At 65.4% G+C, this 112,584-nt stretch carries 109 protein-coding genes, 3 tRNA genes and 6 pseudogenes (2 of these 118 only partly in view); 55 read left to right on the forward strand and 63 right to left on the reverse strand.

Features of this window, described 5'->3' with window-relative positions:
• The 4 genes from ACQY4S_RS24610 to ACQY4S_RS24625 all read left to right on the forward strand — a co-directional run.
• Window positions 1–335, forward strand: partial view of an ABC transporter substrate-binding protein gene (locus ACQY4S_RS24610; protein ID WP_428487818.1) — the 3' portion only. 754 nt of this gene lie to the left of the window's left edge; the window shows 335 of its 1,089 coding nt (coding positions 755–1,089); its start codon lies off the left edge, out of view; the stop codon is at window positions 333–335.
• Entirely contained in the window at window positions 332–1,408 is a 1,077-nt protein-coding gene (locus ACQY4S_RS24615; RefSeq protein WP_428487819.1) for an ABC transporter ATP-binding protein, read from the forward strand. Before ACQY4S_RS24610 ends, ACQY4S_RS24615 begins: the two co-directional genes overlap by 4 nt.
• On the forward strand, window positions 1,401–2,285 hold the full coding sequence (locus tag ACQY4S_RS24620; protein ID WP_428487820.1) for an ABC transporter permease: 885 nt from the start codon (window positions 1,401–1,403) through the stop codon (window positions 2,283–2,285). The genes ACQY4S_RS24615 and ACQY4S_RS24620 overlap by 8 nt, the downstream gene beginning before the upstream one ends.
• Before the next feature lie 340 nt (window positions 2,286–2,625).
• Entirely contained in the window at window positions 2,626–3,417 is a 792-nt protein-coding gene (locus ACQY4S_RS24625) for an ABC transporter permease (protein WP_428487821.1), read from the forward strand.
• A 69-nt stretch (window positions 3,418–3,486) separates the two neighbouring features.
• Here ACQY4S_RS24625 and ACQY4S_RS24630 read toward each other — a convergent pair whose 3' ends face one another.
• The 5 genes from ACQY4S_RS24630 to ACQY4S_RS24650 form a co-directional block, all read right to left on the reverse strand.
• Entirely contained in the window at window positions 3,487–4,461 is a 975-nt protein-coding gene (locus ACQY4S_RS24630; RefSeq protein WP_428487823.1) for a hypothetical protein, read from the reverse strand.
• Between the two features lie 262 nt (window positions 4,462–4,723).
• Window positions 4,724–6,130 (reverse strand): mercuric reductase, encoded by a 1,407-nt coding sequence (locus tag ACQY4S_RS24635; protein ID WP_428487824.1) that lies wholly within the window; start codon window positions 6,128–6,130, stop codon window positions 4,724–4,726.
• Between the two features lie 429 nt (window positions 6,131–6,559).
• A complete protein-coding gene (gene der / locus ACQY4S_RS24640; protein ID WP_428487825.1) occupies window positions 6,560–7,897 on the reverse strand; it encodes a ribosome biogenesis GTPase Der in 1,338 nt (445 codons plus the stop codon).
• A 30-nt stretch (window positions 7,898–7,927) separates the two neighbouring features.
• Window positions 7,928–9,301, reverse strand: coding sequence for a PQQ-binding-like beta-propeller repeat protein (locus ACQY4S_RS24645; protein WP_428487826.1), 1,374 nt, complete (start codon window positions 9,299–9,301; stop codon window positions 7,928–7,930).
• Window positions 9,298–9,954 (reverse strand): tetratricopeptide repeat protein, encoded by a 657-nt coding sequence (locus ACQY4S_RS24650; RefSeq protein ID WP_428487827.1) that lies wholly within the window; start codon window positions 9,952–9,954, stop codon window positions 9,298–9,300. Before ACQY4S_RS24650 ends, ACQY4S_RS24645 begins: the two co-directional genes overlap by 4 nt.
• A gap of 126 nt (window positions 9,955–10,080) precedes the next feature.
• Between ACQY4S_RS24650 and ACQY4S_RS24655 the strand changes: the two genes are divergently transcribed.
• Window positions 10,081–10,464: a hypothetical protein gene (locus ACQY4S_RS24655; protein ID WP_428487828.1), complete on the forward strand. Its 384-nt coding sequence runs from the start codon at window positions 10,081–10,083 to the stop codon at window positions 10,462–10,464.
• Between the two features lie 68 nt (window positions 10,465–10,532).
• A tRNA-Arg gene (locus tag ACQY4S_RS24660) sits at window positions 10,533–10,609 on the forward strand.
• A gap of 348 nt (window positions 10,610–10,957) precedes the next feature.
• Here ACQY4S_RS24660 and ACQY4S_RS24665 read toward each other — a convergent pair.
• Window positions 10,958–11,980, reverse strand: a complete 1,023-nt coding sequence (locus ACQY4S_RS24665; protein WP_428487829.1) for a hypothetical protein — start codon at window positions 11,978–11,980, stop codon at window positions 10,958–10,960.
• Between the two features lie 288 nt (window positions 11,981–12,268).
• On the opposite strand from ACQY4S_RS24665, the gene ACQY4S_RS24670 reads away from it, so the two are divergent.
• Window positions 12,269–12,682: a lytic transglycosylase domain-containing protein gene (locus tag ACQY4S_RS24670; RefSeq protein WP_428487830.1), complete on the forward strand. Its 414-nt coding sequence runs from the start codon at window positions 12,269–12,271 to the stop codon at window positions 12,680–12,682.
• Between the two features lie 102 nt (window positions 12,683–12,784).
• Entirely contained in the window at window positions 12,785–13,201 is a 417-nt protein-coding gene (gene gspG / locus ACQY4S_RS24675) for a type II secretion system major pseudopilin GspG (protein WP_428487831.1), read from the forward strand.
• Window positions 13,202–13,334: 133 nt separating this feature from the next.
• Here gspG and gspD read toward each other — a convergent pair whose 3' ends face one another.
• The 6 genes from gspD to ACQY4S_RS24705 form a co-directional block, all read right to left on the reverse strand.
• Window positions 13,335–15,698 carry a type II secretion system secretin GspD gene (gene gspD, locus ACQY4S_RS24680; RefSeq protein ID WP_428487832.1) on the reverse strand — a complete coding sequence of 788 codons (2,364 nt, stop codon included), beginning with the start codon at window positions 15,696–15,698 and terminating at the stop codon, window positions 13,335–13,337.
• A 346-nt stretch (window positions 15,699–16,044) separates the two neighbouring features.
• The gene (locus tag ACQY4S_RS24685) at window positions 16,045–16,854 is read right to left on the reverse strand and encodes a general secretion pathway protein GspK (protein WP_428488491.1); all 810 of its coding nucleotides are present in this window, start codon (window positions 16,852–16,854) and stop codon (window positions 16,045–16,047) included.
• A gap of 92 nt (window positions 16,855–16,946) precedes the next feature.
• Window positions 16,947–17,531, reverse strand: coding sequence for a PulJ/GspJ family protein (locus ACQY4S_RS24690; protein ID WP_428487833.1), 585 nt, complete (start codon window positions 17,529–17,531; stop codon window positions 16,947–16,949).
• A complete protein-coding gene (locus tag ACQY4S_RS24695) occupies window positions 17,528–17,941 on the reverse strand; it encodes a type IV pilus modification PilV family protein (RefSeq protein ID WP_428487834.1) in 414 nt (137 codons plus the stop codon). Before ACQY4S_RS24695 ends, ACQY4S_RS24690 begins: the two co-directional genes overlap by 4 nt.
• 11 nt (window positions 17,942–17,952) lie before the next feature.
• A complete protein-coding gene (locus tag ACQY4S_RS24700) occupies window positions 17,953–19,191 on the reverse strand; it encodes a type II secretion system F family protein (protein WP_428487835.1) in 1,239 nt (412 codons plus the stop codon).
• Window positions 19,188–20,885, reverse strand: coding sequence for a GspE/PulE family protein (locus ACQY4S_RS24705; RefSeq protein WP_428487836.1), 1,698 nt, complete (start codon window positions 20,883–20,885; stop codon window positions 19,188–19,190). The genes ACQY4S_RS24700 and ACQY4S_RS24705 overlap by 4 nt, the downstream gene beginning before the upstream one ends.
• Before the next feature lie 99 nt (window positions 20,886–20,984).
• Here ACQY4S_RS24705 and ACQY4S_RS24710 point away from each other — a divergent pair, with 99 nt between their 5' ends.
• From ACQY4S_RS24710 to queE, 8 genes are all read left to right on the forward strand, one after another.
• The gene (locus tag ACQY4S_RS24710) at window positions 20,985–21,761 is read left to right on the forward strand and encodes a prepilin peptidase (RefSeq protein ID WP_428487837.1); all 777 of its coding nucleotides are present in this window, start codon (window positions 20,985–20,987) and stop codon (window positions 21,759–21,761) included.
• Entirely contained in the window at window positions 21,762–22,097 is a 336-nt protein-coding gene (locus ACQY4S_RS24715; RefSeq protein WP_428487838.1) for a hypothetical protein, read from the forward strand. It abuts the gene before it with no gap.
• A gap of 93 nt (window positions 22,098–22,190) precedes the next feature.
• Window positions 22,191–22,643, forward strand: coding sequence for a GspH/FimT family pseudopilin (locus ACQY4S_RS24720; protein ID WP_428487839.1), 453 nt, complete (start codon window positions 22,191–22,193; stop codon window positions 22,641–22,643).
• A gap of 194 nt (window positions 22,644–22,837) precedes the next feature.
• Window positions 22,838–23,725 (forward strand): ferritin-like domain-containing protein, encoded by an 888-nt coding sequence (locus ACQY4S_RS24725; protein WP_428487840.1) that lies wholly within the window; start codon window positions 22,838–22,840, stop codon window positions 23,723–23,725.
• Between the two features lie 351 nt (window positions 23,726–24,076).
• Window positions 24,077–25,069, forward strand: a complete 993-nt coding sequence (locus ACQY4S_RS24730; protein ID WP_428487841.1) for a PilN domain-containing protein — start codon at window positions 24,077–24,079, stop codon at window positions 25,067–25,069.
• Complete coding sequence (gspM, locus tag ACQY4S_RS24735) at window positions 25,066–25,659, forward strand: type II secretion system protein GspM (RefSeq protein WP_428487842.1); 594 nt, start codon at window positions 25,066–25,068, stop codon at window positions 25,657–25,659. The genes ACQY4S_RS24730 and gspM overlap by 4 nt, the downstream gene beginning before the upstream one ends.
• Window positions 25,656–26,177 carry a hypothetical protein gene (locus ACQY4S_RS24740; RefSeq protein WP_428487843.1) on the forward strand — a complete coding sequence of 174 codons (522 nt, stop codon included), beginning with the start codon at window positions 25,656–25,658 and terminating at the stop codon, window positions 26,175–26,177. Before gspM ends, ACQY4S_RS24740 begins: the two co-directional genes overlap by 4 nt.
• Window positions 26,178–26,527: 350 nt before the next feature.
• Window positions 26,528–27,142, forward strand: a complete 615-nt coding sequence (gene queE, locus ACQY4S_RS24745; protein ID WP_428487844.1) for a 7-carboxy-7-deazaguanine synthase — start codon at window positions 26,528–26,530, stop codon at window positions 27,140–27,142.
• Window positions 27,143–27,354: 212 nt separating this feature from the next.
• On the opposite strand, the gene ACQY4S_RS24750 is transcribed toward queE, so the two are convergent.
• From ACQY4S_RS24750 to ACQY4S_RS24780, 7 genes are all read right to left on the reverse strand, one after another.
• A tRNA-Lys gene (locus ACQY4S_RS24750) sits at window positions 27,355–27,430 on the reverse strand.
• A gap of 181 nt (window positions 27,431–27,611) precedes the next feature.
• The gene (locus ACQY4S_RS24755; RefSeq protein ID WP_428487845.1) at window positions 27,612–28,112 is read right to left on the reverse strand and encodes a peptidylprolyl isomerase; all 501 of its coding nucleotides are present in this window, start codon (window positions 28,110–28,112) and stop codon (window positions 27,612–27,614) included.
• A gap of 21 nt (window positions 28,113–28,133) precedes the next feature.
• Window positions 28,134–28,634 (reverse strand): peptidylprolyl isomerase, encoded by a 501-nt coding sequence (locus ACQY4S_RS24760; protein ID WP_428487846.1) that lies wholly within the window; start codon window positions 28,632–28,634, stop codon window positions 28,134–28,136.
• A 119-nt stretch (window positions 28,635–28,753) separates the two neighbouring features.
• A complete protein-coding gene (gene coaD / locus ACQY4S_RS24765) occupies window positions 28,754–29,287 on the reverse strand; it encodes a pantetheine-phosphate adenylyltransferase (RefSeq protein WP_428487847.1) in 534 nt (177 codons plus the stop codon).
• Window positions 29,280–32,054, reverse strand: coding sequence for a DNA gyrase subunit A (gyrA, locus tag ACQY4S_RS24770; RefSeq protein WP_428488492.1), 2,775 nt, complete (start codon window positions 32,052–32,054; stop codon window positions 29,280–29,282). Before gyrA ends, coaD begins: the two co-directional genes overlap by 8 nt.
• 220 nt (window positions 32,055–32,274) lie before the next feature.
• On the reverse strand, window positions 32,275–32,901 hold the full coding sequence (locus ACQY4S_RS24775) for an NADPH-dependent F420 reductase (protein ID WP_428487848.1): 627 nt from the start codon (window positions 32,899–32,901) through the stop codon (window positions 32,275–32,277).
• A gap of 24 nt (window positions 32,902–32,925) precedes the next feature.
• The gene (locus ACQY4S_RS24780) at window positions 32,926–33,531 is read right to left on the reverse strand and encodes an FMN-dependent NADH-azoreductase (protein WP_428487849.1); all 606 of its coding nucleotides are present in this window, start codon (window positions 33,529–33,531) and stop codon (window positions 32,926–32,928) included.
• Between the two features lie 149 nt (window positions 33,532–33,680).
• Here ACQY4S_RS24780 and ACQY4S_RS24785 point away from each other — a divergent pair, with 149 nt between their 5' ends.
• Window positions 33,681–34,577: a LysR family transcriptional regulator gene (locus ACQY4S_RS24785; RefSeq protein WP_428487850.1), complete on the forward strand. Its 897-nt coding sequence runs from the start codon at window positions 33,681–33,683 to the stop codon at window positions 34,575–34,577.
• Window positions 34,578–34,988: 411 nt separating this feature from the next.
• Here the strand turns inward: ACQY4S_RS24785 and hemE (ACQY4S_RS24790) are convergent, their stop codons facing one another.
• The 7 genes from hemE (ACQY4S_RS24790) to ACQY4S_RS24820 form a co-directional block, all read right to left on the reverse strand.
• Window positions 34,989–36,050, reverse strand: coding sequence for a uroporphyrinogen decarboxylase (gene hemE / locus ACQY4S_RS24790; RefSeq protein WP_428487851.1), 1,062 nt, complete (start codon window positions 36,048–36,050; stop codon window positions 34,989–34,991).
• Window positions 36,051–36,208: 158 nt separating this feature from the next.
• Window positions 36,209–37,042 (reverse strand): nucleoside phosphorylase, encoded by an 834-nt coding sequence (locus ACQY4S_RS24795; RefSeq protein WP_428487852.1) that lies wholly within the window; start codon window positions 37,040–37,042, stop codon window positions 36,209–36,211.
• A gap of 264 nt (window positions 37,043–37,306) precedes the next feature.
• Window positions 37,307–37,945, reverse strand: a complete 639-nt coding sequence (locus tag ACQY4S_RS24800; protein WP_428487853.1) for a PqiC family protein — start codon at window positions 37,943–37,945, stop codon at window positions 37,307–37,309.
• A 50-nt stretch (window positions 37,946–37,995) separates the two neighbouring features.
• Entirely contained in the window at window positions 37,996–38,964 is a 969-nt protein-coding gene (locus tag ACQY4S_RS24805; protein WP_428487854.1) for an MlaD family protein, read from the reverse strand.
• On the reverse strand, window positions 38,961–39,782 hold the full coding sequence (locus tag ACQY4S_RS24810; protein WP_428487855.1) for an ABC transporter ATP-binding protein: 822 nt from the start codon (window positions 39,780–39,782) through the stop codon (window positions 38,961–38,963). Before ACQY4S_RS24810 ends, ACQY4S_RS24805 begins: the two co-directional genes overlap by 4 nt.
• Complete coding sequence (locus ACQY4S_RS24815) at window positions 39,779–40,927, reverse strand: ABC transporter permease (protein ID WP_428488493.1); 1,149 nt, start codon at window positions 40,925–40,927, stop codon at window positions 39,779–39,781. The genes ACQY4S_RS24810 and ACQY4S_RS24815 overlap by 4 nt, the downstream gene beginning before the upstream one ends.
• Before the next feature lie 184 nt (window positions 40,928–41,111).
• Complete coding sequence (locus tag ACQY4S_RS24820; RefSeq protein ID WP_428487856.1) at window positions 41,112–41,918, reverse strand: transglutaminase domain-containing protein; 807 nt, start codon at window positions 41,916–41,918, stop codon at window positions 41,112–41,114.
• Between the two features lie 259 nt (window positions 41,919–42,177).
• Between ACQY4S_RS24820 and ACQY4S_RS24825 the strand changes: the two genes are divergently transcribed.
• From ACQY4S_RS24825 to ACQY4S_RS24835, 3 genes are all read left to right on the forward strand, one after another.
• A complete protein-coding gene (locus ACQY4S_RS24825; RefSeq protein ID WP_428487857.1) occupies window positions 42,178–43,020 on the forward strand; it encodes a transglutaminase-like domain-containing protein in 843 nt (280 codons plus the stop codon).
• Between the two features lie 9 nt (window positions 43,021–43,029).
• Window positions 43,030–43,563: a hypothetical protein gene (locus ACQY4S_RS24830; RefSeq protein WP_428487858.1), complete on the forward strand. Its 534-nt coding sequence runs from the start codon at window positions 43,030–43,032 to the stop codon at window positions 43,561–43,563.
• A 145-nt stretch (window positions 43,564–43,708) separates the two neighbouring features.
• Window positions 43,709–44,266 (forward strand): ferritin-like domain-containing protein, encoded by a 558-nt coding sequence (locus tag ACQY4S_RS24835; RefSeq protein WP_428488494.1) that lies wholly within the window; start codon window positions 43,709–43,711, stop codon window positions 44,264–44,266.
• 196 nt (window positions 44,267–44,462) lie between these two features.
• Here the strand turns inward: ACQY4S_RS24835 and ACQY4S_RS24840 are convergent, their stop codons facing one another.
• The 3 genes from ACQY4S_RS24840 to ACQY4S_RS24850 all read right to left on the reverse strand — a co-directional run bounded on the left by ACQY4S_RS24840 (window position 44,463) and on the right by ACQY4S_RS24850 (window position 47,445).
• Window positions 44,463–45,716, reverse strand: a complete 1,254-nt coding sequence (locus ACQY4S_RS24840; protein ID WP_428487859.1) for a two-component system sensor histidine kinase NtrB — start codon at window positions 45,714–45,716, stop codon at window positions 44,463–44,465.
• 212 nt (window positions 45,717–45,928) lie between these two features.
• A complete protein-coding gene (locus tag ACQY4S_RS24845) occupies window positions 45,929–46,096 on the reverse strand; it encodes a hypothetical protein (protein ID WP_428487860.1) in 168 nt (55 codons plus the stop codon).
• A gap of 149 nt (window positions 46,097–46,245) precedes the next feature.
• The gene (locus ACQY4S_RS24850) at window positions 46,246–47,445 is read right to left on the reverse strand and encodes an iron-containing alcohol dehydrogenase (protein ID WP_428487861.1); all 1,200 of its coding nucleotides are present in this window, start codon (window positions 47,443–47,445) and stop codon (window positions 46,246–46,248) included.
• A 682-nt stretch (window positions 47,446–48,127) separates the two neighbouring features.
• On the opposite strand from ACQY4S_RS24850, the gene ACQY4S_RS24855 reads away from it, so the two are divergent.
• The gene (locus ACQY4S_RS24855; RefSeq protein ID WP_428487862.1) at window positions 48,128–48,745 is read left to right on the forward strand and encodes a PEP-CTERM sorting domain-containing protein; all 618 of its coding nucleotides are present in this window, start codon (window positions 48,128–48,130) and stop codon (window positions 48,743–48,745) included.
• A 176-nt stretch (window positions 48,746–48,921) separates the two neighbouring features.
• Here ACQY4S_RS24855 and ACQY4S_RS24860 read toward each other — a convergent pair whose 3' ends face one another.
• The gene (locus ACQY4S_RS24860; RefSeq protein WP_428487863.1) at window positions 48,922–49,512 is read right to left on the reverse strand and encodes a TetR/AcrR family transcriptional regulator; all 591 of its coding nucleotides are present in this window, start codon (window positions 49,510–49,512) and stop codon (window positions 48,922–48,924) included.
• Window positions 49,513–49,656: 144 nt separating this feature from the next.
• A complete protein-coding gene (locus ACQY4S_RS24865) occupies window positions 49,657–49,926 on the reverse strand; it encodes an HU family DNA-binding protein (protein ID WP_428487864.1) in 270 nt (89 codons plus the stop codon).
• A gap of 387 nt (window positions 49,927–50,313) precedes the next feature.
• Here ACQY4S_RS24865 and ACQY4S_RS24870 point away from each other — a divergent pair, with 387 nt between their 5' ends.
• Window positions 50,314–50,442 carry a hypothetical protein gene (locus ACQY4S_RS24870; RefSeq protein WP_428487866.1) on the forward strand — a complete coding sequence of 43 codons (129 nt, stop codon included), beginning with the start codon at window positions 50,314–50,316 and terminating at the stop codon, window positions 50,440–50,442.
• Window positions 50,443–51,417: 975 nt separating this feature from the next.
• Here the strand turns inward: ACQY4S_RS24870 and ACQY4S_RS24875 are convergent.
• The 4 genes from ACQY4S_RS24875 to ACQY4S_RS24890 form a co-directional block, all read right to left on the reverse strand.
• Window positions 51,418–52,311, reverse strand: coding sequence for a hypothetical protein (locus ACQY4S_RS24875; RefSeq protein WP_428487867.1), 894 nt, complete (start codon window positions 52,309–52,311; stop codon window positions 51,418–51,420).
• Complete coding sequence (locus ACQY4S_RS24880; RefSeq protein ID WP_428487868.1) at window positions 52,235–52,852, reverse strand: serine/threonine-protein kinase; 618 nt, start codon at window positions 52,850–52,852, stop codon at window positions 52,235–52,237. The genes ACQY4S_RS24875 and ACQY4S_RS24880 overlap by 77 nt, the downstream gene beginning before the upstream one ends.
• 13 nt (window positions 52,853–52,865) lie before the next feature.
• Entirely contained in the window at window positions 52,866–53,009 is a 144-nt protein-coding gene (locus tag ACQY4S_RS24885) for a hypothetical protein (RefSeq protein ID WP_428487870.1), read from the reverse strand.
• Window positions 53,010–53,127: 118 nt separating this feature from the next.
• Window positions 53,128–53,427 (reverse strand): hypothetical protein, encoded by a 300-nt coding sequence (locus tag ACQY4S_RS24890; protein ID WP_428487871.1) that lies wholly within the window; start codon window positions 53,425–53,427, stop codon window positions 53,128–53,130.
• A 68-nt stretch (window positions 53,428–53,495) separates the two neighbouring features.
• Here ACQY4S_RS24890 and ACQY4S_RS24895 point away from each other — a divergent pair, with 68 nt between their 5' ends.
• From ACQY4S_RS24895 to ACQY4S_RS24920, 6 genes are all read left to right on the forward strand, one after another.
• On the forward strand, window positions 53,496–55,313 hold the full coding sequence (locus ACQY4S_RS24895) for an adenylate/guanylate cyclase domain-containing protein (protein ID WP_428487872.1): 1,818 nt from the start codon (window positions 53,496–53,498) through the stop codon (window positions 55,311–55,313).
• A gap of 140 nt (window positions 55,314–55,453) precedes the next feature.
• Entirely contained in the window at window positions 55,454–56,140 is a 687-nt protein-coding gene (locus ACQY4S_RS24900) for a Crp/Fnr family transcriptional regulator (RefSeq protein WP_428487873.1), read from the forward strand.
• 132 nt (window positions 56,141–56,272) lie between these two features.
• Window positions 56,273–57,262, forward strand: a complete 990-nt coding sequence (locus ACQY4S_RS24905) for an RluA family pseudouridine synthase (RefSeq protein WP_428487874.1) — start codon at window positions 56,273–56,275, stop codon at window positions 57,260–57,262.
• A complete protein-coding gene (locus tag ACQY4S_RS24910) occupies window positions 57,259–59,685 on the forward strand; it encodes an AsmA family protein (protein WP_428487875.1) in 2,427 nt (808 codons plus the stop codon). The genes ACQY4S_RS24905 and ACQY4S_RS24910 overlap by 4 nt, the downstream gene beginning before the upstream one ends.
• A complete protein-coding gene (locus ACQY4S_RS24915; protein ID WP_428487876.1) occupies window positions 59,682–60,398 on the forward strand; it encodes an ATP12 family protein in 717 nt (238 codons plus the stop codon). The genes ACQY4S_RS24910 and ACQY4S_RS24915 overlap by 4 nt, the downstream gene beginning before the upstream one ends.
• Window positions 60,395–60,670 carry an acylphosphatase gene (locus ACQY4S_RS24920; protein ID WP_428487877.1) on the forward strand — a complete coding sequence of 92 codons (276 nt, stop codon included), beginning with the start codon at window positions 60,395–60,397 and terminating at the stop codon, window positions 60,668–60,670. Before ACQY4S_RS24915 ends, ACQY4S_RS24920 begins: the two co-directional genes overlap by 4 nt.
• A gap of 176 nt (window positions 60,671–60,846) precedes the next feature.
• Here the strand turns inward: ACQY4S_RS24920 and ACQY4S_RS24925 are convergent, their stop codons facing one another.
• On the reverse strand, window positions 60,847–61,395 hold the full coding sequence (locus ACQY4S_RS24925) for a TetR/AcrR family transcriptional regulator (RefSeq protein WP_428487878.1): 549 nt from the start codon (window positions 61,393–61,395) through the stop codon (window positions 60,847–60,849).
• A 129-nt stretch (window positions 61,396–61,524) separates the two neighbouring features.
• On the opposite strand from ACQY4S_RS24925, the gene ACQY4S_RS24930 reads away from it, so the two are divergent.
• Complete coding sequence (locus tag ACQY4S_RS24930; protein WP_428487879.1) at window positions 61,525–62,316, forward strand: SDR family NAD(P)-dependent oxidoreductase; 792 nt, start codon at window positions 61,525–61,527, stop codon at window positions 62,314–62,316.
• A 206-nt stretch (window positions 62,317–62,522) separates the two neighbouring features.
• Complete coding sequence (locus tag ACQY4S_RS24935; RefSeq protein WP_428487880.1) at window positions 62,523–63,434, forward strand: SDR family NAD(P)-dependent oxidoreductase; 912 nt, start codon at window positions 62,523–62,525, stop codon at window positions 63,432–63,434.
• A 365-nt stretch (window positions 63,435–63,799) separates the two neighbouring features.
• Here the strand turns inward: ACQY4S_RS24935 and ACQY4S_RS24940 are convergent, their stop codons facing one another.
• Both ACQY4S_RS24940 and ACQY4S_RS24945 read right to left on the reverse strand, forming a co-directional pair.
• On the reverse strand, window positions 63,800–64,144 hold the full coding sequence (locus ACQY4S_RS24940; RefSeq protein ID WP_428487881.1) for a transposase: 345 nt from the start codon (window positions 64,142–64,144) through the stop codon (window positions 63,800–63,802).
• A gap of 262 nt (window positions 64,145–64,406) precedes the next feature.
• Entirely contained in the window at window positions 64,407–64,739 is a 333-nt protein-coding gene (locus tag ACQY4S_RS24945) for a tRNA-binding protein (protein ID WP_428487882.1), read from the reverse strand.
• A 74-nt stretch (window positions 64,740–64,813) separates the two neighbouring features.
• Between ACQY4S_RS24945 and ACQY4S_RS24950 the strand changes: the two genes are divergently transcribed.
• The 5 genes from ACQY4S_RS24950 (at window position 64,814) to ACQY4S_RS24970 (ending at window position 70,899) form a co-directional block, all read left to right on the forward strand.
• Window positions 64,814–66,412: a gamma-glutamyltransferase family protein gene (locus ACQY4S_RS24950; RefSeq protein WP_428487883.1), complete on the forward strand. Its 1,599-nt coding sequence runs from the start codon at window positions 64,814–64,816 to the stop codon at window positions 66,410–66,412.
• Window positions 66,413–66,414: 2 nt separating this feature from the next.
• A complete protein-coding gene (locus ACQY4S_RS24955) occupies window positions 66,415–67,902 on the forward strand; it encodes an amidase (RefSeq protein ID WP_428487884.1) in 1,488 nt (495 codons plus the stop codon).
• 344 nt (window positions 67,903–68,246) lie between these two features.
• The gene (locus tag ACQY4S_RS24960) at window positions 68,247–68,648 is read left to right on the forward strand and encodes a CopG family transcriptional regulator (protein WP_428487885.1); all 402 of its coding nucleotides are present in this window, start codon (window positions 68,247–68,249) and stop codon (window positions 68,646–68,648) included.
• Between the two features lie 43 nt (window positions 68,649–68,691).
• Complete coding sequence (locus ACQY4S_RS24965) at window positions 68,692–69,714, forward strand: extracellular catalytic domain type 1 short-chain-length polyhydroxyalkanoate depolymerase (RefSeq protein ID WP_428487886.1); 1,023 nt, start codon at window positions 68,692–68,694, stop codon at window positions 69,712–69,714.
• Between the two features lie 435 nt (window positions 69,715–70,149).
• Window positions 70,150–70,899 (forward strand): alpha/beta fold hydrolase, encoded by a 750-nt coding sequence (locus ACQY4S_RS24970; RefSeq protein WP_428487887.1) that lies wholly within the window; start codon window positions 70,150–70,152, stop codon window positions 70,897–70,899.
• Between the two features lie 224 nt (window positions 70,900–71,123).
• Here the strand turns inward: ACQY4S_RS24970 and ACQY4S_RS24975 are convergent, their stop codons facing one another.
• Entirely contained in the window at window positions 71,124–71,363 is a 240-nt protein-coding gene (locus ACQY4S_RS24975) for a type II toxin-antitoxin system Phd/YefM family antitoxin (protein WP_428487888.1), read from the reverse strand.
• A gap of 267 nt (window positions 71,364–71,630) precedes the next feature.
• Here ACQY4S_RS24975 and ACQY4S_RS24980 point away from each other — a divergent pair, with 267 nt between their 5' ends.
• The 4 genes and pseudogenes from ACQY4S_RS24980 to ACQY4S_RS24995 all read left to right on the forward strand — a co-directional run bounded on the left by ACQY4S_RS24980 (window position 71,631) and on the right by ACQY4S_RS24995 (window position 74,096).
• Window positions 71,631–72,734, forward strand: a complete 1,104-nt coding sequence (locus tag ACQY4S_RS24980; RefSeq protein WP_428487889.1) for an NAD(P)/FAD-dependent oxidoreductase — start codon at window positions 71,631–71,633, stop codon at window positions 72,732–72,734.
• Between the two features lie 129 nt (window positions 72,735–72,863).
• Window positions 72,864–73,634 (forward strand): IS701 family transposase, encoded by a 771-nt coding sequence (locus ACQY4S_RS24985; RefSeq protein WP_428487890.1) that lies wholly within the window; start codon window positions 72,864–72,866, stop codon window positions 73,632–73,634.
• Between the two features lies 1 nt (window position 73,635).
• Window positions 73,636–73,877, forward strand: a pseudogene (locus ACQY4S_RS24990) (transposase); the annotation flags it as partial.
• Window positions 73,878–73,970: 93 nt separating this feature from the next.
• Window positions 73,971–74,096 (forward strand): hypothetical protein, encoded by a 126-nt coding sequence (locus tag ACQY4S_RS24995; RefSeq protein WP_428488523.1) that lies wholly within the window; start codon window positions 73,971–73,973, stop codon window positions 74,094–74,096.
• 614 nt (window positions 74,097–74,710) lie between these two features.
• Here ACQY4S_RS24995 and ACQY4S_RS25000 read toward each other — a convergent pair.
• The 3 genes from ACQY4S_RS25000 to ACQY4S_RS25010 all read right to left on the reverse strand — a co-directional run bounded on the left by ACQY4S_RS25000 (window position 74,711) and on the right by ACQY4S_RS25010 (window position 77,471).
• A complete protein-coding gene (locus ACQY4S_RS25000; protein ID WP_428488495.1) occupies window positions 74,711–75,400 on the reverse strand; it encodes an N-acetyltransferase family protein in 690 nt (229 codons plus the stop codon).
• Window positions 75,331–76,605, reverse strand: coding sequence for a bifunctional phosphopantothenoylcysteine decarboxylase/phosphopantothenate synthase (locus ACQY4S_RS25005; RefSeq protein WP_428488496.1), 1,275 nt, complete (start codon window positions 76,603–76,605; stop codon window positions 75,331–75,333). Before ACQY4S_RS25005 ends, ACQY4S_RS25000 begins: the two co-directional genes overlap by 70 nt.
• Window positions 76,606–76,679: 74 nt before the next feature.
• On the reverse strand, window positions 76,680–77,471 hold the full coding sequence (locus ACQY4S_RS25010; protein WP_428487891.1) for a class I SAM-dependent methyltransferase: 792 nt from the start codon (window positions 77,469–77,471) through the stop codon (window positions 76,680–76,682).
• Window positions 77,472–77,500: 29 nt separating this feature from the next.
• On the opposite strand from ACQY4S_RS25010, the gene mutM reads away from it, so the two are divergent.
• From mutM to ACQY4S_RS25030, 4 genes are all read left to right on the forward strand, one after another.
• Entirely contained in the window at window positions 77,501–78,352 is an 852-nt protein-coding gene (gene mutM / locus ACQY4S_RS25015) for a bifunctional DNA-formamidopyrimidine glycosylase/DNA-(apurinic or apyrimidinic site) lyase (protein ID WP_428487892.1), read from the forward strand.
• Between the two features lie 132 nt (window positions 78,353–78,484).
• Window positions 78,485–79,264: an enoyl-CoA hydratase gene (locus tag ACQY4S_RS25020; RefSeq protein WP_428487893.1), complete on the forward strand. Its 780-nt coding sequence runs from the start codon at window positions 78,485–78,487 to the stop codon at window positions 79,262–79,264.
• 161 nt (window positions 79,265–79,425) lie between these two features.
• Window positions 79,426–80,628 carry an EAL domain-containing protein gene (locus ACQY4S_RS25025; RefSeq protein ID WP_428487894.1) on the forward strand — a complete coding sequence of 401 codons (1,203 nt, stop codon included), beginning with the start codon at window positions 79,426–79,428 and terminating at the stop codon, window positions 80,626–80,628.
• Between the two features lie 102 nt (window positions 80,629–80,730).
• Entirely contained in the window at window positions 80,731–81,684 is a 954-nt protein-coding gene (locus tag ACQY4S_RS25030) for an LLM class flavin-dependent oxidoreductase (protein WP_428487895.1), read from the forward strand.
• Between the two features lie 16 nt (window positions 81,685–81,700).
• Here the strand turns inward: ACQY4S_RS25030 and ACQY4S_RS25035 are convergent, their stop codons facing one another.
• Entirely contained in the window at window positions 81,701–82,669 is a 969-nt protein-coding gene (locus tag ACQY4S_RS25035; RefSeq protein ID WP_428487896.1) for a hypothetical protein, read from the reverse strand.
• An 853-nt stretch (window positions 82,670–83,522) separates the two neighbouring features.
• Here ACQY4S_RS25035 and pnp point away from each other — a divergent pair.
• Window positions 83,523–85,757, forward strand: coding sequence for a polyribonucleotide nucleotidyltransferase (pnp, locus tag ACQY4S_RS25040; RefSeq protein ID WP_428487897.1), 2,235 nt, complete (start codon window positions 83,523–83,525; stop codon window positions 85,755–85,757).
• A gap of 192 nt (window positions 85,758–85,949) precedes the next feature.
• The gene (locus ACQY4S_RS25045) at window positions 85,950–87,362 is read left to right on the forward strand and encodes an NAD(P)H-dependent flavin oxidoreductase (protein ID WP_428487898.1); all 1,413 of its coding nucleotides are present in this window, start codon (window positions 85,950–85,952) and stop codon (window positions 87,360–87,362) included.
• Here ACQY4S_RS25045 and hemH read toward each other — a convergent pair.
• From hemH to ACQY4S_RS25080, 7 genes are all read right to left on the reverse strand, one after another.
• Complete coding sequence (hemH, locus tag ACQY4S_RS25050) at window positions 87,313–88,458, reverse strand: ferrochelatase (RefSeq protein ID WP_428487899.1); 1,146 nt, start codon at window positions 88,456–88,458, stop codon at window positions 87,313–87,315. The two genes, ACQY4S_RS25045 and hemH, sit on opposite strands and share 50 nt — an antisense overlap.
• On the reverse strand, window positions 88,448–89,479 hold the full coding sequence (gene hemE / locus ACQY4S_RS25055) for a uroporphyrinogen decarboxylase (RefSeq protein ID WP_428487900.1): 1,032 nt from the start codon (window positions 89,477–89,479) through the stop codon (window positions 88,448–88,450). The genes hemH and hemE (ACQY4S_RS25055) overlap by 11 nt, the downstream gene beginning before the upstream one ends.
• Before the next feature lie 191 nt (window positions 89,480–89,670).
• Entirely contained in the window at window positions 89,671–91,278 is a 1,608-nt protein-coding gene (locus tag ACQY4S_RS25060; RefSeq protein ID WP_428487901.1) for a tetratricopeptide repeat protein, read from the reverse strand.
• A gap of 286 nt (window positions 91,279–91,564) precedes the next feature.
• The gene (locus ACQY4S_RS25065) at window positions 91,565–92,062 is read right to left on the reverse strand and encodes a DUF1178 family protein (RefSeq protein ID WP_428487902.1); all 498 of its coding nucleotides are present in this window, start codon (window positions 92,060–92,062) and stop codon (window positions 91,565–91,567) included.
• 91 nt (window positions 92,063–92,153) lie between these two features.
• Window positions 92,154–92,411 (reverse strand): glutaredoxin 3, encoded by a 258-nt coding sequence (gene grxC / locus ACQY4S_RS25070; RefSeq protein WP_428487903.1) that lies wholly within the window; start codon window positions 92,409–92,411, stop codon window positions 92,154–92,156.
• Between the two features lie 33 nt (window positions 92,412–92,444).
• A complete protein-coding gene (locus ACQY4S_RS25075; protein ID WP_428487904.1) occupies window positions 92,445–93,635 on the reverse strand; it encodes a CCA tRNA nucleotidyltransferase in 1,191 nt (396 codons plus the stop codon).
• A complete protein-coding gene (locus ACQY4S_RS25080) occupies window positions 93,632–93,877 on the reverse strand; it encodes a DUF6111 family protein (protein ID WP_428487905.1) in 246 nt (81 codons plus the stop codon). Before ACQY4S_RS25080 ends, ACQY4S_RS25075 begins: the two co-directional genes overlap by 4 nt.
• Before the next feature lie 609 nt (window positions 93,878–94,486).
• Here ACQY4S_RS25080 and ACQY4S_RS25085 point away from each other — a divergent pair.
• Window positions 94,487–95,260, forward strand: coding sequence for an aspartate/glutamate racemase family protein (locus ACQY4S_RS25085; protein ID WP_428487906.1), 774 nt, complete (start codon window positions 94,487–94,489; stop codon window positions 95,258–95,260).
• A 56-nt stretch (window positions 95,261–95,316) separates the two neighbouring features.
• Here the strand turns inward: ACQY4S_RS25085 and ACQY4S_RS25090 are convergent.
• Window positions 95,317–95,766, reverse strand: a pseudogene (locus ACQY4S_RS25090) (transposase); the annotation flags it as partial.
• A gap of 314 nt (window positions 95,767–96,080) precedes the next feature.
• On the opposite strand from ACQY4S_RS25090, the pseudogene ACQY4S_RS25095 reads away from it, so the two are divergent.
• Both ACQY4S_RS25095 and ACQY4S_RS25100 read left to right on the forward strand, forming a co-directional pair.
• A pseudogene (locus ACQY4S_RS25095) lies at window positions 96,081–96,470 on the forward strand (recombinase family protein); the annotation flags it as partial.
• 192 nt (window positions 96,471–96,662) lie between these two features.
• Entirely contained in the window at window positions 96,663–97,421 is a 759-nt protein-coding gene (locus ACQY4S_RS25100; RefSeq protein WP_428488497.1) for a recombinase family protein, read from the forward strand.
• Here ACQY4S_RS25100 and tnpC (ACQY4S_RS25105) read toward each other — a convergent pair.
• Entirely contained in the window at window positions 97,359–97,946 is a 588-nt protein-coding gene (tnpC, locus tag ACQY4S_RS25105; protein WP_428488498.1) for an IS66 family transposase, read from the reverse strand. The genes ACQY4S_RS25100 and tnpC (ACQY4S_RS25105) overlap by 63 nt on opposite strands.
• A 332-nt stretch (window positions 97,947–98,278) precedes the next feature.
• On the opposite strand from tnpC (ACQY4S_RS25105), the gene ACQY4S_RS25110 reads away from it, so the two are divergent.
• Window positions 98,279–99,940 (forward strand): recombinase family protein, encoded by a 1,662-nt coding sequence (locus ACQY4S_RS25110; protein ID WP_428484679.1) that lies wholly within the window; start codon window positions 98,279–98,281, stop codon window positions 99,938–99,940.
• Here ACQY4S_RS25110 and tnpC (ACQY4S_RS25115) read toward each other — a convergent pair.
• The 5 genes and pseudogenes from tnpC (ACQY4S_RS25115) to ACQY4S_RS25135 all read right to left on the reverse strand — a co-directional run.
• A pseudogene (tnpC, locus tag ACQY4S_RS25115) lies at window positions 99,932–100,897 on the reverse strand (IS66 family transposase); the annotation flags it as partial. The gene ACQY4S_RS25110 and the pseudogene tnpC (ACQY4S_RS25115) overlap by 9 nt on opposite strands.
• Window positions 100,898–100,958: 61 nt before the next feature.
• On the reverse strand, window positions 100,959–101,306 hold the full coding sequence (gene tnpB, locus ACQY4S_RS25120) for an IS66 family insertion sequence element accessory protein TnpB (protein WP_428483620.1): 348 nt from the start codon (window positions 101,304–101,306) through the stop codon (window positions 100,959–100,961).
• On the reverse strand, window positions 101,303–101,791 hold the full coding sequence (gene tnpA / locus ACQY4S_RS25125) for an IS66-like element accessory protein TnpA (protein WP_428483619.1): 489 nt from the start codon (window positions 101,789–101,791) through the stop codon (window positions 101,303–101,305). Before tnpA ends, tnpB begins: the two co-directional genes overlap by 4 nt.
• 393 nt (window positions 101,792–102,184) lie before the next feature.
• Window positions 102,185–103,051: pseudogene (locus ACQY4S_RS25130) on the reverse strand (IS256 family transposase); the annotation flags it as partial.
• 370 nt (window positions 103,052–103,421) lie between these two features.
• Window positions 103,422–104,308, reverse strand: a pseudogene (locus tag ACQY4S_RS25135) (IS982 family transposase).
• A 287-nt stretch (window positions 104,309–104,595) separates the two neighbouring features.
• On the opposite strand from ACQY4S_RS25135, the gene ACQY4S_RS25140 reads away from it, so the two are divergent.
• Window positions 104,596–105,006, forward strand: a complete 411-nt coding sequence (locus ACQY4S_RS25140) for a PadR family transcriptional regulator (RefSeq protein WP_428487907.1) — start codon at window positions 104,596–104,598, stop codon at window positions 105,004–105,006.
• A 34-nt stretch (window positions 105,007–105,040) separates the two neighbouring features.
• Here ACQY4S_RS25140 and ACQY4S_RS25145 read toward each other — a convergent pair whose 3' ends face one another.
• The 6 genes from ACQY4S_RS25145 to ACQY4S_RS25170 all read right to left on the reverse strand — a co-directional run bounded on the left by ACQY4S_RS25145 (window position 105,041) and on the right by ACQY4S_RS25170 (window position 108,280).
• Window positions 105,041–105,757 carry a haloacid dehalogenase type II gene (locus ACQY4S_RS25145; protein WP_428487908.1) on the reverse strand — a complete coding sequence of 239 codons (717 nt, stop codon included), beginning with the start codon at window positions 105,755–105,757 and terminating at the stop codon, window positions 105,041–105,043.
• The gene (gene otsB / locus ACQY4S_RS25150; protein WP_428487909.1) at window positions 105,754–106,491 is read right to left on the reverse strand and encodes a trehalose-phosphatase; all 738 of its coding nucleotides are present in this window, start codon (window positions 106,489–106,491) and stop codon (window positions 105,754–105,756) included. The genes ACQY4S_RS25145 and otsB overlap by 4 nt, the downstream gene beginning before the upstream one ends.
• A 5-nt stretch (window positions 106,492–106,496) precedes the next feature.
• Entirely contained in the window at window positions 106,497–107,078 is a 582-nt protein-coding gene (locus ACQY4S_RS25155; protein ID WP_428487910.1) for a DUF2155 domain-containing protein, read from the reverse strand.
• A 75-nt stretch (window positions 107,079–107,153) separates the two neighbouring features.
• Window positions 107,154–107,372: a hypothetical protein gene (locus ACQY4S_RS25160; protein WP_428487911.1), complete on the reverse strand. Its 219-nt coding sequence runs from the start codon at window positions 107,370–107,372 to the stop codon at window positions 107,154–107,156.
• Window positions 107,369–107,920 (reverse strand): outer membrane lipid asymmetry maintenance protein MlaD, encoded by a 552-nt coding sequence (mlaD, locus tag ACQY4S_RS25165; protein ID WP_428487912.1) that lies wholly within the window; start codon window positions 107,918–107,920, stop codon window positions 107,369–107,371. The genes ACQY4S_RS25160 and mlaD overlap by 4 nt, the downstream gene beginning before the upstream one ends.
• Before the next feature lie 6 nt (window positions 107,921–107,926).
• Window positions 107,927–108,280 (reverse strand): NADH:ubiquinone oxidoreductase subunit NDUFA12, encoded by a 354-nt coding sequence (locus ACQY4S_RS25170; protein ID WP_428487913.1) that lies wholly within the window; start codon window positions 108,278–108,280, stop codon window positions 107,927–107,929.
• 172 nt (window positions 108,281–108,452) lie between these two features.
• Here ACQY4S_RS25170 and ACQY4S_RS25175 point away from each other — a divergent pair, with 172 nt between their 5' ends.
• The 5 genes from ACQY4S_RS25175 to ACQY4S_RS25195 all read left to right on the forward strand — a co-directional run.
• Entirely contained in the window at window positions 108,453–110,000 is a 1,548-nt protein-coding gene (locus ACQY4S_RS25175) for a TSCPD domain-containing protein (protein ID WP_428487914.1), read from the forward strand.
• Window positions 110,001–110,043: 43 nt separating this feature from the next.
• Complete coding sequence (locus ACQY4S_RS25180) at window positions 110,044–110,511, forward strand: RidA family protein (RefSeq protein WP_428487915.1); 468 nt, start codon at window positions 110,044–110,046, stop codon at window positions 110,509–110,511.
• A gap of 10 nt (window positions 110,512–110,521) precedes the next feature.
• Window positions 110,522–111,679, forward strand: a complete 1,158-nt coding sequence (locus ACQY4S_RS25185) for a GNAT family N-acetyltransferase (protein ID WP_428487916.1) — start codon at window positions 110,522–110,524, stop codon at window positions 111,677–111,679.
• 293 nt (window positions 111,680–111,972) lie between these two features.
• Window positions 111,973–112,046, forward strand: a tRNA-Cys gene (locus tag ACQY4S_RS25190).
• Window positions 112,047–112,124: 78 nt separating this feature from the next.
• Window positions 112,125–112,584, forward strand: partial view of a hypothetical protein gene (locus ACQY4S_RS25195; RefSeq protein WP_428487917.1) — the 5' portion only. 5 nt of this gene lie beyond the right edge of the window; the window shows 460 of its 465 coding nt (coding positions 1–460); it begins with the start codon at window positions 112,125–112,127; the stop codon falls past the right edge of the window.

Below are 112,584 nucleotides of genomic sequence, written 5' to 3' on the forward strand. Positions count from 1 at the left end.
CGATCCAGAAGGCCGGCGTGCCGGCGGCGGTAAGCTGGCCGCAGGGGCTGATGAAGCGCGACTGCTGGGCGGTGCCGAAAGGTGCGAAGAATGCCAGCAACGCCATGAAGTTCATCGCCTTCTCCACCATGGCGATCCCGCAGGCCCGGCTGTCCTCGCTGATCCCGTATGGCTTCGTCAACGACAAGTCGCCTGAGTACATGACCGCCGAACAGATGGCGCAACTGCCCAGCGCGCCGGCGATCCGCTCGCAGTTGATCCCGTACGATTACCAGTGGTGGGTGGACAACCGGGACACCGTGATCAACCGCTTCAACAAGTGGTTGCTGGGATGAACGGCGCGGTCGTCACGCTGACCGGACTGCAAAAAGCCTATGGCGGTGTCGGCGCCGTGTGCGGCGTTTCCCTGGAAGTCGGCGCCGGTGAGTTCCTCACCCTGCTCGGCCCCAGCGGCTCCGGCAAGACCACCACGCTTATGATGATTGCCGGCTTCGAGACGCCGACCGAAGGCGATATCACCATTGATGGACGCTCGGTGGTCGGGGTCTCGCCGCACCGGCGGAACATCGGCATGGTGTTCCAGAACTACGCGCTGTTCCCGCACCTGACGGTGGCGGACAATATCGGCTTTCCGCTAAAACAACGTGGCATCGGCAAGACCGAGCGCGGGCGCATGGTGGGGCAGGCGCTGGAACTGGTGCACCTGCCGAGCTATGGCAGCCGGTATCCGCGGCAACTGTCCGGCGGCCAGCAGCAGCGGGTGGCGCTGGCCCGGGCCATCGTCTTCCAGCCGCGACTGCTGCTGATGGACGAACCGCTCGGTGCGCTGGACAAGCAACTGCGCGAAAGCATGCAGCTCGAGATGCGGCGGCTGCATGCCGAACTTGGCATCACCTTCGTCTACGTCACGCATGACCAGGAAGAAGCGCTGACGATGTCCGACCGCATCGCGGTGATGAACGAAGGCCGTATCGCGCAACTCGACCGGCCGGAGGCGCTGTATGACCGGCCGGCCAGCCGGTTCGTGGCATCGTTCCTGGGTGAGTCGAATTTTCTGCCCGGGATCGTGCACGGCTTTCAGGGGGAGGACATCGTCGTCGCCGCCTGCGGCGGAACCATGGTGCGCGCGGTGGCACCCGGCCGACCGGCGCAAGGAGACAAGGTGCTGCTGACGATGCGGCCGGAGCGGATGCGGTTCGCCGACAGCGCGCCGTGTCAGGGGCTGAACCGTCTGGCGGCGACCGTGACCGAGGCGGTGTTCGCCGGCGAACGATGCCGCTATCTGCTGCAAGCGCCGGATGGCACGCCGATGGTGCTGAAGGAACCGTCCGGCGCGGCCATCCGCCGCCGCATGGTGGGGGAAATGACGGACATCGCCTGGTCCGCCGCGGATACCGTCGTTGTCTGAGGCACTCGCCTTCCCAGCCCTGGCCCCGCTGTCGCGCATTCGGTTGCGCTGGCGGCTCACCGTCCCGGTGCTGATGGTCGCCCCACTGCTGGTCTTCATGCTGGTCTTCTACATCGAGCCGGTGCTGGCGATGCTGCTGCGCAGCGTGGCGGAACCGCACTGGACGCTGTCCAACTACACGCAACTGGCCGGCGACACGGTGTTCCTGCACGTCTTCTGGACCACCTTGCGCACCGCGCTGGCGGTCACCGCCGGCACGCTGCTGCTGGGCTACCCGGTGGCGCTCGCCCTGGTGCGACCGGGACGCGCGGCGACCGTCACGCTGGTCATCGTGCTGCTGCCGTTCTGGACCAGCATCCTGGTGCGCAGCTACGCCTGGATGGTGCTGCTGGGCCGGCACGGCCTGGTGAACGAGGCCCTTACGGCCGGCGGCCTCATCGACCACCCGCTGCGCATGCTGAACACCTCGATCGCGGTGCATATCGCGATGATCCACATCCTGCTGCCCTACATGATCCTGCCGATCGCCAACGCGCTGCGGCAGATCGATCCATCCCTGGCGAAGGCGGCGCTGGGCCTGGGCGCGTCGCCGTTCCGGACATTCCGCGATGTGATCCTGCCGCTGTCGATGCCGGGCGTGGCGGCGGGTGTGCTGCTGGTGTTCGTGCTGTCGCTGGGGTTCTACATCACGCCGGCCTTGGTCGGCGGGCCGCGCGACATGACGATCTCCATGCTGATCGCGCAGCAGGTGGATCAGTTGAACTGGCCCTATGCCGCGTGCCTTTCCGCGACGCTGCTGGCAACGACCCTGGCAATCATGGCGGTGTTCCAGCGGCTGTTCAGGGTGGGCAACGCGTTTCGGCTGACCGGGCGATGAGCGGGCTTCCCATATCGCCCGGGGCCCCGGTTCCACATCAGGGCATGGCCACCACCGCTCCGTGTCATGACGGCGTGGTCACCGCCTCACCGTACGGCGCGGCGGCCACTCTTCTTGGTAACGGCACGGCCACCGCGCCACGTCATGCCATGGCCACCGCTCCGTGTCATGACGGCACGGCCACCGCTCTACGTCACGGCGCGCCGGCCACCCCGCTACGTCATGGCGGGCGAGGCCCTCCCTCGCGCGCTCGGTCGCCCGCCATCCACGCCTTCGCCCAGCCAATCCCTGTAGGGCCTGGAAGCCGGTCCTCCCTCCGCCACAACGGGACCCAGACCGAATGACCGGCGGCCAGCGCCTGATGCGGGTGGTCGTCGCGCTGATTCTGCTGGTCATGATCGCGCCCATCGTCGTGGTGGTGCTGCTGTCGTTCTCCTCGGCCAGCTACCTGACCTTTCCGCCACCGGCGTTCGGCCTTCGTTGGTACCGGGAATATCTGGGCAGCCGCGACTGGCTGGACGCGACCTGGCTGAGTTTCGAGGTCGCCGGTGCCGTCGTCGTCCTGTCCACCATCCTGGGCACCCTCGCGACAATCGGCCTTACCCGGCTTCCGCCGCTGGCGCGCATGCTGGCGACCGGCGTGATCCTGTCGCCGCTGATCATGCCGGTGATCATCGTGGCGATCGGCGTCTACTACGCGTTCGCCAAATATGGGCTGGTCGGCACGCCGGCCGGGCTGGTGCTGGCGCATACCTGTCTGGCGGTGCCATTCGTGGTGACCAGCGTCGGCGCCAGCCTGGCGGGCTTTGACCGGCGGCTGGAACAGGCGGCACTTAGCCTGGGGGCGACGCCGTTCGGCACCTTCCGGCAGGTGACCTTGCCGCTGATCTTCCCCGGCGTGCTGGTCGGCGCGCTGTTCGCCTTCATCACGTCATTCGACGAACTGGTCGTGGCGCTGTTCCTGTCCGGCGCCAACGCGGTCACCTTGCCACGACGAATGTGGGAGGATCTTCGCTACGCGCTGGACCCGACCATCGCCGCCGTGTCGACCTTAACCATCGTGCTGACGGTGGCGCCGCTATTGTGGGCGCATCTGCTTCGGCGGCGAGCCGATCGGTTGCGTCTCGGCTGAACGCGGACAGCCGAGCTGTCCGCATGGCGGTGCGCCGGACGCCAGGCCCGCATGCGGCCGCAAGCAGGCTCATTCCAGCAAATCCCGGCAGTGAAGATCGTCAACAGCCAGCAGAATACGCTGGAGGTGGCTCCACCAGATCATTGGCGGGATATTGTTTGCCGCCTGCCACACCGGCGTAATCATCTGCCACAGCACGGACAGGCGGTAATCCTCGTCCAGGTCATGGCGATCGTAGCCGCTGACGCCGTGCGCCAGCAGCACCGCATGGTAATGATCCAGCAGCGTTCGTTCCAGCCGATGCCGCCGGTCAGGATACCAGTGAACCGCCATCATGTAGGCGAGGTCATTGGTCGGAACATTGACGCGCCAACCGTCCCAGTCAAGCAAGCGGACATCGTCGCCACCGTCGCGTGGCAGCAAGCAGTTCCAGACATGCGCATCGCCGTGACCGATCGTCATGTTCCTGTGGCTGTGATAGCGCCGGTGCAGCCGAGGCGCGGCGCGAAACAGCCGCTGGTACAGATCACGCCGCGCCGGTGGCAGGTCATCACCTAATCGATCAGCAAAGCGGGTGAATTGTTCAGCGGACCATTTCGTGCGTCGGTCCATCGCCGCGACATCAAACCAGCTTCCGACCGAGGTTCCCAATCGCGGGTCGTCCCACCATGTGGCATGAAACCGCGCCAGCGCCGTCAGGATGGCCTCGCACTGTGTCCGCGTCGGTGGCAGCGGCCACTGGGTCGGGAGGATGTGCGAGTCCGTAAGGTCTTCAAGCAGCAAGTGCCAGCCGTGCTTGGCTTCGTCATAGTGTGCCTCAAAACAACCTGGCACGAGGCGCGCCGGCAGAGACGGCGCAATGCGGGTGTAGAAGGCCACCTCCTGCCGGCCGCCCTGCCAGGCACCGTCGATCCGCGCGGGAACCGCGGTTTTCAGGATGACCGAGGCCGGAGCGACGGGTGCGATGCCGCTGTAGGTCAGGCGCAACCGGATGATCCTGGAGAGGATCAGATCCCGCTCGCTGGCGACAAGCACATCGCGCACGCACGTATCACCGAGCAGACCGCATCGTTGCAGAGCCGTGGTAAGGTGTTCAGCGCTGGCCGCGTACGGCAATGAGCCCATTGCTCACGATCCTGATCCGATACCTTCACCATAGGCCACGCGCGTTCAGCCCTACAGGGTTGTATCAGCCAGCCTCGCGCATCGAAGCCCGCGTTTCCGTGAACGGATGCTCCGTCCCGCGGAGCCGCCGCCTGATCTCTCCCAACAGATCAAATCCCTCTAGCGGACGACTATCATTCCATTATCTCGCGTTCCCAGGCCGAGGCGCCACGCTCGACAGCAGCGGGCCCAATCCCTCCGCCATGGTCGGATGCGCGATAATGGCGTCGCGCAAAGCGGTGAAAGGCAGCCCGGCCAGCATGGCGGTCTGCACCACGGCCATGACCTCGCCAGCCTCTGGACCCACCATGGCGAAACCAAGGATGCGATCGCTGTCAGCGGCGATCAGCATTTTCATGAAGCCCTTCGTCTCGTCCAATGTCCGGGTGCGCAGAACGAACGCCATCGGCAGCTTTGCAATGCGGAACGCGATGCCCTGGCGCTGCGCTTCCGCCTCGCTCAATCCCACCCGTCCGAGCGGCGGATCGGTGAACATGCAATAGGGCACCAGGCGGTCGCGCGTGGACCGGTTCATGCCGGCCAGATTGTCCCGGATGACCCGGAAATCATCGAAAGACACATGCGTGAACTGGGGGCTGCCGGCGCATTCGCCGATCGCCCAGACATCGGGCGCGCTCGTCTCCAACCGCTCGTTGACCTGGATAAAGCCATGGTCGTTCAACGCGACCCCAGCCACGTCTAATCCCGCGCCGGCGGTGTTGGGAATTCGCCCGGTGGCGACCAGGATGTGGCTGCCTTCAATGGTCCGCGTCCCTTGCGACGTCTCCACGACAACGCCGACAGCTTGCCCGGACCGCCCCTGCACGCGATGCACCGTCGCCGAAACAACGATGTCGACACCCTCGTCGCTCAGGACACGCCGCACCTCATCGGCGACATCCGGGTCCTCCCGCCCAGCAAGCCGCGGCCCATGCTCGATGATCGTGACCCGGCTGCCGAAGCGGCGATAGGCCTGCGCGAATTCCAGGCCAACATAGCCGCCGCCGAGCACAAGCAGGTGGTCGGGCAGTTCGTCAAGTTCCAGCGCCTCGATATTCGTGAGCGGCAGCGCGGCCTCCAGGCCGGGAATGCCCGGAATCGCCGGGTGGGTGCCGACATTGATGAACACCTGATCGCCTGCCATGACGCGGCTGCCGCCATCGTTCAAGCGCACCTCGAGCGTCTTTGGCGCGACGAAGCAGCCTTGTCCCATGACCAGTTCGGCGCCGCTTGCCTTGTAGAGCTGCAGATGCAGGTCGACGAGGCCCGCGACCATGTCGCGCTTGCGCTGCCGCACTTGCACCATGTCGACGGCGACCGGGCCTGTCGTCGTGCCGAATTGTCTCGCATGACGCGCCAGGTCAGCAACCTTGGCGCTCCAGATCTCGTTCTTGCTGGGCAGGCAATTGGTGTTGGGGCAGGCGCCGCCAACCAGTCGCCGTTCGATGACGGCGGTTCGCCGGCCGGATCGTGCGAGGTGCCAGGCCAGATATTTACCGCCTTCTCCGCTGCCAAGGATCAGGGCGTCGAACCGCTCGGGGTCAGCCATGGTGATCTCCTTTCAGGTTGCAGCCCTCGGCGCCTGCCAGGGCGGTTCCAATCAGGTGGCTCCACCTTAGACCATGATCGTTTAACGTTGCATCATTGCCGGTGTCGGATCATGGTCTAACTCATTGTTTGATCGCGTGATTCACGCCTTCTGACTGGGTCAGCCTCCGGCGATCACGCTATAATCCATCATGGTTCGGCTGGTCCGGGCGATCTTCTCACCAACGGCCAGGGGCGAGACAACCCTCCCTCGCATGCCTGGTCGCCGGCCATGACGAGTTGGCGCAACGTGATCGGAAATTGTTCTGGTCATAAAGCGCACCGTTCGCAGTGTCTAGATCGCCGGGGCCATGCTTCGCCCAATGCGAAGGGCCATATTTCATCCGGACCGCCGTGGCACGAAACGCCAGCCGCCTGAAGAACTCGTCCGCTACGCCTCCGCGAACGGATTCTTCGTTCCCCGGAACTGCAACCGGATCGGCGTTCCCGGCAGATCGAACTCCGCCCGTAGACTGTTCACCAGATAGCGCTGGTAGTCCTCCGGCGTCTGTTCGGCACGCGTGCCGAACGCCACGAAGGTCGGCGGTCGAGCCTTGGCCTGGGTGAGGTAGCGCAGCTTGAGGCGGCGGCCTTGCACCAGGGGCGGCTGGTGACGCGCCAGCGCGCCTTCGAACCAGCGGTTCAGTTCGCCGGTGGGCACGCGCTTGTTCCATACATCGCTTGCCTTGCGCACCGCCGGCAGCAGGCGGTCCACCCCGGCGCCGGTCAGCGCCGACAGGGTGACCACCGGGATGCCCTTCATCTGTGCCAGGCTGTCCTCCAGCCGTTCCGTGATCGCGCGGCGTGCGGCGTTGCGGTCGGGCACCGCGTCCCATTTGTTCAGCGCGACGACGCAGCCCCTGCCTTCGCGCTCGATCAGGCGGGCGATCTGCAGGTCCTGGTCGTGGATGCCCTCGACGGCATCCAGCGTCAGCACGACGATCTCGGCCATCTTGAGTGCCTCGATCGCGGAGCTGACCGACATTTTCTCCAATGGCGCCTCGATCCGCGCACGGCGGCGCAGGCCGGCGGTATCCACCAGTTCAATTGGGCGGCCGTCGGCGTCGGTCAGGATCACCGCGATCGCGTCGCGGGTCAGCCCGGGTTCGGGACCCGTGATCATCCGGTCCTCGCCCAGCAGCCGGTTCAGCAACGTGGATTTGCCGGCATTGGGGCGGCCGACGATCGCCAGCTTCAGCGGCCGGTCAGCGTCCGGGTCGGCGGCCGGCGGTTCAGCGGGAAGCCGGTCGGCGATCTCCGACATCAGGTCGGCGATACCCTCGCCATGCTCCGCCGACACGCCCACCGGATCGCCCAGTCCCAGCGCATAAGCCTCCAGAATGGCCGAGGTCGCCGCGCGACCTTCCGCCTTGTTCGCGACCAGCAGCACCGGCTTGCCCTGGCGGCGCAGCCACTGGGCGAAATGCCGGTCGGCCGGCGTGACGCCAGTGCGGGCATCCAGCACGAACAGCACCAGATCCGCCTGTTCCACCGCGCTGGCCGACCCGGCGCGCAGCCGGCCGGCCAGGGTCTCCGGCGCGGCTTCCTCCAGCCCGGCGGTGTCGATCAGCGTGACGTCGCGGCCGCGCAGCCGAGCCTCGGCCTGCTTGCGATCGCGGGTGACGCCGGGGGTGTCGGCGACCAGCGCGATCCGCCGGCCCGCGAGGCGGTTGAACAGCGTGGATTTTCCGACGTTCGGGCGTCCGGCGATCACGACGATGGGCGGCATGGGCGTCCTCCGACGTGGGGTTGCTTTATCTTATCGCAGCGCCAGCAACTGGCCGTTGTTGATGATGATCAGTACGGTGCCGTCGGCGATAACCGGAACCAGCGGCGCGGCGGCGGCGGACAGCTTCTGGTGGCCGAGGATTTCGCCGGTATAGGGGCTGACCGACAGCGAGTCGTCACTGGTGCCGGTCACGATCAGGCGGTCCTCGACCAGCAGCGGGCCGTACCAGGTCAGGGTGTTGCTTTTGTCCGGCGGGTTCTTCCAGCGCGGCAGGTCGGTGATCCAGGCGATCTTGCCGTCGGCCAGATGCACCGCGGCAAGCTCCTGCTGGACCGAGATCACGAACAGCCAGTCGCCGGCGACAAAGGGTGTTTCCTCCCCGGCCACCTGGCGTTCCCACAGCCGGCGGCCGGTGGGCACGTCGTTGGAAACCAGCAGGCCGCCCATGCTGATGGCGAAAACCTGGCCACTGTCGATCACCGGGGCGCCTCTGATCGACAGGAAGTCGGCCACGCTGCTGCGGCCGCGCTGCGCGCCCAGGCCATCGGTCCAGACCACGCTGCCGCTTTCCGCGCGCAGGGCGGCCAGTTCGCCCGATCCGAAGCCGGCGATGACCAGGCCTTGATAATAGGCGGGGGCAGGATGCCCCAGCAGGGCGGTCACCGGTTCGGCTGCCTGATAGGTCCAAAGCTGGCGGCCGTCCTCGGCGGCGAAGGCCAACAGATGGTCGTCGATGGTCGTAAGGAAAATGCGTCCGTCGGCGATGGTGGGCGCGGAGCGGGCTGGCACGCCGATGTCGCGCCGCCATCTCTGTTTCCCGTCCGTCATGTCCAGGGCGACCAGTTGCGACAATCCGTTGACAGCATACAAGATCGACTGATCCAGGCCCAGACCGCCGCCCACATTGGTGCTGTCCGTATGCTTGGGTTTGCTGTCAACCCGCCAGATCCGCGATCCGTCGGCCAGGCGGAAGGCGCGGACCACGGCGTCGGAGTCCATGGTGAACACCATGCCGCCGGAGACCACCGGCTGCGCCAGGATGACCTGCCGATAGCCGCCGCCTTCGCCGATTCTCGCCTTCCACACCTCCGCAAGGCGATCGTTGGCGGCGAGATGGCCCATCAGGTGCGCCGGGTTGCCGCCCGCCTGCGGCCACGCCGCGTTGCGCACCGCCGGCGGCAGGACGACCTTCGGGGCATCCTTGTCCACGCTCAGGCCGCGGCCAGGCGCCAGGACGGCTTCCCGCGTGCCCGGAATAGGCGGCTTCGTGTTGCTGAACAGGTCGCAGCCGGTCAACGCCAAGGGAAGCACAAGCGGGGCGAGAAGCGCTGCCCGCCGGGAAAGGGCGGTTGTGGAAGACGGTATCGCACAGACGCCAGGCGGTATCCTCCGTCGGTCGGTCATTCGTCGCCCATTCCCGTGAGCATCGCCGCCGCGCGCTGGCGCAGGCCGGTCGGCGCCGCGATATCGATCGACAGCGACTTGAAGGCGGCTTTCGCCTCGGCCTTCTTGCCCTGCCGCAGATCGAGCAGGGCGAGTTGCTCGCGCGCCAGGGCAAACCAGGGATTGTCGGACGTGGCGAGCGGCTTCAGGCGCGCTTCAAGCTCCGCCGGATCGCCATGATCGAGCTGGCGCTGCGCCACCATCAGGCTGGCGAGGTCGCGCAGCAGCCGATCGGCCGACGGATCGGCCGCCACCTGATTCCACAGCGCCACGGCGCCGGCCAGGTCGCCGCCATCGGCTTTCAGTTCGGCGGCGCGCAGGCGGCTGAGCGTGCGGTAGCCTTCCGGCGCGGTGGCGGCCTGCCGATCGAGCATGGCGATCGCAGCGGCCTTGCCCGACGCCGGCACGGATTCGGCGGCCGTCTGGGCGGCGATATAACGCTGCGCGGCGGCCATGTCCTGCCTGCTTTGCCACCGCTCCCAGAGCTGCCAGCCGACGGCGGCCCCGATAATCGCCAAAGCGACGGCGATGATGACCCAGGCGTACTTCTTGAGCAGCCTTGCAGCCCGTTCGGCGCGAAGGTCTTCCTCGACCTCGTCGAAAATATCAACCACGCGGTTCTCTCGTTTGTCGAATGCCGCCGGGTTCGCGGCGGCGGCGGACCATAGCGGCGGCGATGCGTGCCCGCAAACCGCCCGTATGGAAAGGGTTCATTTACCTTTCCGGGGTAGCATCGCCGGATGCGGATATTTCAGGCGGTATGGCTTGCGGGCGTTGTGGCTGGCGCGCTGACAGGCTGCGGCGTGTCGGACAATCTGGCGGCGACCGTGGGGGTGGTTGCCACCGTCGGCACCGTGCCGGTGATCGGGCGGAGTCCATTCGATGCGGTCTATTCGCTGGCGACCGGACGGGATTGCTCGGTCGTGCGGCTGGACCAGGGGAAAAGCTACTGCCGGCCGATCGACCCGCCGCCGGAAAGCCCGGCGTTCTGCACCCGTAGCCTGGGGACGGTTAACTGCTGGTCGGACCCGGCCACGCTGCCGGATCATCCGATGCCGGTGGCCGACGGACCCAGTTTTCTGACGCCGGAGCAGGAGGCTTACCGGCTGCGGCGCTGGCCGTGACAAGCGGTGATTGAGCTTTGCGCGGAATGCCGGTATAGAACGGCTATCGGGCTCGTCAGGGTCCGGATGGACCCGTAGCTCAGCTGGATAGAGCGTCGCCCTCCGAAGGCGAAGGTCGCACGTTCGAATCGTGTCGGGTCCGCCAAATCCTTCGATGGTTTAGCTGCCTTATAGCAACCACATGGCTACCAGGTGACGGGCCGTGTCGGGCAATGAGCGGACAGATCCCAATAGCGCTTAATTTGGCTGAGCGAAACGTTTGAAGCACACGAATGATGTGGCTAAAAAAGCGCTGGACGGCCTTCAGGCCATAATCAACTTGAAGGCCACCCAGGACGAAGTGCATCAGGCCGTTCTCCGGCATTCGCATCGGAATGAGGCGTGACCGGTTAGAAAATGCCTTGCATAGCTCGACAACCGGTTCAAAAAGGTTACGACTCGTTCCGTTTGCCGCCCAATCGAACCACACAAGCGGCAGTCTACGCCTCAGTGTCTATAGTGTTGCCAGGAAAGCGACAAGATCGGCCTTCTCCTGGTCCGTCAATCCAATCTGGAACCGATCGTCGTAGAACGCGACAACAGTCGCCAGATCGGGCGCCGAACCATTGTGGAAGTACGGTGGACGCGCGGCGAGGTTGCGCAGCAACGCCGTCTTTACCTTGCCAATGTCAGCACATTGTCCGGTGATCAGTGCTCGTCTCAGGTCGGTCACCTGCCGATCCGTTCCGGCGAACGGGCCTGATTCGCAATGGACGGTGAACACCGGCAGATCAGCGAGACTAAGGCTGGTTCCACCAGCCATGGCCGCGGGCGCTGTCGCGATCCCAAGATCGAGAAACTCGCTGCTGCTGTGATTGCCAACCTGCGGCGTATTGTGACAGGCCGAGCATGTGCCCGGTATGCTGGATTTTCCAGTGACGTCGTTCAGCCCGGCGACCCCGGTAATCGCGAACGACTTCTCGTTGAAGATGTTCTGGCCGCGCGCGATGGACGCCTTGTTTGCATCCGGACTATTGTTCCAGTTAAAGAACATGGTCATTGTGGATGGATTGAAGCTCGGGCCAGGCGGGTTGATGTTCGACACGAACGGAATGGCCGAGAGCGCCACCGACCCACCCTGCGCGCCGTCCGCGGTAAGGTCACCCGCGGCATTGTCGTAGGTCTGCGCGGCAAACAGCGCACTCTCGAACTGGATGATCTGATCAATCTGATCAGCGACGGGCGGTGCGGCGCTCTGGGCATGGATCAGCACGGCATCGCTGGCCTGGGATGCAAGACTTGGTTCACGTCCGTCCCACATGATGCTTGTAAGAAACGGCAAGTTCGCCAACGGTTGCGGGCGCCGATATTCCGAGACGATGCCCGTGGTTGGGCTGGTCAATCCGGTTGCTGGATTACTCGTGCAGTTATACGGATCGACCACGTCCGTGATTGAAAATTGCAGGCTGTCCATTGCGGGCATCGGGATGAACACCAGCGCCTGACCACACGGTCCAATTCGAACTTCGCTTGACAAGTTGCCCATCAAGCCCTGAAAGATCACACCGGCTGCGAACAAGCGTCCTGCCACGGCGTCTGGACCGCGCCGCTGCCTCGCTCAAGCACGCTGGCCACGATCTCGCCCGACGATCGGTTTTATTGGTAAACGCTAGAATTTCGCGATCAAACGAAGAGTTAGTCATGACCGGACGGGAAGACGTAACCTCAAACGATCATCGCTTCGTGCCTGTAGTCTCGATGCAGCAATCAACGCGTTCGGCCACAGGGCAATGATGATCCGTCGCGGCAGATCCCAAGCCGGCGCATGAGCATTCCATTCCTCGCCTGCATGGCCGCCGCCGCCGCGTTCTACCACTTGCCACCGCGCGTTCTGCCATCGATCCAGATCGTGGAAGGCGGCAAGCCTGGTCTGGCACGGATCAATGCGAATGGTTCGGCGGACCTGGGCCTGATGCAAATCAACACCCTCTGGATACAACCACTCGCCAGCTTTACACACCTGAACCCGGGCATCGTGGTAGACCGCCTGTTGCGCGATCCCTGCTTTAACATCGCCGCATCGGCGGCGATCATGCGGCTCTATCTGATCGAGGCCAATGGCAACCTGATGGCGGCGATCGGTTACTACCATTCCCACACGCCAGGTCTGAGCGCCGTCTACCAGGACAAGGTCCTTGCCGCCGCGACCGCCTTGTTCGCCCGTCAAGGCACACAATAATGACGGTTACAAGAAAGCCACGTCCTCTCATCCGACCGTGACTTTCCCCATCGGCGTCGGCTGCTATGCCTGAACACCACAAAACGACTAGAAAGCCAACGCATGAGCACCCGCCCCCGCCGTGACGAAACTGGGTTCACCCTGCTTGAGCTGCTCGTCGTCATCGCCATCCTCGGCCTGCTGATCGGCCTCGTCGCCCCAGCCGTCCTGCGTCAGCTCGGCAATGCGCGCGTCTCCGTCGCCAAGCAGTCGATCGAACGCATCGATTCGATCCTCGACATGTACAAGCTGGACGTCGGCAGCTATCCGACAACCGATCAGGGGCTACGCGCGCTGGTGGAGCAGCCCACCGGCGTGACGACCTGGAACGGGCCGTATGTGAAAGGTGCCGTGCCGGTCGATCCATGGAATCATCAATATGCCTACCGGGATCCTTCAAACCGCCCCGGACACGATTTCGATCTATGTTCGGAAGGCCCCTCCGGGACCGGTGGCAATGAAGAGATTTGCAATCAGTAAACACCGGGGCGCCATGTATATTGATCGGTCGGCGCGACGCCCTCAGCCGTCATGGCAGGCCGACCCTCCGGCGGCATGACGGACACGCACCGCTTTCGCGTCGAAACCTTCACCGCGTGGTATCAATCCAGGATCACGGCTGCAGCCGCAATTGCTGCCGAAGCCGGGAACTCGGGTCCGATTGCCCAGACGGCCGCAGGTTATTCAGCAGGTTCGGCACCGCCGCCGCATTGATCAGTTGATCGCGCAAGTCGTCCGTCAACGCCCGCGCATCGCGTTGATCATGGATGACATGCGGCGTGATCAGGATCAGCAGTTCCGTCCGCTGCCGCGTGTTGTTCTGGTTGCCCGCCAGCAGACCCAGGATGGGAACGTCCTTCAGCCAGGGAATGCCCTGGTTGCCGATGGACGCGCGGTCGGTGATCAAGCCAGCCAGCCCGATCGTCTGCCCGTCCTGCACGACGACCCGAGATGTCACGTTGCGGTCATCGAACGTTGGCGAGTTGATGCCGGGCGTCGTGATAATTGTCGAAACATCGCTGACGTCCTGCATGACATCCATGGTGACCAATCCGCCGCTGTTGACGCGCGGCGTGACCGTCAGGATCACGCCGGTCTGCTGGTAGTTGATCGAACTGACAACCGGCGCGTTGGATGAGATAGTGCTCTGCGACGTCTGGCTGAGGAAGGGAACCACGCTGCCCACCTGCAGCCGAGCCGGCTGATTGTCCAGCACCAGAAGCTCTGGCGAGGACAGCACATGCACCGTCGTCACCTGCTGCAAGGCCTGGATGGCGAATGGTATGCCGCCGGCGCCGCTGCCGCCGAGGAAGAATCCGGGAAAGCTGAGGTTGAGGCTGGCCGCCGCGGGTGTGGCCGGTGCCGTCGTGGCCGTGCCGGTATTCAGAATGCCGTTGATGCCGCCGGATTTGAAGAAAAACTGCGTGCCATATTGTAGATTATCGTTCAGCGTCACTTCGGCGATCACCGCATCGATCCTGACCTGCAGCGGCAGGATGTCGATCTTGCGCAGCATCGCCTCGATCGTGCCAAGCTCGCGGTCCGTGCCATAGGCCAGGATGGAGTTGTTCTGGTCGTCCGGGATGATTCTCAACATGTCGGTTTCAGTCTCGCTGCCGCCTGATCCGCCGAGACCTCCGAGCAACGGATTCGCGCCGCCGGCCGCCGGCTGCGCTGCCCGCGGCGCGGCGCCCCCGGTCGACGGTGCCGCATTGGACTGACCTGTCAGCGACCCGCCGCCCAGCGAGCCGCCGCCGCCACCTGACAGACCGGACTGCCCAAGGCCGCCGCCGCCGCCGCCGGTCAAGCCCCCGCCACCACCCGCGCCCGTCAGCCCCCCGCCACCGCTTGCCCCGAACACACTGCCGCCCTGACCGCCGCTCTGCGGCCCCGCCTGCGCCTGGCTTTTGGCCGTCGGCTGGGCCGTGACATTGTTCGGCGTGAATGCCTGCTGCAGGACGTAGGCGACATCCTCGGAGTGGCTGTTCTGCAGGTAGTAGACATGCCAGCTCCGCAGGCTCTGCCGCCGGGCACGATCGATTAGCGCGTAGACCCGCCGCGCCTCGTCGACATAATGCTGCTGGGGTGAGACAATCAGGACGGCGTCAATGCGTGACAGCGGAATGACCCGCACCAGTCCGGACAGGGCACCGCCATTCTGGCTTCTGAACGCATCCTGCAAGGCCGAGGCGAAATCCTTGACGTCGCCGTTGGTGACCGGCAGCACGGCATAGGACTGCCTGGCGAGGATGTCGACGTCGAACGCCTTGATCAGCCCGATCAGGCCTTCACGCGCCGCCGGCTCGCCGGCAACCAGCAAGGCGTTCCGGCCTGGATCGGCGGCGATCTTGCCGCCGTCCCCCACATAGGGCTGCAACACCTTAACGAGTTCCTCGGCCGACGCATATTGCAGCGGAACCACGACCGCGCCCGCCGCCCCGCCGCTGGTCGCCGCTGTCGAGATCGCCTGCGCGATCGGTTCGATGCGATATAACGCGCCATTGGTCACCAGCGCCGCACCATTCTGCGCCAGCAACGACTCCAGCGTCGGCACAAGTTCGGAGCGGTTGAGCGGCCGAACCGTGTGCAACGTCGCGGTGCCATGGACGGCGGGATCGATGGTATAGTTCACCTTCAGGATCGTTCCCAGAATTTGAGCAACGACCGCCCTGATATCGGTATCCGCGAAATCAAGGCTGATGTCGCCGGGGCCTTGCCCTGACGGCAGCGGCTGGGCCGACGCTCCCGTACCCGTGCCGCCACCGGCGCCATAGGAGGTCTGGGCCGGCGGCACGGCCTCCGGCGAGCCAATTGCGCCGTTGACGCGCGGTGGTGCCGCGGCACCACCCTGCGGCAGTGCGGACAACGCCGGGATGGCGGGCGGCGACGGATGGCTGCAGCCCGCGATCTGGGCAAGGCCAAGGAGCAACGTCAGCGACCGGCTTGATCGCTTCTTGCGAACGATGTCTGCCCGCATTTCGTCATTATACTCCGCGCCGTCCGTATTCAGTCTCACCGATGGACCGAAGCGACGGCCGGCAGCGACGCATTCCCTTGTGACCAAGGGGCGCGTTCATACGATAAAGGTTGACCATCGGTAAGAAGTGACCTGCGTTCATCGGTTGGAAATTATTGACCTTGTGAGCAAATCACCCATGACTTTTCGGTGTCCGCCCCCCGCTGAGGTCTATAGCCCGGCATGATGGGATAGGTCATCATTTTCGATGTCGGTACTCCATGACGAAGACCCACAGCGTCGTGCTCTCGAAATTCCAAACGCTCATGATCCGACGCTGGAATCCTTGATCTTGCCGCGGCAGGCTTCAGAATCCGGCCGCGACGACAGCCTCGCCGGCAGCTCGATTGACACGTTCATGCAACAAGATGTTTATGCGCGGCGTCGCGTTTTGAAAGTCCGCCGACGCCACGGCTAGCAGCACGTAGCGCGCGTTGCCGGTTCCCACCGCCGTCGCGATGATCCGCAGGACCGCGTCACCATTGATCCGTTGCGATCCTTCGGTGACGTCGGCCACGCCGGCACTGTCGGTCAGCGCGCGGGCGACGACCGGATCATGCGTCGTCATGTCGGGATCGTCATCGGTCAGCACCGTCAGATGCGGGGCCAGCCGCTCGAACAACGCGGGCGTCATGCCCAGCACATCCGCCAGTTCGCCGACGCTTTCGAACGGCGTCCCCGGCGGCCCATAGGAACGGCCGGCCGCCCGGTACTGCGGTGCCTGGGCTGCATTCTGCCGGGTGTCGTTGGTCTGGTTGTGCCAGTCGACGATGGCGATGGCGAGCCGGTCGGCCACCGCCGGCGCACTTCCCACGTCGATGATCAGGGCTCGCAGCAACGCCGTCGACGCCGTGTTCAGGTTGATCCGGTCAGCCTCGTTCTCGACCCGCACCAGGACCGGCGTCGGGCCAACCCGGATCTCCCGGACAACGCCATCAAGCTGAAACTGCGGATCCCGCGCCGCCAGCATCGAGAACATCACATGCGCGACCGCGCCATCAGCCGCCGCCTGCAGCACGGCTTCCTGCTTCAGGTTATCCGCCAACTGCGTATCCGACCGCCCCGCGGCGACGATCTGGGTTCCCAGCAGCGCGAGAAACCCGACCGTCCACAGCACGATCAGCAAGGCGAATCCCCCCTGGCGGCCGCTGCTTTGGCCGCCCACACTTTGGCCACCCCGCGTTCGGCCACCGCGCGTTCGATCCCTGATCATGGCCGCGACAAAAGCGGCGCCGCGACGATATCCGGCCAGCGCGGTGCGTTCTTTCCGGCCAGCGTCACACGCAGCCGGATCAGCAGCGGAAGATCCGGTTCGTGCCAGCTCGATGTCCAGGTTCCCGAGGTTTGCCAGTATTCGATCCCGATGCGTCCGACTCCGCTCATCAGATCGGTTTCCCGCACTGGCGGCGAAACCCCGAACCGGTCCCAGTGGTGATACGGGCGCCAGCGCAGCACGAGCCGTCTGCCGGACACCGCCAGCGCCGCCTCGATCCGCACCGGCATCGGCCCCGCATCCGGCACGCGCAACTGCGTCAGCCCGGTCAGCGTGTTCGCTGTCCCCGTGATGGACGGCCGCGCCTCATCCTCACTCGGCGCGAAATTCTCGATGATCGAGCGAAGACTGCGGTCGACCGCCTCCAGGTCGGTCTTGCCGTCGGACAATTTGGCATCCTGCCGCCAGGCCGTCAGCCCAAAGCGTACGGTCTGGCTCAGGCCGACCAGCAGAAGGCCGAAGACCGCCAAGGCCACGATGATCTCCAGCAAGGTAAAGCCGGCGGACCGCCGCGCCCTCATCCGCCGACCTGCTCGGTTTCAAGCCGCACCTGCCGCTCCGTCCCGCCATCCTTCCAGCCGATCCAGACGGTCACCCCGTACAGCACCACCCGCAAGGACGTGTTTGCGCGCGGCCCGATCAGACCCACCGGACGGAGTGCCGCGCTGGCTTCCGGCGCCACCCGCAGGCGCCACTGGAAGCCGCCGCCGTCATCGCCGCGCTGGTCGACCGCAGCAAGCCTGGTGCCATGCGTCGCGGCGGCGAGGCGCGATCTCGCTCGCACAATGGCCTGATCATACAGGCTGGCCGTCTGTGTCGCGTGCAGACCGGTTCCCACTGCCTCGAACAGCGCCACCGCCGCCATGCCGGCGATGATCAGCGCGACCATCACCTCCAGCAGGGTAAAACCCCGCATGTGGACGCGCCTCATGCGGATGCGCCTCATCCGGACGCGAGATTGTTCAGGCTGAGCATGGCATTCATCAGCGACGCGACGATCCCGCCGACCGCGACACCCATCAGGATCGTCATCGCCGGCACCAGCAGGGAGGTCAGCCGCTGCGTCGCCAGCCTTGTCTTCTCCTCGTGGATGTCCGCGGCACGCAGCGCGGTGGCGGCAAGCTGCGCGGTTTCCTCACCCAGGCGCAGCAGATGCACCGTCCGGGCCGGGAAGACCCTGGCGGCTTCCAGTTCCGGTGTCAGCGATCCGCCGCCGCGCGCGGTCAGGGTCGCTCGCTCCACCGCCGCCCGCGCCGCCCGGTTGCCCATCGCATCGCGCACGATCCCCAGCGCCGGGATTAATGAAACGCCGTTCAGCAGCAGCGTGCCCAGCACGCGGGTGAACCGCGCCGCCAGCATCTCCTTGGTCAGTCCGCCGATCACCGGCAGGCGCAGCAGAATGCGATCCACCACCAGTCCGACGGCGTTCTGCCGCAGCGCCGCGCGGCTGAACATAACCGCCGCGATGATCGCCAGCAGCATCAGCAGGCCATTCGCCTGAACGAAGGCCCCCGCCGCGATCAGGAACTCGGTGGAGGCCGGCAGCGCCGCGCCGCTCTGCTCGAACATCGGCACGAACTGCGGCAGCACCTCGGTCAGCAGCAAGGTCACCGCGCCGATCATCGCGACCAGCAGGACGGCGGGATAGATCATCGCCGAGGTCACCGTGGACGCCAGCGCGCGCTGCCGGTCCAGCAGGTCGGCGATCCGCGTCAAGGTCGGCCCCAGGTTGCCGCCGGCTTCCCCGGCGCGGACCAGTCCCACGTGCATCGCCGGAAAACTGCCGGGATACCGCGCCATCGCCGTGGACAGCGGGCTGCCATCGCGCACCGCGTCGCGCAGCCCGTTGACCGTCGGTCGAACCCGTGTGGGCGCGGTTTCCTGCATGTAGCGCAACGCGCGGTCGAGGTCCTGGCCGGCGGACAGCATCGTCGCCAGCTCCCGGATCAGGTCGGCGACATCCTGCTTGCGCAGATTTCGCCGGCCACCCAGGTCGATGTGCAGCAGCCCGGTCCGGCGCGCGGCCCCAAGGAAACCAGCGCTGTCGGCCGGTTCGGCGCGCAACGGCATGGTGCCCTGACGCTGCAGCCGGGTGATCACCTCGCCCTCGGTCGCGGCGTCCATCACGCCGGCAAGCCGTTCGCCGTTGGCGCCGATGGCGGTATAGCGGAACGTCGTCATGCGTCCGCCCGCAGGCTGCGGGTCAGCTCCTCGATCGTCGTCTCACCCGCCAGCGCGGCAAACAGGCCGGCGTCGAACATCACCTCCATCCCGCTGGCGACGGCCGCCCGCTCGATGCTGGCGTGGTCGGCGCGGGCGAACACCAGCCGCTCGATCTCCGGTGCCATCTCCAGAAACTCCGCGATCGCCGCTCGGCCGCGATAGCCGGTCTGCCGGCAGGCCGGGCAGCCGACGGCGTGATACAAGATGATGGGCCTGGCCGTGGTGCGGCGATCCAGCTTGAACCGCTCGACCAGTTCGGGCGCCGCCGGCTCGGGCTGCCGGCAGTCCGGGCACAGCCGGCGGATCAGCCGCTGCGCCATGATGCCGCGCAGCACGGCGGTCAGCAGGTAGTCCTCCACCCCCATGTCGCGCAACCGGGTCACCGCCGCGGCGGCCGAGTTGGTATGCAGCGTGGACAGCACCAGATGCCCGGTCAGCGCCGCCTGCACGGCGATCTGCGCGGTCTCGCCATCGCGGATCTCGCCGACCATGATCACGTCCGGATCCTGCCGCAGGATGGAGCGCAGCAGGTTGGCGAAGTTCAGCCCGATCTGCGAGCGCACCTGGATCTGGTTGATGCCCTGAAGCTGGTACTCGATCGGGTCCTCGACCGTGACGATCTTGCGGGTGACCGCGTTCAGCGCCAGCAGCCCGGTGTACAGCGTGGTGGTCTTGCCGCTGCCGGTCGGTCCGGTGACCAGCACGATGCCGTTCGGCAGCTCCAGCGACGCCCCCAGCTTGCGGATGACCGGCGGCGACAGCCCCAGGCGCGCGTAGTCGAACACCACCGCCGTCCGATCCAGGATGCGCAGCACCACCGTCTCGCCATGCAGCGACGGGATCGTGGAGACGCGGAAATCCACGTCCTGGCCGCGCACCGCCATCTTGATGCGGCCGTCCTGCGGCATGCGGCGTTCCGCGATGTCCAACCGCGCCATGATCTTGATGCGGGAGGTGATCGCCGGGGCCAGGTTGCGCGCCGGCGATTCCGCCTCGTGCAGCACGCCATCATAGCGATACCGCACCCGCAGCCGGTCCTCGAACGGCTCGATATGGATGTCGGAGGCCTGCGTTTCCACCGCCCGTGTGATCAGCAGGTTGACCAGCCGGATCACCGGCGCCTCGCTGGCGAGGTCCTTCAGCCGTTCCGCATCGTCCTCCAGCGGCGCGTCGCCATCGGCGCCCTGGGTCGCCTGATCGGCTTCCGGATACAGCCGGTTGAGCGCGGTTTCCAGTTCGATCGGCACCGCCACCTCCAGCCGCACGCGGCGTCCGGTGGCGGCCGCGACGGCGGCCTGGGTAAACCGGTCCAGCGGGTCGGCCGCGGCCAGGGTCAATGTATGCTCATCCGCCGCGAGCGGCACCGCGCGGGCATGGCGCAGGAAGGCCGCGCCTAGCCGGTCGGGCAGCACCGGTTCGGCCGAAGGATAGCGGTCGCTGGCGGTGATCGGCACCGACAGCAGGCTGGCATAGGCGTCCGCCAGGCCGCGTTCCGACACCAGGCCAAGCTGGATCAGGACCGCGTCCAGCCGCTGATCGGAGTCCGCGGCAACCCGCCGGGCGCGATCGAGTGTCCTATGGTCACAATTGCCCTGCCGCACTAAGATGTCGCCCAATGCGTCAAGCTGCTGATCGGTGACGGTGGTCCCCATTCAAGTCGCCTTCCTGTCCCCGCGACTTCGAATAGGCCGTCGGCCGGGCCGCGGGCAAGTGACACGTCAGCGATCCACCAACTCGGCGAAGGCTGTCAAGTGATCGGCATCGAGGCGCCCGCCTGGCTCTGGCCGCTCCTGGCGGCCCCGTTTGTCGGCAGCTTCATGGGGGTGCTGATCATCCGCCTGCCCGCCGGCGCGCCAGTCGTCTTCAGCCGCTCGGCTTGCCCCCACTGCGGCACCCGCCTGAATGGGTGGGAGCTGGTTCCGCTGGCCAGCTTCGTGACGCTGCGCGGCCGCTGCCGCCACTGCCGGCAGCCAATCGGGCGGTTTCATCCAGCGGTGGAACTCGCCGCGGTCGTGGTCGCGGCCTGGGCGGCTCTGGCCGATCCTGATCCGCTCCGGCTATGGGCGGATTGCGGCCTTGGGTGGAGCTTGCTGACCCTGGCCTGGATCGACTGCACCAGCTTCCTGCTGCCGGATGTGCTGACCTTGCCGCTGCTGCTGGCGGGACTGGCGCTGACGCTCGACATGCAGCCGGAGGCACTGACCGACCGCTGCCTCGCCGCCATGTTCGGCTACCTGTCGTTCCAGGGACTGGCGTTCGCCTACCGTCGGCTGCGCGGCCGGCACGGCCTGGGCGGCGGCGACGCTAAGCTGCTCGCCGCCGCGGGCGCCTGGTGTGGGCTGGCGCTGCTGCCATTCGTGATCCTGGGCAGCGCGGTCGCCGGCTTGCTCGCGGCTTTGGGACTGGCGCTGACCGGCCGGCCGGTGACATCCAGGACACGTATCCCTTTCGGCCCATGCATCGCGGTGGCCTTCTGGCTCGCGTGGCTGCATGGCGGCCTGCTGGACCAGTTACTCGGGAGGCCATAGATGAAACGATGGTTGGCGCCGGTTGCCGTGCTGGTCGCATTCGGTGCGGCGGGACCCGCCTCCGCCGGAGAGGGCGGCTCGGTTTGCCGGCAAGGGTCGGTCGTTGATGAGATGAATCGCGAGATTCGCGATGGCAACTATTACGACAGGATCGATCCCAAGCTCGTCACCGAGACACCCACAGCCGATCCGAATGTCGTGCGATGCCAGGTTTGTGTCCAGTCGGCGCCCTACAACACGACGCGCTTCGGCGATCAGCCGATCCGACAATGCGTGCCGCATGGGTTCGATATTCAAATTCTGCCGAGCGGGTTTGTCGTCCACAACCTGAAGTGAGGCCTGGAGCGTGATCGCCTGAGGCTGATCAGTCAGAAGGCGTGAATCAAGCGATCAAATAAGTTACTAGACCATGATCGGACACTGACGATAATGCAACAAGACGATCATGGTCTAGTGGTGCGGGTGCGCGGCGGCCGGACAAGCCAGACGGGCTTTACCTTGCTCGAGATGATCGTGGTCATCATCATCTTGGGTCTGGTCGCGGGCCTGGTGCTTGTCCGCCAACCCTGGCACAGCGCCGGCCTGAATGCCGACGCCACGGTCCGGGCGCTGACCTCGGCGCTGCGGCTGGCGAGATCCCGCGCGATTGCTCAGGATCGCGATGTCTCGGTTGCAACAAATAGCCAGTTCTTTACCCTCGATAGCGGGCCGCCTTGGGTACTACCGTCCGGTGAGGCGCTCAGCGCGTCGCAGGTGATCTTCATGCCGGACGGCGGGTCCTCCGGCACGACGATCGTGCTCGCCGCCGGACCGCGGCGGATCGCCATCGCCGTGAACTGGTTGAACGGACGCGTGCTCACCCGGGAACTGGACATTAAGTAAAATAGTTTCGAATTCTGTTTTTCTCTGTGCGATGGCCAGGCTTTACTGTACGTTTTCGTGACTATTTTCCTCCGGTGGCCGATAATCCAATGGCCGCTTACCCCCGTATCGCTGTCGTGGCTGATCGGCTGAGTAACCTTACAACCGGGCAGCAACAAAAGCTTCATAAAGCCAAGTGCGGGAACAACAAAGCAATGCAAGACCATGATGAGGCGGCCACACGCTCGCTCGTGTCCGATCGCCGCAAGCTTCTTCGTAATGCCGGCCTGGGGACAGCCTTCGCCGCGGCCTCGGGACTAGGCCTGTTCAGTTCAACGGGTGCTAAGGCCGCCACGGCGCCGACGGATGCCGATATCCTTAACTTCGCGTTGAACCTGGAGTATCTGGAAGCGGAATACTACCTGTTCTCGTCGTTTGGCGTTGGCCTGTCCGCCGCCGACATCAATGGCGTGGGCGCCACCGGCAACGTCCTCGGCGGCAGCGCCGTGCCGTTCAAGACCCCGGCGCTGCAGCAGATCGCCGAGAAGATCGCCAATGACGAACAGGCACACGTCCGGTTTTTGCGTGCCGCCCTGGGCCCCGCGGCTGTCGCCCGCCCGACCATCGACCTGGTCAACAGCTTCAACACGCTTTGGCAGGCGGCGGGCCTGATTGGTCCCGGCCAGACGTTCGACCCGTTCGCGAATGAACTGAACTGGCTGCTGGGCGCCTACGTCTTCGAGGATGTCGGCGTGACCGCATACAACGGCGCGGCACCGTTGATCACGTCCAAGACCTACCTCGGCGCCGCGGCCAGCATTCTGGCCGTCGAAGCCTATCACGCCGGCAGCATCCGCACGCTGCTGTTCGAGGCGCAGCAGGGTCCCGCCACAAACGCGATTTCCAAGGTACGCGCCACGGCATCCGGTGTGGCGGACGACCAGGGCGTGGTGTGGAGTGGTGTCGCCAACATCACCCCGACCGACGTCAACGCGCTGGCCTTCAGCCGGACCACGACGCAGGTGTTGAACATCGTCTATCTCGGTGGCGCCAGCGGCGGTTATGGGTTCTTCCCGCAGGGCTTGAACGGGGCGATCGCCTAAGCGCTGCCGTCGCTTCGACCGCACCCGGCCGGCACGCCGCCGGCCGGGCGAGGTTAGCCTCTCGCATTCGCGACTGGTGTTTCCTGATCGCTCCGGCGATGCTGTCGCGCGACGACGGGCGCGTGATCGCCTGAGGCTGTCCAGTCAGAAGGCGTGATCACGCAATCGAACAAAAAGCGTGATGGCCCGAGGCTGCTCAGTCAGAGGGCGTGAATCACGCGATCAAGCAAGGAGCGTGATCACCTACAGGCTGCTCAGTCAGCAGGCGTTAATCGAGCGTTCAAACAAAAAGCTAGACCATGAGCGGACATCGGCGATAATGCGACCTCAAACGGTCATGGTCTGGAGCCAATGCTGGCCAGCTTCTTCTCCTGGTGGCTCGCTCGTATCACTGAGTTGCTGCCAGGTTCCTGGACCAACGCCGCCGCTGGTGCATCGGACGGCATTGTTGTTGCCATGCAACCGAACCATGACCTTGTGGCAACCATGCGCCGCAAGGGACGGCACGATGCGCTGACGCTGGGCATCGCGGCTCGGCTCGCGAGCCGCAGGCCGGTGTTGCTGCGCCCTCCGCCGGAAGCCGTGCTCGAGAAGCAGCACGTCGTGCCGACCGCCCCACGGCGGGAGCTGACGCAATTGCTCCGGCACGAACTTGAGCGCGTCACGCCGTTCACCGCGGACGCCGTGTTCTGGAACTGGGATGGCCGTCCCAAGGCCGGCGACAGAAGCCGCACCGTCGTCACCCTGACGATGGTTCCGAAAGCCGCCATGGTGCCGGCCCTGGAAGCGCTCGCGAACCTTGGCATCCAGCCGCGTTTCATCGAGGTCGGTCCGCTGGAACGACCCCGCCTGCTGGCCATCAAGGATGGCGTCGAACGCTCCGCCAGCTATCTGCTCATACGCGGCCTGGCCTGGAGCTGCGTGGGCCTCGCGGTCGTCGCCCTGTTCCTGCCGGTCCTGCTGCAGGAACTGGCCCTGCATTCGACCGAAAGCGCCATCGATAACCTCCAGCCCACGATCACGCAGGTCGAGACACTGCGCCGCAACATCAACGCCGGGGGCGCCGGGCGCGAGGTGCTGGCGCGGGAGATGCAACGCACCGGCGACGTGCTCCAGGTGCTCGCCACGGTCACCCGCATTCTTCCGGACGACACCTACCTGACCGAGTTTTCCTTGCGTGACCGGCAGATGGTGCTCAGCGGACGATCGGCGGCGGCGGCCCGGTTGATCACCGGCCTGTCAGCGGATCCGACGATCCGCGACGCCGCTTTCTCGGCGCCGGTTACCCGTATCGAGGGCGCCACCTCCGATGTGTTCTCGATCCAGGCGGGCATCGCGCCATGATCCCGAATGCCTGGCTGAGCGGTCGGCGTGGACAGGCACTCGCGGTTGGCATCGGCCTCGTCGCCCTGACGGTGGTCTGGTTCGGCATCATCGATCCCGCGCTGTCGTGGTTCAGCGGCCGCCAGGCGCTGCTGCAGCAACGCCAGGAACTGCTGCTGCATATGCGCGATCTCGCCGCGACCCTGCCGTCGCTGCGGACGGCGGCGGCGGCCGACAGGCACGATGGCAGCGGCATGGCGGCGACCACCATGCTGCCGGGCGACTCGGACGCCGTCGCGGCGGCGGACCTGCAAGAGCGCGTGCAGAAAATGGCGGCGGACGCCGGTGCCAGCCTGACGGCGGTGGAAACGCTGCCGCCAGCCCCGGCCGCGACAAGCTGGCACAAGGTCACCCTGCGCATCAGCCTCAGCGCATCCTGGCCGGTGTTGATGACGCTGCTCCGCGCGATCGAGCAATCCCCCACGCGCATCCTGATCGACGACGTCCGCTTCCGCAGCCCGACCATCGTGGCCCATCCCCTGGTGTTGCCGATCCAGGCCTCCATGGTGCTGTATGGGTTCCGGCCCGCGACTCCCGGTGCCGGTACATGATCGGGGGTGCGACAGCGGGATTGAGCCTGCTCGCCCTGGCACTGAGCGGCACCATCGCATTCGAACTCGCGCACCGCGACACCAGGCCGGTGGATGCGCCCGCGGCACCCACGCATGCGCCGAATGCCGCGACGCGAACCCAGGTGACGCCGTCGCGCACGGAGATTGATCGTCGGCTCAGCGAGATCCTGGCACGCCCGGTCTTCAGCCCTGATCGCAGGCCGGTCGACTCCGGCACACACAGCGTCGCCGGCCTGTCCCGGCTGACCGGGATTGTCGTGACGGGATCGCGCAAGATCGCCATCTTCGCCGCACCCTCGGGCGAACAACCGATCGTCGTGGAAGAAGGTTCGCACATCAACGCTTTCGAGGTGACCTCCATCACCAGCGCCGGCGTGACCGTGGTGGGTCCGGGTGGTTCGGCGGTGATGACGCCGGTCTTCGATCCCGCGCCACCCAACGCTCCAAGACTCCAGGTCCCCTTGCGGCAGGAACTGCCCAGGGCACTGAAAAAATAGCGCCAGCGCCCTTGCCACGGCGAAATCTGATCTCGAACGACACGGGCTTCTCGCGCGCAGGCAGGGCGCGTCATAGCGGGCCTCGGTCCGCCTTGATCGGCTTGTGCAGCGTGACACCGCAAGCCGTGGATAGCATCCTGCGTCCGCCACCGCTGATATGATACCAAGCGCCATACAGGTTGACCAATCGGCGAGACGGCCGCAACCGTCATGCCGGGCGCAGGCCCCATACCGGTTCGGATAGCGCTCTGAAGGCGGCATTTTCGCCCTGCGTCATGGTGGGCCAGGATGCCAGGCAAGGTTCCGCCGAAATGGCTGGTCCATAACGCCCTAGCAATGGAGTTCATCACTTGACCTATACTGTGAAGGAAATCTTCCATACCCTTCAGGGCGAGGGCGGAAACATCGGATCGCCTGCCGTGTTCATCCGCTTTGCCGGGTGCAATCTCTGGTCGGGCCGGGAGCATGACAGGGCGACGGCCACGTGCCAGTTCTGTGACACCGACTTTATTGGCGGCAAGCGATATGCCGCTGAGGAACTGGCGGATGCCGCGGCGGCGCTATGGCCTGGCGACAAGAACCGGCTTGTCGTGCTGACCGGCGGGGAGCCCGCGCTTCAGGTCGACAGGCCGCTGGTGCATGAACTGAAGCGCCGCGGCTTCCGGGTGGCGATCGAGACCAACGGCTCAATCGATCTGCCTCCAATGGGAATAGACTGGACCTGCGTCAGCCCCAAGGCCGGCGCGCCGCTTCGGGTCACCGTGGCGGAAGAGGTCAAGCTGGTATTCCCCCAGGCCGGCCTGATGCCGGATGCTCTCCCGGCGATGCGGTCGCTCCATCGCTGGCTGTCTCCGATGGATGGCCCGGCGATCGAGGACAACATCCGCAAGGCGGCGGCCTACTGCCTGGCGCATACGGAATGGCGGCTGACCATCCAGGCACACAAGGTGTGGGGTATCCGATGACCGCTAGAGCAATATCAGCCTGACTGGAATAGCGAAGCGATCTCAGGCTGATGAAATTGCTCGTGAAATACAGCTAGAGCGGTTCCACGCTTGGTGGAACCGCTCTAGATAGGACATCCGGTCACCGTCCGATACGACACGATGAACCACACGGCTTCAGCCAAGCAACGCCCTTGATCCGGTAAGGCCGCTTCCGCAATGGCATGCAAGCTTGGTGAGCCCGGTGGGATTCGAACCCACGACCCCAAGATTAAAAGTCTCGTGCTCTACCAACTGAGCTACAGGCTCTGCCCGAAAGCAGAAGTGACGCGCGCTTTGAACGCCAAGCGGGTCCGCGGGTCAAGCATCACGCGCGGGTCCTTTAGAGCGTGATCGCCTGAGGCTGACCCAGTCAGAAGGCGTGAATCACGCGATCAAACAATGAGTTAAAGCGCGATTCGTGGGTCAACCTAAACCAATCGCGCTTTAATCACGCCGCGTCGGCGGCGATTGACATCTTCTCGATCCGGTCCGGGTCAGCCACCGTCCCACCGCCGCCGCTGCCGCGCTTGATCTGATCGACCAGATCCATCCCCTCCTCCACCTGGCCCCAGATCGTGTACTGGCCGTTCAGGTGCGACGCCGGCTCGAACATGATGAAGAACTGGCTGTTGGCGCTGTGCGGGCTTTGCGAGCGCGCCATGCCGCAGGTGCCGCGCACGAACTTCGCCTTGTCGCTGAACTCGGCGCGGATGTTGTCCATCTCGCTGCCGCCGGTGCCGGTGCCGGTCGGATCGCCGCCCTGCGCCATGAAACCCTCGATCACGCGGTGGAACGGCGTGCCGTCATAAAAGCCCTTCCGCACCAGCGTCTTGATCTGCGCCACGTGCATTGGCGCGATGTCCGGCCGAAGCTGGATCACCACCCGGCCCTGCTTCAGGTCCAGGTAAAGCGTGTTCTCCGGGTCAGGTGTCGACTTCGACTCGCTCATGCTGATCTCTCCTTGCAACAATTATTTGACGTCCGCCGCGACGCGCATATGGATGATGCGATCCGGCTCGCCCACCACCTGTCCGTTCGGACCGGTGCCGCGCTTGATTTCATCCACGTAATCCATCCCGCGCACCACTTGGCCCCAGATCGTGTACTTTCCATCCAGCGATGGCGCCGGCGCGAACATGATGAAGAACTGGCTGTTGCCGCTGTCCGGCGAAGCGGCCCGCGCCATGCCGCAGACGCCGCGCACGAAGTGCCGCTGGCTGGCCTCCAGCGGCAGGTCCGGCAGCTTGCTGCCGCCGGTGCCGGTGCCGGTCGGATCGCCGCCCTGTGCCATGAAGCCTTCAATGACCCGATGGAACGGCGTGCCGTCGTAGAAACCCTGGCGGCACAGCGTCTTGATCCGCTCGACGGTCTTCGGCGCGACATCCGGCAGAAGCTGGATCACCACCCGGCCCTGCTTCAGGTCCATGTAAATGGTATTGTCCGGGTCGCTGGTCTGCGCCCAGGCAGACATCCCACCTGGCACGCGAGCCAGGCCAGAGCCCGCAACGGCAACTGCGGCGCAAGAAACAATCAGGCTGCGGCGTTGCATACGCCCTCCTTCAGGTGGACACGGAAAATTAGTTGGCCGGTTCAGCCCTTGATGCGCTGGATGACCCGCCGGTGGGTCAGCGGCGGCACGAAGGACGAGATGTCGCCGCCCAGCCTGGCCACCTCCTTGACCAGGCGCGACGCGATGAACTGGTGCGTCTCGCTCGCCATCAGGAACACCGTCTCGACATCCGGCGCCATGCGATAGTTCATGCCGGCCATCTGAATTTCGTAATCGAAGTCCGACACCGCGCGCAGCCCGCGCACGATCATTGATGCGCCGACCTTGCGGGCGAAGTCGACCAGCAAGGTGTCGAACGGGATCACCTCGATGACCATGCCGTTGCGGCTGGCGATCGCCGCGATCTCCGCGGTCACCAGCTCGACCCGCTCGTCCAGCGTGAACAGCGGATCCTTGCCGGTACTGATCGCCACCCCGACCACCAGCTTGTCCAGCAGACGCGCCGCTCGGCCGATCACATCGAGATGACCGTTGGTGACAGGATCAAAGGTGCCTGGATACAGCCCGATGCGCGTGGAGCGTTGGGCCGGGTGCTGGGACGCCTGTTCAGCCATGATGTTCGTCCTCGGGCGGGGGCGGCGCTTCAGCGTCATCCGGCAGGCCTGCATCAGGCACGCCACCAGGGGAGTCGGCCGGGGGATCAGCTTCCTCGACCTCGTCCTCCAGCACCGGAAACACGCTGGTGACGTGCTCGCCCGCGTCGACTCGGAACAGCGTGACGCCCATCGCCTGCCGGCCGGTAATGCGGACCTGGTCGGCCGGCACCCGGATCAGCCGCCCGATGTCGGTGACCATCATCACATCGTCGCCCTGCCGCACCGGGAACGTCGCCGCCACCGCCTTTCCGTTCCGCGGCGCCAGCGTGATGTTGCCGATGCCTTGCCCGCCGCGTCCGGTCACCCGGTATTCATACGCGGACGAGCGCTTGCCAAACCCCATGTCGGTCACCGCCAGCAGCATCTCCTCCGCCGCTTCCAGTTCGGCGAAGCGGTCGGCCGACAGCGTGACCTCGGCGATCGGTTCGTCCGATTCCAGCGCCGGCGCGGCCTCCGCCTCGTCCTCGCCGTTACCGCGGCGCCTGGCGTTCGCCGCCCGGATATACGCCGCCCGCTCCGCCATCGTCGCTTCCACATGGCGCAGCACCGACAGGTTGATCACCTCGTCGCCGTTCAGCAGCTTGATGCCGCGCACGCCGGAGCTGTCACGGCCGGCGAACACCCGCACCGTGTCGTCGGACAACTGGAAGCGGATGCAGCGGCCCTTGCGGGTCGCCAGCAGCACGTCGTCACCCTCCCGGCAGGTGGCGACGCCGATCAGGTGGTCGCCCTCGTCCAGCTTCATCGCGATCAGGCCGGAGGCCCGCACATTGCGGAAGTCCGACAGCCGGTTACGGCGCACGTTGCCGGACGCCGTGGCGAACACCAGGTGCAGGCTCTCCCATAACGTCTCGTCCTGCGGCAGCGGCAGCACCGTGGTGATGGTATCCGCGCCCAGCTCCGGCAGCAGGTTGACCAGCGCCCGGCCCTTCGCCGTCGGCGCGGCCTCCGGCAGCTTCCAGACCTTCTCCCGAAATGCCTTGCCGCCCGATGAGAAGAACAGCACCCATTGATGGGTATGCCCGTTGAAGCTGCGCGTCACGATGTCGTCGCCCCGCGTGGAGGCGCCCGACCGCCCGCGTCCGCCCCGGTTCTGCGCCCGGTAGGTTTCCAGTGATGTGCGCTTGATGAAGCCGTCGCGGGTGATGGTCACCACCATCTGGCCCGGCTCGATCAGGCTTTCGTCGGCCTGGTCGGCCAGCGCATCGGCGATGTCGGTCATCCGCGGCGTGGCGATCTGCTGGCGTGCCTCGGTCAGTTCCTCGGTCATCACCTCCATGCGGCGGATGCGCGAGCCAAGGATGTCCAGCAATTCGCGGATCTTGCCGGCGACCTCGGTCATCTCCGCCTGGATCTTCTCGCGTTCCAGCCCGGTCAGGCGTTGCAGCCGCAGGTCCAGGATGCCGCGCGCCTGCTCCTCGGTCAGCCGCACCGTGCCGTCAGGCGCGATGACGTTGCCGGGTTCGTCGATCAGCGCCAGCAGCGCGCCGATGTCCTCGGCCGGCCAATCGCGATCCATCAGCGCCACCCGCGCCGAAGCGGCATCGGGACTGGCACGGATCAGCCGGATCACCTCGTCGATGTTGGCCACCGCGATCGCCAGGCCAACCAGGTTGTGCGCCCGGTCGCGCGCCTTGTTCAGGTCGAACCGCGAGCGCCGGAGGATGACCTCCTCGCGAAACCGGATGAACGCCAGCAGCGCCTCGCGCAGCCCCATCTGCCTGGGCTGGCCGTCGTCCAGCGCCAGCACATTGATGCCGAAGCTGGTCTGCAACTGGGTGAAGCGGAACAACTGGTTCAGCACCACTTCCGGCGTCGCGTCGCGCTTCAGCTCCATGACGATGCGCATGCCGGAGCGATCGCTCTCGTCGCGCATCTCGCCGATGCCCTCGATCACCTTGCCGCGCACCAGTTCGGCGATCTTCTCGATCAGCGTCTTCTTGTTCACCTGATAGGGGATTTCGGTGACGATGATCGCGATGCGGTCGCGGCGGATCTCCTCGAATTCGGTGCGCGCGCGGATGGTGATGCTGTCCCGTCCGGTCTCGAACGCCTGGCGGATGCCGGAGCGGCCGATGATGATGCCGCCGGTCGGAAAATCCGGTCCTGGGACGATCTTCATCAGCTCGTCCAGGGACGTATCGGGATCGGCGATCAGCGCCAGCGTAGCGTCGACGATCTCCGTCGGATTGTGCGGCGGGATGTTGGTCGCCATGCCCACCGCGATGCCGTTCGCCCCGTTGATCAGCAGGTTGGGGAACTTCGCCGGCAGAACCAGCGGCTCACGCTCCGACTCGTCGTAGTTTGGCTGGAAGTTGACGGTGTCCTTGTCGATGTCCTCCAGCAGCAGTGCCGCCGACTTGGCCAGCCGCACCTCGGTGTAGCGCATCGCCGCCGGGTTGTCGCCGTCGACCGAGCCGAAATTGCCCTGCCCGTCGATCAGCGGCAGCCGCATGGAGAAGCTTTGCGCCATCCGCACCATGGCGTCATAGATCGAGGCGTCGCCGTGCGGGTGGTACTTGCCCATCACGTCGCCGACCACGCGGGCCGACTTGCGGTAAGGCTTGTCCGGCGTGTAGCCGGCTTCATGCATGCCATACAGGATGCGCCGATGCACCGGCTTCAGCCCGTCACGAGCGTCCGGCAGCGCGCGCGACACGATCACGCTCATGGCGTAATCGAGGTACGAGCGGCGCATTTCCTCTTCCAGGGTGACCGGCTGCATGTCGCCGTGCGGACCGGTCGGGTCCAGAGGCAGGTCTGGTATGTCGCTCAAGATTCGCTCTGTTCGTTGGTCGCAGCCGCTCAGCCAACGGCTGGCTCGGACACGATCTGGTCGGCGCTAGATAGGCCGATTCAGGCCCTGTGGCGAGGGGGGAAGTTGACCAAGCTGTTGTTTGAGTTTCTGCCACGCCCGCTGTCGATCCATGTTAGAAAGACGCGGCTCAACGGAGTCGCTGAACGAGGTTTAGATCGAGGCCGGACAATGGCGCGCCGACCTGATGGAACGCCCCGCCCTTGGCAAGCGTCCCGAGGTCGATTGCTGCGAAACTAGCGCTGTCGATCAGATCGACCACGATCTTCTTAGCCTCACCATCATCTCCTGACGTAAAAACGACGGTTCTTGGCTTGTTTGGTGAAAAGTCTTGTATCCATGCCATGGGAATGTTGCTGATCGACTTCACCAGACGGGCGCCGGGCGCCATTTCGGCAACCATCTCGCTGGAAGTTCGCCGCTTCAAGGCGGCGGCCGATTTCGCCACGCCTTCAAGGCTGATATCGGGTTTGTCGTCCATGTGAGCGTTGGTCCCGTCCACAAGTATCCGCCCACGCCAATCGACGCCCTTCAGAGCTTCGGGCACGCTTGTCCAATTGGTCGCGAGGATCACGACATCGCATTCCACCGCCTGCTGCTTAGTGCCCGCACTGGCGCCGGGGCCGAGATCGGCCACGAGTCCGGCCAGCGTCTCCGGCCCCCTCGAATTGGAGATGACGATCCTATGGCCCGCATTGATCAAATGACGGCCAAACGTCGCCGCCACCTTACCAGCGCCGATGAATCCGATCTTCATGCAAACTTCTCTGGACATAGCTAATCAAGCCGCTGCGGCTAAGCTGACCACTTCACCAAACGACTCGACTGCCGTCTCTCCCGTCATTCCGGCACGCGCGCGGTCGGCGAGGATGATTTCGACGTCCGTGATCCCGATCCATGCCAACACCTGGCGAAGATAGTCGCTGGCCCGATTGAAGCGTTCGACCGGCGAGCCCGGACTGAAGTTGCCGCCGCTGGCCAGGATGATGGTGGCTTTCTTGCCCGTGAGCAGTCCGACGTTGTCGGAGGACACGGTGACGCCGACCCGGACGATATGGTCGATATAGGCCTTCAGCACAGCCGGAAGCGAGAAGTTGTACATCGGCGTGCCAATGACGATGTGATCGGCGGATTTCAACTCGGCGACGAAATCATCGGAGACCTTGATCGCGGCGGCGCTTTCCGGCGAATGCTGTTCGGGCGGCGTGAAGGCGCCACCGATCCAGTGAGCGTCCACGAACGGCAGGTGAGTTTTAATCAGGTCCCGATCACTGATCTGACCGTCGGGATGCCCCGATCGCCATTTCTCGACGAACAATTCCGTGAGTTTGCGGGACGTCGAATGTTCGTAGCGGGGACTTACGGTGATGGCGAGAAGCGTTGGCACTTTGGTTCTCCTTTGATGATGAAACAGGGATCTCACGGCGGCGACACGCGATTTGGTCAGACGGCAAATAGCGGCCCGGCACAGAATGGAGCTGCCGCCTCGGCAAAAAAACTGGTGAAAGTTGGTCAATGTCCATCTAGAAAGTAGATATGGATGGCTTTACGCTCGACCAAATTCGAATCTTCCTAGCTGTCGTCGACGAAGGCAGCTTCTCCAAGGCGGCGAAAAAACTGAACCGCGCGCAGTCGGCGGTGACCTATGGGGTCCAGAAACTCGAAGCGCAGACCGACACGCCGCTGTTCGACCGTACCGCCTATCGGCCGACCTTGACGGAGGCTGGGCGCACGCTCCTGATCCGGGCGCGGCGTGTTGCCGAAGAGACCAGCGCCTTTCGCAACGTCGCGCGGAGTTTGGCAAGCGGCCTCGAGGCCGCGCTGGCCATCGTGCTGGACCCGATGTTTCCAATGCCGCCGGTCGTCGACGCGTTGAGAGCCTTCTCCGAAAGGTTTCTAACCGTCCCTCCGCGCATCTACGTTCAGCCTCTCGGCGCGGCTGCGGAACTGCTGCTTGACGGAACCGGCGTGATCGGCTTGCTCCCCCTCATCTTCAGCGATATCGCGGCTTTCAGGAGCTTCCCTTTACTGACCATCAACCTGATCCCGGTTGTGGCGCCGGGCCATCCGCTCGGGACGATTGAAGGGCCGATCGAAACCCACGTTCTGCAACAGCACGTCCAACTCGTGTTGACCGATCGCTCGGCTCTAACCGTTGGGCGCGACCATGGCGTGCTATCTCGACGAACCTGGCGCTTGGCGGACCTCGGCGCCAAACAGTCGATGCTCCTGGCCGGGCTTGGGTGGGGCAATATGCCCGCGCACCTTGTCGACGATGACATCGCGCGCGGGCGACTGAAGGTGATTCGGCCAACAGAGTTCGACGCCCAGGCCGCCCAGATCGTGATGGGCGGCGCTTACCTCGCCGACCGCCCGCTAGGCCCGGCGGGGCGATGGATGGTCGAGCATCTTTCGGCTGCTGGCAGAAACTAGAACGGAACGGATGGCCACGTGTTCACAGTTTCTCATGGCCGCGAGGCGGGCATCAGTGATAGACTGACGTAGCATTCACTGGACGGCGCGGCATGATCTGTCGCCTTCCGACGGCTTGTTACAGTCAGCGGACACCCGGCGAATGTCCGCAATTAGCCGGTCGGGAGCTGTCCTTCTGCCTGGCTTTGCAAGCAACGGTCGCCAGCTTGACTGTCCACAAAACGCATCGGTTGTAGGGTGACCTCCTCGGCATGCTCTGGCGAGTTGCACAGGCCGGGCGACAGCCTGTCATCCGCTACGTCCGTCACACGATGGAACAAACTTCGGGGACAGGATAATAGCTTCTTACTTGATCACATGATTTACACCTTTGCGAACAGCGCGTCCCACGGTTCGCAGTGCGACCATACTCTACGAACGCCACGCCCGCACCTGCCTCACCAGCGCGTCCACGTGCTCCGGCGGGGTCGTTTTCAGGATGCCGTGCCCAAGATTGAAGACGAACGGACCGTGGCACGCTGCCTGAAGAATGCGTTCAACCTCGGCTGTCATCGGCTCGCCACCAGCCACCAGCATCTGAGGATCGAGGTTGCCCTGGATGCAGCGTCCCAGGTCACGCTGAATCTTCTCCGCCGCCCAGCCCAACGGCACGGTGCTGTCCAGGCCGAGGCAGTCGGCCTGCGTCGCCTGCAGGTAGCCGTCATAGAGCAGCCCCGCCGCCCTGGGGAAGGCAATGACCGGGATCGTGGGATGCTTCACCCGAAGTGCCTGGATGATGCTGGCGACCGGCTGGATGCACCATCGCCGGAACAACGGCTCCGGCAGGATTCCCGCCCAGCTCTCGAAAAGCTGCACGGCTTCGGCGCCCGCCGCGATCTGCCGCTCCAGGAACTCGATCGCGGCTGTCGTCAGCAGGTCGATAAGCGGTTGGAACCCGTCCGGGTCGCTCAGCGCCCATTGCTTGATAACGGCATGTTCGGACGCGCCGCCGCCACGGCCCTCGACCATGTAGGTCGCAACCGTCCAGGGCGCGCCCGCATAACCAATGAGCGTGACGTCCGACGGCAGGGCAGCCGAGAGACGCCGGACGGTCTCGTAGATCGGCGCCAGTTCGTCGTGCAGACGGGACAGGCTGAGGTGTTGCCGGATGTCCTGCAATGACCGGATCGGCGGGCTGAGCACCGGTCCGTCACCTTCCCGGTACGCAAGCGCCTGCCCCAATGCGGCGGCCAGTTGGGGAAGGTCGGCAAACAGGATCGCGGCGTCGAGCCGGAAGCGACGGATCGGTTGAAGGGTGACCTCGGCGGCATGCTCTGGTGAGTTGCACAGCCCGAGCATCCCGCCAGCGGCTTCCCGCGTGACGTGGTATTCCGGCAGGTATCGTCCAGCCTGCCGCATCAGCCAGATCGGCGGACGTTCCGTCCGTTCGCCGGCGAGCGCGCGCAGCAGCAATTTTTTCGGGAAAGCGTTCACGCGGTTGCCTGTCTTTCCGGGTTCCACCGTTGGATATCCCACTCCGGGCCGGTCACCAAGTTTCAGGCGCCTTGTCCGGTGCGCCAGCGGGAGGCAGGCCTGACGAAATGAAACACCTCAGGTCCGCCGGTCGAGATGGCCGCCGAACGATCAGCGCCTCAGGAGCCCGCCACCGCCGGCCGGTCTCGCCACGACCGCAGGACGATTGCCAACGCGTCCAGGGCGGCCGTGCTGCCGTCGGCCTCGCCCTTCTCGAAATCGCCCTCGAACTGCGCCATCCGGTTGGTGACATGGGCAAGGCAGAGCACCGCGACATCCCGCGCCTGCGCGAACGCATACAGCGCCGCGGCCTCCATTTCCACCGCCAGCACACCTTGCCGGGCCGCCGAAGCGATGGCTTCGGCGGTTTCGCGATAGGGCGCATCCGTTGTCCACACCGCGCCGCGCAGGATCGGCACACCGGCGGCGACAAGGCTCCGTGCGGCCTGTTCGGCAAGCTCCGGACGGACATGCGCGAACGGGTCCGCGGCCGGCAGATAGTGGTAGCTGGTGCCTTCATCCCGCAGCGCCCGGTCGATCAGCACGAAAAACGCGGCCTCCGGCAGGTCCGCGCCAATACGACCGGCCGAGGTAACACTCAGCAGCAGCCGGCAGCCGGACGCGAACATCTGTTCGGCCGCCAGCACCGCGAACGCCCCGCCGACCGCGCATCCGACTATTCCCACCCGCTCACCCGCCAGATCGAAGGTCAGCATGTCGGTATGGTAGCAGGCCCAGCCCGGAAATGCCTGGCCGCGTCCGTCGGCCCGCAGCGCCCGGACGATGTCGCCGTCCGGATCAAGAATGCAGACCTCGGGCACCGGCTGGTCGGGCAGCCGACGCTGCCGCCGAACCTCCCGCATCAGGTTCTCCGGCCGGAACACCGCCGGTGCGGCGTGGTGCTTGTTGCCGAGAATGGGCGGCAGACCCGCCGCGGGCGCATTGTCGTTCATACCCGCCGTCAGCTCGTTATCCCGCGGACGCGATAGGGGCCGCCTGGCACGACGTCACGTCCGGACCTGCCCGGCACCAGGGCAAATGCCCAGGCCGGCCGATCCGGCACGCAATCCGCCCCGAGTAGTCGGTGCGATCGCGACCCGCCGAGGAGCGGCCCGTTCATGCCGGCTTTGTCATGAAGATCCCGGGCCGCCGCCTCCCCAGTCGTCCATGCCCTGCTTGTGGGGCCTGTCCATTGCGCGGACTGGTCTGGGCGCGGTTCACGTCCCTTGACCCGGCCGGCTCAGGTCGATCGCATCGGCTAGCCGGTCCACCAGCATCCCCTCCAGCGTCACGACATCCTGGTCGGCCGCCACCGGCCCGGTGACGCTGAACAAGCCGCGGTCCCGTCGCGTGGGCCGCGCGGGGTCGCGTGGCACGATCAGCCAGTTCGCCGCCAGCGTCGCGACGCCCTTGGGGGTCACGTCCAGGCGGCTGATGCTGACCAGCACCCGGTCGGTCGGCGCTTCGGTCTGCGGCCGGTCGGTGACCAAGGCATCCGGCCGGCGTGCGGCCAGCCGGCTCGTCAGGCGGTCGGTGATGCCGACCGAAAGCCGGCTCGCCCAGCGCCCGGTCTGGCTTCGGCGCAGGATGCTGCCGTCGCGGACGTTGATGTCCTCGGTATCGAGTTCATCCGGAACGGCCACCCGTGCGACCTCGATCACCACCGGCCTGGCGCCGAGTGGAGACGCGTCTGCAGCCTGCGCCGGGGCGCCCAGCGTATAAAGCGTGAGCGGCGGCGCGGCGCACCCGGCGGGCAGCAGCGCGGCGCAGCCGAGCATCACGAGGCCGGCAACGGCGGCGTATGATCGGCCTGAGGCGCGCGGTGTGACGCGGCTGCCATTAAAAGCGCGAGGCACCGCCGCGGACGACGCATCTGTCGATCGAGAGTGATCCGGCCGCAATACCCTCACGGCCGGCGGCCGGTCAACAGAAGCTGCGGATTATGCTCGATGTCGTTGGCGAAGCCGCGCAACGAGGCCGTGGCGGCCGCCAGATCAGTCAGCGTCGACTCGATGTTGGTGCGCGCCGTCCCGCGGCTGGCGGCCAGGCCCTTCAGCTCACCCAGCAGATCGCGCACCTGCCGCATCGACTGGTTGGACGACGCCAGCAGCGTGTGCAATTCCGCGCCGCGCTGGGTCAGTTGCCGGTCGCTGGTCATCGCCACCCGGTTGATCGCGCCGAGGGTGACGTCCAGCCGCGACTGCAACGCGCCGACCGCCTGGCTCGCCGCCGCCACCGCCTGCGCCGACCGGTCCGCGGTGGTCCGCAGGCTCTCGACCAGCGGCGGCAGGTCCTGGTCCAGCTTCTCCGTCAGGCCGCGCAGGCTCTGCAAGGTCGCGTCGGTGTTGTCCGCCAGTTCGCGCAACGGCAGTTGGCTGAGTTGTTCCCTGGCTCTCTGCAGCGTGGACTGACGGGTCGGAATTTCCGGCAGGCTGGTGATGTTCGCGTGCAGCACCGGCGCCGACTCCGGATCGAAGTCCAGGTCGATCTCCGCCTGACCGGTGACGAAGCTCTGGGTGTTCAGTTGCGCCCGCAACCCCAGCGTGATCAGTTGCGACAGGTCGATCGGCGCTGCATTGCTATGCCGCTCGACCACCGCCCGCCCCGGCTCGATCCGCACCGTGACCGGGATATACGCGATGTGGGACTCCGGATCGAACTGGATGGCGATGCGCTCCACCGCGCCGACCGGAACGCCGCGAAACGTTACCGGCGAGCCCACCGACAAGCCGTTGATCGAATCCTGGAATACCACCGCCGCCCGGATGCTCGGCTTGAACAGGTTGAAATTGCCGAACAGCACGATCGCCGCCAGCACCAGCACGGTTCCGCCCAGCACGAAGGCCCCGACCGCGGTGTTGCGCTCGACGGTCATGCCAGCAGGTCCCGTCCGGCCGCCGAACCGACAGCCGAAACCTCGCGCCGCTCGCGCCGCATGAACGCCGCCACCTGCGGATCGCGGCAGCGATCGCGCAACGCCGACGGCGATCCATGCGCAATCACCGTCTTCGTCCCCGCATCCAGAAACACCCCATCATCCGCGATGGCGAACAGGCTTGGCAGCTCGTGGCTGACAATGACGATCGTCGCACCCAGACCATCGCGCAGATTGAGGATCAGGTCATCCAGCCGGCTGGAGGTGATCGGGTCCAGCCCGGCCGACGGCTCGTCAAAAAACAGCACATCCGGGTCGAGCGCCAGTGCCCGCGCCAGCCCGGCGCGTTTGCGCATGCCGCCGCTCAGTTCGGACGGAAGCTGGTCGATCGCCGCCTCCATGCCGACCAGGCCAAGCTTGAGCCGCACCATCCGGCGGATGGTGGCCGGGTCCAGGCGGGTGAACATCTGCATCGGCAGCGCCACGTTCTCCCCAACCGTCAGCGCGCTCCAGAGGGCCGCGCTTTGAAACAGCACGCCGAAACGGCGGCCGATCGCGGTGCGGCGGGCCTCGGTGCCCCCCCAGTAGTCCTCGTTCTGCACCAGGATGCCGCCGACGCGCGGGCGCAGCAGACCGATCATGCACTTCAGCACCGTGCTCTTGCCGCAGCCGCTGCCGCCCATCACCGCGAAGATGCTGCCGCGCCGCACATCGAAGGACAGGTCGTGCTGGATCACCTTCGGGCCGAACGCCAAGGTCACGCCGCGCACCGACAACAGCGCATTATCGCCAGCGGTGGCCAGCCGAGGATTGGTCATAGCCCCACCACGTCCGCCAGAACCGCGAACACCGCGTCCAGCGCGATGACGCCGACGATGCCCATGACGACCGCCCGCGTCGCCGCCACGCCGACATCGGCGGCACTGCGGCCGGCCTTCAGGCCAATGCGGCAGCTCGTCACGCCGATCAGGATGGCAAAGGCAATGCTCTTGACGAAGCCGAAGGCGAACTGGTCCAGCGGCACCGAGCCAAGCGTCTGGTTCAGGTAGCCGGCACCGGTGATGTTCAGCATGCCCAGGGCCACCACGAAGCCGCCCACCATGCCGACCAGGCAGCCATACAGGTACAGGAACGGCATGGTGAAGACCAGCGCCAGGATCGACGGCAACAGGATGTAGTCGGCGACCGGGATGCCGATCACCGTCAGCGCATCGATCTCCTCGTTGCCCTGCATGGTGGCGATGCGCGCGGCATAGGCGCCGCCGGTGCGTCCGGCCATGATGATCGCGGTCATCACCGCGGCCATCTCGCGCACCACGGCCAGGCCGACCAGGTTGGCGACGTATATGTCGGCGGCGAACTTGCGAAGCTGCACGGCGCCGACAAACGCGAGGATGGCGCCGATCAGGAAATTGACCACGCTGACGATGATCAGCGCGGACGGTCCCGCGTCGCGGACATTGCCAAGCAGATCGACCCGCCGCATGCGCGCCCGGCCGGCCAGCGCCAGCACGCCGCCTTTCGCGGTGGTGGCCAGCAAAGTCGTCTGGACGCCAAGTTCGCTCAGCAGTCCAAGCGTCCCGCCGCCGATCCGGGCCAGTGGCCGAAAACCCCGCCGAACGTCGGGCCGAACCGGTGGAAGCGTGTCCGGCAGCAGCTCCAGCAGCGTCCGGGCAGACGCCGGCAGCGTGCTGCCGTCGACCGCCACGCCCGCCGTCATGGCCGAACGCTTGGCGTCCCACAGGAACGCGATCAGCCCGGAGTCCCAACGGCCGATCCCGGTGATGTCGAACGTCAGCGTCCGGCTGGCCGCCACCTCCGCCAGGGGCTTCGTGGGAAACACCGGAATGCGGCCGGACTGCGCGATCCAGTCGCCGGACAGGGCAAGGACACTGCTGCCGCTGGCGTGAAGGAGCTGCCATGCCGGCGGCAGATCGGACTGGGGCGGCGGCCTGTGGGGCAGCGGGCTGCGGGGCGATCGTGTCAGGTGGATGTCTTCAATCCGCGTCGTTCGGCATTCTTCGTGTCATGGCCGCCGGAACCTGTCCACCTGGATTTGCGAACGAGGAACTAGCGCGAGTTAGCCACCATCATCCAATCCCATCATGGCGGGAGCAGCCCGCTACCGGGGCGCAGGCAACCCAAACCTATCTAACCTCCTCCGTCACGACATCAAATCCCGCCAGGATGCTCGGCCCGAAGATCGTCGACAGCGCCACGTCGGTGGCGTCACGCCCGCGGGCCATCAGGATGCGGCCGATGCGCGGAAAATTATGCCGAGCATCGAAGGTGTACCAGCGGCCGCCGAGGTAGGCCTCGAACCACGCGCTGAAGTCCATCGGCGCATCCGCCGGCGGCACGCCGATGTCGCCGAGGTAGCCGGTGCAGTAGCGGGCCGGAATATTCATGCAGCGGCACAGCGTCACCGCCAGATGGGCGAAATCGCGGCACACCCCCCGCTGCTCGATGTTGCCGGACGCGGCACCGCGCGTGGCATCTGCGTGATGGTAGCCGAACTCGATCCGGTTGTGCACATAGTCGCAGATCGCCTGCACCCGCCCCCATCCCGTCGGGCCATTGCCGAACAGCGACCACGCGAGATCGCTCAGACGATCCGTCTCGCAATACCGGCTGCCCAGCAGAAACACCAGCACGTCGTCCGGCAATTCCTCCACCGGATGCTGTACGGCGTCCGGAACAAACGCATCCGGCGCGCCGGAATCGCGCACCGTGAACGCCGCGGAGATGCGCAGCCGACCAGCCGGTGCGACAATGCGATGGCAGATGTTGTCGAACCCGTCGCGATACTCGCTGGCACCGATCGGCGGGTCGAAGACGATCCGGTGCGGGCCGGCCACATCATCCATGCGCGACGGATGGACGCTGAGCGAAAGCAGCATCGGCGTGGGCTGCGCGCATTCATAGGTGATGTCATAGCCGGCACGGATCTGCACGGATTGGGTTCCTTCAAAGACACTCAAGGCTGGCGCGAACGCCAGGGCGGGACAAGGGCTCTGGCGGGACAAGGGCTCTTGTCACGCATGCGTGACTCCACACACGTTGCATCGTATGTCCGCACACGTGTCATACAGTAAACCCGTGTGCTCACACGATGGCGCGAGGTCCGGCGAAAGGCCATGATTCTCGTCGGACCCTCAAGTTCGGCGTACCAGTTAGCGCCGCGACATGACCGTTCGCCGAGGTAGCGCGATAATGCAATTTTCAGTGTCCAGCAAGCTGGGGTATCGCGTGCAAGCCCCCACACCCTTCGTCTTCAACGTGCAGGCGACGCGATTCCGCGGGCAGACCGTCAGCACCGAGAGCCTGTCCATTCAGCCCGAGATACCTATCGAAAGCTGGACCATGCCGGAAAGCGGCAACCGCTATTTTCGCCTGATCGCGCCGCCTGGCGGCTTCACGATCTCCTACCAGGCCACCGTGCGGATCGCCCACCCGCTCGAGAACCCCGCGCTGGTGCGCGAAGTGCCGCCAGGCGAGTTGCCGTTGAACGTGCTGACCTACCTGTATCCCAGCCGATACTGCCAGTCGGACCGCCTGGAGCGGTTCGCGCGCCGCGGCTTTGGCGCGCTGCCGCCCGGCTATCAGCGGGTGGCGGCGGTTTGCAACTGGATCCACGACAACGTGGACTATGAAAGCGGCGCCTCGGACGCGCTGACCTCGGCCTTCGACACTGTCAGCCAGCGCGCCGGCGTCTGCCGCGACTTCGCCCATCTGGGCATCGCGCTGACCCGTGCGCTGGGCGTTCCGGCACGCTATGTCAGCGCCTACGCTTGGCGGTTGCAGCCGGCGGATTTCCACGCCGTGTTCGAGGCCTTCCTGACCGGCCCCGCCGGCCCCGGCTGGTACCTGTTCGACCCCACCCGGATGGCCGCGCCCGAGGGGGTGGTGCGCATCGGCATTGGCCGCGACGCCGCCGAAGTGGCATTCTGCACCCAGTTCGGGGTCATGGCCTTCGATAAGCCGGAGGTCAGCATCAACGGCCCCACGGACGCACCGCCGGCGACGACGCAGGCGGTCCGCACCCAGGACGCGTAAGGAGCTTACATGGCAGACAGCATCGACGACATCGGCCGCCGGCACGGCTTAAGCGACGAAGCGACGCGCGTGGCGGCGGAGGCAATCCGTCACGGCGGCGGACGCATGGCGCAGTTCAGCCACCCTGAACTCGGCGGCATGGGCCAGTGGTCGGCGGGCGGCATGATCATGATCGGCGACATGTTCAACCATTCGCTGAAAGGCCGCGTCCAGGCCTTGTGCAACGACCTGTCAGGCATCGTCGGTTCGCAGCCGCCAGCAGTGGCTCACGCGGCACCCTACGGGGCATCCGTAAGGAAACCATCCGATTGGTGGCCGTCGGATCTTGGGCATCCTTCGGCCACCGGCGCGCAGAACGAGATGCGCTACGCCTGCTTCCCGGATCGGCGGCGGCTGGCGGTAATGCGGGACGGCGATACCAAGGTCTACGACACCGGCGATCAGCGGATCAGCGGCTTTTCCCAGCAGCAGAGCGGCGGCCAGACGCTGGTGTTCACTAGCCAGAACGGCACCGTCCGGCTGGACGCGCTGAAGCTGGCCTGAGGAAACGATGCTTCAGGCGCGAGGCATTGTCAGGACACCGGCGGCTGCCGCATACACAGGATCGCGTTCACGGTGCGTCGTGTCTGGCCAAGGCCGAATCGGCGCACCACTTCGTATCGAGTCCAGTAATGAAAAAGGTATCGCAATGAAAACCCCGAGCGAAAGCAGCCAGCCGTTTCTCACCGACGTTCAGACATTGCGCGACCGTGCCAGGCAGAACATGTCCGACGGCGCGGTCACCAAGAGCTACGGCGGGGACGTGAACCGCGCCATCGAGATTCTTCAGACCGTTCTGGCAACCGAAATTGTCTGCGTGCTGCGCTACACGATGCATGCCATCACCGCGACCGGGATCTCCAGCGAGGCGGTCAAGGCCGAATTCGCCGAACATGCCAAGGAAGAGCAGGAACATATGACGGCGGTGGCCGAACGGATCGATCAGCTTGGCGGCACGCCGAACTTCAATCCGGAAGGACTGGCGACCCGCTCGGCCTCCCAATACGCCGAGGGCGGGAATCTCGTTGGCATGATCAAGGAAAACCTGATCGCCGAGCAGATCGCGGTGGATCATTACCGGGAGCTGATCCGGTACTTCGGCGACAAGGATCCGTCGACGCGGGTGATGCTGGAGGGGATTCTGTCGGTCGAGGAGGAACATGCGACGGACATGCAGGATCTGTTGGACTCGCATCAGGGAACATAGCGCGTCGCTTTCACCCTGATAAAAGCGGCCCGCGCCAGCCCGCGACGCGACAGGCCCTGGTGCCCGCCGGTCGTCGTTATGGCCGTGCCGCCTTGGCGGCATGCCGATCATGCGCGCCGGCATCGTCGTCCGCTAATCGAACCTTCGCACGCCATGTCCCCGCCGTCTTGGCCATCCCCGTCATTGGCGGCATCACCTATGCAATCTTCGCCGCAGCGTCCGCGCGTGGCAGAAAAATCGAGATGCAGGTTCCCTGATCGAGGACCGAACGCACCGTCAAGCCCCCGTGCAGTTGCTTCACGACACCCAGGACCTGCGACAGACCGAGGCCGGCTCCCATGCCGACCGCCTTGGTCGTGAAGAACGGCTCGAACATCCGGTCCCGCACGGCCTCCGCCATGCCGGAGCCGGTATCGGACACCGACAGCGAGACATAGTGGCCGGCGGCTGGCTCCTCCGGCCACGCCGGTTCGCCGCGTGCGACATGCGCCGTCGCAATCGTGATCGTGCCGCCGCATGGCATGGCATCCCGCGCGTTGATGGCAAGGTTGAGCACCGCCAGCTCCATCTGCGTCCGATCGGCCAACGCGGCCCACAGGTCGGGTGCTGGCGCAAGCTTGATCCCGACCGCGCCGCCGAGCTTGCGTCGCAGCAGCGGCAGCATGCCCCGGATCACCTGATTGAGATCGACCGGTCCGGCGGTGATGCGTTGCTGACGGGAAAACGCCAGAAGCTGCGCCGTCAGCTTCGCGCCTCGCTCCGCGGCTGCCCGCGCGCCCGCGACCAAACGAGCCGTGCGGAGCCGATCGGTTGCTGGACGTTTCATCAGCAGCTCAAGGTTGCCAAGGATCGCGGTCAGCAAATTGTTGAAGTCATGCGCGACGCCGGCGGTAAGCTGGCCGACCGCTTCCAGGCGGTGCGCCCGCCGCAAGTCCCGTTCGGCGCGTTTTTCGGCGGTGATGTCGGCGATGGCGGCCGAACTGCGATTGAAGCGGCCCGCCGCGTCGAAGTCGCCGCGTGCGGCGAGGCGGCCATCGAATACCTGGCCGTCGCGGGTCACGAACTGATAGTCCATCACGCACACCTGGCCGCGGCTGGCCAGCATCTCCGGCCAGGCCCGCCCCTGGTATCGTTCAGCCGATTCCGCCGTCATGAAATCCGCCGGTGATCGGCCGATCACGGCCTCCCGCGGGTAGCCGAACATCGCAACCCAGGTGTCGTTCACCTCAAGCAGCAGGGCATCCGCGTTGACCGAGTGCAGGGCGATCGGTGCATGATTATAGAGCATGCGGTAGTGCGTTTCGCGCGCTCGCAACGCGTCCTCGGTCCGTCGGCGCTGCGCGATCTCGGCGGTCAGCCGCCGGTTGGCGGCCTCCAGTTCCGCTGTCCGCGCCTGCACCCGCTGCTCCGGCATTTCGTTGGTATGTCGCACATTGTGCATATCGACCATCGAACCGTTCCACCTAACCACGTTTGCGTCAGGCAGCAACGGCTTGGTGTGGCTTCGGTTTGGAAGCGGCCTTGCCCCCACGTCATGCCCGGCGGAGGCCGGCCGCAGCTCTGAAGTTGACGGTAATTTCAACGAACGGCAAAAGCCGCCCCCCGAACAGCAAAAAGGCCGGGAACGAACCCGGCCTCGATGCGGTCGATCAACGCTGCTGATTAGCCGCCGCCACCTTCAAGCCAGTTCCCGCTCGGCGCGCTGCCGGTGTTGTCATAGGGACCCTGATGGGTCGTTTGCGAGCCACCGAAGCTGGCGGCGTTGGCCACGGGAACAATCGCGGCAGTCAGACTAAGAGCTGCCAAGGCCGCAAGAAACAAGTTCTTCATCGGAATTCTCCACTTCAGTCGGGCGGAATGTCCGGCTTGATGGATCACCAGGTGGGCTTATGCCTCGTCCACAATAATACAGCATTTTCGCAATAGTTTTATGCGTCTTCCGATGAGGCGAAACGGCGGCGTGTCCGGCGCGCGGCGCGCTACCCATTCCCCATCGCCCCAATCCAGACCTCTCGGTACAACCCGACGATCTCCGCCGCCGTCGGCACAAGTGGATTGTTCCCCGGACTGCCTGAGGCCAGCGCTTGCTCCGCCATCAGCGCCAGCTTCGCGGTCCACGCCGCCTCATCGATCCCATAGGCCGCCGGCGTCGGCACCGCCAGGTCGCGGTTCAGCGCCTCCAGCCCCGTTACCAGCTTCGCCGCCGCCGCCGCATTCTGATCCGCCGGCAAGGCGAAGCCGATCCGCCGCGCCGCCTCGGCATACCGCGCCTCCGCCCCAGCCACCGAGAACCGCGTGATCGCCGGCAGCAGCATGGCGTTCGACAGTCCGTGCGGCACGTGGAAATGCGCCCCGATCGGCCGCGACATGCCGTGCACCAATGCCACCGAGCTGTTGGAGAACGCCAGGCCGGCCTCGCTGGCCCCTAGCATCATCGCCTCCCGCGCCGCGGCATTCCTGGGCTCCGCGAAGGCCGCCCGGATGTTCGCGCCGATCAGCGCCATCGCCGATAGCGCCAGCGCGTCGGATAGCGGGTTGGCGCGTTTGGACACATAGGCCTCCAGCGCGTGCGTCAGGCTGTCCACGCCGGTATCGGCGGTGGTGCGCGGCGGCACCGAGTAGGTCAGCTCGTAATCCACCAGCGCCGCCAGCGGCAGGGCGCCCAGGCCGGCGATCAGCATCTTCTCGTCGCGCTCGGTGTCGGTGATGACGGTGAAGCGGGTGCATTCGCTGCCGGTGCCGGCGGTGGTCGGAATGGCGATCACCGGCAGTTTCCCCTGGTCGGCCGCGAACGGCGCCTTGTAGTCGCGCATCTTTCCGCCAGGGCCGTTGCCGGCCGCCGCCAGGATCGCCATCGCCTTGGCGGTATCGATCGGCGAGCCGCCGCCGAATCCGATCAGGCAGTCGTAGTCGCCCTGGAGCAACAACGCGACACCGGCCTCGACCACCGTATCGGTCGGGTCGGGCACGGTATCGCTGAACACCGAGACAACCAGGCCGGCGGCCGCCAGCGGATCCAGGCAATGCCGCACGTGGCCCGAGCTGACCATGAACGGATCCGTCACCACCAGCGGCCGGGACAACCCGAACTTGCCCAGCACCTCGGCGATCCGCCGCACCGCGCCGGCTTCGATCAGCAACAGGCGCGGCGAGGCGAAGTTCATCGTGATGGCGCTCATGGATTAGTCCTCCGATCTTGTTCCGGGTCGCGGCAAGACAAGCCAGGCGAGGACTCCGTCCCTCGACCCCGCCAAGGGCTGACGCCCTTGGAACCCATTTAAGGGTTTGCGGGAGAGCGGGCTACTCCGGACGGCAAGTGCCTCGGTCGCTCCCTGCCCCGCAATCCCCTCAAGAGCGGGATCAAAGGGGGCTAGCCCCCTTTGCGGGTCCAGGGCAGAGCCCTGGCCTAACAGTTTCGAATCCGAACGTGCGGTCCGTGCCGCCGGGGTGCCTGCAGGGCGATTGGTCGCTGGCGACAGTGCTCAACGCGGCCAACATGTAAAGTCCTTCGACACGACCACTTTGGGTCAAGGATCAGTATTATGTCTGGCAAGCATACCATAGCATAGCAGAGTCATACGACTGCATATATTCAACCAAGAAATGCACACCTACGCATACACTCACCGTGTCTCAGTATCGCCAAGCATCACTATTCAAATGAAGTCACATGTAAAATGTTGATGCACGACGCAGGCGTGAACAACGAGTACAAATGTCTGTTGGTATATGCCAGGAACGCGAACAGCAGCACATCATATAGTATATTATCCGAAAACCGCATATAATTGTATGCGTTATACTATTGGCACGCTGATTGCACTTGGTTGTTGGCACTTAACGCCTCAGGAGCCAACCAAAATGTCTCGCAACTTTAAATCCTTTCTTCTTGCCTCCGCCGCGCTGACCATGGTGACGACGGCCGCTCTGGCTGATCCGATCACCTATGCCGGAACATTCACCATCATTGACACGACCAACTCCGGCGCCTTGACGGTCACCTCGAACACGGCTGATTTCTCCGTCCCCCTGACCCTCGGCCAAGAAGTAGAAAACATCACGTTGGCAACGTTTCACACCACCGACAACACTCGGTCCTTTGCCAGCTACGCCTCCGATTCCATCGAAGGCATCTTTAACTTTACGGCGCCAGTGAACGAGTCCAACACTGTCAAGGGCACCGTGACGGAAATCACGGCGAACTTGTTCGGCCACTTCTCATCGTCCGGCTCCCTGGTATGGACGTCCGACGCCCTCTACGTTCCCTTCTCGGACGGCTCCGTGCTGGATATCGGCCTCGGCTCCTCACTTTTTGCCAACCTTAACGGAACCAGCGACGCGCAGGTTGTTTCCGCCAACTATACGTTGACAAAAGAGCCCATTCCGGAGCCGGCCACGGTGGCGCTGCTGGGCGGTGGCCTGCTCGGCCTGAGCATGATCCGCCGGCGTCGTCGTAGCGAGAGCAGCACCGCTGCCTGACCTGCTCGACAGCTTCGGCAAGTGCCCCAAAACGGGGTACTTTTCGCCGGTCCGAACAGAATGCTAACCTGTGTCTGGCAAAACAACCGCGGTTCCCACGCGACGAACAATCCGATGTCAGCTACCTCGAGATGTTGCCGGCAGCCGGAGTGAAACAGCGTGAGGACATGATCCTGTCATGCCACGCCCGCACCAACCATCTGCAAAGCCAAGGCAGCCATTTTCGCGCCCATTTCGTCCACAGTCAGGCGCCCGTCGTCCCGGTGCCACGTATACGCCCAGCTTACCATGCCGCCGATCGCCAAGGCGGCAACGTTGACGTCTGGAATGTTGAATTCCCCTGATGCAGCGCCTTCCTGCAGCAACTGGCTTAATACCTTGTCGAAGCGCCTGCGAAGCCCATTGATTTCGTCAAGGCCAGCTTTGGAGAAATTCTTCTCCTCCCGAAAATAAACCGCGATGTTGCCTTGTCGCTGCAACACCACCTTGGTGAAGGCGACCACGCCGGCCCGCAGTCGGCACGTGGCGCTGCCACCACCACTCGCCGCCTCTGCGATGGCTTCCAGCGACATTTCGATCGTCGGGCGGCAAATCGACTCCAGCAATTCCACTTTACTACGGAAATGAGTATAGATGAACGGCTTGGTGACGCCCAGTTCAGTCGCGACATCATCCAGGGTCGTGCCGCTAAACCCTCGCTCATAGAAGAGCTTCACGGCCTCTTCCAGAATCCGTTCGCGCTTGTAAGCCAGTATCTCGTTCCGCATTGCCGCTACCAGAAACCTGCGACCTGATGGTTTAGTGCCTGATGCCGCTCTTGCAAAGCTCCCCGCAAACGAGGCGCCGTCGGCTAGCCAGGCCAGTCGCGTGTTTCAGTCTTCACCGCGGGCAATACAATGCGACAGTGACCTCTAAACCGACTTCTTCAGCACTGGAGATGCCTTGAACCGAACGGTCTTGCCGGCCTTCACCTTGATCGAAGCGCCGGTCCGCGGGTTCAAGCCCTTCCGCGCCTTCGTCTTGCGAACGGTGAATGTCCCAAATCCGGGAAGTGTGAACTTGCCAGCCTTCTTGAGCTCCTTGACGATTGCTTCCATCAATTCCCCCGTGGCGCGGTTGGCTGCCGCGCCAGTCAACTCAGCGGATTGCTGGATGACCTTGGAGATAAACGCTTTGGACATTCAGGCTCCTCACTCTCACTTTGGTGTTTGATCGATACAGCAGGCCGAGAATCCAAGTCTTGTGCTATGCCCTGAGCCGGTTCGTCAATCAAATTGCAGCTTCACCGCAACGATTTGACCGATGTGCCTCATTATTGTGTCGTTCACAAGGCATAATTGAAGCGAGGGCGCATTTGCAGGCCCTGTCCGGGAAAAATCGAACTGCTCGGATTGAGCTGGCAGGTTCGAGGACCCGTCTAAGACCGGGCGCGCGAAGAACGGTCTGATGTCGCTACGCTAAGTAGTCCGCGCTATTTGAAATTCCCGTGCGGGAGCCAACACTGTAAAATGCCACCCCATGATCGCACCGGATTTGTCAACGCGTCAGCCTGGCGGTCATGCCGGCGGATGGCGGCATTCCAATATGCCAGACGGCAGCAGGATGACATCAGCTACTTCATTCATATCGCCCGCGCCGCCGAACGTGAACTATTCGACATAATGTTCCTCGCCCACGACGGCGCCCCGGCGGCGTGACGAATCGCGTGGCTGTGTCCATCACCGGCAACGAGCCGTGGCACATCGCCCCCAAGTGTGCCGCCCCCAGGTGCGCCGCCCCCAGGTGTGCCGCATTGCACCGTGGCAGCCGCGGCCGATGGAACGTGGTGCCGTCGTGGCCGAAGGCGCAGGCAGGGAACTTCAACCCAGAGCCTCCTCGGAACGACGACGCGCCACGGCCATGCGGCTGAATTCAGGCGGTGGTGGAGGCTCGCGGAATGCCTGGTATGACAGACCTTCTTCCACGACAAGTCGTTTGGACTGTTCTACTAGACAGACAAGATAAACGAGCTGAACCGAAAGCGCCGGCACTTCACCCGCTAATCAAACGAACGCATGTCTACGGGCCGCTCGGCGATGTCGCCTTCCATCCGATCAATCGCCCGGTGCCCAGGCCGGCCGATCCGGAACTGCTCAGCAAAACGCAAATCCCCTTCTCGAAACCCAGCGGCGTGAGGACATGACCAAACGTCAGCTTGATTTCACTCTTTCGTTTGGGCAAAACATTGATCAGTCATCAGCAACGCGGCACAGATCGCGATGCGATGGATGCGCACCCAGCGGATGGCGTTAACGTCATTCTATCCATCTTCGTGGTGGCATCAGGAAAGTTGTAGAACCGCTCGTGCCAGTGCTGCAGCGGCGCCACCGGTTGCGCACTCAATACAAAACACTAACAATAAGGGAAACCCCGGAAATCCCACAACCACAGGAGTTGACGCTGGTCTCTGAAGTCAGAGCAGTGGGAATCTTTCTCCGCTTTGCCTCAATGATCTTCCCAGCAGCATCCACAGTGTGGGGAAAACCACCTTGTACGTGGCGGCGTCGGGCGACCTGGTAACGCTCGATCCGCCCGGGGGCCGCATCAACCAACATCTACGCCCACGACTTTCCGGTCTACGGCGCCGTCCGCCGTGATCTCCATTCTACTGCTCCTGGACCAGACGTCCTGTATCAAACCAGCTTGGACTCGACCTCGGCGCGCAGGCGACGGCGCAGGGCGGCCAGTTCATCCGGCGTTGTCACATGCGTGCAGAGCAGATCAATAAAGTCCCGGCCGGAGGTCGCCTTCGCCGCCGCGTCACGCACCAGCACGCAGGCGATCGGGCGGATAGACCGAACCAGCGCGGCCTGCGCGGCTGCCGCCGCTTCCGCTGATATCTTGACCGCGCCGCCAAGCGTCATGGCGGCAGGCGACACTGTCTGCGGTGCCATGCTCCCCGGCTCCTTCGGTGCCATGGTAGCCGTTCCCATCGTCCGCGACACATCCCGGCCGCCCAGCGTCGGCTCGACCCGGCCGCCGCCGATGGCTCGCAGGAACAGGCTGCGGTCCGCCGCGTTTGGCAGGCTGCGCGCCAGTCTGGCGTAAAGCGCCTCCGGGCTGGTGGTCTCCTGCGCGGTTCGCATCACCATCAGCCGGCCCATCGGGCCAACGAACTTCACCAGGTGCTGCTCCACCCGCTGCAGCAGAGCCTGATCCCAGGCCGGTGCCGGCAACGCCGGTGCCAACACGTGCGACGGCATGACGATCGTTGCCTGAGCATCCACTGCCGCATGACGGGACGACACGGCTTGCACCGCGGCGGCGAATTCGTCGGCTGACTGGAAGCGATGCATCCGATCCTTGGCAAGGGCCCGCCGCAGGACTCCGAGATAAGCCTGACCCCCGGCTGCCATGACCGGTCCGAGATCGGCGGCATCCGGCGCAGACACGCGCATCAGCGTTTCGGCGACGGTGCGGCCTGCGAATGGCGGCCGCCCGGACAGCATTTCATGCAGAATGGCGCCAACCGCGAACAGATCGGTCCGACGATCGACCGTATCGCCTGCCAGTTGCTCGGGCGCCATGTAGCTGGGGGTGCCCACCACGGCGCCGGACAGCGTGGTGGAACTGCCGGCGACACTCGCAATGCCGAAATCCAGCGATCTTCACCTGTCCGGACGAGGTCAGCAGAATATTCGCCGGCTTGATGTTGCAGTGGATGATGCCCTGGCCATGCGCATAGCCCAGGGCGTCCAGGACCCGCAGGATGATACGCGAGATCATCAGCGCCGCACGCCGCTCCGGCGCGCGCAGATGGAACAGCAGGCTACTGCCCTCCACCAGTTCCATGACGATCGCGGGGTCGCCGCCCTGGTCGAGAAAATCGAAGACGCCGACGATCGAGGCATGGCTGCACCGCCCGGCCGCCTGCACGTCCTGACGGAAGCGATTGACCGCCGCGGCGCGGGCCTCGGCGCCGTCCGCCTCGATCCGCACCACCTTGATCGCCACGTCGCGGCCGATTGCCGGGTCGTGTGCCTTGTAGACGATGCCCATCGCGCCGCTGCCAACGACATCCACAATCTGCTCGCGTCCGATTTCAGTCGGCCGGCCCGGTTCCGTCATTCCCACCGTCGGTTCATGGTTCCAGCATCCTCATGGCAATATCAAGACTGCGCCGCATCCGGTTGAAGGCGTTCGACAGCACGGCGATCTCGTCGTGGCCCTTCCGCTCATAATCCTCCACGCCCATGTCGCCGAGGCTGACGGCATTGGGCGACACGCGACAACGCTAGTATCTGATCGCAGAGAAGCGTGAGACGCGTAGCGGCCACGTTTCGGCGCGTGAATCAGATATTTCAGGCCAATAGCGACGTATCGCGCTTCTCTGATGCGCGATACTAGGTGAAACCAGGAAAATGCGCCTGGACGTCCTTGAACGTGGTTTGCGCCGCGAAGGACGGAACCGAGGCAGCCACGAACTTCGCGCCGCTGTTGTTCTGCGGTTCCGCGAGCGGTTCGACGAAGGTATCGGTGAAATGCCGGATCGCATCAGCCGAACTCATCATGATGCGTGCATTTTGCAGCACCTGTTCCCGTGCAGTGCCGATGAACAGGCGCTGCCGGAAGAAGCCGGCGCCGGCGAACCCGATCAGGAACGCGGCCAGCACCGCCAGATTGAATTTCGTTCTCAGTCCCATGGCTATACCTGCGCCTTCCTGACGATCATAATGCGAACACTGGCTGCATCGATACGAGGTTCTACGAGATGTACAGGCCGGTACCCGGCACGGCGACAGCGGCCTCGGTGGCGCTCGTTCGCGCGCCGCGGCATCGCGAAGTCACACGGCATCGCTGGTTCTCGATCCGCGGCTTGCGGCTGGCGACCGGCTTGACCCTTTTCACCTATGTCGGCAGCCATTTGCTGAACCATTCGTTGGGCAACATGTCCGTTCCGATGATGGAAGCCGGCCTGCTGGTGCAGAAATGGATCTGGCAGGGCATGATCGGCACGGCGGCGCTGTATCTGGCGTTGCTGACACATTTTTCCCTTGGTCTCTGGGCGTTCTACGAGCGGCGGCACTTTGGCTGGATCCGCGCCGAGATCGCCCAGGTCGGCCTGGGGCTGTGCATCCCGTTCCTGCTGATGAACCATCTGTTCGTCACGCGGATCGCCCTGACGCAGTTCGGCATGCAGAAGGGCTATGCGCAGGAGCTTTATTCCTTCTGGGTCGCCGCGCCCAGGTTGGGCGTCCTGCAGGTCTCGGTCCTGGTCGTCGCCTGGATCCATGGTTGCATCGGGGTTTATCTGTGGCTGCGGCTGAAACCGGCTTTCGAACGGGCAAAGCCGATCCTGCTGTGCGGTGCGGTCGTTCTGCCGATGCTCGCGTTGCTGGGCTTTTACCAGGGCGGCCGAACCGTGCTGGCACTGGCGCACGATCCGGCCTGGCGAGCGGCGAACCTGGCGTCCTGGCAGGTGGGCCGGCCGGCCGAAAACGGCCGGCTCCTGCGGCAGCGTGATATCAGCCTGCTGGTGGCGCTGGGCCTGGTCGGGCTGGTGCTGCTGGCCCGCTTCCTCCGGGCATGGCGTGAACGACTTGGGGGGATCGTTCAGGTCCGCTATCCGGACGGCCGCGTCGCGCGAATTCCCCGCGGCTTCAGCGTGTTGGACGCCAGCCGATCGGCACGCATCCCACACGCCAGTGTATGCGGCGGCCGTGCGCGCTGCTCGACCTGCCGGATACGCGTCATTGCCGGCGGTGAGTGCGTGTCGGCGCCCTCGGAGCTGGAACAGGCGGTGCTTGATCGTGTCGGCGCCGAACCGCTGGTGCGCCTGGCATGCCAGTTGCGGCCCGCGCGCGACATCGCCGTGGTGCCATTGCTGCCGCCATATTGGAACGCGGCGGCGCTGCGCACGAGGACATTTCCGCAGCCGGGCGAGGAACGCTTCATCGTCGTGCTGGTGGCCGACATGCGGGAGTCCAGCCGACTGGCGGAATTTCGGCTGCCGTTCGACGCCGTGTTCATCATCGGCCGCTTTGTCAACGCCATCGGCACCGCGGTGACCGAGGCCGGCGGTCTGCCCAACCACTTTACCGGCGATGGCCTGATGGCAACGTTTGGGTTGGCTTGCGCGCCCAGCCAGGCATGCCGTCAGGCCATCGATGCCGTCGGTCTGATCGGCCGTAACATCGCAGCCCTGAACAAGCTGCTGCTGCCCGACCTGACCGAGCCGATCCGTTTCGGCATCGGCGTACACGGAGGCCCTGCCGTGGTCGGTGAGATCGACTTCGCGGAAAAGCGTCTCTTTACCACGCTGGGCGATGCCGTGAACGTCGCGACCCGTCTGGAAGCAATGTGCAAGGACTTCAGTTGCGAAGCGGTCATAGCGCAGCCGGTCGTGGCGCTCAGCGGGAGGCGCCTCGCGGCGGATATCGAGCGCGAAGTGACCCTGCGAGGCCGTGAGGCCGCCCTGGTCGTGCATACCGTCGATCGTGCCGTACACCTGCATTGTCTTCCCGTCGCTCGATCAGAACCGTCGCGCCCGCCGCCCCTTGAGGAGAAGCCGACGGGCGGTTGGGCGTGACTATTGGTCGCTGTCGTCCTGGCGACGGTGTCGCAGGTCACATTTGTGATGATTTTGCGACGCCTGGCCCAGGCGAACACGGCTGTTGCGGCGACACCGTGTCAATTCCAGCGCATCGGACCCCCCAAAGGATACCAACGATGGATGCCGCCGCTCGACGCCAGGCGCTGACCCGAACGCAGATCTTCAGGTCCTTGGATCCGGCCTTGATCGACGCCGTGCTGGCCCGCGCCAGCGTGCGACGGATCGCACGCAATGATGTCATCCGCCGCCGGGGGGATGCCGGCACCGGCATGGTCATCATCGTCAGCGGCCGGGTGCGCATCGGTCTGATCTCGGCGGACGGACGGGAAGTCACGCTGACGATGCTGGGACCGGGTGAAGCGTTGGGCGAAATGACCCTGCTGGATGGCGGCGAATGCAGCGCCGACGCGACCGCACAGGAAGATTGCGTCCTGCTGATAATCGAGCGGACGCAGTTCCTGCGGCTTCTGCGATCCAATAACGATCTGTGCCTGCATCTGCTGTCGGTGCTGTTCGAACGTCTGCGGCATACCAATGCGGCGCTGGAGGATATGGCGCTGCTGGACCTGCCGACACGTCTCGGCCGGCTGCTGCTGCGTCTCTCCGGCAATTACGGCGTCGCTGGATCGCGGGGCAGCCGGATCGAGGTCAAGCTGTCGCAGAAAGACCTCAGCAACCTGGCTGGCGCGTCGCGGGAGAAAGTCAATCGGCAATTGCGGCAGTGGGAGGCGGACGGGGTCATAGGCAAGGAGAACGGGCGGCTACTGATCATGCGTCCCGAGGCGCTCGCACCGCTGGATTGATCGTGGCTTATCGAAACCCCTGAACGGGGATCAAAGGGGCATCCGCCCCTTTGCCGGTCCAGGGCAGCGCCCTGGCCTTCCTAGCTCACGCGCACGCTTGACCCGCCCGCGGCCCGGCGCCACACCGCGCGGATGACCACTCAAGCGCAAGTTGTGACCGAGGATGAGGCGGACATCCGTCTGGACCGATGGGTGCGCCGGCATTTTCCCGGCGTGCCGCAAAGCGCCATTCAGAAGCTGTGTCGCACCGGCAAGATCAAGGTGGACGGCAGCCGTGCGGCGACGGCGACGCGGCTGCTGGCGGGGCAGTCCATCCAGGTCCCTCCGCTGACCGAGCCGGCCGAACCGAAACCGCTCAGCCGGATTGATCCGCATGATGCGAAGGATCTTCAGGATGCGATCATCTATCTGGATGATCACATCCTGGTGCTGAACAAGCCCTACGGCCTGCCGGTTCAGGGCGGTCCCGGCATCGCCCGCCATCTTGATGGCATGTTGGACGTTCTCCGCCTTGGCTCCGAACATCGCCCCCGCCTGGTGCATCGGCTGGACCGCGACACCACGGGCGTGCTGCTGCTGGCGCGCACGCCGGGCACCGCCGGCAAGCTCGCCGCCGCCTTCCGCGGCCGGGACATGGAGAAAACCTATTGGGCGGTCGTTGCCGGCCGCCCCGTTCCGGTCGAGGGCCGCATCGACATGCCGCTGAAGCGCGTCGGCGGCGCCCGCGGGGAACGCACCGCCCCAACCGACCGCGACGATCCGGACGGCGCGCGTGCCGTCACCGACTACCGCACCCTGGATCATGCCGCCCGCAAGCTGGCCTGGCTGGAACTGAAGCCGCTGACCGGCCGCACGCATCAGCTTCGGGTGCACTGCGTCGCCATCCGCGCCCCGATCCTGGGCGACGAGAAATACGAGGAGCCCGACCAGAACAACGCCTTCGCCGCCCTGGTGCAGGGCCTGTCCAGCGATCTTCATTTGCACGCCAGGCGGCTGGAACTGCCGCATCCCGCCGGCGGCACGCTGCTGGTCGAGGCCGAGCTGCCCTCCCACATGAGAGCAACGTTCCAGACGCTGGGTTTCCATGCACCCCCGGCCCAACCACCCGCGAGACGCCGATGAGATCGCCTGTCCGCATCGCCTTGATCGCTGTTGCGTCTGTCATTGCCCTGGTGGTCATCGCGGCTGGCATCTTTCTCGCCAGTTTCGATCCCAACAGCCTGAAGCCGCGCATCATCGACGCCGTGAAGCGCGCGACCGGCCGCGATCTGGCGCTGAACGGTCAAATCGGCCTCAAGGCTTCCTTGTGGCCAACCATCGAGGTGCGGGACGTCAGCTTCGCCAACCCGCCGGGCTTCTCCCGCCCGCAGATGGCCACGCTCCAGTCCCTTGAGCTTCAGCTCGGACTGCTGCCGCTGCTGTCCAGCAAGGTCGAGATCGACCGTCTGGTACTGATCCACCCCGACATCCTGTTGGAAACCAACCCGGTGGGGAAGCATAACTGGGAGATCAAACCAGAGGTTTCACCGTCCGCCCCCGCCGCCGCGCAACCGTCCGCCGCCGCCAAGCATGGCGCCGCCGTCAGCGTGCGGTCGATCCAGATCCAGGACGGCACGCTGGCCTACCGCGATGACCGTACCGGCACGGCTCGCAGCCTTGGTTCGCTGGGGCTTGATGCCAAGGCCGCCTCGCCCGACTCGTCGATGCGTATCCACATGAGTGCGACCTATAACGGTGCCGCTTTCACCCTCGCCGGCGATACTGGCAGCCTGACCAGGCTGCAGGACAGCGAGGCGACGACGCCGTGGCCGGTCAATCTGGCACTCACTGTCGCCGGGGCAAAGCTGGCGGCGGACGGAACGCTGACCCACCCGCTGCAAGGCAAGGGCTATGACCTTTCGGTGAATGGCAGCGTTCCCGACCTGTCCGCCCTGGCTCCGCTGCTGCCGCCGCCGGCACCGCCGCCGCTGCATGACGTGACGTTCGCCGCCAAGGTCGCCGACCGGGGCAGTGACTGGCCGGCGGTCTCGGCCCTGACGCTGCACGTCGGCGCCACTGATCTTGGCGCCCAGATGCACGGCCTGAGCCTGGCCAGGCTGGACCTGTCGACCGCGTCCCTGGCTCAAGGGGTCAAGGCCGACGCCGCCGGCAACCTCGGCAACACGCCCTTCACCCTGTCCGCCATGCTCGGCCCTACCCCTGGCTTGAGCCTCGGCGCCGCCTCGCAACCCATCCCGTTGACGATGACACTCCAGGCGGCCGGCACCTCGACCACCGCGAAAGCCACGCTGATCGCCGCGGCCGGAGGCTTCGGCGATGGCGCCGCCCTGCGCGGCCTTAACCTAAGCAGTCCGGACGGCGACCTGTCGGGCGACGCCACGCTGGGTTTGCGGCCAAGACCGTCGCTGACCGCGACGCTGTCATCGAACCGCATCGACCTCGATGCCCTGCAAGCGGCTATGGATCACGCTGAAGGCCAACCGGCGCCCCAGGCAACGCCGCAACCGGCGGGTCAGCCAGCCGCTGGACCACCGCCCAGGCAGCACGGCGGCCGCCTGTTTTCTGATCAGCCGATCCCGTTCGGCCGGCTCCGCGCCGCCGATGCCGACCTGAAGCTGACGATCGGCACGCTGCGCAGCGGCGAAGCCGACTACAAGGCGATCCACGCCCGCGCCGTTCTGAACAACGGCAAGCTCGCGATCGATCCGTTCACCGCGGACCTGCCGCAGGGTCATATGGATGCGAAGCTGTCGGCGGACGCTGATCAAGCCGCTCCGCCGGTGCATGTGTCCGTCCGTGCCCCCGGCCTGGCGCTGAAGTCGATACTGACCGCCGTGCATCAGCCATCCTTCGCCAACGGCAAGCTGGAGGTCCAGGCCGATCTGAGTGGTGCCGGCGCCACACCGCATGCCCTTGCCGCCTCGCTGGACGGCAGTCTCGGGCTCGCCATGGCTGACGGCATGATCGACAACCGCTTGTTGGGAAGTATCTTTGGCCAGGTCATGAACGAGTTGAATGCACTCAATCTGGTCGGGCGCGGCGGCGCCAGTGACCTCCGCTGTTTCGGCGCCCGGTTGGACGCACATCATGGCATTGCAACCATTCGTGCCCTGGCGCTGAGTTCCTCGCTGCTGACCATGACCGGCAGCGGGACCATCAATCTGGGGGATGAGACGCTGGCCGTGACGCTGCGGCCCGAGGTGCGGATCGCCGGCACCAGCGTCGTGGTGCCGATCCAGTTGGCCGGCCCGATCCAGAAGCCCGCTACGTCGGTCAACAAGATCAATGCCGCCGAATCGAATGTCGGCTCGGTCGCCGGCGCGGTGGTCGGGGACGCCACGCCGCTGGGTATCGTTGGCGGCCTGCTGGGCGCCAACAAGCTGCTGGGGGGCGGCGACATCTGCACGCCCGCAATGGCGGCGGCGCGCGGGCAGGCGGTGCCGGCTCAGGCCCCGCCGAAGCCGGCGCCACCCCAGTCCAACCCCGCCCAGTCCAACCCCACCCTGTCCAACCCCGCTGCCGAATTGCGAAAGCTGTTCAAGTGAAGCGCTTCTGGGACACCGCGACGGTCAAGCACATGGCCGACGGCCACGCCATCCTGCTGGATGGAAGCCTCATGCGGTTGCCGGGCAGCGCCGCCCTGGTTGTCGGCCCCCCCAGGCTGGCAATGGCGATCGCCGAGGAATGGCAGCTTGCCGGCGGCGGCAAGGGCAGCGAGATGAGCTTTTCGGACACCCCGCTGACGCGCCTCGCCGGCACCGCCCAGGCGCGCATCGCCCCTGATCCCGCACCGACCATCGACGCCATCGCCCGCTACGGCGAGTCCGATCTGCTGTGCTATCGGGCCGCGACGCCTCGCGCGCTGGTCGAGCGCCAGACCAGGCTGTGGCAGCCCTGGCTGGACTGGGCGGCGCTGACGCACGATGCGCCGCTGCGGGTCACTACTGGCGTCGGCTATATCAGGCAGCACCACGACAGCATCGCCGCGCTGAAACGGGCGGTGGCGCGAATGGATGTCCACGCTCTCGCCGCTCTTGGCATCGCTGTCCCGGCGCTGGGCAGTCTTGTGCTGGGTCTTGCGCTGGCCGCGGGCGAACTGGACGCCGCAACCGCCGCGGCCCTGGGCGCACTGGACGAGGTGTTCCAGGCGGAGCAATGGGGCGAGGATAACGAGGCGATGGTTCGGCGGGCAGCGATCGCGGCGGAGGTTGCCCTGGCCGCCCGATACATTGCCCTGACGCGGGAGGATACGGCGTGAATGCGAAGCGACTGGTCATCGCGGGAAAGGTCCAGGGCCTTGGCTACCGCGATTGGATGGTGGTGAAGGCGCGCGAACTGGGCGTCTCCGGCTGGGTTCGCAACCGGGCGGACGGCACGGTGGAGGCTTTGATCGCCGGCGATATAGCGGCCATGGAGGAACTGTCGCGCATGTGCCGGCGCGGACCCAGGATGGCCGAGGTCAGCAGCATCAATGAGGAAATAGCCGATCCGCCGACCGAACCCGGCTTTCATCGTGTGGCGTCGGTCTGATACCAGCGACCCGAAGATACCGTGTTAAAAGGGCAAGCGGGAAGGAAACCTATACGTGCTCCCGACCCTGTTCAGACCGTCGCCGCCTTGGTTACGGCGCTTCTGGCTTTCCCGAAAACGATGGTGTTTGGGAATGCCGCGTGTTGCTTCGAGAAAGCAGCTTCGAGGACGTCGCCTTAGCGAGCATCGCTACAGCGAAGGCCATCCGCCAACAACGCCACCATTCGCTGCGCCTGCGCGGGCTCGTCAACCTCCGACATGGACAAGCGGGCGATCGCGCCGAGCAATTCACCTGCAGCAATGTCCGACCGGATGCGCCCGGCGGTGATCGCTGAAGCAAGAAGCCTCTCAAGCGCAGGGCGAAGGTGTGCGTCGAAGTGCTCCGGCAAGGCCGCATAGGCGGGCTCGCCCGAGTGGAGCGCGCCGGCGAGCCCGCGCTTGGTCGCGAAGAAGGCGGAGAAGCGCTGCATCCACCGCCTGAGCGCTTCGAACGGTTCATGCTCGGCCGCCAACTCGACGGCGGCCTCTGCACAGTCATCAATTTCGCGACGAAAGACGGCGGCGATCAAATCTGATCGCTGCGGGAAATGCCGGTACACGGTGCCCACGCCTAGGCCCGCCTTGCCGGCTATGTCGCGGATGGGAGCATCCACCCCGGTGACGGCGAAAATCTCCTTCGCCGCCTGAAGCAGCGCATCCAGACTGCGCTGCGCATCCGCCCGCATAGGCTTGGACGCGCCCCCCTCCGCCTCACTGTTCAACCCTGATTGCACGCTGGCCTCTTTACAGACGGAACGTAGTTCCGTATAGATAGTGAACGTCGTTCCGCTTCTCTGTAACGGCTCGAACGGCTTTTGACCACCGCGAATAGCGACCCTGGAGATCGGCCCATGAACACTGACGTTTTCAATCTCGCCAGCAAGACCGCCCTCGTCACGGGGGGCAGTCGCGGCATCGGCGCGGCCTGCGCCAAGCTGCTGGCCGAGCGCGGCGCCTCGGTTGCGATCACTTATTCGCGCAGCGCGGAGCGGGCCGAAGCCCTCGTGAGTGAAATCACAGCCGCAGGCGGATTGGCGTTCGCGATCGCGGCCGACGCGGGCGAAGTGGACGCCGCCAAGGCAGGCGTGGCTCAGGCCATCGATCGGCTTGGCGGACACCTCGACATCCTGGTCAACAACGCTGGGATCGCCGAGCATGGTCCGATCGGACTGCTGAGCGACGACACGTTCGAGCGGCAGATGGACATCAATGTGCGCGGCGTCTGGTACACGACATCGGCCGCCGTAGCGGCGATGCGCGATGGTGGACGCGTCATCAACATCGGCAGCTTCCTGGGCGAGCGCGTGTCGGCGCCCGGCACGAGCGCCTATGGCATGACCAAGCACGCCGTGGCGGGGTTGACCAAGGGATGGGCGCGCGATCTTGCGGCCCGGCAAATTACGGTCAACACGGTCGAGCCCGGATCGATCGAGACCGAGGCCAATCCCAACGAGGGTGAGCGGGCAGCGATGATCAAGATGATGGTCCCGCTTGGTCGCTACGGACAGCCCCGCGAGGTTGCCGAGCTTGTGGCCTTCCTGGCCTTGCCGGCGGCGAGCTACATCACGGGCGCGCAAATCCTCGTTGATGGGGGCATGTTGGCCTAACGACAGCATGCTCCTCGCGCCAGCGCTGAGGGTCACGCGCTGACCGTATTGGCCAGCCTGGTCGTGCCGATGCGCGTCCGGGCGGCAGGGCACACCGCCTTGCGCCCTGCTCAGTCTTCAACATACCAATCGAAAGTCGCAGCGCGATGACGCATGGACAGCACCCCATCGGCACCGGGTTCACCGCCGCTTCGACCGCGGACGATGTGCTTGCCGGCCTCAACTTATCCGGCCGGAACGCCATCATTACCGGAGGCCACGCCGGCATCGGCTTGGAGGTCACGCGCGCGCTCGCGAAAGCAGGAGCGTATGTGGTCGTGGGCGCCCGCGACCCGGAGTGTGCCGCCCGAGCGTTAGCGGGGATCGATCCGGTCGAGGTTGATCGTCTCGATCTGCTCGATTCGGCGTCGATCGACGGCTTCGCAAAGCGTCGGCTCCGAAGCGAACGTCCGCTACATGTGCTCGTGAACTGCGCCGTGGCGTCCGGCGGCCCGGAGCGCGACCCTCGCGGGTACGAGACACAGTTCGCGACCAATCACCTGGGGCACTTCCAGCTTACGCTGGCGCTGCTGCCCGCGCTGCGGGCCGCTTCGGGTGCAAGGGTCGTCAACGTTTCGTCCGGTGCCCAGCGGTTCGGTTCGATGCGTTGGGACGACCTCCAGTTCACGCAGGAGTATAACTCCCTTGCCGCCTACGCTCAGTCCAAGGTCGCCAACGTCCTGTTCGCGGTCGAACTGGACCGGCGCTGGGCGGCGGACAGCGTTCGCGGCTATGCGGTTCATCCCGGTGTCGTTGCGGGCACCAAGCTGACCAGCGCGGCCGGTGACGCCGCGTTGAAGCGAATGGGGCTGATCGATGAGGCCGGCGAGCCGATCATCGACCCTGCCGCGGGGAAGAAGACGCCGGCCCAGGCGGCCAGTACAATCGTGTTTGCCGCGACCAGTCCGCTGCTGAACGGCAAGGGCGGCGTGTACCTCAAGGACAACGACATCGCCCCTCTGGTCGATGAACAACCTTCCCTCACCAACAATGCCATCCCGGCCGACGCCGCATCGCACTCCATCAATCCGGAAGCGGCGCGCAGATTATGGACGGTGAGCGAGGCCCTTCTTGTTTAGGAACTTGGGGCAACCTGATCCGCCGGTTTCCGAGACTCCGATGCAGATTGCCCATCAGGGCAGGGCACCGTCTTCTCGACAAGGAACGTCCGGCGGGCAGGGCAGGGCTTTTTCCTTGCAGGGAGGTCCTGGCGGAGATCCCGAAACCGAACGTTCAACGGGAAGACGGTTCCGCAGCGTGGTGAAGCGGCGTTGTTGGATGCCGCCTTCCTAAAACCTGTTCCCGGATCGCCTTTCCCGAAACTGCTCGATCCACATGGCGGAAAGGGATTCGCTTAGGTGCTGGAACGGTCCCCCGGGCCGCATCAGGACTACACCTGCTCACCACCCTACCCGGCACTTGGAAGCGGATGGCTTTTGTGATTCTAGACTCTTAAAGTGAAAGGCTTCTGTGTTCGAACGATCGCATGCGCGAAGACCAGGATCTTCCGAGCGATGGCCAGCAGAATGACCTTCGGCGGCTTATCCGCCGCCCTCGTACGTTGCACGAAGCCGGCCAAGGCAGGATTACGGCGCCTGCTACTGAGCGCGCACATGTACAGCGCATGGCGCCGGCGCTCTGATCCCATCCTACTGATACGGCCGGGGCGGCGTACCGTGCTACCAGAGCTACACGTCTGGGGGAACAAACCGGCAAAGGCGGCAAGCCCCTTCGGGGTGAAACCATCGATGTTCGGCACTTCGGCCAGCAGTATGGGGGCGGTGACCATTCACACGGTCCGAGGGCCAAGGGAGAACACCGCCGCGACTGGTGACGATGGCCACTGGCACCAGCAACGGCAACTTACAAGGGCCGACTGGTCCGCGCGCTTGCTCGCTCGCCCGGGCATGACGGATTCAAAGCGGAGCCACCTGATCGGAAACTGCTCTAAAGCGCGATTGGTTTAGGTTGACCCACGCATCGCGCTTTGACTGGTTGTTCGATCGCGTGATTCACGCCTTCTGACTGGGTCGGCCTCAGGCGATCACGCTTTAGAACAGTCTGCCGCCGTTCGGAACGATGAAGTCGGGCCTGACCAGAACCACCGCGCCGTCCGTATCAGGCATGCCGAGAGTAAGAACCTCGCTGATGAACGGGCCGATCTGGCGCGGCGGAAAGTTCACCACGGCGCAGACCTGACGGCCGATAAGCTGGTCGCACCGGTAATGCGTGGTGATCTGCGCGCTGGAGTTCTTCACCCCGACCTCCGGGCCGAAATCGATCGTCAGCTTGACCGCGGGCTTGCGCGCCTCGGGGAACGGCCGAGCGTCGATGACGGTGCCGACCCGGATGTCCACGGCGTCGAAGTCTTCAAGGCGGATCATGCGTTCCCCTCCGGTACGTTGCCACCACGGCGGCCTGGGATAATGTGACGGTTCAGTTGATGTCGAGGTAGTCCATGCGCGATTTCCAGTTCACCGGCCGCAGTCCGGTTTATGCCACTCATGGGATGGCGGCAACGTCGATGCCGGCGGCCACCCTGACGGCGCTGGACGTGCTGCGCGCCGGCGGCAACGCATTGGATGCCGCGGTCGCCGCGGTGGCGGTGCAGTGCGTGATCGAGCCGCAGTCCACCGGCATCGGCGGCGACTGCTTCTGCCTCTACGCACCGGCCGGGACCGGCAAGGTCTATGCGCTGAACGGGTCCGGCTGCGCCCCCGCGGCGGCCTCCATCGACTGGTTCGAGAGCCATCAGATCCGCGCCATCGAGAACACCTCGCCGCACGCCGTCACCATACCGGGCGCGGTGAACGCCTGGGAAACCCTGCTGAAGGCGCATGGCCGCAAGGGACTGGACGAACTGCTGCAACCGGCGATCCGCTATGCCGAGGAGGGCTGGCCGGTGCATCCCAAGGTGTCCTGGGACTGGAAGCGCAACGAGGACAAGCTGCGCAAGGGCGGTTCGACACCATTCCTGCCCGGCGGCAAGGCACCCGCGGTCGGCGACCTGTTCGCCCAGCCGGCGCTCGCGGAGACACTGCGCCTGATCGCCAGGCATGGCGCCAAGACCTTCTATGAGGGTCCGGTCGCCGCCGACATGGTCGCCACCTTGCGCGCCCGCGGCGGCCTGCACACGCAGGAGGATTTCGCCGCCGGCCTGCACAATGCCGAGTTCGTCGAGCCGATCACGCTGAACTGGAAGGGCTACGACATCTATCAGTGTCCGCCGAACGGCTCCGGCATGATCATGCTGATGATCATGGGCATGCTGGGCGGGCTGCCGTCGGCACCGGATGGGCCGACCGGCCTGATCCGCGCGCAGCGCCATATCGAAGCGGCTCGGCTGGCCTACCGCGACCGGGATGCCTTCCTGGCCGATCCGGGCATGGCGGACGTTCCCGTCAAGAAACTTCTCAGCGCCGAATATCTGGCGTCGCAGCGGGCGTTGATCCGCGATGACACCGCAATGCGCGACCTGCCGGCGGCCGGCGAGGCGCTGCTGCCGCCGCACAAGGACACGGTTTATCTGTGCGTCGTCGACAAGGACGGCAATGCGTGCAGTTTCATCAACTCGCTGTTCCAGGCGTTCGGCACCGGCATCCTGTCGCACCAGTCCGGCGTGATGCTGCAGAACCGCGGCTTCGGCTTCCGGGTGGAACGTGGCCATCCCAACTGCATCGCGCCCGGCAAGCGCCCGATGCACACGATCATTCCGGGCATGCTGATGCGGGATGGCCGGGCGGTGATGCCGTTCGGCGTGATGGGCGGCCACTTCCAGCCGATGGGGCAGTCCTGGTTCCTGACCAATTTCCTCGAGTACGGATTGGACATCCAGCAGGCAATCGATCTGCCCCGGCTGTTCCCGTATGAAGGCAAGCTGCAGGTCGAACGCGGCATCTCCACCGATCTGGTGCGCCGGCTGGCGGCGATGGGGCACCAACCGGAGGAAGCCGAACGGCCGCATGGCGGCGGCCAGGCGATCTGGATCGACCACACGCGCGGCTGCCTCGTGGCCGGATCGGAACCGCGCAAGGACGGCCTGGCACTGGGGTATTGAGCATGACGGAGGCATGTGATCTGACGGCTGTCGAAGCCCGTCGGCTGATCGGCGTCCGCGGGCTTTCCGCGGCCGAACTCCTGCAAAGCTGCATCGCCCGGATCGAGGCGGTCGATCCCGCCGTGAACGCGATGGTCACGCGGGATTTCGAGCGGGCGCGCGCGGCGGCGAAGGCGGCGGATGCGGCGGTGGCACGCGGCGACGCCTTGCCGGCGCTGCACGGCTTGCCGATCGGCATCAAGGACCTGCAACCCACCGAGGGCCTGCGCACCACCTTCGGCAGTCCGTTGTTCGCGGATCACATTCCGGTGGCGGATGACCGTATCGTCGCGTCCCTGCGGCGCGCGGGCGCGATCGTCATCGGCAAGACCAACACGCCCGAATTCGGCGCCGGCGCGAACACCCGCAATGCCGTCCATGGCGCGACCGGAAATCCGTTCGATCCTGCAAAATCCTGTGCCGGGTCTTCCGGCGGTTCGGCGGTGGCTTTGGCGACCGGCATGGCGCCGATATGCTCCGGTTCCGACACCGGCGGATCGCTGCGCAACCCGGCGGCATTCTGCGGCATCGTCGGATTCCGGCCAACACCGGGGTTGGTGCCGAATGATAGACGCCTGCATGGGTGGAGCGGGCTGCCGGTGGTCGGGCCGATGGCGCGCACCGTCGCCGATACCGCTCTGCTGCTGGCCGCGATGGCGTCCGATGATGCCTCCGATCCATTGGCGACAACCGTCCATGGCATGACGGTGCGGCGGGCGGCTGGCTTCTACCCGCCGGCGCGCATCGACCTGTCCGGGCTGCGCGTCGCCGTAACGCCGGATTTCGGCTTTGCACCGACCGAACGTCTGGTGCGGGCCACATTTGCCGAGAAGCTTGGCCTGTTCCGGCATGTGTTCGCGCGGGCCGAAACGGCATCGCCGGATTGCGCCGGCACCGACGGGGTGTTCGAGATCCTGCGCTCACTGGGATTCCTGGCGGCGCATTTGGAAAAGGTGCGCCAGACGCCCGAACTGGTAGGGCCCAACGTGCGGGCAAATGTCGAGGAAGGGCTGCGCTATTCGGCGGCGGATGTGGCACGGGCGATGACGGCGCAGACCGCGATCTATCGGCGCTGGCAATCGTTCTTCCAGAGCCATGACATCATCCTGACCCCGGCGATCACGGTCAGCCCCCGGTCGTGGCGGGAGCTGTATCCGGCCGACATCGACGGCGTGCCGACGCGGACGTATTTCCACTGGCTGGCGATGGCCTACGCGGTGACGGTGGTGGGACATCCCGCGGTCTCGCTGCCGGTTGGGCTGGACCGCAACGGCATGCCGTTCGGCTTGCAGATCGTCGGACCGCGTGGCGGGGATGCGCTGGTCCTGCGGGTCGCCGCGGAACTGGAGGCGCTGCTGGCCGGCGACATCCGTACGGCAAGGCCCGTGCCGGATATGAAGGTTGCGGACCGCCGCGCCGATCAGCGGGATGCAAGGCTTTCTGGGCTTTGATTAGCGCGGGTTCCGATCAGGTCGCTCCATTTCGAATCCGTCATGGCCGGGCAACCTGATCAGCAACCGCGCCAGACGCATTTCCGATCCGGTCGCTGCGTTTTGAACCCGCCATGGCCGGGCGAGCTGATCGGAAATTGCGCCAGACGCATTTTTCATCAGGTCGCTGCGTTTTGAATCCGTCATGGCCGGCCTTGTGCCGGCCATCTGCGCACCGCCGGCTGGGGGCGGACGGCCGGGACGAGCTCGGGCATGACGAACTGGTGCAACCTGATCAGAAACCGCGCTAACCCTTGAAAGCTCGGTCTGCCTCCCCATCTACCATCCATGTGGATGGTATGAAGATGGTCGAAAGCAGAATTTCCGAAAGCGAGAAGATCACGATCAACCTGGGTTTCGTCGACCTCGGCCACATCGACCTACTGGTACGGGACGGTTTCTATTCCAACCGCACCGATCTGATCCGTACCGCCATCCGCAACCAGATCGACCGCCATGCCGAGGTGGTGCGTCAGTCCGTGGTTCGGCAGACGCTGGATCTAGGGTTGCGGCACTACAGCCGGGAAGCTCTGCAGGCGTTCCGCGATCGCGGCGAGATGGTTCGCATCAACGTGCTGGGTCTGGCCAGCATCGCCCAGGATGTGACGCCGGATCTGGCGCGGGCGGTGATCGCGTCGGTCACCGTTCTGGGTGCTCTGCATGCCAGTTCGGCGGTGCGGGCGGCGCTGGCGGATCGCACCAACTGAACATCACGACCCTAGCCCGTTCTCCGTCCTGAAAGACATGATCATGAAGATTTCGCTGTCCGACGCAATGAACGCGGCAACGCGCCTAAGCCAGTCGCGGCTGATCCAGCCGAACCGATTGACCGAGGCGTCCGCGTCGCTGCAACGCCTCCTCGATGGCGTGCGACTGCGGGCCAGCGAGACGGTGCGTGCCCCTGGGACGGCATCGTCCACTGGCCGGGATGCCGGGCAATTCCTGTCGAGGACATTCGGCAACCAGGCGGGCAGCCGGCCCTACAAGCTTTACATCCCAAGTGGTTATCACGGACAGCCGGTTCTATTGATCGTCATGCTGCATGGCTGCACCCAGTCCCCCGACGATTTCGCCGCCGGAACCCGCATGAACCTGGCAGCCGAGGCGCAAACCTGCCTGGTGGCTTATCCAGGGCAAACCAGCGCCGCCAACGCGCAAAAGTGCTGGAACTGGTTCAACGCCGGCGATCAGCGGCGTGACGGCGGGGAGCCATCGCTGATCGCCGGCATCACCCGACAGATCATGCGGGATTATGCCGTCGATCCAGCCAGGGTCTATGTCGCCGGATTATCGGCCGGGGGTGCGGCGGCGGCGATCATGGGACATGCCTATCCCGAGCTGTATGCCGCCGTCGGCGTGCACTCCGGGCTGGCATGCGGCGCGGCGCGAGACATGCAGTCGGCGCTCGCCGTGATGCGGACGGGTGGCGGCGGACCCGCGCGGCTCGCCGAACAGCGGGTGGTGCCGGCGATCGTGTTCCATGGACAGCGGGATACCACGGTCAATCCGCGAAACGGTGACGCGGTCGTCGCCCAGGTGGTTGATAGCACCGTATATACAAAGCGGCAGGAGGATGGGCAGGTTCCGCACGGTCATGGCTACAGCCGGATACTGTATTTCAATGCGGCCGGAGCGGTCGTGGTGGAGAAATGGATGGTCCAAGGCGCCGGCCACGCCTGGTTCGGCGGCAGCCCGGCTGGGTCTTACACTGATCCCAAAGGTCCCGATGCGACGCAGGAGATAATGCGGTTTTTCCTGGCGCATCCCCGGTAATTATCACGGACTTTAGCCGAGCACGACAACCGGCCGAGGGCCATGCGCCCGAAAGCCGCTAGCCACCGATACCGACGCGCCCTGTTGTCAGTGTCGAAGAAGGCCGCCGGTGACATCTCGATCAACCCGACATTCATCGCCGCCGCGGCGCGATGCAACATCCTGTCGCGTGTCGCCAATGCGATGCCACGGCCCGATCCGGCAAGCTGCGATGCAGCGTTCGGCTCGCGTCCGTGGCTTCATCATGAAAACACCAGGCGGCTGTGACGAAGGCATCAATGACAACCGGGTCTAGTATCTCGGCACAGTGATTTTGACCGGCTGGAGCAAGCGGGACCGAAGGGTCCGGCGACCCACTTTACGCAGCAGCCAGCCTTCACAAAACCGGGCAGACTGGGCAGACTGGTCTGCCAACGTGTTGCCGGAGGGAGTGCGATGCCGTTTTACGAGAAAGGTGATGTCCTGATCCGTTACGAGGAAGCTGGGAACGGTTTTCCGCTGCTCCTCGTCCCCGGCGGCGGCCTGAACTCGCGCGTGAGCAACTGGCCCAATGCGGTTTTTAACTCGATGGAGATATTCAAGGACGAGTTTCGTTGCATTACGATGGATCAGCGCAATGCGAACGGCGGCGAGTCCAGCGGCCCAATCCCCGCCGCTGACCCGTGGGACGCCTTCGCCGATGACCAGCTCGGGCTGATGGACCATCTCGGGATCAAGCGATTCCTTTTCATGGGCTACTGTATTGGCGGCTGCTTCGCGCTCAAGCTGATGCAGCGGGCGCCAGAACGCGTGATGGCCGGCGTGCTGGTCCAGACGGTCGGGCATCACCCTGAGCACCCGGATTACATGTTCAATGCAGGACGGGACGTCTGGGCGCCGGAGTTGCTACCCCGGCGGCCCGATCTCGACATGGCGCAGGTCGAGCGTTATCTGCATGACCTTTACCGCGTACGGCCCGAGTTCGTTTACAGCGTGTCGCCGGACTTCGCGCGTTCCTGCCAAACACCCATTCTGGTCCTGCCGGACGAAACGCCTGCCCATCCGCTTGTGTCCTCCATCGATGTCGCCTCGCTCTGTCCGAACGCCGAGATAACGGTGTTTCCTTGGCGTGAGCCGCCGGAGCTGAAGGCCAGGACGATCAACCGGGTTCGAAGCTTTCTTCGGGCGCATCGGCCCGCCGGCTGACAGCCTCGCCCACTGACATCGATCGTTACGCAGAATCGACCCGAGCCGTCGGAATCGGAGGCACGGACATCTGCTCCTTCGGCCGCGCTTGATCCAACCGGTCAAAATCACTGTGCGGAGGCACTAGAGCAATATCAGCCTGACTGGAATAGCGAAGCGATCTCAGGCTGATGAAATTGCTCGTGAAATACAGCTAGAGCGGTTCCACGCTTGGTGGAACCGCTCTAGCATTTACCGTCGGCGTCTCGGAACATTCTCCAGTCGCCATGGAGCGTCTGACCTGCTGCCAGTTCTTCCATGCGCTTCAATGTTGCCTTGATCAGCGCCATGTTCCGCCGGACGACGGATACAAGTTGGGCCACCAGTGTTCCGCGCCGGGTGATGGTGAAGCTCTCGCCCTTTGCCACGCGCTCCAGCAAGGCGGACAGTTGGGTCTTCGTCTCAAAGGCGCCAATGCTATCCACCTCAACCCGTCTCCAACCAGATTGCGACAGGGCGAAGGTTAACATCGTCCAGGGCAAATCGGGTCCATTCGACTCGCTGACGCTGCCACGCAAGCAATAGGACAAGATTGCAGCCCCGGCAGACGTCGTCGACCCGAAACATCACCCACCTGCTCCTTGTCCGGCAGCACGGCCTCAAGGACCTGCCAGCTTGCAAACGCCGCATGTTCATCCCGATCGGAATCCACGTTAAGGTTCCTTCGCCCGACTGCGCATAAAGGTTCACCCATGTCCCACATCCACGACCTCATCGTCATCGGCGGCGGCCTGGTCGGCGGTGCCATCGCCTGGGGTGCGCAGGCCAAGGGCGCGTCCGTTGTCCTGCTCGATGAAGGCGACATCGCCTTTCGCGCCGCCCGCGGCAATTTCGGCCTGGTCTGGGTGCAGAGCAAAGGCGCCGGCATGCCGCCCTATGCGCACTGGACCCGCCAGTCGGCGGCGCTGTGGCCCGATCTCGCCGCCAGCCTGCGGGCCACCACCGGCGTGGACACCGCGCTGCACCAGCCCGGCGGCCTGGCCTTCTGCCTGTCGGATGACGAATACGAACAGCGCGAAAACATGCTCCGCCGCATGCATAACGAAAGCGGCGACATCGGCACCCGCATGCTCAGCCGCCAGGACGTCCGCGCCATGGTGCCCGGCTTGGGGGACAAGGTCACCGGCGCCAGCTTCTGTCCGATCGACGGCCACGCCAGCCCGCTGCATCTGCTGCGCGCGCTGCATCAGGCGCTCGGCCCGGCCTATCGCCCGCACCAGCGAACCGACCGCATCGACGCCACCCCAGACAGCTTCACCGTACACTGCGGCACAACCAGATACATCGCTCCAAGGATCGTCATCGCCGCCGGCCTCGGCAGCCGCGACCTTGCTCCGCTGGTCGGACTGCACATGCCGGTGGCCCCGTTGCAGGGCCAGATCATCGTGACCGAGCGGATACGCAAACTGCTCGACTATCCCACCCACCTGCTGCGCCAGACGGACGAAGGCACCGTCATGCTCGGCGACAGCCAGGAGGACGTGGGCTTCGACCTCAGCACCCGCGTGGCGGTGCTGCAAAAGATCGCCGACCGCAACACCCAGATTTTCCCGGCACTGAAACAGGCATCGGTCATCCGCATGTGGGCGGCCTTGCGGGTGATGTCACCGGACGGCTTCCCGGTCTACCAGCAGTCCGTCCGCTATCCCGGCGCGTTCGCCGCCACCTGCCACAGCGGCGTGACCTTGGCGGGCGCGCATGCATTGGCGCTGGCGCCGGCGATCCTGGCCGGAACCTTGCCGGATATCTTGTCCGCGTTCGCCAGCACCCGCTTCGGCGAAAGCATCGCTGCATAGAGCGTGATCGCCTGAGGCTGATCCAGTTAGAAGGCGTGAATCACGCGATCAAACAATGCCTTAGCACTACTCTGCCACCTTTGGCGGCATCCGGCATTATTGAGGCGTTCATCAGCCTGGAGCGGCAGCATGGCGGCGAACGCCCATGCTCACTGGACCGAGGCGCTTGAGGCATGGCTGGCACCCTTCCTGGCGCGCTTGAAGCCTGCGGCCCGGCAACATTCGGCGGTGGTGTATCTGCAAGGGCTGACCCTGCCGGGTGAGCGCAATAGCATCGAGCCGCTGGCGCAGCGGGTGGCGCCAGGGGCGGTGCAGCAGTTGCACCATGTCATTTCCACCTCTCGTTGGCCCACCGTGCCGGTGGAAGCCGAACTGGCCAAGGCCGCCGATCGGCTGGTGGGCGGCACGGATGCGGTGCTGGCGGTGGATGATACCGCGCTGGTCAAGAAGGGACGCCACTCGGTTGGGGTGGCGCACCCGTATTGCGGGCAGTTGGGCAAGCAGGCGAACTGCCAAAGCCTGGTCTCGCTCATTCTGGCGCGCGCCGAGGTGCCGGTGGGTATGGGGTTGCGGCTGTTGTTGCCAAAAGACTGGGCCTGTGATGCCGAACGCCGCCGGGCGGGCGTGCCGGAGGCGGTGGTATTGCAGCCGAAATGGCACATCGCATTGGACGAGATCCAGCGCGTGATCGGCCAGGGCGTGCGGTTTGGCGGCATCGTGGCGGATGCCGAGTATGGCAAGGTGGCGGCGTTCCGTCTGGCTTCGAGAGCCGGTCCACACTCTGGTGGCCGATCATCCGACGCTGCTGCTGATGGCCGAGGCGCTGCTGCGGGCGCGTGCGGTGGTGCTGGAACAGTTCCTCAAGCTGGACAAGAAGGTCCACGGCGCGGCGTGCGCTGACATGCGGGCGCGGCTGTTGACGACGATCCCAGGCGTGGGATCATCAATCATCGCGCTGAGCTATGTCGCGGCGATCGACGATTCCGGACGGTTCAAGTCCTCCAGGACAGTCGGCGCGCTGTTTGGCCTGACACCGAAGCGCCAGCAGTCCGGCGAGACGGATGTGACCGGGCGGATCTCGAAGATCGGTGACGCCGGCGTACGCACGGCGCTCCATGCGGTCGCCAATGTCATCCTGGAACATCCGGTGAAGGGGTCTGCGCTGAAGCGGCGGGCGAAGCTGACCCAAGGTTCCGTCGGCGCAAGCCGAGGGAATGGCCAGATGAGGGGATGAGCGTGGCCAAGCGGACGGGGATGCGCAAGGCCAAGGTGGCGCTGGCGCGCAAGCTGGCGGTGGTGATGCATCGGATGCTGGTGGATGGCGCCGCGTTCGTGGCGGAAAAGGCTGCAGCGGCGGCATAACAAAAGGAGAGAACACGGGTTCGGGGGGCGGGACAACCAGCCTTCCGGAGCAAGGTCGCGTCGCCGGGACGAGGGATCAGGTCAGACCGCATCACGCCGAGCGGCGCCGCAAGGCTCACCGCGCATCTGTTGGATTGGCCGGCCGCTCCTCATCAGACGCCATCAGGCGGCGGCCAGGCGCCGACCCCGGACAGAAGCGCGACACCGGCGAGGGGATAAGGCTCCAAGCGCGAAGACGCAGGGCCGGCCGACGTCGCCCGGCTGACCCGAGGCTGGCGTCGTGTGGCGCCGCCCTTAAGGACGCGGCGCGCCGGCTGCGCCGGTGGCTTGCGGCCATCCTTAACCGCGGCGCCACACGACGCCGAGGGACGCTGTAGGCCGGGACGGGAAAACGGCGCATCAGCCGAACCAGAAAACTGGCAAAAAGGCAGAGAACTTGAGGAAACCACACTTGAAAGGGATTGACACACGAAGGCCCGTTACAGAAGCGTGATCGCCTGAGGCTGACCCAGTCAGAAGGCGTCAATCACGCGACCTGACAAGGCGTTAACCATGATCGGACACCGGCGCTGATGCAATCGCAATCGATCATGGTCTAATCCTGGGTCACTTCATCAATAAGGATGATCGCGGGGGGCATCCGCATCAGCCGCTGGGTTGGACAGCGTCAGCACCATCAGTTCCTCATCAAACAGGTCCGCGCCGATCCGCAGGCTTGCCGGCTCCACGCCACAGGATCGAAAACCGGCACGCAGGTAAAGCTGGCGGGCCGACTCGTTGCCGACCGTCACGGACAAGGTCAGGCTCAGCAGGCCGATGCACCGGGCGTGCCTGATCAGTGCCTCCATCAGCGCCCGTGCAAGGCCGGTCCGGCGGCTATCGGAGGCGACATAGACGCTGACCACATGCCCCTTGTGGCGCTGCTTGATCCGGCTGGGGACCAGCACGGCGGCGCAACCGACAAGCCGGCCCGCCACGAAGCCGCCAAGCATCATCCCGGGCGGTTCGGCGATCAGGCGTCCGGTATCTTCCGCTTGCTCTTCCTCGAACGAAATACCGAACGCTTCAGGATGCGCCCGCAACGCCTGCAGCCGCAGCGGCCGGAGGTCCGCCAAGTCGCTGCGTACCAGGCGGCGGATCAGCCAGGATGGCCGACCGACAGCGGCCTGACCGCAGGCGGACCGGCCGGCAGGCGGGCGGCTGGAAACGGGCTGGCCGGAAGGGGACGTATCCGTCAGCGCAGCGCCTCCGCGATGCGGGCGGCCAGCCGGCGGGCGACATCGTGCTTGGCCAGACGCGGCCAGTCCTCGATCCCGCCGGCGGCGACGATGTGAACGCGGTTTTCCTCGCCGCCCATGATGCCGGTGGCGGGTGAGACGTCGTTGGCGACAATCCAGTCGGCGTTCTTGCGTCCCAGCTTGGCCTGAGCATTACGCATCACGTCGTCGGTCTCGGCCGCGAAGCCGATCACCAGTCGGGGGCGACGTGGGCCCGGGGCGGCGATGGTAGCCAGGATGTCCGGATTGGGCACCAGGGTCAGCGCCGGCGCGGCGGCGCCGGGCTGCTTCTTGATCTTGCCGGAAGCGGCCTGCTCGACGCGCCAGTCGGCGACGGCGGCGGCGAACAAGGCGATATCGGCTGGCAGGGCGGACTGGCAGGCGTCCAGCATCTCCCGCGCGGTCTCCACCCGGCGGACCGTAACACCCGGCGGGTCGGGCACGCTGACCGGGCCGCTGACCAGCGTCACCCGCGCGCCCAGCTCCGCCAGGGCGGCGGCGATCGCATGGCCCTGCCGGCCGGAGGAGCGGTTGGCGATGTAGCGCACCGGATCAATCGGCTCGTGCGTCGGGCCGCTGGTGACCAGGGCGTGCCGCCCAGCCAAGGGGCGGGCCACAGAATGGGGGCGAGCCACGGAATGGGGGCGAGCCACGGAATGCGCCGCCGGACGCGGCTCGGGGGCCAGCAGCGCCTCGATCGCCTGCAGAATGACCGGCGGTTCGGCGAGGCGTCCGGGGCCGAATTCATTGCAGGCCATCGCCCCTTCGTCCGGCCCGACGACGTGGACGCCGCGGCCGGTCAGGGTCGCCATGTTGGCCAGGCTCGCCGGATGCAGCCACATCCGCACGTTCATCGCCGGCGCCACCAGCACCGGCTTGTCGGTCGCCAGCAGGACGGTGGAGGCCAGGTCGTCGCACAGGCCGGCCGCCATCTTCGCCAGGATGTTGGCGCTGGCCGGCGCCACCACCAGCAGGTCGGCGGCGCGGGAAAGCTGGATGTGCCCCATCTCCGACTCGTCGGTCAGCGAGAACAGGTCGGCATAGACCTTCGACTCGCTCAGCGCCTGCAGCGACAGCGGGGTGACGAAGCGGCCGCCGTTGTCAGTCAGCACGCAGGTGACCCCGCAGCCCTGGCGCCGCAGCAGCCGGATCAGTTCCAGCGCCTTGAAGGCCGCGATCCCGCCGGCGATGATCAGCAGGACGCGCTTGCCGTGCAGTGCGGCGCCCCTCAGGGAGGCGACGTCCAGGGAGGCGACGTCCAGGGGAGCAGCGTCCGAAGCGGGGCTGTCCGGGGAGGTGGCGATGCTCACAGCCGCCAGCCGCCGTGGATCGCGGCGATGCCGCCCGAAAGGTTGCGGACGGCGACACGCGCCAAGCCAGCCTGCCGCAACATCGCCGCCAGTGTTTCCTGGTTGGGAAAGGTCCGGATGCTTTCGGCCAGATAGCGGTAGCTGTCCGCGTCCTTGGCGACGATGCGGCCGATCCGGGGCAGCACCTTGAAGGACCAGGCGTCATACAGCGGTCCCAGCGCGACGACGGTGACCTGGGAGAACTCCAGGCACAGGAACCGGCCGCCAGGTTTCAGCACCCGGCGCGCCTCGCGCAGCACGGCGGGCTTGTCGGTGCAGTTGCGCAGGCCGAAGGCGATGGAGACGCGGTCGACGCAGCGGTCCGGCAGCGGCAGCTTCTCGGCGTCCGCCACGACCAGGCTGACCTGATCGGCGAAGCCGCGTTGCAGCGCGCGGTCCCGCCCCACCGACAGCATGGCGTTGTTGATGTCGGTCAGCAGCACCGGACCGCCGCCGCGTTTCAGCCAGCCAAAGCTGATGTCGCCGGTGCCGCCGGCAAGGTCCAGCAGCGTGTCGCGCGGCCTGGGCCGCAGGTCGTTGACGAGGATCCGTTTCCAGACGCGGTGGATGCCCAGCGACATCAGGTCGTTCATGCGATCGTAATTCGGTGCCACGCTGTCGAACACGGCGTGCACCAGACCGGCTTTCTCTGCCCGGTCGACCGACCGGAAGCCGAAGTCGACGGTGCCACTGGGGGTTGTGCCACTGGGGGCTGTGCCGCTGGGGGCTGTCGCGGGATTGTCGCTCATGCACCGAATCTATAGCCTGAATACGATATATGCCGGAACTCCCCGAAGTCGAGACCGTGATGCGCGGCCTGCAGGTGCGGCTGGAAGGTCGCGTGCTGCGGCGCGCGGTGGCGCGCCGGCCCGACCTGCGCTGGCCGCTGCCGGCGGGTTTGGCAGAGCGTCTGGTCGGCGCGCGGGTGGCGGGGTTCCGGCGGCGCGGCAAGTATATCCTGATGCGGCTGGACAGCGGCTGGTCGGTGCTGCTGCACCTGGGCATGTCCGGGCGGATGGTGCTGACGCCTGTCACCGCGGCCGGCGGCGTCAACAGCGTCACGCTGCACGAGCACCTAGAACTGGAAACCGACGACGGCTGGCGGGTCGGCTTTGTCGATCCACGCCGGTTCGGCTCGGTCGACCTGGTGGAGACGACGCGGGAGGACGCGCACCGGCTGCTGGCCGGACTTGGCCCCGAACCGCTTGACGAGGCGTTTTCCATCGCGGTGCTGACGGCGGCGTTGGCGGGCAAGCACGCGCCGATCAAGGCGGCGCTGCTGGACCAGAAAGTGGTGGCGGGCCTGGGCAACATCTATGTGTCCGAGGCGCTGTTCCGCGCCGGCATCTCGCCGCAGCGGCTGGCCCGCAGCGTGCCCGGCGCGCGGGCGAAGCGGCTGGTGCCGGCGATCAAGCAGACGCTGCAAGATGCGATCGCCGCCGGTGGGTCGTCCTTGCGGGATTACGTCCAGCCGGATGGGGCACTGGGATATTTCCAGCACGCCTGGAAAGTCTATGGCCGCGAGGGCGAACCATGCCCCGGCTGTCCCGGCGCGCCCGCCTGCGACGGCGTCCGGCGTATCGTGCAGTCCGGCCGCAGCACATTCTATTGTCCCCGCACGCAGCGGTAGAGCCCAGCGATGGGTCGCAGTGAAGGATTGCGGCGAACGGTGGTCCGGCGGGCGGCACCCTTCCGTGCCGGGACGCGTCTGGTATGGTCGCGCCACAGGCGGCGAAACCGCCGCCGCCAGAAGGACCGCAGCATGGCCACGTATGAAAACATTATTGTCGAAACCCAGGGCCGGGTCGGCCTGATCCGGCTGAACCGCCCCGCCGCGCTGAACGCGCTGTGCGACGCGCTGGTGCGCGAAATCGGCCAGCAGTTGCAGGAATTCGACGCCGACCGCGCGATCGGCGCCATCGTCCTCACCGGCAGCGACCGCGCCTTCGCCGCCGGCGCCGACATCAAGGAGATGCGCGAGCGCAGCAATCCCGCCGCCATGGTGGAGGATTTCATCGGCGCCGGCTGGGAGTCGGTGCTGCGCGTCAAGAAGCCGGTGATCGCCGCGGTGGCCGGCTTCGCGCTGGGCGGCGGCTGCGAGCTGGCGATGATGTGCGACATGATCTTCGCCGCCGATACCGCCAAATTTGGCCAGCCGGAGATCAACCTGGGCGTCATTCCCGGCGCCGGCGGCACCCAGCGGCTGACCCGCGCGGTCGGCAAGTCCAAGGCGATGGACATGGTGCTGACCGCCCGCATGATGGACGCGGCGGAAGCCGAGCGGGCCAACCTGGTCTCCCGCGTGTTTCCGGCGGACCAGTTGTTGCCGGAGGTGATGAAGATCGCGGAGCGCATCGCCAATCTGTCGCCGGTCGCGGTGCAGTTCGCCAAGCAGGCGGTCAACCGGGCCTTCGAGACCACCTTGGCGGAAGGCGTGCGGCACGAGCGAGCCCTGTTCCTGTCGCTGTTCGGCACGCCGGACCAGAAGGAAGGCATGGCCGCGTTCGTGGAAAAGCGCAAGGCGACGTTCCAGTTCGGCTGAACGCCAGCCGTCTTCCCGCTGACCTGCTGCGTGGAGGCGGCCTGCAATGGTATGGTTCCCTTGGAAATCTGCAACATGGGGTTGCAGTCTTCATCCAATTCCCGGGATTCCTCTCGCACAGTTTTATCGGACGGACGCGCCTTCCTGGTATGGAAGAGGTCATGACCGGAGAAGCTTGCAGAGGTGTGGTGCCGCAGGGCGGCGGGTTGGCGGGATCGGACCGGTTCTCCCCGCCGGACCTGAACTTGTTGCTGGTCAGCCGAAGTGCCAGTTGGGACCATGCCGTGCGCTCCGCGACGCGGGAGATTGGTGGCGGCAACGTCGCCACCTGCGGCGCGCGGGATGCCCTGGCTCGCCTGGCTCGCCAATCGCCGCATTACTCGCATGTTCTGGTGGACGGCGATGCCGCGGATGGCCTGCTGAAGGCGCTGGCCGACCTGGCGAGCGAAATCGCCGGCCCCGAGACGGACATGCTGATGCTTGGCACCATGATGAACGAGCAACCGCATGTCCGGGTGATCCCGGCGGCGGAGACACGGGCGGTGCGGGAAGCCTTGATGACCACGCCGCCGAGGATCCGATCCGACCTCGGCCTGTCGGAACTGCGGGCCGCACTTGACGGCACGATGATCGAGCCCCGCTATCAACCCATCATCCGCATGTCCGATCGCCACCCGATCGGCCTGGAAGCGCTGGTTCGGCTCAGTCACCCGGTGGCGGGCGTGCTGCTGCCGAGCCAGTTCGTGCCGCAGATCGAGGATGCCGGGCTCGCTGGCCAGTTGACCGAGCTGGTCTCGGGCCGCGTGCTCGCCGACCTGCTCGGTCCTGACTTGGCCGGCAGCGGGCTGCGCATCTCGGTGAACTTTCCGCTGGATGTGCTGCTGCGGCCGGCCGCGCTGGACCGGCTGGAAGCACAGCGGGTCGCTGCCGGCATCCCGGCCAGCCGGATCATCGTCGAGCTGACCGAGAGCAAGCCGGTCGCGAATGTCGTGACCTTGCGGCGTTCGCTGGAGCATCTGCGCGGCCTGGGCTACGGCATCGCAATCGATGACGTCGGACCAGCGGTGCCGCGGCTGGCGCCACTGCTGGAACTGCCGTTCACCAGCCTGAAGCTGGACAAGGACCTGGTGATGCGGGCGATCGTCTCGCCCGAGACCGAGCGGTTCGTGGCGACGACGATCGCGCAGGCGAAGCAGCACGGGCTAACAGTGGTCGCCGAGGGTGTGGAAACCGAGGAGACCTGGGCACGGATGCTCGCCCTGGGCGCGGATGAGGCGCAGGGTTTCCTGGCGGCGCGCCCGCTGCCGCTGGCGGCCGTGCCGATCTGGCTGGAGGCGTGGAACGCCGGGTCTCGGGCAGCCTGAGCCAACCGCCCAGCCTGAGCGAACGGCCCAGCCTTAGCGAACCGCATTGCCTGCGGTCGTGATTCGATAGACCATCCGCCTGAACAGCCGGAGGCGACGGAGATGGCGCGCAACATCGCGGTCGGGGTCGGGATCATGGAATACCCGTTCGACAGCGTGGACGGGTTCTGGCGCTGGGTCGACCTGTGCGAGCAGGGCGGCATCGACTCGATCTGGCAGACCGACCGGCTGGTCAGTCGCACGCCGTTCCTGGAAAGCATGACGATGCTGGCCGCCGTGGCGGGACGGACAAGGCGGGTCAAGTTCGGGGTCAACGTCGTTTCCGTCGCGATGCGCGAGCCGGTGCTGCTGGCCAAGCAGTGCGCCACCATCGATGTGCTGTCGGGCGGGCGGCTGCTGCCCGGCTTCGGCATCGGCAGCCCGCGCGGCGCGGAGTGGACGGCGATGCACCTGGACAGCACTACCCGCGGACGCAAGACCGACGAGGCGCTGGAGATCATCAGCCGGCTGTGGGCCGGCGAGGCGCTGGATTACGCGGGCAGGCATTTCCGGCTGACCGGCGCGTCGATCGCACCGCTGCCGGTGCAGCCGGATCTGCCGATGTGGATCGGCGGAGCGTCCGAGGCCGCGATCCGGCGGACCGCCAGGCTGGGCAGCGGCTGGCAGGCCGGGGCGGAGACGCCGGAGGCGGTGGGCGCGGTGATCACCGGGATCAAGGCGGCGCTGACAGAAACCGGACGGAGCATCGACGAGGACCATTACGGCGCGGCCTTCGCCTTCCGCTTCGGCGGACCGGACGATCCGGGCGTGGAGAAGGTGATGGAGCGCTACCGGGCGCGCACCGGGCGCGACGCCGGCGACCTGTTCGCGATGGGCGACGCCGAGGTGATCGCGCGACGGCTGAGCGCCTATGTCGACGCCGGCGCGTCCAAGTTCATCCTGCGGCCGGTGGCGCAGGGGGACGCGGACATGCTGACGCAGACCAGGCGGCTGGTCGAGGAGGTGCTGCCGCTGGTGGCGGCGCGATGGCCGAAACCGCGAAAGGCGGCGGCTTGAGGGTCTGTCCGATGGACTACTCCACCGGGTTCGACGGTGGTGTGGCGCAAGGCGGCCACGGCATGGATGGCCCTGACAGCAGTTCATTGGCGCTGCTGCTGAGCGCCGCGGCCTGCACCATGGCCTCCTTGCGCTGGTGCGGCGACAGATCATCGAGTTCGGCGGTGAATTCCGCCGCCACCTCCGCCATCGCCGTAGCGAAGACGGCGCGGTAGCGTTCCTCGGCGGTCATGGCGGGGGCGGTCATGGCGGGGGCGGTCATGGCGGGGGCGGTCATGGCGGGCGCCGGCGCCGGGGTTGGCAGGGGCAGCGTGGCAGCAACCGGCGCGGCGGCCGGTAGCGAGGACGGCGTTGCCTGATCCGGCGCTGCCACTAGGGCCGGCGCCGCCACTGGGACCGGCGGCGCGGCGGCGACGGCTTGCGCGGCCTGGTCTGAAGCCGCCTGCCGGGCCTTGGCTTCGGCGACGCGCTGCTGGGTCTGTGCCAGATCGGCCAGCACCTGCGCCTCATAGCGCGCCTGATCGGCGTCCGGCGCAACTTCGGCCCAAGTCGCGCCTGGGTGTGCCGCATTGCCTCCGGCCGTATGGGCATATTCCGTGCCAGCACATTCCGTGGCGGCCAAGCGGCTGGCTTGCAGGGCGCGGCGGCTCTGTTCGGCGGAGCGGTTCAGCGCGTTGGCGTTGCAGCGCCAGCGCAGCATCATCAGCGGCGGCGTGTCATCGGCCATGGACAGGGCAAGTGAGCCCAGCGCGGCGAGGCCGAAGCCGATGATCCGCGCGATGGTGATCAGTTCCATCGGGTCGCGCGCGCTATAGCTGTTCACCGTCTCCAGCGCCGCCATGCGGGCGAAGGTGAGGTCGCCGCCGCTGTCGATCAGGAACATCGGCGTCAGCAGGGTGACGACGAGGTTCAGCAGGATGTCCATCGGGCGAACCGGCGGTGTGGTTCCGGTCGCGGGTTGGGTGCGGCTGGTGGTCTCGGTCATGGCGGCTGGTTCCGGATAGGTCGTTTGGGTTCTACCGGAAGTTGTAGGACACTGCAAGAAATATTTCCTACATAGGCCATTAGAACGATTTTTCATCAGATCGCTTCACCTTCAACCCGTCATGGTCCGGCTCGTCCGATGGAAAAGCGCAGGCCATGACGAAGTGGCGCAACGTGATCGGAGACCACTCCAACGAACCATGTTTGTCATCACGGCCGCCTGCACCGGCCGCCTGCACCGGATGCCTGCCCGGCGTTGCAGCGGCGTGGGCGCGCGACGGTGCGCAGCTCGCTTTGCCTGGTCGGCAGTGGCCGGTGCCGCGGGAGCACGTCCCGGCCGGACAGGGTCCGAAGTGGACGTCCACGCCTGGGTCCAACGTGGCCATCCACCACGGCTGCGCCTTGCTGGCGTGAACAGGCCGGATGTTGCCCGATCCAGGCAGTCTTGCAGCATGTTCGCCGGCCTGGTAGCGGCTGCTAGGGATCGCCTTCGACATGCGGAGCAACCGGACCCCTTTCATCGTCTCGCACGAAGTGACAGATAAAGGTAGTCATGCGCCGGTTTGATCGCTATCTCCAGCCGGTCTATCAGCTTAGGACGGCCTGAGCGGGGGCAGGTTGCACCCCCGCAACACCGCGTCAGGCGGTGGACATCGGATCGCCTCTCCGGCACGCCCTGAAACGGCGCGGGACAAGCGACGGCGTTTCCGGCCACATGGCCGCGGCTGCGACCCTTTCAACGGCCAGCAGCACGCGCTCCGTGTTACCCGAGACGCCGCCACCCGTCACGGCAGGGAATGCAGAAGAGAGCTGTCTTATTGTCCGCCGGTGCCACGCATTCGAAGGACGACTGAATGTTCAATTACTTCCGCAAGGAACTCGACTGGGGCGGCCGCAAGCTGATCCTGGAAACCGGCAAGATCGCCCGTCAGGCCGACGGCGCCGTCATGGTCTCGTACGGTGAGACCATCGTGCTATGCACCGTTGTTGGCGTGAAGACCGCCAAGCCGGGCCAGGATTTTTTCCCGCTGACCGTCAACTACCAGGAAAAAGCCTTCGCCGCCGGCAAGATCCCGGGCGGCTTCTTCAAGCGCGAAGGCCGGCCGAGCGAGGCCGAGGTGCTGAAAAGTCGCCTGATCGACCGCCCGATCCGCCCGCTGTTCCCGGACGGTTTCCGCAATGAGGTGCAGATCGTCGCGACGGTGCTCAGCTACGACAACGAGAACGATCCCGACATCGTCTCCATGGTCGGCTGCTCCGCCGCGCTGACCCTGTCCGGTATCCCGTTCTTCGGCCCGATCGCCGCCGCCCGCGTCGGCTACCAGGATGGCCAGTACATCCTGAACCCGACCGCCGACCAGATGAAGACCAGCCAGCTTGAACTGGTGCTCGCCGGCACCGCCGAAGGCGTGCTGATGGTAGAATCCGAAGCCCAGGAACTGTCCGAGGAGATCATGCTCGGCGCGGTGACCTTTGGGCATACCGCGTTCCAGCCGGTAATCAACGCGATCATCGAACTGGCCGAACACGCCGCCAAGGAACCCTGGCCGCTAACCGAGCCCAGCGTCGATGACCTCGCGCTGAAAGCCCGTGTCGACGCGCTGGGCCGGGAGGCGATCACCGAGGCGTATCAGGAGAAGGTGAAGCAGGCGCGGTATGAGAAGGTAGGGATTGCCAAGAAGGCCGCCGCCATCGCGCTGGCCGCCGAAGGGCTGGACCCGGAGAAGGCCAAGGGCCTGCTGAAGGACCTGGAGGCCGATGTCGTCCGCAATGCCGTCCTGAACACCGGCCTGCGCATCGATGGCCGCGACACCCGCACGGTGCGCCCGATCATCGCCGAGGTCGGCATCCTGCCGCGCGCGCATGGCTCCGCCCTGTTCACCCGCGGCGAGACCCAGGCCTTCTGCGTCGCCACCCTGGGCACCGGCCAGGACGAACAGGTGGTGGACGCCCTGATGGGCGAGTACCGCGAGAATTTCATGCTGCACTACAATTTCCCCCCGTATTCGGTGGGCGAGGCGGGACGGATGGGCTCCCCAGGCCGGCGGGAAGTCGGCCATGGCAAGCTCGCCTGGCGGGCAATCCACCCGCTGCTGCCATTAAAAGAAAAGTTCCCGTACACCATGCGCGTGGTGTCGGAGATCACCGAGTCCAACGGATCGTCCTCAATGGCGACGGTGTGCGGGACGTCGCTGGCGCTGATGGATGCCGGCGTGCCGCTGAAGCGCCCGGTGGCCGGTATCGCCATGGGGCTGATCAAGGAGGACCATGCCTTCGCCGTGCTGTCCGACATCCTGGGTGACGAAGACCACCTGGGCGACATGGACTTCAAGGTAGCGGGAACCGAGGCCGGCGTGACCAGCCTGCAGATGGACATCAAGATCACCTCCATCACGCCCGACATCATGAAGATCGCGCTGGAGCAGGCGAAGGACGGCCGGCTGCATATCCTGAACGAGATGGCCAAGGCGCTGACCAACGCCCGCGGCGACGTGGCGACCACCGCGCCGCGCATTACCATGATCAGCGTGCCGAAGGAGAAGATCCGCGAGATCATCGGCACCGGCGGCAAGGTGATCCGCGAGATTGTCGAGCAGACCAAGTGCAAGATCGACATCGACGACGACGGCACGATCAAGATCGCCGCGACCGATACCGAGCAGGCGCAAAAGGCAATCGACTGGATCCGCGGCATCGTCGCGGAGCCCGAGATCGGCGTGATCTATAATGGCAAGGTGGTGAAGACCGCCGATTTCGGCGCCTTCGTGAACTTCCTGGGGTCGAAGGACGGGCTGGTGCACATCAGCGAGCTGGCGCCCGGCCGTGTCGCCAAGACCACGGATGTGGTCAACAACGGTGATGCGGTGAAGGTCAAGGTCATCGGCTTCGACGAGCGCGGCAAGGTGAAACTGTCGATGCGGGTTGTCGATCAGGCAACCGGTGCCGACATCACCGAGCAGGTCGGTGCCAGGCCGCAGCGCGGCGACCGTCCGGAACGCGGCGACCGCCCGGAGCGTGGGCGGGAGCGTCAGGGCTTCGATCGGTCCCAGGGTGCCGAGGGGGCGGAGCAGCCTGCCTTGGGCGACTGACCGGCGCGGGATAAGCCGGGCCGCTGGTCCAGTGGTTCGGCTTACTCGTAAAGCAGTGGACGCTTTTGCATTCGTGAGACCGCGCCATATGAGTGGTGCCTCACGATGTCAGAAGTGGCGGGTCACGGCGACCCGCCTGACACTCCAGCAAATTGGGCCGACAGGGGATGGCCTTTCAAGGGATACGCGGCGATGCGAGCGATCAACGCGATACGGATGGGCGGAGGTGATGTTCTTCCGCTGGTGGAAGGTGGCAAGGGCGTTGCGATCTCGAACGGGATCTCCGCCGGCAACTGGGCGCTGGCGGGCGGCGTCGGCACCTTCAGCGCCGTCAACGCCGACAGCTTCGATGAGAACGGACGCGTCATCGCGCAACTCTACCACGGTCGCACGCGGCGTGAGCGGCATGAGGAGCTGGTCGCTTATGCGGTACGAGGTGCGTTGACCCAGGCGCGGCGCGCGTGGGACCTGACCGGCGGCAAGGGCCGTATTCATGCGAACATCCTGTGGGAAATGGGCGGCGCCGAACGCATTATCACCGAGGTGCTGGAGCAGGCGAAGGGCCTGATCAACGGGATCACCTGCGGCGCCGGCATGCCGTATCGGCTGTCCGACATCGCCGCCCGTTTCAACGTCCATTATTACCCGATCATATCGTCGGCACGCGCCTTCAGCGCGCTGTGGAAGCGCGCCTATTCGAAGACCGCCAGCCTGCTGGGGGGCGTGGTCTACGAAGATCCCTGGCTCGCCGGCGGCCATAACGGCCTGTCCAATGGCGAAGATCCCAACAAGCCGGAGGATCCGTTCCCCCGTGTGCTGGCGCTGCGCAAGACGATGCGCGACTTCGGGCTGCACGACACCCCGATCATCATGGCCGGCGGCGTCTGGTGCCTGGAGGAGTGGGAGGGTTGGATCGACAACCCCGATCTTGGTCCGGTCGCCTTCCAGTTCGGCACTCGCCCGCTGCTGACCCAGGAAAGCCCCATCGGTGACGCCTGGAAGCAGCGTCTGCTTACGTTGAAGGAGGGCGATGTCTTTCTCAATCGCTTCAGTCCGACGGGTTTCTACAGCAGCGCGGTGAACAACGGCTTCATCCAGGAGCTGCGCGAGCGCAGCGAGCGCCAGGTTGCCTTTGCCACCGAGGCGGTTGGCGAGCACGTCGCCGAATTTGGCGTCGGCCCGCGCAAGCGCATCGTCTACCTGACCCAGGCCGACCGCAAGCGCGCCTTGAGATGGGAGCGGGAAGGCTTTACCGAGCCATTGCGCACCCCGGACGCGACGCTGATCTTCGTGACACCGGACAAGGCGCGGGAGATCCTGGAAGACCAGACCGCCTGCATGGGATGCCTGAGTTCCTGCCGCTTCTCCAACTGGGCGCAGCACGAGCCGGACTACAGCAACGGCAAGAAGGCCGATCCGCGCAGCTTCTGCATTCAGAAGACGCTGCAGAACATCGCGCATGAAAGCGACCAGCCGGAGGCGATGGAGCAGAACCTGATGTTCAGCGGGCACAATGCCTACCGTTTTGGCAAGGACCCGTTCTACTCGAACGGTTTCATCCCGACGGTGAAGCAGTTGATGGAACGGTTGCTGACCGGACGGTAGTTCGAGAATCCTCGCTGATCGCGCCGAACGGACAGCCGCCAAACCCGGCGGCGCACAGCCGTCCACCGACGCCGCTGCACAATCCGACCCCACACTCCAGCGCCCGCCGCACCAGCCCGGCCAGGGCGGCGACGAAGTCCGGATCGCTGTTCTGCGTCGGCACGCGGAAGTAACCCGGCACGCCCAGTGCCTTTGCCAGGTCGCGATACTCCACATCCAGCTCAACCAGTGTCTCGCTGTGTTCCGAGACAAACGCGATCGGCACCACCAGTATCGCCGTCCTGTCCTTCGCCGCCCGCTCGATCTCGGTTTCCGTGCTTGGATCGATCCATTTCTGCGGCGTAGCGCGGGACTGGTAGCAGATCGCATGATCCGCCGGCTCGCCCCAGGCCGCCATGACGCAAGCCACCGTCTGCTCCACCTGCCACTGGTATGGATCGCCGCCCTTCACGATCACCTCCGGCAGGCCATGCGCCGAGAACAGCACCCGCAGCTTGACCGTTGGATCAAGCGCCTGTCGCGCCTTGTCGTAGGCCGCCCGCACCAGCGCCGCCGTCGCCCGCGCATAGGCGCCATCCACCGGATAGCAGCACAGCGTGGTGGTCTTCGCCGCCAGCCCGGCGCGTGCCGCCGATTGCCGCCAGGCGATCAATGAACTGCCCGTCGTGGTGGTGGAGAATTGCGGATATAGCGGCAGCAGCACCACCTCATCCGCGCCCCATGCCTTGACCGCCCGCGCGGCTTCCAGACTGAACGGATGCCAGTAGCGCATGGCGATGAAACATCGGGCGTCAATTTCCGGCAGCGCCGCCTCCAGCGCCGCCGCCTGCTGCCGGGTCAATTCCAGCAGTGGCGAGCGGCCGCCCAGGATGTCGTAGTTCGCGGTTGCCGGCTTCAGGCGCGCGCGAGCGATGATCCGCGCCAGCAACGGGCGCACGAAGAACGGCACCCGCAGGATCGCCGGATCGCTGAACAGGTTCAACAGGAACGGCTTGATGGCTTCCGGCCGATCCGGACCACCCAGGTTGAACAGGACGACCGCAACCTTGCGCCGAACCTCGTGACGCCTGGCCTCGGACCTGGCCTCATTGGGCACGCACGTACTCCAGCAGGGCCGCGACATGCTCGGGCGGTGTCTGCGGCACGATCCCGTGACCGAGGTTGAAGATGAACGGCCGGCCCCGCATGGCATCCAGCACCGACGCCGCCTCCCGCGTCATGGCCGAACCGCCGGCCACCACCGCCAGCGGGTCCAGGTTGCCCTGCACCGCCATATGGGCCGGCAGCATTGCTGACACGGCGCCGATGTCGCTGCCGGTGTCGATGCCGATCGCATCCACGCCGGTGGCGGCATAGTCGCGCACCATCACGCCGGCGAGCCGCGGGAAGCCGATCAACGGTACCGCCGGATGGCGCCGCTTCAACGCCGCCACGATGCGGGTCACCGGCCCGATCACATGCGCGCGGAACTGCAGCGGCGACAGCACGCCGGCCCAACTATCGAACAGCATCAGGACCTCGGCGCCGGCCTGGACCTGCGCCGACAGGTATTCGATCGAGGCTTCCGTCAGCACATCCATCAGCCGCTGGAACAGCGCCGGCTGGCTGTACGCCATGCCGCGCACGGCGGCGAAATCCTTCGATCCGCCGCCTTCCACCATGTAACAGGCGACCGTGAAGGGCGCGCCGGCGAAACCGATCAAGGTGGTGTCGGCGAAGCCCTCATTGAGCAGACCGGCGCGAACGCGGCGGACGGTTTGCATGATCGGCGCCACGCGCTGGGCCACCCGAGCCGGGTCCAGTGCGGCGACGGCGGCGGCATCGCGCAGCCTGGGCAGCACTGGCCCCTCGCCTTCCTTGAATTCAAGGCCATGACCCAGCGCCCAGGGCAGCATCAGGATATCGCTGAACAGGATCGCCGCGTCGAAGCCATAGCGGCGGATCGGCTGCAAGGTGACCTCGGCCGCCAGTTCCGGCGTGGTGCACAAGGCGATGAAATCCGGCGCCCCGGCGCGCACCGCACGATACTCCGGCAGATAACGGCCTGCCTGACGCATCAGCCACACCGGCGGCGGCCACACCGCTTCCCCGCCCAAAGCCCGCAGCAAACGCTTCATGCCGTGATCCATCCACCCGAAATAGGGCTGTTCAGCCTGTCTGAAAGTTATGGCGTGGACCGTCAAGCGGCGGATTGTGGATCAGGCCCGGAAGGCGACCGCGGGAAGATCGGCGCCCAGACCATGATCGTTCAAGGTTGCATCATCGCCGGCGCCCGATCATAGTTTAGCGCTTCGTCTGATCGCGTGATTCACGCCTTTTGACTGGTCAGCCTCAGGCGATCACGCTCTGTCGTGCCGGCGTGGCTCGCGCCGTGGAACAGCGCCATGGCGCCCAACGAGGCGGCCATGCGCGCGATCGGTGCCGACCAGTCGTTCGGCTGCTCCTGACGAAAGATCGTCAGGTTGGGATACCAGGGACTGTCGCTCCGCCCGCTCAGCCACCGCCAGCACCCGTCGTAGCGGTCCAGCAGGAAGACCCGCTTGCCCAGCAGCCCGGCCAGATGCACCACGCTGGTATCGACACTGACCACGACATCCAGCGCGGCGACGATCGCCGCCGTCTCGGCGAAATCAGCCACCTGCGGCATCGGATCGAACAGCGTCATTCCCGGCGGCGGAGTCTGCCGAGAGGCCGGACCCATCTGCAGGCTGATGAAGCGCGCGCCCGGCACGGCCGCGAGTGGCTCGAACGCCGCCAGGCCAGCGCTGCGCCGCCGATCCAGCGTGCCAAATCCCGGCAGCCAGGGGCGCGACTGTCCGGCCCATACCAGACCCACCAGCATGCCACCTTGTGGCAGGCGCGGCAGCCACGCGGCGGCAAGCGCCGGGTCAGGCGCCAGCCGTGGCACCGGCGGGATGCTATGAACCGTCGTGCCGAACGCGCGGGGCAGGCTGAAGAACGGACAGACGAAGTCATGCGCCGGCAACCGGCTGGCATCGGTGACCACCTCGGCAACGCCTGGCACCGTGCTCATCAAGCGGGCCAGGGGAGGCGGCACGTGGACCACGACGCGGGCGCCACGATCGGCCAGCAGCGGCAGATAGCGCAGGAACTGCAGCGTGTCGCCAAAGCCTTCCTCATGCAGGGCGATGATCGTCAGCCCGGTCAGGTCGCCAAGTTCCGACAGCGACGGCAGCAGCTTGTCCGGGGCAACCGACGCTCCACCGGCCAGTCGCAGCCGCCATTCGTAGTCCTGCCACGCAGCCGTCCACCGGCCGGCCTGAAGCAGCGCCACCGCGCGGTTGACCCTGTATTGCGGGTTGTCGGGAACCAGCGAGACCGCCTGGTCATGCGCTGCGATCGCCTGGTTGAAGCGGCCTTCGATTTTCAGCATCATGCCGAGGTTGGACCAGCTTGCCGCCGCTGGATCATGCTCGAGGGCTCGACTGAAACCGGCGATCGCGGACTGGAAGTGCCCCTGTTCCGCTTGCGCCAGGCCGATCAGATGGTGCTTGCGGGCGCCGTCCGAAGCCTCGGCCAAGACCGCTTCGGCTTCCGCCGGGCAGTCGTGCTCCAGCAGTAATTCAGCGAAGGCCAGCCGGAGGGGAGCATGATCCGGGGACAGACGCAGGCAGGCGCGGAATTGGCGGCGGATCAGGGAACGTGGCAGCGCCGGGCTCAGGGCTGCCAGGTCCTGACAAGGGTGCGGCGTGTCCGGGCGCTGGAGGGCGACCTGCCGCAGCACGGGCGCGGCGCGTTCGGCTTCCCCCATGGCGGCGATGGCGAGGCCGAGGAGCAGCCGTACATGCGGATCGTCCGGCTGCAGAGCAACGGCCGCCCGCGCCTGTGTCTCCGCTTCCAGCCAGGAGCCTGATCCGAGCAGCCGCCACGCCGCCGCCAGTTGTTCCGTCGCCATAGCCACGCCCTTCCCACGAAAAGCGGCACGATGGCCTGGAATGTTTAAGATCGGGTTAGCAGCGTCGCCAAAGCCTTTGCGGCAGCATGGAAAAGACTTGATGCCGACCTGCATCGGCATGACGATCTGGCGCCCCCCGCGCTGCTGCGGGGATTAAAGTTCCTGGCGGGTGGCATAAAGGCGGGGATAGCGCGCTTTCCGACAGGGCGCGCCATCACGCTGCGGAACCAGCCGCATGGACCGTGCGGCTTGAGCCACCGTTGGGCGGAATCCGCTGGCAGACCTGCTAGCCGTCGGCGCGTGGCACCCAAGGGATCCGCGCGACACTGATGCCCTCCTCCGCCAGGCTTTCCGCCTGTTCCTCGGTGGTCTCGCCGTAGATCGCCCGATGCTCTCCCTCACCGTGGTGGATCTTGCGTGCTTCGTCGGCAAACCGGGGGCCGACATAGTCGCAGTGCTGCTCCACCGCCGCCCGCATCCGCTGCAGCGTGGCCATCATCTGGGCCGGCAGACGCGCGGCGGCCATCGGTTCCGGCGGCGTCGCCGGCACGGCCACCGGCGGTGCCGGGTCCGACGCGACCGGAGCCGATAGCGGTGCGGCCGGTGCCGGCAGTGCCGGCCGCTTTGCCACAGCCGGCGCCATCAGCGCGCGGTCGATTGCCGTGTCACCACATTCGGGACATTCAATCAGCCGCCGCAGCGCCTGCGTTTCGAACGCGGCACTGTTGCTAAACCAACCGTCGAACCCATGCGCCTGGCTACACCGCAACTGGTAATGAATCATTCGTGGTCCCACTCAGGCCGTTGGCTATCAACAGGTGCCAAATCTTTCACCCACAAGTCTGGCACTCAACGTAACCGAGTGCCAACACTTTTCAAGCCAACCCCAGCAACCGATCGAGCTTTCCGGCCCGATCCAGGGCCAGCATGTCGTCACATCCGCCGATGTGCTCATCCGCGATGAAGATCTGCGGCACGCTGGTCTGTCCGGAGCGTCGTTTCGACTCCGCCCGTTCCGCCGATCCACTTGGCGCATTGATCTCCTGGAAGGCGACGCCCTTCCTGGTCAGGGTATAAATGGCGCGCTCACAGAACGGGCACCACGGTTGGGTATAAATCACGACGTCTGGCATCAGATCACCTCGTTGAGGTTCATGTTGGACGGTTCAGCCGGGCGTGCAAGCCCGGCGAGCGAGCTCGGCGTTCGCCGCCGGATGGTCAGCGACGCAGCCGCCCGCCAGCCACCATTGGCGCACGTCGCGCAGCAATGCGCCAACGCGGAGACCGGGCGCGATGCCGAGCGCCAGCACGTCGCGGCCTTCAAGCGGGAACACCGGTATTGGCAGCGCCGCCAGCCGCCGCCGCAGGCCAGGTCCAGCCGGATCACCGTTCAACCATGTGCGGTCGATCAGGTCGGTCCGGCTGAAATCCGCCAGCAGCCGCCGCAGTGCGGCGTTATCAGCCGAAGGGTCCGGAGACGGGACGCTTCCCAGCCGCACCAGCCGATCACGCTCCTGATTCGACAGCTTCAGCCGTTCCGCAAAGGACAGCGCATCGCCGGTCAGCATCGCGGCCAGCCGGAGGATCGGATCGTGCGGCGCACCGGCCGCCCGCAGCCCCGCCAGGCGTTCAGGCGCGGACAGCTCCGGCGCCACCGCTCGCAGGATGCCCAGATCATGCATCAACCTGATCGCCGCCACCGGGTCCGGCGCCGCGAGGATGCGGGACAACTCGCCCCAGATCCGCTCGACCGACAGGCGCGCCAGACCCGGAACGCCGGCGCGCAGCGCGGCGATTGTGCCGGGATCGGGGGACCCCAGCCCATAACGCGCCTGGAAGCGGAAGAAGCGCAGGATGCGCAGGTAATCTTCCCGGATACGCGCATCGGCATCGCCGACGAAGCGCACGCGGCCATCATGCAGGTCGGCGACACCGCCGAAATAGTCGAATATCGCGCCATCGCGTGCCATCGACAGCGCGTTGATGGTGAAATCACGCCGCAACGCATCCGCCCGCCAGTCCGAGGTGAAGGCCACGACCGCATGCCGCCCGTCGGTCTCGACATCGTGCCGCAGCGTGGTGATCTCGAAGCCGCGTGCCTCGGCGACGGCGGTAATGGTGCCGTGCGCCAGCCCGGTCGGCACCACGCGCAGCCCGGCCGCGACCAGGGCGGCGGTGGCGGCATCCGGCGGCAGCGGGGTTGCCAGGTCGATATCGGCGACCGGGCGGCCGGCGACCGCGTCGCGCACCGCGCCGCCGACCACCCGCGCCTGTGGCAGGGCATCCCACACAGCGGTCAGCGCCGCATCCGTGGCGAACGGCGGCGGCTGCAGCCGAAGGGCGGGCGTATCGGTCATGGGGCTGCCGCGTGGCCTGGAATGACCCGGCCATCCTGCACCCGTGCCGGGATATAGGCGCGGCCACCGTCGGAGGCATCGAAGTGCCACAGCGTCAGAAGCAACAACAGGATCAGCATGACCGCGCCGGCCGCGCAGGCGACCAGCCAGGCCGGCACGCGGTCCGACGGCACGACAAGCCGCCATACCGTGAAGCCGATGAACGGCGTCAGGAACAGCACGATCTCGATCAGCCGCGGCATGTCATGTCCGGTTCAGGGCGTCCTTCAGCGTCCGGCGCCGACCAGGTTCCAGTGCTGCCGGCGCCGAGTAGTACCTCAACACAGAAATTTTGCCAGGTTGCAAGGCAAGATTCCTCGGTCGAGACGATCGGCCAGTCAGTTCGAGGCGCGGCATGGCACAGTCGCTTTCATCCTCACGCGGACGCCTGATTCTTCTAAAAAAGCTCCGATCGAAAAATGGGGTTAGTCATAAGCCTGTCCGCTTACCCGTCCGCCAATCACCGTGTCCGCATTGCCGTCTGGAGCCTGTGACCTTCAGCGCTGACAGGCACGGTTCACCAGCGCTAGGTGGCATCCCCGGACGGCGAGGAGTGGTGGTCAACGGACAGGCGGGTTTCGGGGAGGCAAGTGGCGATAGCTGCCGTTGGCAGGCGGCGGTTTTCTCAAAAAGGATCGGGAAATGGGAAAGCTGGTCGACACCGTAGCCGCCGCCTGTCGTTGCTACGCGTGCAAGCGTCTTGCCCGCAGCGTATTCGGTGTGCTGATAAACGGTTCATTGGCGATAGATGCGTTTGCGGCTGCTTGGTAGTCGCGCTTCCACGTGTGCATACAAACTTCGGAGGTCTATTCATGCAATCTGAAAAGCCCCGCCCGCTGCCGCAAAAGACAATCGGCGTCCTCGGCGGCATGAGCAACCAGGCTACCGGCGAGTACTACCGCTTGCTCAATAAGAAGCTCAATGATCGGCTTGATGGATGGGATAACGGTGAGATCATCATCGTCTCGGTAAATTTTGGCAACATCGAGTATTTCGTTCGCAACGACCGCTGGGACGAGGCGCACGCCTATCTGACCAACAAGGCTGACCGGCTCGAACGCGCCGGCGCCGATCTTGTGATCTGCGTATCAAACACCATGCACCGCGTCGTGGAGCCGATCATGGCGGAACGGAAGACGCCATTTATCCACATCGCCGACCCAACCGGCAACGCGATCCGCAAGGCCGGGATCAGCCGCGTGGGCCTGCTCGGCACGATGCCCGTGATGAAATCACCGGAGTTGCGCGGCCGATATCAAGAAGGATTTGGGGTGGAGGTCGTCGCACCGACGCAGGCGGACATGGAGATCGTCGATCGGGTCATCTTCAATGAGCTGGTGCGCGGCGAGCTGCGGGTGGACTCGAAACGCGAGTATCTGCGCATCGTGAGTGAACTGCGCGAGCGCGGCGCGGAAGGGGTTATTCTCGGCTGCACCGAGATCTTCCTGCTGATAGCGCAGGAAGATCTACCGAGCTTTCCGGTATTCGACACCACCGAGCTACATGTGCAGGCAGCGGTGGATTTCGCTTTAGGAGGAAATGGCGCTTCTGACTCGGGATTGATGGTGAGGCATGCTTCGAACTAATCCACCTTCGCGCCTATCAGAAATCTTGTGTGAGGGGTCGGTTTCAACTGATCCCTCTACGCGACGCTGAACCGGTCGCCGAACATGATGGCGAACTGCGTCATGGCCGCAGTCCATTCGCGTTAGGCATTCTTCCAATCGTTGCTCACACGGCGCAAGACCAGATACAGCAGTTTGATCGCCGCTTCGTCGGTGGGGAAGTGGCCGCGGCTGCGCACGGCGGTGCGCAGGGTGCTGTTGAGGCTTTCGATCGCGTTGGTGGTGTAGATGATCCGCCGCACCTCGGGCGGAAAGGCGAAGAACGGGATCACTTGGTCCCACTGCCGCCGCCAGAGCGGGGCAATGGCGGCGTATTTCTCGCCCCAGGGGCCGGCCTCGAAGGCATCCAGCGCCGGCAGCGCGGCATCCGCCATGGGCGCCTGGTAGATCGGCTTCAGCGCCGCGACAACCTGGCGGCGGTCCTGCCAGGCGACGTAGGTCAGCGCGTTGCGCAGCAGGTGCACGATCCGTACACAATCGACGCGGTTCGCTGTGCTGTTTCGGTTCCCTTCGTCGGTGCTGGTCCGACTCTGCGGCGCCGACGGCGGGACGCGCGGTTTCCCTGAGCAGAATGTGGTGCATTCGGTTGGGTCCAGTCCCTGCAAAGGTCCAGCCCAATGCCGCGTCCATCATGCGCCAGGGCGGGGGCGACCTGGACGATCCACTCGGTGCCCATCCGCACACGGGATGGGCCCGAGCGGCTGGATCAGGTCTACCGCCGTCTTCTGGATGACACGTCCACCTCCCTTTATCCCATCCCTAATACAGAGGTCAGTCCGCCATGCGCATCGCCCTCTACGCCCGCGTCTCAACCGAGCGCCAGGAACGTCAGCAGACCATTGACAGCCAATTCACCACGCTGCGCGCCTGGGTCGCAGCCGGGGATCACCACCTCGCCGAGGCGCATATCTTCCGTGACGAAGGATACAGCGGGGCACGGCTCGACCGACCTGGTCTCGACGGCCTGCGTGACGCTGTCCGAGACGGCGCCGTCGAGCACATCGTCGTGCTGAGCCCTGATCGCCTGGCGCGCCGCTACGCTTACCAGGTTCTGCTGCTTGAAGAGTTCCGCCGCGCCGGCTGCCAGGTGACGTTCCTGCAGCACCCGATCTCGGACGATCCGAACGACCAGTTGCTGTTGCAGATCCAAGGCGCCATCGCCGAATACGAACGCGCCGTTCTTGGCGAACGGTTCCGCCGCGGCAAGCTGCAGAAGGCGCGCGATGGACACTACTTGGGCGGTCGTGCCCCGTATGGCTACCGCTACGTTCCACGACATGAGGCGGTGCCTGGGCATCTCGTAATCGATGACGCGGAGGCCGAATTGGTGCGCCTGCTCTACGGCTGGCTCGTCGACGAGCAGATGACCATCCGGCAGATCCTCAAACAGCTGAACCATGGGCCGCACTACCCGCGCTCCGGCCGCCATCCCTGGTCGCCCACGGTCGTGCACCACATCCTCGCGGACCCGGTCTATGCCGGTATCGCCTACGCCAACCGCTACAATTTTGTGCCGCCAAAGAAGCCACGTCGCAACCGCGGCCCGCACAGTCATGAGGCATCGTGCCGCCAACTCAAGCCGCGTGAGCAGTGGATTGCCATTTCTGTGCCGGCGCTCGTCGATCCCGACCTTTGGGATCGGGCAAAGGCGCAGCTTGCGCGCAACGCTTCACTGTCGTTTCGTAACAACAGCAAGTACAGCTATCTGCTGCGTTGCCTACTCACTTGCAAGATCTGCGGCTTGGCCATGTTCGGACGCACTTACCCGGCGCGAGCAGATCAACCGGAACGGCGTTACTATCAGTGCCATGGTAAGGACTGCATCATGACGGCTCGTCCAACGGCTTGCCCAAGCCGCAACGTCAAAGCTGAAGAGATCGAGACGGCCGTGTGGGATCACGTCGCCGGCCTGCTGTCCAATCCAGACCGACTGGTGGCGCAATTCGAGCATCTCGCCGCGACGGCGGAAGCCGGCACCACCCGCGATCGTGCTGCCGATCAGCAACTCCGCACGCGGCTGGACCGTAAGCGTCGTGCCAACTCCACTGGTGTTTTGATGCTATCCCGTGTTGACACCAACTGGATCAGGATTCTTCCAAATCCACGGCAGCAGGCTGCGTAGTTGGTTCTGCTTGGTGCGGCCTGACACGATGCGTTCGAGCACATCGGTCAACCACGCCATGGGATCGACGTCATTCAGCTTCGCCGTCTGGATCAACGTGGCGACGATGGCCCAATGCCGCCCACCGCTATCGGCTCCGGCGAACAACGCATTCTTGCGTCCGAGGGCAACCGGACGCATGGCGCGCTCGACCGTGTTGGTATCCAACTCGATGCGGCCGTCGTCGAGGAACAGAATTAACCCGCCCCAATGGTTGAGCGCATAACGGATCGCCTGTGCCAGGGCGGAGCGACCCGATATGCGGCCAAGTTGCTCGTTCAGCCAGATGTACATGGCCGCAACAAGCGGGCGGCTGTGCTGTTGCCGTGCCTGGCGGCGTTCGTCGGCGGACTGGCCGCGAATGTTGGCCTCGATCGCATAAAGAGCCGCAATCTGCCGCAGTGCCTCTTCGGCGAGCGGTGATTTGGTAGCGATATGGATGTCGTAAAACTTTCGGCGTGTATGGACCATCCGAACACAATCGATGGTCTGCGTTTTGCTGTCTCGCTCTCCTTCTCTGCCGCTCTCATGTCATACCGGCAACGGAAGGTGCGGCCGGCCGGCTGAGATCGACACTCAGGGGTTGTTGGGGTGGTTCCAATGGAGGATCCCCCGATGCCTTCTGGTTCGCGCTCCATGGTGGCGCCGACCTGGGCAATCCGCTCCGTCACGGTGCGCACCCGCGACGGTGCTGAACGGCTCGACCAGGTTTATCGCCGTCTTATCGCTGACACTCCGTGTGATCAGCCAAAGCTTGCTCCGCATGCCCAGTCGAGCGTGGCAAGCCCGATATTGTCCCCAAACTCAGGAGATGACACATGCGCGCCGCGATCTATGCCCGCGTCTCGACCGAACGCCAAGAACGACAGCAGACCATCGACAGCCAACTCTCAGCCTTACGAGGCTGGGTAAGTGCTCAAGGTCACGTTCTGGCTGATGCCCATGTTTTTCGCGACGAAGGCTTCAGCGGCTCACGTTTGGATCGGCCCGCTTTGGATGCGCTGAGGGATGCGATCCGCGACAGCGTTGTGGACGTGGTGGTCGTGTTCAACCCGGACCGTCTGGCGCGGAAATATGCCTATCAGGTGCTGCTGATGGAGGAGTTTCGTCGGGCCGACTGCGAGGTCGTATTTCTGCATCATCCAATCTCGGATGACCCCAATGACCAGTTGCTGCTGCAGATCCAGGGTGCGATTGCAGAATACGAGCGTGCCGTGCTGGCCGAGCGATTTAGGCGCGGCAAACTGCAGAAGGCGCGTGACGGCAACATCATCAGCGCCAAGGTTCCATATGGCTATCGATACAAGACCCGTTGTGGCGCCGTGCCAGCCCGTCTCGTCGTTGACGATGCAGAGGCATCCATGATCCGCCAACTTTACGCTTGGGTGGCCGATGAGGGGCTCACCATCCGACAGTGTATCAAGCGCCTGAATGACGGCCCATGGGTCACCCGATCAGGCCGTAGGCAGTGGTCATCTTCCGTCGTGCACCACATTCTGACTGATCCCGTCTATATCGGAACCGCCTATGCCAATCGCTTCGACTATGTTGTTCCCAAAAAACCGCGACGGCGGTCACGCCGCAGCACGGAGCGCACCTGCCGGCGTCCCCGGCCATCGGAACAATGGATCGCTATTCCCGCCCCACCGCTGGTGGAACAGCAGGTGTGGGATTGCGTGAAGGCTGCGCTGACACGCAACGCGACCTTGTCATTTCGTCGCAACAAGAAGCACGACTACCTCCTGCGTTGTCTGCTCAAATGCGGTCGATGCGGATTGGGTATTCACGGCTGTTACTTCCCTGCACAGGGCGGTCGGCCTGGTCGGCGCTACTACCGCTGTGCGGGAACGGACCCGCTGACAACGGGTCGTGAAGCAAAATGTCCGCAAGCGCGCATCGAGGCGAACGGGTTGGAGCAGGCGATCTGGAACCATGTGGTTGGCCTGCTCGAAGACCCCAGTCAGGTGCTGGCTCAGTTCGAGCGCTTCGTGACTCAGGCTGCCGGCGATGGAGAAGACAGCAGCGCCAGCCAACTGCGTGCACGTATCGAGCGGCTAAACCGTGCGGACCAGCGACTGCTCGACGCTTACCAGGCCGAAGTTATCAGTCTGGACGAGCTGTCCGGCCAGCGCAAAGCCCTTGCCGAGCAGCGTCAGCGGGCAGAGCAACAACATGAGCAACGCCTTCGTCTGCGTGCGCAAAAGCTTCAGGCTCAGGAGATACTGGCCAGCTTGACAGCTTTCACGCACCGCGTCGGCTCCAGGCTGCAGACCGCCAGCATCACCGAACGCCAAGCTATCCTGCAATTGGTGATCGAGCGCATCATCGTTCATGACGGTAGCTTGGAGATCCAGCATGTCATCCCTCTGCAAGGGCATACGCCAGGGAATGCATCGCCTGCCAAAGTTGGACTGTGTTCGGATGGTGTGTGCCCAACAGAAAGCCAGTTGGGTTGCGCCGTCCGCGGTCGCGGCGACTAGACGGCCGAACCCGGCATAGCCATCGACCTGGAGCAGACCGCGGAATCCCTTTAGATGCACCGCCGGATGATCCGCCTTGCGGTCTTCGCTGTAGACGTAAGCCGCGGCGGAATGGCCCGGCCCCTGCCAGGAGCGATTGTCGACGGCATAGCACCATAACCGTCCGGTCTTGGTGCGTCCCCGGCCGGGGTCGAGCACCGGCAAAGTGGTATCATCGGCAAACACTTTGGGCGACGACAGTACCGTGCTCAGCATCAGTTCGTGCAGCGGGGCCAGCCACCAGCAGGCCCGGCCCACCCAGTTGCATAACGTCGAACGATCCAGCGTCACACCCTGACGGGCGAAGATCTGCGACTGGCGATACAGCGGCAGATGATCGGCATATTTGTTGACCAGCACATGCGCCAGCAGCGCCTCGGTGGCCATGCCACCATCGATCGGCCGCTCCGGGGCGGGCGCCTGCACGACGGCTTGCTCGCAGGCCCGGCAGCCATAGCGCGGACGGCGGATCACCCGCACCCGCAATTGGGCAGGAACGTAATCCAGCATCTCCGCCCGATCCTCACCGATCGGATGCAGCGTGCCGCCGCAGCAGGGACACGCCTTGTCTTCGACATCGATAACGACCTCAACCCGCGGCAGATGTGCCGGCAACGCGCCGCGGTTGCGCTGCGGCGGCTTTATCGGACGCGCCACTGGTTCGGCATCCGACGCCGCCACCGCTGGCGGCGGTATCGCCGCTTCCAACCCGGCTGCCTGCTCGGCCAGGGATTGCTCCAGGTCTTCCAGTCCATGCTGCAATGTCTCGTCGTCCAACTGCTCGGACCGGCGGCCAAACCGATTGCGTTGCAGGCCGGCGATTAGCAGTTGCAGCCGCTCGATCTCGGCCAGCGCGGCGCGCAGGATCAGCTGCAACGTCGCCGGATCGCCGGGTAGAGCGGTGGGAGCGGTGAACACGCTCGGAGGCTGGAGTATCGGCGCAAAGCGGCGCCAATGAATCCTGCGTGAGCCGCCGCGCTCAGCCTGCCAGTTCCGGGCGGCGCACCCGCTGCGGCATCCGCCAGTCAATCCCTTCCAGCAGCATCGACACCTGTGCAGCCGTCAGCGACACCCGCCCAGTGGTCGTCACCGGCCACACGAAGTGGCCCTTCTCCAGCCGTTTGCTGAACAGGCACAGGCCCTGACCATCATACCAAAGCAGCTTGACCAGACTACCGCGCTTGCCGCGGAAGGCGAACAAGGCGCCGCTGAACGGGTCCTCCGCCAGCACCTGCTGGGCCAGCATCGCCAAGCCATCCATCCCTTTGCGCATATCGGTGTGCCCGCAGGCCAGCCACACCCGCGCACCCAATGGCAAGCTGATCATCCGCGCAGCGCCGACAGCACGCGTCGCAAGGCACGGGGATCGACTTGCGCGTCCACACGCAACGTCGTGCCGTTCGGCAGAACGATCTCGATCAGACCGGCCGGTTGGGCCGATGTAGGGGGTGGCGTCGGCGCCGGGATCATGCTGCCTTCGACGTGCGGCATTGTCCTGCCAGCCGCCACTTCAACCCGGGCAAAGCGTCCAAGCATCGGCGCCGCGACACTCGGCTGCGCCGCCAGCAAGGCCTGTCGCCAGCTATAAAGTTGACCGGTGCCGATGCCGTGCTGACGCGCCACCTCGGTCGGTGACGCACCAGGCGCCAGGCTCTGCGCCGCGATCGTCTGCTTCTGCTCAACCGTCCAGCGTCGGCGCCGCTCACCGCGGGTAATCAACTCGACCGGCGGCGTGCGAGCGCTCTTATGACTGCTCGTATGAGCGCTCTTTGGCGCCGCAGGCATCGCGGCTGGGTTCGCGTTCGTCTCCATGAGACAAACCCATCACATTTTCAGCCGTCAGCGCCAGGTGGGCCGAACGCGACGCTTACGCTGGACCGCATTGCCCGGGCTGACAAGCGCCTGCTGGACGCCTACGAAGCCGACGCTATCAACTTGGCGGAGCTGTCCCAGCGCCGACACCACCTTGCTGAGCAGCGGCGTGGCCTGGAGCGACAGCAGCAGGAGCGAGATCGGCTACGCCAGCAGCGCGTACAGGCTGAAGTCGTGCGGACCAACCTGACGGCGTTCTGCTCGCGCATATCTACCCGCCTCGATGAAGCGACACTCTTCGAAAAGCAGGCGATCTTGCAGCTGGTCATCGAGCGCATCATCGTCGGCGAAGACAGCTTGGAGATCCGCCATGTCATTCCGCTGTCTGCTAACCAGCCTGGCGGCGACGGCCCGCATATCGCCGACGCGCAATTGCGTTCGGATCGTGTGCACGATGCAGATTTGCAGGGTGGTCTGGGGAAACACCACGTCCAGCGCCTGAGGCATACCGGTCAACCCGTCGGTCACTGCGATCAGCATGTCGAGCACGCCGCGGCTGCGCAAATCGTTGAACACCTTCATCCAGAACTTGGCGCCCTCGGTGGTCTCGATCCACAGACCCAGGATCTCGCGGGTGCCATCCCGGCGCACCCCCAGCGCCAGATACACCGCCTTGTTGCGCACCACGTTGTCTTCGCGGATCTTCACCCGTAGCGCATCGAAGAACACGACCGCGTAGACCGCCTCCAGCGGCCGGCTCTGCCACGCCGTCACCTCCGCCAACACGGCGTCGGTCACCGTACTGATCAATTGCGGACTGACTTCGCTGCCGTCGCTTTCCAGCCGATAGCCCTGGATCTCGCGCACCGTCAGCCCACGCGCATACAGCGCCACAATGCTGTCGTCTAAGCCGGTGAAGCGCCGCGCGTGCTTGGGCAGCAACAGCGGCTCGAAGCTGCCCGCGCGGTCACGCGGCGTCTCGATCAGGACTTTGCCGTCAGCGGTCAGCACCGTCTTGCTGGTGCTGCCGTTGCGGTGATTACGGACCTGCTCGGGCCTCTCCGCGCCTGACGCGTAGCCCAAATGGTGGCTCAGCTCCGCGTTCAGCGAGGCCTCGATCAGCGCCTTCTTCAACGCGATAGCCGCCGCGTTGATTGCCTCGCCGGTCATCGGACCGCTCAGACACAGCTCCACCAGTTCCTTCGGGATCGATGGCAGCTTGGCTATCTCACGGTCCACTTTCTTCGCTTTGCTCGGCATAATACGCTCCTTGGCGTTGGTTATGCCTCGCACACAGATTTACAGACAGGCTCCGCCAGGTCGACAAAAACAACACCGTAGTTTTCGCCCGCGTGCGCTTGCAGATCCCACCCAGCCCGCCGCGTCCGCACTATATCAAGGCCAGAGTCCGGGTGCGGCGCTACCAGAACGGCACCCATGCAATCTTCCACGGGTCGCATTGCTTGGCCCGCTATGATGCTGCCGGGGTGCTGCAAGACGAGACCCAACAGGCCGCCTGATCTGCCGCCAGAGCGACCGCTGTTCTGTTCGGGGCATCCCCGAACAGAACAGCAACAAGCGGACAACTGATGTGCTACATATACCGGACAAGTTGATTAGCTAACCCCAACTATGGATAAGCCTGAAGCTGTTTGGCTTTCAGCGAGATGGAAGGCTTGCCGGGTCTGAAGGCGTAAGCGACAAGGCAACAGAGAACATGGACCATGGCGTTGACGGGAGACCTGTGGCGTGAATGCTCGAGGCGCATGTCGGACTTGAGGATGCCGAGGACGGTCTCGATGATGAAGCGTTTGCGCAGCAGGATCTTGTCGGCCATGGGCATCAGATAGTTCTTCATGTTCCTGCGGATGCCGGTGATCAGGTGCAGGCCGCGCTGCCAGAGGGTCTTGAACAGCGCTTGGCCGATATAGCCTTTGTCGGCATAAAGCTTGCCCGCCAAGTGCTTGGTCATCTCATCCAGCACGGCGCTGTCGGCGGTGTTGCCGGGGGTGATCTTCACCGCCATGATCTGGCCGTTGTGGTTGATGACGAAGTGCAGCTTGAGGCCATAAAACCACCCCATGCTGGTCTTGCCGCGGGCTGCCAGACCCTCGAAGACCTTGTGGCAGTGAATGCGGCGATTGTGACAGACGGCAAGCTTGGTCGAGTCGGCGAAGTAGATCCGGTCCGCTCACCGCTCAAGCTGTGCAGCAGGACCATCAGCGGCGCGAACAGCCGCGGCATCAGGCTGACGAAGCGATCATACTGCGGCAGATCGCCAAAGCAGGCGCGATGCTGCTGGCCGACGCCATAGTGGTAGAACGCCTTGAAATTCTTGAATGGCGCGAGATGAAACAGCGCCATGATGAACAGCATCTCGGACCGCGACAGCTTGCCTGAGCGCTGTCTTGTCTGCTCCGAGGGGATCAGTCGGTGCGCTTCCAAGTCTTCAAACACCTTGCAGAAGTCGTCGAGACAGCAATACAGCGCCGTGATATCGATGGCCGTTAAGCGGATCCTTCGGACCCGCGTTTGACGCTCAGTCTTCGCAAATCGATGCTGTCAAAGCCTTGGTTCTTTGGGAATCCCCTCAACCCTTATCCATAGCTCGGATTTATTATAAACTTAGCCGGCATGATCGCCGACCTAAGGCGGATCGCAGAGGACGACATCACGAGGACGATTGTGGCGACCGCCGCTTCGCCCGGGATCCGCCGGACGGCGGGGAGCATTATGGCCTGCACCGCCACGGCCGCCGCCGCCAACTGTTTGACCACGGCGACCTCCGCTTCATCCTGCTGCGCATGATCGTCGACAAGCCGGCGCACGGCTATGACCTGATCAAGACGCTGGAGGACCGCATGGGCGGCGGCTATAGCCCCAGCCCCGGCGTGACCTACCCAACCCTGACGATGTTGGAGGAACAGGGTTTCGCCGATGTCACCGCCTATGGGGGCAAGAAGCTCTATCGCGCAACCGAGGACGGGGTAGCCTATCTGCGGGCCAACCAGACTACGGTGGACGCGATCCAGGCGCGTGTCGACGCAGTAGCGAAGGAACGCAACGCTGGTCCGCCGGCGTCGATCCTGCGCGCGGTCGAGAACCTCAGGACCGCCCCGCGCCTACGCCTGGCCGCCGGCCCGATCGCCGCTGACCGAGTCGCCGGCGTTGCCGCCGCGATCGACGCCACCGCGGCGGAAGCCGAACGAAGCTAATGTCCGGCGGCATCGTGAGCGGCGGGCGAACGATTTAGCCGCCCGCCGCGTGCGCCGCCGCCAAAGCGCCCAGGCCGGTAAACCGGAAGTCGTATCGTACATTGCCCGCAACCGGCGCCGTGGCACCCCAGCCGCCGACCGCGTGCCGCCGGTCGATCCAGGCCGAGGCCAGTCCCACCGCATTCGCTGGCGCATGGTCGTGGAACAGGCTCTGCGCGACGTGCAGCACGGTTTCGCGCGCAAACCCATCCGCCGCCAGCCGATCCAGCAGATAGACGAAGTTCCGCGGGCTTGGCTTGTAGGATCCGATATCCTGCGCGGTGTAGATTGCGTCGAACACCACCTTCAGCCGCCGGTTGCTGGCCTGAAAACTGGCACGATCGACATTGGACAGAATGACCAGGCAAAAATGCCGCTTTAAATAGCGCAGCGCTTCGGCCGTATCGGGAAACGCCGGCCAGTCACCGACCGAGCCGCCGAACCGCTCGTTGGCCGCCGCATCCGACGGGATGCCCCAACTCGCCGTCAGTTGCCCATGCACTGCGGCCAGCAGGTCCGCATAAGCCATAGCCGGCGTTAAAGCCTGCTGCCGCGATTCCTGCCGAGAAAATGCCTGCAGCACCGCATCGTCCGTCAGCGGCGTGCTGAGCTTGGCCCGCAGCGGCGCCAGCGCCGTCAGCAACCCGCTCTCCCAGTCGATCAACGTGCCGTAGCAGTCGAATGTCAGAACTTTGAAATCCGCTGTTTTCAAAGGCCGTGTCGCGGCAGCGGCGCCCAATCGCCGGCCAGCGCCGAATGGGTCAGCCACGCCCGGACGGCGGCGGGATCGCCAAAGGCGACATCGACCCGAAAACCGGCGCCGCCCAATTGGCGCGCCGCCCGCATGCCATCCTCATCGGTCACGTCATCACCGATGAACACCGGCAGCCGGCCAGCGAACGGCGCCTGCTGCATCAGCGCTAACACGGCCAGCCCTTTGTCCGTGCCCGATGGACGCACCTCCCAAAGCATATGCGCTGGCAGCAGCTGAAAGCCGGGCGCACCCGCGACCAGCGCGCGCAACACCGCGTTGAACACCGGGCCGGCTGCCGGCGCCAGCCGGTAGTGCAGCGCGAAGCCCCGCGCCTTGGTCTCCAGCAGCGCACCGGGGAAGGCCGCGACAAGCGCCTCGGCCGCCTGCAGCCAGAGGGCGGGGGGCGCCGGCAGGTCCGGCCGCTGCACAGCTGCGCCGGGGGCGTGGCGAACCGCGCCGCCATGCTCGCCGGCGACCGCGCCGAGCGCCGAACCGAACAGCCGGTCAATCGTTTCGATCGGCCGGCCGGTGACGATCGCCAAGGCACCACCGAGAGCATCCCGCAGGGAAATCAGCGTATTGGCCAGTCCCGGCGGTACCACGACCGCGTCCGGCGTCACGGCGAAATCGATCAATGTCCCGTCCATGTCCAGCATCAGCGCGGTGCGGTGGAACGGAGGCAGTGCGTCCATGCCGGTCAGCCGCAGCCGGAGACGCGCAGGTCGTAGATCGGATTCTGCATCATCGACACCGAGGGTTCATTCGCCAGCAGCCAGCCGTCGAAGCCTGGCGAGTCTGGGTGGCTGTCGGTGACGTCCAGATAGGCGGCAGCATCGGCCGGCTGATCGGGCGGACGGACGACACAGGCTTTCACCGTAATGGTCAGGGAGCCAAACGCCGCTGGCTGGCCAACCTTTACGGTGAGGCGAGCGGTCTGCGCGTTCACCTTGTCGAGTGCCTGAAGCGTGGCACTTGCCGCCGGCACCCACTGGTTCGGCCATTGCGGCTGCAAGGTGTCCGTCGACAGCGCCGGTTGTTCCGGCTGCCCCTGATCCTGTCCCTCGGGCGCCTGCGGTGCGGGTGCCTGGTCAGCAGGCGCCTGCGTCGAGGGAGTTTGCACCAGCGGCAGCGGTTCCGGCTGCCCCGCTGATGGTAGCGACTGTTGTTGCACCTGATTCGAGAGCGGGGGCACCTGCATCTCCTGGATCGGCGGTCGTTCCGCCCGGGCGGCGGCGCACGGCAGCATCGCCGTCACGGCAAGGACCGCCATCCGCTTCATCGCATCACCTGACAGCCTGCGACAAAGTCGACGCGTGCGACTTCGTCAGGGTCTTTTGCTCTGATCGGACTTGCATCACCGGCCTCGCTTGGGCGATTCCAGGCCGGCGACGATATCCGCCAGCACCTGTCGCATCGCCTGCTCGTTCACACCCATCAGAACGGCATCCTCGAATGCGTCCTGCAGCACCTGAACGACCTCCGCATGATTTTCCGCCAGCATTTTCAGCTTCTCTCGGCAGCCGACGGCGCTGCCGTCCAGCCCTGGCCACACGGTGGGCGCCGGCGGGATCATTTCGGCTTCGCTGGCTGGGGTGTCGCGGGCGCGCCGGGGGCTGGCTGGCCTGCGCCGCCCTGACCTGCATTTCCGGCTGGCTGACCTGCCTTCTGAGAATTCAGGCTGGTAACGCTGAAGATGAACTTGCCCAGCAGTTCCTCGAGACTGATGGAGGACTGCGTAATGGTGATCATCTGTCCTGGCTTCAAGTTTGTGCTGTCGCCGCCCGGCGAAAGCGAAATGTACTTGCCGCCCAGCAAGCTCTCGCTAGTGATCGCCGCGCCGCTATCCTTGGGGAGCTGGATGTTGTCCTGCACGGTCAAGGACACGATCGCCATGAAGGTCTTCGGATCGATCTTCTCATTGGTGACGGTGCCCACCTTTACCCCGGCAATTCGTACATCCGCGCCGTTGGCCAGCCCGTCAATATGGTCGAACTGCGCCAACAAGGTATAACCGGAGCCGGCGGTACGACCGGAATGGGCTATGGCGTACGCGAGAAATCCCAGGGCGACCACCAGTACACACGCTCCGATCAGCGTTTCCGCGACGCCATGCCGAGCCATATGATGCTAACCTGGTGTCCAGGGTTCGTAATCGCCTGTCGTCAGAGCACGATGACCACCTTGGTAGTCATGGCCAGGCGGCCGGTAACCCAGTGGCGTGCCGGTCGCATTCGCCAGATGCGGCTTCTGCCAGACGCGGCGGTGCGCCTCGGTGATCGGGGCGTCGGTGGTATGGTGCAGCCAGGCATGCCACTCCGGCGGGACGGTGCTGGCTTCCGGCGCGCCGGCGTATATCACCCAGCGACGGCTTCGCAGGCCGCCGGGCCGCGGGCGCTTTTCCTCATAGTAGATATTGCCCACGCCGTCGGTGCCGAGCTGGCGGCCGTTGAGCTTGGTGAAGAGCCATGTGCCGATATTCATGACGCGACATATACGCATGCCGTCCAGTTTGGTCCACCCACGTCACCACATCGAACCTGGGTTTACAGCGGCACGCAAACTGGCGAGTTATCCCCAACATTTTGGGTCTGATACGTTTACTCACCACAAAATAGATTGTTCTGCCGGCTGATCCTCCCGTAGCGTCCCGGTCATGAAATCGCACCGGACAACCTTCCATCGGACCTGGCACGGCGTGCGGATGCGGCGTGCGGAGGCGTCGGCCGATCCCGAGGCCGCCCCGCGCGCGGTGACTCTGCCTGTAGCCTGGGACGACTCTGCCGCCGCCGCGCTGGCCGGATTGGCGCCCGGCAGCGGACCGGTTTCGCTGGCCGCCGCCGCTCAGGCCTGGATCAGCCCGATTACCGCCGCCGCGCGGGAGGCGGGGCTGGATACCGCGCTGGCGGATCGCCTCCACCGTCTGCTGCTGCTACGCCGTGGCGCGCCCACGAAAGCGGTGTGGCAACTGGACGCCGCCGAGGGACCGGGTTTCGTGCTGAACCTGCCGGCATTTCTGGACAGCGATGGTCAACTGGATCTTGTGGGGCTCGCCGAAGCGGCGGAAACCGCGGTGCTGGCATTAAGCTTCGCAGCGCCCGCAGTACGCGACATCGACGTGGGAATGGCGGACCTGGCGGGGCTGCTGGCGGCCTTGGGGATCGACTATACATCAGAAACCGCCCGTGACATCGGGCGAGCCGTGGCCTGCATTCTGCGCGGCCGATCTGACGCCGCCTCTGCATTGGCCGCTCGGTTGCTGGGCGGCGCGCGGTCCGCTAGCCTGGAATGGCCAACCCCGCCGGACAAGCTCCCGGTCCGCGGCCTGCATAAGGCCGCCGAGGCGGCTCGTCAGGCCGTCGTGGGCGCAATTGGGGGGGACAGCGCGAGCGGCGGTGGGGGAATCCGACATCGCGCCACCACCGCAATCGATCGGCCCGATTTGACCGAGGCGCTGCTGGGGGTGGAGAGCGGCGGCATAGCCCCGGCGTTTTCCCCGGTCTCGCAGGCCGGTGTCCTGACCCAATCCGCCCGCGCCTGGCTCGCCACCTGCGGCATCACAGTCGAGGAAGCGCTGGCAATTGCGCTTGCCGGCGGCAGCCCAATTCCCATACACGGCGCCGCGGCACATGCGGCGATGCACGACGCGATCGCGCCGTTCATGCATGCGATGCCACCGCGTCCGGTGCCGGTGGTTGTCGCGGCCGGAACCGCGCGCCGCCGCGAACTGCCTGGACGCCGCGCCGGCTATACGCAGAAGGCGTCGGTCGGCGGCCACAAGCTATTCGTGCGCACCGGCGAGTACGATGATGGCACGTTGGGGGAGATCGTCATCGCCCTGCACAAGGAAGGCGCCGCCTTCCGCGGCCTGATGGACAACTTCGCCCACGCCGTCAGCCTCGGCCTGCAGCACGGCGTGCCGCTGGAACGTTTCGTCGAGGCCTTCACTTTTACCCGCTTCGGCCCCGCCGGCGCGGTTGAGGGCGATCCTGCGGTGCGGGCCGCCACGTCGCTGCTGGATTACGCGTTCCGGCATCTGGCATCCAACTACCTGGTACGGCACGACATTCCGGAGGCGGAGATCGAGGAAGCCGACACGGTTGGTCACGGCGCACGCGACCAGTCGCCATTGCTGCCGCTGGATCTGCCAGCGGAGGCTTCGCCGCGGGCACGCCGGCGCACACTGCGGGTGGTGTCGCGCTAACAGGCAGGTTATGCTGCACCGCACGCACTGAAGGAGCAGCATCATGGCCGCCCGCGTCGACGTAAAACTGGCGGAGCTCGGCATCAGTCTGCCCCGGCCGATGCAACCAATCGCGAATTATGTGCCTTATGTCGTGACCGGCAACCTGGTCGTCGTGTCCGGCCAAGTACCGGCGATCGACGGCAAGATCGCGGTAACCGGAAAAGTAAGCTGGAGCGTCTCGGTCGATCAGGGCAAGGAAGCCGCACGTCTGTGTTTCATCAACGTGCTGGTGCATCTGAAGGCTGCCTGCGGCGGCGATCTGGATCGGGTCAGGCGGGTTGTGCGCCTGGGCGGCTTCATCGCATCTCCGTCCGAGTTCACCCAGCAGGCGCTGGTGATGAACGGCGCCTCGGATCTGGCTGTCGCGGTGTTCGGTGAGGCCGGTCGCCACGCCCGCACTACGATTGGCGTGCCGTCCCTGCCGGCGGATGCCGCGGTCGAAGTCGAGGGAATGTTTGAAATCGAATAGGCTGTCGCACATGCCAGACGGATCGGCCACGCTGACCCTGACCCTTCATGCCAAGATCGCGGAGATCGATGCCGCCGATTGGGATGCCTGCGCCGGCGATGGAAACCCCTTCGTTAGCCATGCTTTCCTGAGCGCGATGGAGGACAGCGGGTCGGCCAACAGCCGCACCGGCTGGCTGCCACAGCACGCGGTGCTTCGGCGGGAAGATCAGCGCGTCGTCGGTATTGTCCCAATGTACGCGAAATCGCACAGCTACGGCGAATATGTCTTCGACCACGGCTGGGCCAACGCGCTGGAGCGCACCGGGCAGAGCTACTATCCAAAACTTCAGGTTGCCGCACCGTTCAGTCCCGTCCCTGGACCCAGGCTGCTGCGCCGTCCCGGCAGCGGCTTGCCGATCGCCACGCTTGCCAATGCGCTGGAGCAGGCGTGCCAGTCGCTCGGCCTGTCCTCGGTCAATGTGACCTTCTGCACGCGGGAGGAATGGGATGGTCTGGGGGACGCCGGCTGGCTGCGCCGGACCGGGATGCAGTTCCACTGGGAGAACGATAACTACGCGGATTTTGATGGCTTCCTGGGCGCGCTGTCGTCACGCAAGCGCAAGGTGCTGCGGCGGGAGCGGCGCGACGCCAACGCCGCGGGACTGACCTTTCACGCCTTGTCCGGCGCCGATATCACCGAAGCGCACTGGGATGCGTTCTACCGCTTCTACCACTCGACCGTGGATCGCAAATGGGGATCGGCCTACCTGACCCGGTCGTTCTTCTCGCTGCTGGGGGAGCGGCTGGGAGACAAGGTCGTGTTGATGTATGCGGAGAATGCCGGCAGACCGGTGGCCGGCGCGCTGAACCTGGCGGGCGACGAAGCGCTGTACGGCCGTAACTGGGGTTGCCGCGGCGACTGGCCATTCCTGCACTTCGAGCTGTGCTACTACCGCGCCATCGACTGGGCGATCGCACATGGCCTGAAGCGGGTCGAGGCCGGCGCTCAGGGCCGCCACAAGATCCAGCGTGGTTATCTGCCGAAGCACACCTACTCCGCCCACTGGATCCAGCATACTGGACTGCGCCGAGCGGTGGCGAGTTTTCTGCAGGAGGAGCGGGCGGGGATCGAGCGGGAGATGGCGGCGCTGGCGGAGGAATCGCCCTTTCGAAAGGGCGAGGATTAGCTGGAGACCAGCCGCGCCTTCAGGGCGGCGCTCTCGATCATGGCCTGGACCTGAATGCGCTGGCGACCAGGAGCATGACCGCCGCAAGCAGGATGCCGCGATACGCAGCTACCTTCAGACGCTCAGCAACGGCCCGCGGCGATCGAGGCGGCCAGGGGAAGGATGAATTCAAAGCCAAGCCGTGTTTGGCGTGACCGATCCCGGGTCGGCGAGAAGGTTCAGGCGTATGGATGTTTACTCCGCTCTTGACCCTCACAGTCCGGCCGAACCATATACCGCCTCCTGCGCACGGAGGTCCGGTGGCAGAGTGGTGATGCATCGGACTGCAAATCCGCGGATGCCGGTTCGATTCCGGCCCGGACCTCCAATACAGCGGTGAAAGGAGCCGTCATGCTCCTTAAGCGTGGGAGATCGAAAGGCGAGGACCAGCGACTTCGAAGAGTGGTTGGACAAGCGCCATTTGGGGAAAGCTGAAATGCCAGTGAATCGTGCGTTTCTCGGATTCATCGCTGCCGTCATCTCTGTCCTCGTGTTCCATCAGGCGATGTGGGAACTGCTTCACGTTTTCGGCCAGATGCCAGCGGCGTATCCGACCGATGGCGTCCCACCACTTGGCGTTCCTCGGATCATCGACCTCTGCTTCTGGGGTGGTGTATGGGGCGCTGCGTTCGGGCTGGTTTCATCCCGGCTCCCGTTATCGTCCGGACTATGGGTCGGCGGCCTTGGACTTGGCCTTCTGGCGGCATTGGTCGGCCTGTTCATTGTTCCGCTCATCAAAGGCCTGCCGGTCGCGGGCGGCTGGTCAGCGATGGCATTGGTGAAGTCATTTTTGATCAATGGCTTCTGGGGAATCGGGGTTGGCCTGATCTTGCCGTTGTTGATGCGGCAGGCGCAGACGAAACCGG

Source organism: Rhodopila sp. (genome assembly GCF_965276935.1).
Classification (GTDB): Bacteria; Pseudomonadota; Alphaproteobacteria; order Acetobacterales; family Acetobacteraceae; genus Rhodopila.

Coding starts and splice junctions, on each gene's coding strand:
- ACQY4S_RS24615 (WP_428487819.1), top strand. CDS start 332: ATGAACGGCGCGGTCGTCACGCTGACCGGACTGCAAAAAGCCTATGGC.
- ACQY4S_RS24625 (WP_428487821.1), top strand. CDS start 2,626: ATGACCGGCGGCCAGCGCCTGATGCGGGTGGTCGTCGCGCTGATTCTG.
- ACQY4S_RS24635 (WP_428487824.1), bottom strand. CDS start 6,130: ATGGCTGACCCCGAGCGGTTCGACGCCCTGATCCTTGGCAGCGGAGAA.
- der (WP_428487825.1), bottom strand. CDS start 7,897: ATGCCGCCCATCGTCGTGATCGCCGGACGCCCGAACGTCGGAAAATCC.
- ACQY4S_RS24645 (WP_428487826.1), bottom strand. CDS start 9,301: ATGACCGACCGACGGAGGATACCGCCTGGCGTCTGTGCGATACCGTCT.
- ACQY4S_RS24655 (WP_428487828.1), top strand. CDS start 10,081: ATGCGGATATTTCAGGCGGTATGGCTTGCGGGCGTTGTGGCTGGCGCG.
- ACQY4S_RS24670 (WP_428487830.1), top strand. CDS start 12,269: ATGAGCATTCCATTCCTCGCCTGCATGGCCGCCGCCGCCGCGTTCTAC.
- gspG (WP_428487831.1), top strand. CDS start 12,785: ATGAGCACCCGCCCCCGCCGTGACGAAACTGGGTTCACCCTGCTTGAG.
- gspD (WP_428487832.1), bottom strand. CDS start 15,698: ATGCGGGCAGACATCGTTCGCAAGAAGCGATCAAGCCGGTCGCTGACG.
- ACQY4S_RS24690 (WP_428487833.1), bottom strand. CDS start 17,531: ATGAGGGCGCGGCGGTCCGCCGGCTTTACCTTGCTGGAGATCATCGTG.
- ACQY4S_RS24695 (WP_428487834.1), bottom strand. CDS start 17,941: ATGAGGCGCGTCCACATGCGGGGTTTTACCCTGCTGGAGGTGATGGTC.
- ACQY4S_RS24700 (WP_428487835.1), bottom strand. CDS start 19,191: ATGACGACGTTCCGCTATACCGCCATCGGCGCCAACGGCGAACGGCTT.
- ACQY4S_RS24705 (WP_428487836.1), bottom strand. CDS start 20,885: ATGGGGACCACCGTCACCGATCAGCAGCTTGACGCATTGGGCGACATC.
- ACQY4S_RS24715 (WP_428487838.1), top strand. CDS start 21,762: ATGAAACGATGGTTGGCGCCGGTTGCCGTGCTGGTCGCATTCGGTGCG.
- ACQY4S_RS24720 (WP_428487839.1), top strand. CDS start 22,191: ATGCAACAAGACGATCATGGTCTAGTGGTGCGGGTGCGCGGCGGCCGG.
- ACQY4S_RS24725 (WP_428487840.1), top strand. CDS start 22,838: ATGCAAGACCATGATGAGGCGGCCACACGCTCGCTCGTGTCCGATCGC.
- ACQY4S_RS24730 (WP_428487841.1), top strand. CDS start 24,077: ATGCTGGCCAGCTTCTTCTCCTGGTGGCTCGCTCGTATCACTGAGTTG.
- gspM (WP_428487842.1), top strand. CDS start 25,066: ATGATCCCGAATGCCTGGCTGAGCGGTCGGCGTGGACAGGCACTCGCG.
- ACQY4S_RS24740 (WP_428487843.1), top strand. CDS start 25,656: ATGATCGGGGGTGCGACAGCGGGATTGAGCCTGCTCGCCCTGGCACTG.
- ACQY4S_RS24755 (WP_428487845.1), bottom strand. CDS start 28,112: ATGAGCGAGTCGAAGTCGACACCTGACCCGGAGAACACGCTTTACCTG.
- ACQY4S_RS24760 (WP_428487846.1), bottom strand. CDS start 28,634: ATGTCTGCCTGGGCGCAGACCAGCGACCCGGACAATACCATTTACATG.
- coaD (WP_428487847.1), bottom strand. CDS start 29,287: ATGGCTGAACAGGCGTCCCAGCACCCGGCCCAACGCTCCACGCGCATC.
- gyrA (WP_428488492.1), bottom strand. CDS start 32,054: ATGCAGCCGGTCACCCTGGAAGAGGAAATGCGCCGCTCGTACCTCGAT.
- ACQY4S_RS24775 (WP_428487848.1), bottom strand. CDS start 32,901: ATGAAGATCGGATTCATCGGCGCTGGTAAGGTGGCGGCGACGTTTGGC.
- ACQY4S_RS24785 (WP_428487850.1), top strand. CDS start 33,681: ATGGATGGCTTTACGCTCGACCAAATTCGAATCTTCCTAGCTGTCGTC.
- ACQY4S_RS24795 (WP_428487852.1), bottom strand. CDS start 37,042: ATGAACGACAATGCGCCCGCGGCGGGTCTGCCGCCCATTCTCGGCAAC.
- ACQY4S_RS24805 (WP_428487854.1), bottom strand. CDS start 38,964: ATGACCGTCGAGCGCAACACCGCGGTCGGGGCCTTCGTGCTGGGCGGA.
- ACQY4S_RS24810 (WP_428487855.1), bottom strand. CDS start 39,782: ATGACCAATCCTCGGCTGGCCACCGCTGGCGATAATGCGCTGTTGTCG.
- ACQY4S_RS24825 (WP_428487857.1), top strand. CDS start 42,178: ATGCAATTTTCAGTGTCCAGCAAGCTGGGGTATCGCGTGCAAGCCCCC.
- ACQY4S_RS24830 (WP_428487858.1), top strand. CDS start 43,030: ATGGCAGACAGCATCGACGACATCGGCCGCCGGCACGGCTTAAGCGAC.
- ACQY4S_RS24835 (WP_428488494.1), top strand. CDS start 43,709: ATGAAAACCCCGAGCGAAAGCAGCCAGCCGTTTCTCACCGACGTTCAG.
- ACQY4S_RS24840 (WP_428487859.1), bottom strand. CDS start 45,716: ATGGTCGATATGCACAATGTGCGACATACCAACGAAATGCCGGAGCAG.
- ACQY4S_RS24845 (WP_428487860.1), bottom strand. CDS start 46,096: ATGAAGAACTTGTTTCTTGCGGCCTTGGCAGCTCTTAGTCTGACTGCC.
- ACQY4S_RS24850 (WP_428487861.1), bottom strand. CDS start 47,445: ATGAGCGCCATCACGATGAACTTCGCCTCGCCGCGCCTGTTGCTGATC.
- ACQY4S_RS24855 (WP_428487862.1), top strand. CDS start 48,128: ATGTCTCGCAACTTTAAATCCTTTCTTCTTGCCTCCGCCGCGCTGACC.
- ACQY4S_RS24860 (WP_428487863.1), bottom strand. CDS start 49,512: ATGCGGAACGAGATACTGGCTTACAAGCGCGAACGGATTCTGGAAGAG.
- ACQY4S_RS24865 (WP_428487864.1), bottom strand. CDS start 49,926: ATGTCCAAAGCGTTTATCTCCAAGGTCATCCAGCAATCCGCTGAGTTG.
- ACQY4S_RS24870 (WP_428487866.1), top strand. CDS start 50,314: ATGGCGGCATTCCAATATGCCAGACGGCAGCAGGATGACATCAGCTAC.
- ACQY4S_RS24875 (WP_428487867.1), bottom strand. CDS start 52,311: ATGGCGCCCGAGCAACTGGCAGGCGATACGGTCGATCGTCGGACCGAT.
- ACQY4S_RS24880 (WP_428487868.1), bottom strand. CDS start 52,852: ATGACGGAACCGGGCCGGCCGACTGAAATCGGACGCGAGCAGATTGTG.
- ACQY4S_RS24890 (WP_428487871.1), bottom strand. CDS start 53,427: ATGGGACTGAGAACGAAATTCAATCTGGCGGTGCTGGCCGCGTTCCTG.
- ACQY4S_RS24895 (WP_428487872.1), top strand. CDS start 53,496: ATGTACAGGCCGGTACCCGGCACGGCGACAGCGGCCTCGGTGGCGCTC.
- ACQY4S_RS24900 (WP_428487873.1), top strand. CDS start 55,454: ATGGATGCCGCCGCTCGACGCCAGGCGCTGACCCGAACGCAGATCTTC.
- ACQY4S_RS24905 (WP_428487874.1), top strand. CDS start 56,273: ATGACCACTCAAGCGCAAGTTGTGACCGAGGATGAGGCGGACATCCGT.
- ACQY4S_RS24910 (WP_428487875.1), top strand. CDS start 57,259: ATGAGATCGCCTGTCCGCATCGCCTTGATCGCTGTTGCGTCTGTCATT.
- ACQY4S_RS24925 (WP_428487878.1), bottom strand. CDS start 61,395: ATGCGGGCGGATGCGCAGCGCAGTCTGGATGCGCTGCTTCAGGCGGCG.
- ACQY4S_RS24940 (WP_428487881.1), bottom strand. CDS start 64,144: ATGGTCACCGCCCCCATACTGCTGGCCGAAGTGCCGAACATCGATGGT.
- ACQY4S_RS24945 (WP_428487882.1), bottom strand. CDS start 64,739: ATGATCCGCCTTGAAGACTTCGACGCCGTGGACATCCGGGTCGGCACC.
- ACQY4S_RS24950 (WP_428487883.1), top strand. CDS start 64,814: ATGCGCGATTTCCAGTTCACCGGCCGCAGTCCGGTTTATGCCACTCAT.
- ACQY4S_RS24955 (WP_428487884.1), top strand. CDS start 66,415: ATGACGGAGGCATGTGATCTGACGGCTGTCGAAGCCCGTCGGCTGATC.
- ACQY4S_RS24960 (WP_428487885.1), top strand. CDS start 68,247: ATGGTCGAAAGCAGAATTTCCGAAAGCGAGAAGATCACGATCAACCTG.
- ACQY4S_RS24965 (WP_428487886.1), top strand. CDS start 68,692: ATGAAGATTTCGCTGTCCGACGCAATGAACGCGGCAACGCGCCTAAGC.
- ACQY4S_RS24970 (WP_428487887.1), top strand. CDS start 70,150: ATGCCGTTTTACGAGAAAGGTGATGTCCTGATCCGTTACGAGGAAGCT.
- ACQY4S_RS24980 (WP_428487889.1), top strand. CDS start 71,631: ATGTCCCACATCCACGACCTCATCGTCATCGGCGGCGGCCTGGTCGGC.
- ACQY4S_RS24985 (WP_428487890.1), top strand. CDS start 72,864: ATGGCGGCGAACGCCCATGCTCACTGGACCGAGGCGCTTGAGGCATGG.
- ACQY4S_RS25010 (WP_428487891.1), bottom strand. CDS start 77,471: ATGAGCGACAATCCCGCGACAGCCCCCAGCGGCACAGCCCCCAGTGGC.
- mutM (WP_428487892.1), top strand. CDS start 77,501: ATGCCGGAACTCCCCGAAGTCGAGACCGTGATGCGCGGCCTGCAGGTG.
- ACQY4S_RS25020 (WP_428487893.1), top strand. CDS start 78,485: ATGGCCACGTATGAAAACATTATTGTCGAAACCCAGGGCCGGGTCGGC.
- ACQY4S_RS25025 (WP_428487894.1), top strand. CDS start 79,426: ATGACCGGAGAAGCTTGCAGAGGTGTGGTGCCGCAGGGCGGCGGGTTG.
- ACQY4S_RS25030 (WP_428487895.1), top strand. CDS start 80,731: ATGGCGCGCAACATCGCGGTCGGGGTCGGGATCATGGAATACCCGTTC.
- ACQY4S_RS25035 (WP_428487896.1), bottom strand. CDS start 82,669: ATGACCGAGACCACCAGCCGCACCCAACCCGCGACCGGAACCACACCG.
- pnp (WP_428487897.1), top strand. CDS start 83,523: ATGTTCAATTACTTCCGCAAGGAACTCGACTGGGGCGGCCGCAAGCTG.
- ACQY4S_RS25045 (WP_428487898.1), top strand. CDS start 85,950: ATGCGAGCGATCAACGCGATACGGATGGGCGGAGGTGATGTTCTTCCG.
- hemE (WP_428487900.1), bottom strand. CDS start 89,479: ATGAAGCGTTTGCTGCGGGCTTTGGGCGGGGAAGCGGTGTGGCCGCCG.
- ACQY4S_RS25060 (WP_428487901.1), bottom strand. CDS start 91,278: ATGGCGACGGAACAACTGGCGGCGGCGTGGCGGCTGCTCGGATCAGGC.
- ACQY4S_RS25065 (WP_428487902.1), bottom strand. CDS start 92,062: ATGATTCATTACCAGTTGCGGTGTAGCCAGGCGCATGGGTTCGACGGT.
- grxC (WP_428487903.1), bottom strand. CDS start 92,411: ATGCCAGACGTCGTGATTTATACCCAACCGTGGTGCCCGTTCTGTGAG.
- ACQY4S_RS25075 (WP_428487904.1), bottom strand. CDS start 93,635: ATGACCGATACGCCCGCCCTTCGGCTGCAGCCGCCGCCGTTCGCCACG.
- ACQY4S_RS25080 (WP_428487905.1), bottom strand. CDS start 93,877: ATGCCGCGGCTGATCGAGATCGTGCTGTTCCTGACGCCGTTCATCGGC.
- ACQY4S_RS25085 (WP_428487906.1), top strand. CDS start 94,487: ATGCAATCTGAAAAGCCCCGCCCGCTGCCGCAAAAGACAATCGGCGTC.
- ACQY4S_RS25100 (WP_428488497.1), top strand. CDS start 96,663: ATGACCATCCGGCAGATCCTCAAACAGCTGAACCATGGGCCGCACTAC.
- ACQY4S_RS25110 (WP_428484679.1), top strand. CDS start 98,279: ATGCGCGCCGCGATCTATGCCCGCGTCTCGACCGAACGCCAAGAACGA.
- tnpB (WP_428483620.1), bottom strand. CDS start 101,306: ATGATCAGCTTGCCATTGGGTGCGCGGGTGTGGCTGGCCTGCGGGCAC.
- tnpA (WP_428483619.1), bottom strand. CDS start 101,791: ATGGAGACGAACGCGAACCCAGCCGCGATGCCTGCGGCGCCAAAGAGC.
- ACQY4S_RS25140 (WP_428487907.1), top strand. CDS start 104,596: ATGATCGTCGACAAGCCGGCGCACGGCTATGACCTGATCAAGACGCTG.
- otsB (WP_428487909.1), bottom strand. CDS start 106,491: ATGGACGCACTGCCTCCGTTCCACCGCACCGCGCTGATGCTGGACATG.
- ACQY4S_RS25155 (WP_428487910.1), bottom strand. CDS start 107,078: ATGAAGCGGATGGCGGTCCTTGCCGTGACGGCGATGCTGCCGTGCGCC.
- ACQY4S_RS25160 (WP_428487911.1), bottom strand. CDS start 107,372: ATGATCCCGCCGGCGCCCACCGTGTGGCCAGGGCTGGACGGCAGCGCC.
- mlaD (WP_428487912.1), bottom strand. CDS start 107,920: ATGGCTCGGCATGGCGTCGCGGAAACGCTGATCGGAGCGTGTGTACTG.
- ACQY4S_RS25170 (WP_428487913.1), bottom strand. CDS start 108,280: ATGAATATCGGCACATGGCTCTTCACCAAGCTCAACGGCCGCCAGCTC.
- ACQY4S_RS25175 (WP_428487914.1), top strand. CDS start 108,453: ATGAAATCGCACCGGACAACCTTCCATCGGACCTGGCACGGCGTGCGG.
- ACQY4S_RS25180 (WP_428487915.1), top strand. CDS start 110,044: ATGGCCGCCCGCGTCGACGTAAAACTGGCGGAGCTCGGCATCAGTCTG.
- ACQY4S_RS25185 (WP_428487916.1), top strand. CDS start 110,522: ATGCCAGACGGATCGGCCACGCTGACCCTGACCCTTCATGCCAAGATC.